The sequence below is a fragment of the Marinomonas sp. CT5 genome, assembly GCF_018336975.1.
Classification (GTDB): domain Bacteria; phylum Pseudomonadota; class Gammaproteobacteria; order Pseudomonadales; family Marinomonadaceae; genus Marinomonas.
This window is the reverse complement of sequence record NZ_CP025572.1, coordinates 4498162-4613504: the sequence shown is the minus strand read 5'-3', so window position 1 is coordinate 4613504 and position 115343 is coordinate 4498162. Positions and strand designations below refer to the sequence as shown.

Below are 115343 nucleotides of genomic sequence, written 5' to 3'. Positions count from 1 at the left end.
CGAGCGTAAATAACAGCTTTATTATTCACTTTGAGTAAGACGGTTCGAATTCGTGCTGCCTCTCTTGAGCGCAACTTTAGGCGTTTTCTTTCTCTCGCTGTAGGCGTTCCCCATGTATCTTCCAGAACTTCTACTGTTAATTTACCAAGGCTTTGTAGTTTGGCTGTCAAAGAGTCTTGGGTAACCAACCAAGGCCATAAATTTGGAGGCACTTTGACCTTGCTAATTTGATGTATTGGTGACCATCGATAGTCAAATTGTTGTGCGGCAGAGGGGTTCATTAACGTCATAGTAAATTAGATATTTACCTTATTAATCAAGGCGACCATTTTATGTAACTCAGACGATTTTTGATAAATTGTGTCTCTGCATGCTTCAGCATTTTCTAGTGTTAATCCAAGTTCAAGTAACACTGAAGGCTCAATGCCGTCGTTATTGCGCAACTGATGAGAGACATACAGTAGCTTCGCTAAAACAGCATGTTCGCCATAATAATGGGGCTTTTTACTGTAACGGATTGCTGTCCAAATATTGTCTGGCAAACTCCAATAACGCAATAACCATGAGCCTAGTTGCTCTTTGGTAAAATGCAAAATCTGCATTTCGATCACTTCCGAAGGCAAATGGGCGTTAGCTTCTTGGTAGCGAGACAAGATCGAAAAATGGGGAGGCATGATGGTGCTAATGGCCAGGTAGCCAAAGTTGTGTAGTAGTCCGGCCAAATAAGCGTGGCCAAGCTTAGGGCGGTTTGGGGCAGGCATGGCTTTGACCAGCGCTTCCATTAATACGGCATTGGAAACAGAGGCCAGCCAGAAATCTTCATAATGCCTAGGACCATTGTCTGGGGCTTGAAAGGCATTTCCCATAGAAAGACCAAGTGCTAGGTTCATCACCATATCGAAGCCTAAAACACGAATAATTGCATCTTCAACAGAGTCTATCGTGCCTGGAGCGCCGTAGTAAGGAGAGGAGGCCCAACTGATTACCTGAGCCGCTAGGCTTGGATCAAGCGCAATCACTTCACATAGTTCATCAGTTCCCGCAGATTTATTGGTAGAAAGGCGAATAATGCGATGGGAGGTCGCTGGCAAAGGGGGGATTTCTAATGTTTCTTCTAGGCGCTGCTTAAGCCGAATGGATTGAAATCGCCCTAAGGCTTGAAGGATTTGTTCTTCATCATTTTCGTGATTGTCTACAGGGCGTTGTATTAACTGTGTATTGATGGAAATATTTTCGAATCGATTTAATGGCCCAGAAAACATCTCGGCCAACTCTGTCGACGTAATATCACGATACATTTCATCATTTTTGGTTCGAATGGAAAATGTTGTCTCTTTTAACATGCTCGCTTCTAGGATAGTGGCCACACTGTTGGGTTTGATAAGTGGGTCACCTAAACTTTGAAAATTGCTGACAGGCTCAAAACGGCGCTTAGTGATCTTGGAGACGGCAGAGATATCAAGCATATTTCTTTCAGGAAAAATAACCTGCAAACGGCCAGTATGGTCAGCTAGATGTACCACGCGTAATCTTTGGCTTGGTTGAAGGTCTGTGGAAGGTTCCATACATTTTCCTGTTAAAAAGACGAACGTAAAAAAGCCCCAATACGGGGCTTTGTCAATATAACAGATTTTAAGTATCAATTCTGAATAGTAATGAATTAGTGATTCAAAATCTGACTTAGGAACATCTGAGTACGGTCGTGTTGAGGGTTTTCGAAGAATTCGTGAGGCTCGTTAGATTCAACGATTTCACCGGCATCCATGAACACAACGCGGTCTGCTACTGTTTTAGCAAAGCCCATTTCGTGTGTTACACATACCATGGTCATGCCTTCTTCGGCCAACTGAACCATTACGTCCAACACTTCTTTGATCATTTCAGGATCAAGTGCTGACGTTGGCTCATCAAATAGCATAATGCGAGGTTGCATACACAAGCCACGAGCAATCGCTACACGCTGCTGTTGACCACCAGACAACTGACCTGGATATTTCAATGCTTGGTTAGCGATTTTTACTCGCTCCAAGTAATGCATAGCCATCTCTTCTGCTTCTTTTTTAGGGGTTTTACGTACCCAAATCGGCGCCAAAGTCAGGTTTTCTAAAATGGTTAAGTGAGGGAACAAGTTAAAATGTTGAAACACCATGCCTACGTCTTTGCGGATCGCTTCGATGTTCTTCAAGTTATTGTTCATCTCAACGCCATCAACCAGAATTGTACCTTTCTGGTGTTCTTCTAGACGGTTGATGCAACGCGTCATTGTTGATTTTCCAGAACCAGAAGGACCACATACCACGATGCGTTCTCCCTTCTTGATACTGAAGTTGATGTTTTTCAGTACATGGAAATCACCATACCATTTGTTTACATCATTAAATTCGATGATGGTTTGTTCGCCTGCCGCAAGTTGGGCACGAGCCATATTTGTATTTGACATTTTAAAGACCTCAATTTTTAACTAATTTCGCTTGTGCCCAGTTTCTAGCTTACGCTCTAGTGCCATACTATAACGCGACATGCCAAAGCAGATAATCCAATAAATTAAGGCTGCAAAGGCATAACCTTCAACCGTAGTGCCTAACCAATTTGAATCATGGTTGGCGGCCTGAATTCGTCCTAGGAAGTCAAACATACCAACAATGTAGACCAAGGTCGTATCTTTGAACAAAGATATGAAGGAGTTCACTATACCTGGAATTACCAATTTCAATGCCTGAGGCAAAATAACCAAAATCATTGATTGCCAGTAGGTTAGTCCCATGGCGTCAGCGGCTTCATATTGACCTTTTGGAATCGCTTGTAGGCCACCACGAACCACTTCGGCCATATAGGCACCTGAGAATAAGGTAATACCAATCAACACGCGTAATAACTTGTTGAAGTTCAAGCCTTCTGGCAGGAACAACGGAATCATTACTGAGGCCATAAACAAGATGGTAATTAATGGTACAGCACGAATGGTTTCGATAAATACCACACATACTGATTTCGCAATCGGCATTTCTGAGCGTCGACCGAGTGCCAATACAATCCCTAGAGGGAAAGATGCCACAATACCAATAACACCAAGCAGTACGGTAAGAAAAAGACCGCCCCACAAAGAGGTTTCTACGACTTCTAAGCCAAATATGCCACCAGCAAATAAGAAGTAAGCCACAATGGGATAGACCACAAGAATGGCGAGGGATAGATACAGTTTGTTAATGGACTTTATTGCAAAGGCTCCTACCATGACGACCAGTAATATGACGGCTAAATTAATGCGCCATGTTTCTGAGTCTGGGTATAAACCGTACATGAACTGATCAAAGTACACGCCGATAAAGGCCCAGCAAGCACCACCCGCAGTACAGGCTGCTTTAGAAGAGCCTTCCCACGTAGCATTGATGAAGGCCCACTCGATAACGGGGGGTACGAGTAGATACAAAATGTACAGACTAAAGAGCGTGAGAAAAATATTAAGCGGGGACGAGAATAAATTCTGACGTACCCATGCCACAGCACCGACCGATGTAACTGGTGGTGGGAGGCTTGGTGATGGTTTAAAGATAATAGCCATGATCTGCCTCCTAGCGTTCAATTAATGACATTTTTTTGTTGTACCAGTTCATGAATACCGAAATCGATAGACTCAATGAACCGTATACCAACATACAAAGACCTATGGTCTCGATCGCCTGACCTGTTTGGTTCAGCGTTGTACCCATGACGACCGCTACCAACTCAGGATAAGCAATCGCCGCACCTAACGAAGAGTTTTTCGCTAAGTTCAAGTATTGGCTTGTGAGTGGCGGAATAATAACGCGCAATGCTTGAGGTAAGACAATAAGTCGTTGCGTCATATTGTCACGTAAACCTAAAGAGCGAGCGGCCTCAGTTTGTCCCCAGTTAACAGACAAAATACCTGCACGCACTATCTCTGCAATAAATGCCCCAGTGTAAGTGGATAGAGCAACTAGTACTGCAACGAATTCAGGTGGCAGAACCATCCCGCCCGTGACGTTAAAGCGACTTTTTTGCGGTAGATCAAACTCAATGGGGAATCCAGCAATAGCTAGGAAAATGAAGGTAATACCAACAATCAGGCCCAAAGAGGACCAATAAGCTGGGAACCATAATCCTGTTCTTGTTTGACGTTTTTTAGCCCACACAATTAGGCTAATAGAGGCAACAATCGATAGAATGAAGCCGAAGATAACTAATCCAAAGCCATCTTGTGCGATTGGGTTAGGTGAGTAGATACCACGTTTGTTTAATAGGAAGTCAGCAAATTCATAACTATCACGTGGTGCTGGTAGTGCGGCAAGTACGGCAAAATACCAGAAGAACATCTGCAACAATAATGGAATGTTTCGCAGAGTTTCAATGTAGACAGTTGCTAAACGTGCTACTAACCAGTTTTTAGACAAACGGGCTAGACCCATTATTACGCCAATAATGGTGGCTAAGATGATTCCTAATAAGGAAATAACAAAGGTATTAATTAAGGCGACGACGAAGGCTCGTCCGTAAGTATCGGCCTCAGTATACTCTATAAGGTGAATAAGAATTGGAAAGCCAGCTGGCTCATTAAAAAATGAGAAACCAGTGGAAATTCCTCGATTATCGAGGTTGGCCTGAAGGTTACTAAATAAGTAATAACCCGCAAAAACCACTATCGCTAGCAGCAAAATTTGAAAAATAAGCGCGCGATTCCCCGCGTCATTCAAAAAGCTGTTATTGCTTGGAGTTGTATTATCGCTCATCTTGGTTCAGGCAATGGAATGCTCGTCAGATGTGTAAGAAAGGGGAAGAAACCCAGCGACTTTTTAGTCGCTGGGTAAATACCCAAGCAGAAAATAATGTGCTTTAGGTATTAACGAACTGGTGGCGCGTACATGATACCGCCAGCTTCAGTCCATAGAGCATTAAGACCACGTGGTAAATCTACAGGAGTAGATGGTCCAACGTTGCGCTCAAACACTTCACCGTAGTTACCTACGTTAGCAATGATGTTGTAAGCCCAGTCGGCAGGAAGACTAAGTTGAGCCCCCAAGTCACTATCAACACCTAATAAACGCTTGATAGCTGGATCATTTGTTTCGCTTTTAGTCTTAGCAACGTTTTTAGAAGTGATACCCATTTCTTCAGCGTTTACTTGAACGAACATTGACCAAGTTACGATGTCTTTCCATTGGTTGTCGCCGTGGCGCACTACTGGGCCTAGAGGTTCTTTAGAAATGGTTTCTGGAAGAATAACGTGAGCAGATGGATCGGCTAGTTTAGTACGGTGAGCCGCGAGACCAGACTTATCAGTTGTGTATACATCACAACGGCCAGAATCATAAGCGGCTAGTGCTTCATCTGCTTTTTGTACGACAACTGGTACATATGTCATGTTATTTTTACGGAAGAAATCTGCCATGTTCAACTCAGTTGTAGTGCCTTGTTCTGTACAAACGGTTGTACCAGCAAGGTCTAATGCAGATTTAACGCCTAGACTTTTACGAACCATGAAACCTTGACCGTCATAGAAGTTAACTGCTGTGAAGTCTAAACCCAAAGATGCATCACGAGTGTAAGTCCATGTGGTGTTGCGAGCTAGAATATCAATCTCACCGGATTGTAATGCCGTGAAGCGCTCTTTAGCAGAAAGGGGAGTGAATTTTACTTTTTGAGGGTCGCCAAAAATAGCAGAAGCAACCGCGCGACAAGCGTCAACATCTATGCCTGACCAGTTACCTTTATCATCGGCATTTGAAAATCCAGGAACACCAGTACTGACACCACATTGAATGAAGCCTTTAGATTTAACATTTTCTAGGGTTGTGGAAGAATTATTTACAGGAGCGGTAACATTTGCTGTTTTTTCTGCAGTTGAAGCAGTTGTTTTTTCCGCAACCTGTTCACTTGGCGACATCACAATAGCGGTTACCGCTGCACCGATAGCTGCAGCGATTACTGCAGTAGGCAGTAGTTTACTAGCGTTTGATTTCATTATATTGAGCCTCCCAGGCGTTTTATGTATGTTGTTATCTTGCTTTGTTTTTTTGTTTTCAGATTTTAAAATCTGTATCTTTATTTTTAAGCAAATTTAATGCCAACACTTAATTATTCTTGTTGTCGGGTCTATGTAGACGATTCCTCTAAAAGATCATCACATGCCCCTATAGAATTACTCTTTTGAGGCGTAGTCAAGGATAAAATGTCAGTAGATGTGTGCTTAATACTTAATTTTTGCACTTTTTAGAAGAGGAAAAAGACGTTATTCATATTGTTCTGTCGTTTTTCTTTTTCGATGGAGGCCAGATAGGACAAGAGATTTGTGGCATACGAGGAAAAAATCATAAGATAAATACTGGGCAAGCATAGACTAATTTTGTACAAGATGAAAATTATGCATCATTTTGGTGCTCTATTGCGGTTTGTTGTATTTAGACTGAATGTCCGTACATAATATAGTGAATAAAGCGCTTTCCATAATTTATAAACTGCATGGTAGACTTAAGCTTCTGTTAAAGTCATGTAAGGAGATCCACATCAGATGGATAACTCAGCAAAACCGCTTGATCGTCTAGATAAGAAGATTCTTCGTGAATTACAGATAAACGGTCGTTTATCTAACGTGGAGTTGGCGAGTCGTGTTGGATTAAGTGCCACGCCTTGTTTAGAACGGGTACGACGCTTGGAGCGTAATGGCTATATTACGGGCTATTGTGCGCTAGTGAACCCGAAAAAAGTGGATGCAGGATTACTTGTTTTTGTCGAAATTCGTTTGAAGACGACGTCTCCAGAAGGTTTTAACGAATTTAAGTCAGCCGTTACCGAAATTCCTGAAATTTTAGAGTGTCATTTGATCGCTGGTGATTTTGAATACCTTTTAAAAGCACGAGTATCTAATATGGACTCTTATCGTTTGTTATTGGGTGAAACCTTGTTGACCTTGCCGCATGTTCGTGAGTCTCGTACTTATGTGGCGATGGAAGAGGTAAAAAACACGACGGTAGTGAATATTCCTTAGGGACGTTTGAGCGACAATCGGGCTCCCTATTGTTTTTAAAAGTATTCCAAGCAATAACAACGCCGAATTAGTATTTTAATTCGGCGAGTACTTTTCCTAACATAATAGGTCCCATTCCTTTGATATTAAGAACGGCTTTATTTGATTGAAATGGTCGCTCAGATATCAACTTTTCAAGTACCTTTCTCGGTACACCTTTCACGTTTAGAAGCCTCTTTACTTTTGCTTTATTGATGGTGAGATAGCCATCTTCATCGATATAATTGGTCGCACTTTTTTTGGCCTTTTTGCCGATCTGGACGGTTAGAGGAGCAACTGGCTGTAAAACATTTCCCTTTATTGTATTTGTTGGAGGTGCAGAAGGGGTTGAAATGGGGTGTATGTTTAAAGGAATATCGAAATAGGCCGAATCACGTAATGTGTAATTGATGCCGTTCCATTCGCTTAATTGTATCGCTAACCGCCACGTTCCTGTAGGTGGTTGTTGATAAACCAAGTCGTAGCGGCAATCGCTCAGATAATGCTGGCCTTTTAGTTCTCCAATAGTTGTGGCGGCGAGCTCGATATTATCTGAGTCTTCGTCACTTTGTTGGTAAGCACAGAATTGCAGTTTTAGGGTACCGCTGAGGTTTCCTTCGACTCTATTGTTCGCAATGTATTGAACAGAAATAATGATTCTGTCATTTTCGATTCGGTAGCCGCAGCCATGTATTGTTAGATCAGCTTGATTGGAAGCATTCATATCTATTCCTTATTAACGAATCGACTTAAGAAATCATTATGAGGCTTTTGATTGAATTTTGCACACTTGCAAGTAAATGCTGTGGTATTCGATGAAAGTTGCTAGTTATGATGAGGTTAGACGTTTAAGTATTGATCGTGATTAGGTAACCATCTAGTTAAAAGTGGTGAGACGCGTTCCGGGTAGTGTCTGTGAAGCATAGCCGCCGCTTTTTGAACATCATCCAGCAAGTTCTTATCCCGTTGTAAATCCGCCACTTTAAATTCCCAAAGGCCTGTTTGCCTGGTGCCAAGCAATTCACCAGGGCCTCGTAATTCAAGATCTTTCTCTGCGATTTTAAAACCATCACTGGTTTCTCGCATGGTAGACAGTCGTTCTTTGCCTTGTTGTCCTAGCGGTGATTTATAAAGCAGCACACAGTGACTGGCGGTTTGCCCTCGACCAACACGACCACGCAGCTGATGAAGTTGTGCAAGACCAAGTCGTTCAGGGTTTTCGATGACCATTAAGCTTGAGTTGGGCACATCCACGCCGACTTCAATAACGGTCGTCGCGACAAGCAACTGAATCTCTCCCGCTTTAAATCGGGCCATAATGTCGGCTTTTTCTTGGGCTTTGAGTCGGCCATGTACCAAGCCAATGGACAGGCTACCTAATTGCTCTTGCAGCAAGAGCGCTGTGTCTTCTGCGGCTTGGCATTGCAAAGCCTCGGACTCTTCAATCAAGGTACAAACCCAATAAGCTTGTTTGCCTTCTTCGCAGGCGCTCTTTACTCGATCAATCACTTCTTGGCGGCGCTGATCCGATACCACTATGGTGTTTACTGGTGTTCGGCCGGGTGGAAGCTCGTCAATGATGGAACAATCTAAATCGGCGTAGGCCGACATGGCTAATGTGCGAGGAATAGGGGTCGCAGTCATAATCAGTTGATGAGGCTGGAAACCATGCTTCATGCCTTTTTCCCGTAACGCCATGCGCTGATGAACGCCAAAGCGATGCTGCTCATCGATAATGGCGAGCGCTAATCGGTCAAATTCAACACTGTCTTGAAACAGCGCGTGAGTACCGACGACAATCTGCGCTGCACCGGAAGCGATATCTTCTAGCTCTTTTTCGCGGGTTTTACCTTTGAGCTTGCCGATCATCCAAGCCACCTTCAAACCAAGCGGCTCAAACCATTGGGTGAAATTAATATAGTGTTGCTCGGCTAGAATTTCAGTGGGGGCCATCACCGCCACTTGGTAGCCTGCTTGAACGACGGAAGCCGCCGCTAAGGCCGCGACTAAGGTTTTCCCTGATCCCACGTCACCTTGTACTAAGCGCAGCATCGGATGACCGGTAGCAAGGTCATTGAGAATTTCCTGAAACACGCGGTTTTGTGCCTTGGTTGGTGAAAACGGCAGCTGCTGCAAAAGGCGCTGGCTCAACTCGCCTGCCGAATTGACTTTTATGGCGGCGTCTTGCTTGGCTTTGATGCGTTTGCCAATAAGAGAAAGCTGATGCGCCATCAACTCTTCAAAAGACAAGCGGTATTGCGCTGGGTGGCTGCCAGATCGGAGTAACTCAAGGTTAGCTTCTCGGGATGGGTGATGCAGAAAATGAATCGCGTCGCTCAGGGGGGGCAAGCTGAATTGGGTGCGAATCTCATCCGGTAGCCATTCTTGCAAATTGTATGGGGTTAAGCGCTCTAGGGCTTGCTCACAAAGCTGGCGAATCTTGGTTTGTGTTAAACCGTCTGTGAGCGGATAAATTGGCGTCAGCTGAGCGGTTTCTTCTTGAGTTTCATCGTCACCGATTATCTTGTATTCGGGGTGATAGATTTCAAACCCCGTGCTGCCGCGACGGATTTCACCAAAGCAACGCACACGCTTACCGGATTCTAATTGTTTCTTTTGCGCCGCAGAAAAGTGAAAGAAGCGCAAACATAGGGTGCCAGTGTGATCTTTGATGCGACACAGCAAGCTGCGACGTTTGCCCATCTTGATCTCAGCACCAGTGACTTGCCCTTCAATAACGGCTTCGTCACCAAAGCGCAGCATGCCAATAGGAACAACGCGAGTTCTGTCTTGATAACGAATAGGCAAATGAAACAGCAGGTCTTGTACCGTGTTTAGGTGAAGCTTGGCCAATTTCTCAGCCATTGCATCGCCTACGCCTTTTAGCTCACGAACATCCTGAGTGTCTAATCCGTCGATCATGCGGCTCTCTATAAATTCAGGTTTTTACAAGCATCACGAATAGACTGACTGACCGCTTCAATGGCTTTTGGTCTTGGAAAACTGGCGCGCCATGCGAGTGCAACGGTTCGCTTAGGAGCTGGGTCAGCGAAAGGGCGTATTTCTAATAGATCGTGATTGATATTGGTGACCGCGGATTTTGGTAGCACTGTTACCCCTAAACCAGAAGCAACCATGTAGCGAATGGTTTCTAACGAGCTGCCATTAACAATGGTACGACCTTCACCGTACTCACTTTCAGCGACCAGCGGGCAAGCTTCTAATACTTGCTCACTAAAGCAATGGCCTTTACCCAGCAGCAAGAGGTTATCGGTAGACAGTTGGTCCGTATTGATGTGCTCCCGTTTTGTCCAAGGGTGATCCTTTGGCATCAGCACGACAAATTCTTCTTCGTAAATCGGCTGAGTCACCACATCAGGTTCACGAAAAGGCAGTGCGACAATGATGGCATCAAGTTCGCCATTACGCAGTTTAGGTCGTAAATTCTCAGTGAGATCTTCTTCAATGATCAGTGGCATGCCTGATGTTGCACTGTGTAGGGCTGGAATCATAAAGGGGAACAAATAGGGGGCGATCGTATAAATTGCCCCTACTTTGAGAGGTCCTTTTAATTGATTTTTACCCGAGGTGGCCAGCTCTTTAATCATATTGGCTTGATCTAGAACACGCTTGGCCTGCGTGATGATCTGTTCGCCCAGAGGAGTGATATAAACGGAACTTTTGCTGCGCTCAAAAATGGCTGCTCCTAGCTCTTCTTCGAGTTTTTTTACTGCGACACTGAGAGTCGGTTGCGATACATAACAGCGATCGGCGGCGCGGCCAAAATGTTTCTCTTCGGCGAGCATTACAATGTATTTCAATTCCGTTAATGTCATAACACACCTTTTAGTTCGGCTGATTCATTGTTAATAACTATGATAATACATAATTTGATAAAGTATACTCGTTCTTTAGTGACGTAATGTGTCTTAGGCTGTCAGGAGAAGGTAAATGGCAAAGGTTTTAATTGCTGGATGTGGCGATTTGGGTTCTGATTTGGCCTCCGAACTTGTTGCTCAAGGCCACACTGTGACGGGGATTCGTCGTACAAAAAATGATTTTCCCAAAGGTGTATCCGGTCTTACTGGTGATCTGGTTGATATGAGTGATGACAGCTTGCCTGATGCGGATCTGGTATTTCTTATCATGACGCCTAATGGCCGTACAGAAGAGGCTTATCGTGCGGCCTATTTTGATACGGCACAGGTGTTGATTCGTCGATACAAACATACCGCGCAGCAACCTAAGGTATTTTTTGTCTCCAGTACCAGTGTTTATGGGCAAAGCCAAGGCGAATGGATTGATGAAACAACGTCAGCACAACCTGTGTCTGCCACGGCCAAGGTGCTGGTTGAAACAGAGCAAGCATTGGCAGCGGCATTTTCGAGTGTGGCAGTACGTTGTTCTGGCATCTATGGACCAGGTCGTTACCGGTTATTAGAGACGGTATTAAGTGGAAAAGAGTGGGGAGCGAATAGCTGGACCAATCGTGTTCACAGAGAAGATGTGATAGCCGCTTTATTGCATTTAGCGCAAAGCGTATTTAGTGGTAAGGGATTGTTGAAGCATTATAATATTACGGACGATACGCCTGTATCTATGTGGGAAGTGAAGCTTTGTATCGCCAATTTATTAGGTGCTAGGATCAATTTACCAGAAGACAGTCAAGCTTTTATCCCCGCCAGTGGTAAACGAATTAGCAATCACAGTATTGTCGAGACAGGCTTTAGTTTTCAATACCCCAGTTATGTTTCAGGTTATGTCGCTCTGGTTGCTGAGTACATAGAAAAAATATGAAGTGACTTATTTGACATTAAGTTGACATGTAGGTGGTATAAATTGCCCTAAGCAGTAATTAATTAAAATATTCTGTATATGTTTTTGTTATAATTTTCGTATTTAGATAATAAAGTGAAAGCATTATCTCTTTTTGATATATTGGACTTTCATTATTTATTGACAACCCGTGAGTTATAAAGTGGTTGTTAATATAAAACATGCCTATGGGGTCATTAAAGTTTATGTCATCATCTGAGTTTTTGCCTTTTTCTCGTCCTGCTATTGATCAAGCAGATATTGATGCAGTAAGTGAGGTGCTCGCCTCTGGTTGGATCACCACCGGTCCTAAAACTAATGCACTGGAAGAAGCATTTTGCAATTACTTAGGATGTCGTCACGCCATTGCTATTTGTTCTGCAACGGCGGGTATGCACATTACCTTGTTAGCGTTAGGTATTGGGCCGGGTGATGAGGTTATTACACCATCACAAACTTGGGTCTCAACGGCTAATATTATTTGTCTGCTTGGCGCGACACCAGTGTTTGTCGATGTCGATAAAGATACGTTAATGATGACGGCGTCGTCATTAGAGCAGGCGATTACGCCAAAAACACGCGCTATTGTCCCTGTACATTATGCTGGAGCGCCCGTTGATCTAGATGCAATTAAAGCCGTCGCGACTCGCCATAATATCCCTCTTGTCGAAGATGCAGCCCACGCTATAGGTACTTATTACGGTGATACGCCAATTGGTCAAAGTGGCACTGCCATTTTCTCACTTCATGCGATTAAAAATATTACCAGTGCAGAAGGGGGGGTGATTACAACGGATGATGATGCTCTAGCAGAACAGCTCAGAATGTTACGTTTTCATGGCTTAGGAGTAGACGCTTTTGACCGTCAAATGCAAGGAAGAAAGCCACAAGCTGAAGTGATGATGCCTGGTTTTAAATACAATATGCCAGATATGAATGCGGCTTTAGCACTTGGGCAATTTGCTCGTATTGATAAACTTAACCAACAACGAACGGATTTAGCAGGCTTGTATTTAGAAGGACTACAAAATACCCCGCTGAAACCTTTGTCTTTGGTTGAATACCCACATACTCATGCTTGGCATTTGATGATAGTTCGTGTTGATCCTGATACTTGTGGTCTTGACCGACAAGCATTTATGGATGGATTGAAAGAGCGCAATATTGGTTCTGGTATCCACTTCCGAGGGATTCATTCTCAGCATTATTATCGCCAACGCTTTCCTGATGTTGTGTTGCCGAATACCGAATGGAATACAAGTCGCTTGTGCTCTATTCCTTTGTTTCCGGATATGACAGCACAAGATGTGCAGCGTGTGCTGACTGCTATTAATGAGATTGTGGAGAAATAATTCAGTGTTAAATGAAAAGGCTATAACAAAAGTCGCCGTTGTCATACCAGTGTATAATGAAGAAGAAAGTTTGCCAGAGCTAATTCGCCGTACTAAAGAAGCTTGCCTTCTTCTTGAGCGGGATCACGATATTATATTGGTGGATGATGGCAGCCGTGACCGCTCTTCCGAGATTATTCAAGAAGCAGCAAGTCTGCCTGATAGTCACATTGTTGGTGTGATGTTGAATCGAAATTATGGTCAGCATGCTGCGATAATGGCTGGTTTTGAAATAGCAGATGCAGATTTAGTCATTACTTTAGATGCAGATTTGCAAAATCCACCAGAAGAAATTCCCCGTCTTGTTGCTAAAGCCGATGAAGGTTTTGATGTAATAGGTACGGTTCGTAAACACCGTAAAGATTCGGTGTTTAGGCGTTTACCATCGGCCATTATCAATGGTGGTGTGCGTCGTGCTACAGGGGTTCAAATGAATGATTACGGTTGTATGTTGCGTGCTTATCGTCGTCATATTATTGACGCTATGCTGCAATGTCATGAGCGCAGTACGTTTATTCCTATCCTTGCAAATAGCTTTGCTCGAAATACCACCGAGATAGATGTTGATCATGCTGAGCGAGAATTTGGTGACTCTAAGTACAGTCCAATGAAGTTGATCAATTTGATGTTTGATTTGATCACTTGTATGACAACAACGCCACTGCGTCTACTTAGTATTGTGGGAAGTGTTGTTGCTGCGACAGGCTTTTTGTTTGCTTTTGTTCTGTTAATGCTGAGGCTATTGTTTGGGCCTGAATGGTCGGGTGATGGTCTGTTTACATTGTTCGCCGTGCTTTTCATTTTTGTTGGTGCGCAGTTTATTGGCATGGGGTTATTGGGAGAATATATCGGGCGAATGTATCAAGATGTTCGCGCCCGCCCTCGTTATTTTGTTCAAAAAGTTGTCCGTAAAGGACAAACGTCTTCACCACTTTTTAAAGAGAAATCATAATTATGAAAGCTGTTGTTTTTGCCTATCACAATATTGGATGTACTGGAATTACCCAGCTTTTAGAAGCTGGCATTGAAATTGAAGCGGTTTTCACTCACACCGACTCTCCAGATGAGCAGCGTTTTTTTGCGTCAGTGGCTCAATTATGTGCAGAGAAAAATTTACCAGTTTACGCTCCTCATGAAGTTAACCATCCCCTATGGATTGAACGCATTAAAGCCATTAATCCTGATTACATTTTCTCTTTTTATTATCGAGATATGTTATGCCAAGACTTGTTGGATTGCGCTCAACAAGGAGCGTTTAATTTACATGGCTCACTATTGCCTAAATACCGTGGCAGAGCGCCTGTAAATTGGGCTCTGGTTAACGGTGAAAGTGAAACGGGTGTCACGCTACATAAAATGACTACGCGCCCAGATCAGGGCGATATCCTTGCACAGCAAACTGTTACTATTGAAGAAAGCGATACAGCATTAACTCTTCACGAAAAAATGGATGCGGCTTCAGGTGTATTAATGGCGAATGTGTTGCCTGCTCTTCTTGATGGAAGTGTGACCTATACCAAGCAGAATGATGCTGAAGCGACTTATTTCGGCCGTCGTACCGCTGCCGATGGAGAGTTAGACTGGAATAAAAGTGCGGCAGAATTGTTCAATCTTACTCGCGCTGTGACACAACCTTACCCAGGCGCCTTCAGCTTTATCGGTGATAGGAAGATCATTGTTTGGGAAACAAAAGTCGTTTCTCAGTCGGATAACACATTAGCGAATAACCAAATACCGGGAACGATTATCGGCACAGACCCTTTACAAGTGGTTTGTGGTGAAGGTGTGTTGCAAATCGAAGCTGGCCAAGCTGAGCAAGGTTTATTCCTTAGTGGGTCACAATTAGCTCGTGAAATGAGTTTAACTCAAGGTATGCGTTTAGCACCAAAAGCAAGTTTGGCTTTAGCCGCTAAGAAGCGCACTAAAGTGCTGATCTTGGGAGTAAATGGTTTTATCGGTAATCATTTGACCGAGCGTCTATTGAAAGAAGAAAACTATGATGTTTATGGAATGGATATTAGCTCTAGTGCAATTGGCCGCGTATTAGAACATCCTAGATTCCATTTTGTTGAAGGTGACATCAGCATCCATGGTGAATGGTTGGAATACCACATTAAAAAATGTGATGTGATTTTGCCTTTGGTTGCCATTGCGACGCCTATCGAGTACACACGTAATCCACTACGTGTCTTCGAGCTAGACTTTGAAGAAAACCTAAAAATCGTTCGTCATTGTGTGAAATACAACAAACGTATTATTTTCCCATCCACATCTGAAGTGTATGGTATGTGCAGTGATAACGAGTTCGATGAAGATACTTCAAGCCTAATCGTTGGACCGATCAATAAGCAGCGTTGGATCTACTCTGTGTCTAAACAGTTGTTAGACCGAGTTATTTGGGCATACGGCCAAAAAGACGGTTTGCGTTTCACTTTGTTCCGTCCTTTTAACTGGATGGGGCCTCGCTTAGATAGTTTGGATTCAGCTCGTATCGGTAGTTCTCGTGCGATCACGCAATTGATTTTGAACTTGATCGAAGGTACGCCAATTCAATTGATCGATGGTGGCGCTCAAAAACGCTGTTTCACTGACATTGATGATGGTGTTGAAGCTTTGTTCCGCATTATTGAGAACAAAGACGCAAACTGTGATGGACAAATCATCAACATTGGTAACCCTGACAACGAAGCCAGTATTAAAGATATGGCGCAAACGCTGCTTGAAAAATTTGAAGCTCATCCGTTGCGTGGTAATTTCCCTCCTTTTGCTGGCTTTAAAGGTGTTGAAAGCCGCAGTTACTATGGTGAGGGATATCAAGACGTTTCTCATCGTCGTCCGAGTATCAAAAATGCCAACAAACTGTTGGACTGGCACCCAACAACTCATATGGATGACACTATTGAGAAAACGCTTGATTTCTTTATTCAGTCGACGGTTTCTCAGGACTAATAAATGAGAAAGATTGGATTGCGGATCGATGTGGATACCCTTAAAGGTACTTTGGTTGGGGTCCCAAAGTTATTAGAAATACTCGAGAAACATGATATTCAAGCGAGTTTCTTCTTTTCTATGGGACCAGACAATATGGGGCGCCATTTATGGCGGCTCATAAAACCTAAGTTTTTACTCAAGATGCTGCGCTCCAATGCCGCCAGCTTATACGGTTTAGATATTTTGCTGGCGGGGACTTGTTGGCCTGGGAAGGTTATTGGTAAACATGCGGTAAAGCCAATTTTAGAGACTCAGCAAAAAGGCCATGAAATTGGTCTTCATGCTTGGGACCATCATGGTTGGCAGCTAAATACTGAGCGTTGGTCCGATGAAAAAATGTTGGCCCACATCCGTTATGGTTACGACAGTTTAAGTAAAATCCTCGGCGAGCCTGTACGTTGCAGTGCTGCACCGGGGTGGCGTGCTGATCAGCGCGTTATCGATTTGAAGGAGTCTTTTGGCTTTGCTTATAACAGCGACTGTCGAGGGACTGAACCTTTTCACCCCCGTTTGAGCAATGGTAAAGCCGGTACGGTACAAATTCCTGTGACAGTGCCTACTTTTGATGAAGTTGTTGGCACTGAGTGCGATATCGAAGGGTTTAATGATTATATTTGCAATGCCATTGAACAACAGTCCTGTGCTGTTTATACCATTCACGCTGAAGTGGAAGGTATTGTGATGACTGAGCAATTTGAGCAGTTACTCACTATGTTTAAAGAACGCCAGTGGCAACCAGTGACATTGGCGGCGCTATTAGAAGAACAAGCCGCTACAAGCCTTTGTGACGTAAAACGAGATGCCTTATTAGGTCGTGAAGGTTGGGTAGGTTGGCAAGATAATGCGAAAGAAGAAGTTTATGTATCGTAGTCAATATAAGTGGTTGCTGTTGTTCGCCTTTGTGGCCCTTTATCTTTTGCCGCTAGGATTAACACCTTTATGGATGCCTGATGAGGTTCGATACGCGGAAATAAGTCGTGAAATGCTGGCGACAGGCAATTGGGTGGTGCCTCATTTTATGGGGATGGATTACTTCGAAAAGCCCGTATTAGGCTACTGGATGAATAACATCAGCCAGTTATTATTTGGTCAAACAAACTTTGCGGCTCGACTTGCTCCCGCTTTGTCTATTGGTTTGACCGGCTGGATTGCTTATTACTTCGTAAAGTCTGTATTGCAAGATGAGCGCAAAGCGTTTTATTCAGCGTTGGTTTACCTTTCGTTCCCTTTGGTGTTCGGCGTGGGCACTTATAACACGCTTGATAGTCAATTAACGTTATGGATGGCGGCCGCGTTTGCAAGTTTTTACTTTGCCATGCAGAGTAAAAAGCGTTCAGCCTTAGTGGGTCGTTATTTATTATTTGGTGTATTTTGTGGTGCGGCGTTTTTGACCAAAGGTTTTGTGGGTCTGGCCATATTGGTTATTGCGATTGTTCCATTTATGATTTTGACGCGCCAGTTTAAACAGGTGGTCGGTTATGGCACCTTATCTATTTTAGCGGCTGTCTTAGTTGCATTGCCGTGGAGTATTGCGGTTGCTATTCAAGCACCTGATTATTGGAACTTCTTCTTTTGGAACGAAAACATTCGTCGATTTGAGTCTTCTAATGCTCAGCATTTAGCACCATTTTGGTATTATATTCCGACGTTGTTGTTAGCTATTTTTCCTTGGACTGTGTTAGCGCCTCATGCTATCGCTCAGAGCTTTGCAGATAAGAGCAACAAGCGTTTCTTTTTATATCAGGCGTGTTGTGTTCTTCTACCGTTTATTTTGTTGTCGATTGCGAGAGGTAAACTAGCTACTTATATCATGCCTTTGATGATGCCATTGGCTATCTTGATTGGTTGTGGGTTAGTGGAGCTGGTTAAACAAAAACACCGAATCATCAAGTGGTCAGTGTGGGCCAACTTATTGGCGTTTGCTGGCATCGCTTTGGTACTGGTTTTGGTTCAATATCAAATCGTGGGTAAAGTAGAGGGTTATTTAGCAAAAGAAATTCATACTTTCTGGTTTGCGATTGGTGTGTTTTTATTCTGTGCCTTGTTGCCATTATTGCCGCTGAACAAGTTTGATCGAGTTCCATTTTTCTTGGCTGGGCCTTCGGTCGCTTTGCTATTACTTCTGCCATTTTTCCTACCATCGAAAGTGGTGAATAATAAGCACCCAGAAGTTTTCTATGAGCAGCATATTTCTCTAATTGAACAGGATGCTTGGGTGATAACGAATTATCCTGGGCTAATCGGTGGACTAGGTTGGATACTAGACCGTAGTGATATCGATTTGTTAGAGGCTTATGGTGAACTTAAATACGGTGTAGAGCATAGTGAGCAACAACGCTATTTCCTCTATGGTGAATTCCGTGAGCAGTTACAGCAAAGACAACATTCTCAGCAGGTTGTATTGGCATTTCACTCGAGTTCGGAAGTGGACCCCATATTCAGGGAGCTTCCTACACCAGCACAACAATTCCAAGACGGAAACTTCCACTTATATATTTACCCTAAATTACCATGACATTTTTGCTTGTTGTGCTGACCTTGCTACTCACATGCACAGGTCAAATTTTGCAAAAGCAATGTGCTGTAAGCACAGATAACAAAAGCCGTACTTGGCTTTTGTTATCTGCTATTGCGTGTCTTGGCTTTGGTGCTTTGGCGTGGCTTTTAGTATTACAGAAGCTCCCTGTTGGTATTGCTTATCCTATGCTAAGTCTTAACTATGTGCTGGTCATGTTTGCTTCTCGTTACTGGTTTAAAGAGCCAGTCAGCCTTCGTCAGTGGTTTGGTGTTGCCTTAGTTATTGTAGGCGTAAGTTTATTGGGAGGTAAGCTATGAAGGCTTGGTTAGCAATCTCAGCCAGTGTGATGCTTGTCACTATAGCTCAGCTGTTGATGAAATCTGGCATGAGCGGCTTACCTTTATTTTCACTAGATTGGTTGAATTTTCATTTTTGGATAAGCCACTTTGTTGATCTTGCTACAGTCATTGGCGGTTTAACTTGTTATGCTTTGTCCCTAGGCTGTTGGATGCTAGCGTTGTCCAAGCTGCCATTGTCGATTGCTTATCCATGCTTGAGTATCAGTTATGTTTTGGTTACTGTCATGGCTAATATTTTATTTGATGAGGTTTTGTCTTTATCGGTCATGTTTGGCAGTGTATTGATTGTGTTAGGCGTAAGTTTAATTACCTATAAACCCAGACGTAATACATCTTGGTAAAACAAAAAAAGAGGCTGAAGCCTCTTTTTTTGTAAAGTCATGTTGGATCTAAGTGTTTAGTTTTCCAATACCATGATGCCTTCGATTTCTACCTGTACACCTTTTGGTAAGGCGCGAACACCCATTGCGGCACGAGCAGGGTATGGCTCTTTCACGAACTGGGCCATGACTTCATTTACAGTGGCGAAGTTACCCAAATCAGTCATAAAAATATTGAATTTTACAACGTTTTCCAAAGAGCCACCGGCTTCTTGGCAAACGGCTTGTAGGTTTTTGAATACTTGAGTTGTTTGCTCAACGATATCTTCGCTGATAATTTCCATCGTTTCAGGAACGAGAGGAATTTGACCCGACAAATACACCGTGTTGCCTGCGCGTATTGCTTGGGAGTAAGGACCAATAGCGGCGGGTGCGTTTTCAGTGTGAATGACTTGCTTTGACATATTAAGTATCCTTTTTCTAGAAGATGGTGAGTGACAGAGGGTTAGCGCCCGACAATAGTTTCCCGAGAAACTTTTTCTACACAACGAACCGCTTTTATCCGGCGCATCACATCGGCTAAGCCTACTCGACTAGAAATAGTGATGCTTAACCGTAGGCGACTGACTCGGCCTCGTTCAATGATATCGAGGTTCGATACTTGGAAATCAGTATCGCTAATTGAGCTGGCAATTTTAGCCACAGCGCCACGTTCGTTGATATAGGTAACAATTAGACTGATGTGTAATTCTTCTTCAATCTCTTTACCCCATGCCATGTGAATAAAGCGCTCAGGATTGGATAAATGATCTTGAACGTTAGGACAATTGAGGTGATGAATAATAATGCCTTTGTCTACCTGAACGTATCCAACTATAGGGTCGCCAGGAATAGGTGAGCAGCATTTAGCATAGGAAATCAACATTCCCTCTGAGCCGTTTACCTTGAAGGATTTTGGCGTGACCAAGGTGTCTTCATCGATATTCGGGAAGAGTTCACGAGCGACTAGATAACCAACATGACGCCCTTTGCCTATGGATTCCAGTAGATCTTCGAGAGATGAAAGCTGGTGGTTCTCCAATACTTGTGCGATCTGCTCTGTAGTCAATTCATCAATATTGGTTTTAAACGCGTTTAGTGAACGAGTTAATAGGCGATGGCCAATAGAAATGGCGTTTTCGCGTTGTTTGTCTTTTAAATAGTGACGAATGTTTGTACGTGCTTTGCCGGTAATTGCGAAGCTCAGCCAAGCAACATTGGGCTGGGCTGTTTTTGCAGTAATAATTTCGACCGTTTGACCACTTTCTAATTGTGTACTTAGTGGAGCAAGACGACGATTAATTCGACAAGAAATACAAGTGTTGCCGATTTCGGTGTGAACACCATAAGCGAAGTCGACAGGGGTCGCGCCGGAAGGTAATTCAATGATTTGTCCATTTGGAGTAAAAACATACACCTCATCAGGGAATAAATCATTTTTTACGTTATCCACAAACTCAACGGGGTTGCGCGCTTTTTGTTGAATTTCTAATAAGCTTTTTACCCATTTAGTTGCACGATCATGGTTGCTTGGAATGTTTGATGTGCCGCTAACCTTGTAAGCCCAATGGGCAGCGATGCCATTATTGGCAACCAAGTCCATTTCTTCTGTGCGTATTTGAACTTCCATTGGAATACCATTGGTGCCCAATACGGTAGTGTGAAGAGATTGGTAGCCATTGGATTTTGGAACCGCAATGTAATCTTTAAAACGGCCCTCAATCGGCTTAAACAGAGCATGAATTACGCCAAGAATTCGATAACAACTATCATGTCGATCAGTAACAATACGAACGCCCATCACATCCATAATTTCATCTAAAGAACGGCGTTTTTTATCCATCTTTTGATAAATGCTGTAAATGTGTTTTTCACGAACGCTAATGCTGGCTTCAATATAATCCGCGGCGAGTTCTGATCGAATTGTATCTTCAAGCTTTTGGGTGTCTTTAATACGCTGCTGGCCATACTTTTTATGGATGGCTTTTTGTAGCATACGGGCGCGCATTGGATAATAGGCTTGAAAAGCGAGAGACTCTAAATCTACCCGAACTTTGTACATCCCCAGACGGTTTGCGATAGGGGCATAAATATCCAGTGTTTCGCGGGCAATACGGCGTTTTTTGTGGGCAGGCATGGCATCTAATGTGCGCATGTTATGGAGTCTATCGGCCAACTTAACCAAGATGACACGAATGTCATCAGCCATGGCCATGGCCATTTTTTGGAAGTTATGGGCTTGTTTCTCGATTTGGCTGTTAAACTCTAGGTGTGTGAGCTTACTCACACCATCCACTAGGCCTGCAACGCCTTCGCCAAATTGTTCGGTTAGGGCTTCACGGCTAATGCCGGTATCTTCAATAACATCGTGCAGAAGTGCCGCCGTTAATCCATCACAATCCATTCGAAGTTCCGATAGAATTTCGGCGACAGCGAGAGGATGGGTGACATAGGGCTCGCCACTTTTACGTCGTTGCCCATCGTGGGCTTGTTCCGCGTAATAGTAGGCGCGTTTTACCTTGGCGACTTGGTCATAAGGTAAATACTGACTCAAGGTCAGTGCTAGATCTTCAATGGTATACATCGCTCACCTCACTAAGGCAAAAAGGAAGCGCGACAGTTGTGATATGAGCGACACCATGGATATTAAAACTCGTGCAAAGGGCGTTTTTGTTGATCAACATTATCCGCATTGATCAAATTTTCCGCGATTTCACGTAGTGCAACTACAGTAACTTTGTCGCCTTCAAAAGGCACTTTTGCATCTTCCCCGCCAGTCGCTAGTTGACGAGCTCGCTTGGAAGCGACCATCACTAATTCAAAGCGGTTATCAACGTTTTCTAAACAATCTTCTACGGTAACTCGAGCCATTTTGACCTCTGTTTTCGGTTATCTATTTTTCCAAGGGTAATTCTACTGAACGGCTTCTTATAATGACAAGAGATCATTTATAAGATTGCTGTTTTTTTCTTGCATAACCGCTGTTTTTGAGCGCATTGCTTGAAAAATAGCGGCCATTTGTGAAAGTGCAGCATCAAAATCGTCATTTACAATAACAAAATCGTATTCGTGATAATGCGACATCTCATTTACAGCCTTTGCCATACGACGCTGAATGACTTCATCTGTGTCGGTAGCGCGTTTTCTTAAGCGCTCTTCTAGCGCCTGTAATGATGGCGGCAAAATGAATATTCCAATGGCTTCAGGATAGAGTTGACGTACTTGGCGAGCGCCTTGCCAGTCTATTTCTAAAATCACGTCTAAGCCTTGTTCTAGCATGCCGAAAATAGACTCTTTTGATGTGCCGTAATAATTATCAAAAACTTGAGCGTGCTCGAAAAAAGCGTCTTCAGCAATCATGTCCAAGAAGGATTCATCGTCGATAAAGTAGTATTCTCGGCCATGTTCTTCACCAGTTCGCGGTGCTCGTGTGGTATGAGAAATTGAAATTCGTACCTGAGAATCTTGGCTAAGAAGCGCCTTGTATAAGGTCGATTTACCAGCCCCAGAAGGCGCCGATAAGATGAATAAATTGCCTTTATGTTTGTCCATGGGGTTCTTCTAATCCGCCTTTTTTGACTTTGTTGCGTTTTACTATATCACAAACAAAATGCCTGCTAGTGAGTTGAGTATTATTGACGATATTGGCGCTTTTTGACAGGGATGTTGTTGAGTGTTCAAGCCGAGTTTTAATTTTAGCTGACAACATCCTATTCATTTAGTGGTCATTAATAATTCGTTACAAAGTTTTTTTGTTCCTGATGCATTTTTTATAAACAAGGCTAAGCTTCAATGATATGAATCCAACAGATAAATGATAAAACAAGGAAGGGAAATACAATGGATTTACCCTACGAAAAGAAATCGCTGAAAGCAACCTCCACACGAAGAAACTACTGCAAAGTCTTATCCGTTGAAGATGATCCCGATTACCAAGAAGCACTGATGAACGGCCTGAGTGCGCTTAATTATGACGATAAACAGGTGGAGTTTCTGACCGCATCATCTGCCAATGAAGCGGCGACAGTCATCGCCGCTAATCCTGATATATCGGTTATTTTTCTTGATGTTGTCATGGAAACGGATGTCGCTGGCCTACGCTTAATTCGTACTATTCGTGACGTTATTGGTAATGATTTGGTACGCATTGTTTTATTAACAGGTCAGCCGGGTATGGCACCAGTTAACGATCTTATTGGTCAATACGATATCGATGACTATTGGTGTAAATCAGACCTCACGCAGGCGCATTTACAGACCATAGTGTTAAGTAACTTGCGTACTTGGGAGCATCTTTCTGACATGAAAGAAGCCCGCCATGGCATGCAATTGTTACTTGCAGCGAGTCAAAGAATTGCCTCAAAGAGTGATATTACCGACTACACACGTTCTATTTTGGAAGAGATCGGGCTGCTGCTAAAAATGAGCAGTGGCGGCATAGTTTGCTTTTTTCATCCTGAAGAAGAGCATCTCGAAAAAGCCTTAATTGTGGCGGCTTGTGGAGAGTTTTCGTCCCACATCCATAAATATTTTTTATCAGCAATCACGGAAGGTGTTCTAAAAGAAGCCGTGGAGCTCGCCAATACACAGAAAAGTCATGTCTTTCAGGATGGCTTTTCTGTGTTGTATTTTTCGAACAAAGAGTTGGAAAATCGAGAATACATGGTGGTGGTCAAGCTTGATAGGAATCTTGCGAGTAATGAAATTAACCTGCTTCAGGTATTTTGCGAAAACATTAGCGCTGGCTTTCGCAATGTTGCCTTGCATAATAAACTAACCGAGCTGGCTTATGTTGAGCCTACCTTAGGGATTCATAACAAAAACTGGTTGGTTCGCGAAATACGCAACATGTTTTCCTGGGAGCGAAAAAAAGCGACTTTATTAATGCTTTACGTAGAAGACTTAGCTTATACCGAGTCTGTTTTAGGGTCTAAATATTGCGATCAATTAACGCTTTCTCTGTACGATTATTTGAGTCACTTCTTTGACAAAGCAGTCGATATTGCCTTGCTTGAGCGAGACACTCTGGTGTTGATTGTGTATGACTATCAGGATTACAACGAAGCGTCACTCGAGAATATTATTCATACCAGTATTGAAGTTGAAAACTCCTTACATTCTATTGATTTAACCGTAAGCTCGGTGAAGTTTTCAGACTTTCCAAATTATGAGCCAGAGCAATTAGTAAGCGTAGGAAAAAGCACCTTAGAACGAGCCAAGTACGAAGGTGCTTCATATTTGGCTTTTTCTGAAACCCTTGCCTCGGACATGTTTGGGCGCTATGAGTTATTAACAGATCTACGAGAGGCTATTGCTGATCATCAGATTCGCGCGTATTTCCAACCTAAATTTAGTCTAAAAGACAACTCATTAATTGGGTTTGAAGCCTTGGCTCGATGGACACATAAAAATGGTAGTGTTATTCCTCCCGATCAATTTATCGTTTTGGCTGAGAATAGTGGTCTGATTGATAAATTGGATCAGCAGATGTTGAAACAGTCCTGTAAAGCGATTAATACACTGAAAGAAATAGGTATTAATGTGCCTATTTCAGTCAATGTCGCAGGCAATGAAATTATTCGTCCTAACTATTTCGATCGTTTTAAAAAACTTCTTCAAGCAGAAAATGTTCCAAATGAAATGATTGAACTGGAAATTACCGAATCACAGTTTATCTATGAAAAAACTATGATAAACAAACACTTATTAGCTTTAAAGGCTGAAGGTATAAAGGTGAATATTGATGATTTTGGAACGGGATATTCTTCTTTAGCGTATCTATCTACTTTATCGGTTTCAACCATCAAAATTGATCACAGCTTTGTGTGGCGTATGGAAGAATCCGAAAAAGATTGGGAGATACTTAAGATGATCATCGAACTCGGAAACTTCTTGGGGCTAAGCGTGATTGCTGAAGGCATTGAGACCGAGCAGCAAAAAAACAATCTATTGGCTTTGGGATGTGATGATGGTCAAGGTTACTTATTTGCTAAACCTATGTCATTAGACGATACCATTAGTTGGGTTAAATCAGGGTTATAGAATATGATTTTTGGCAAACGGATGTCTCAAAAATCATTACTTTTCATGTATTTGTCAGGTGCTTTGATTTTCATAATGTTGCTTAGCTGGGGCAGTTATCGCTTTTTCTTAGACAACAAAATCAGTCAGTTAGCATTTAGTGAGTCTGAGGTTTTGTCTCGTAGCGCCAGTGTTTTTAGCCGTGAAATGGGGCATATTAAGCGCGTTACCTTGCTGCTACGCAACAGCATTAATGCTCGCTTATCTACACAGAACGAAAAAACAATCCCAAGTGATTGGGAGGCTCAGGTGGTGGATGAGTTTAGTCAATTTGCTCGAACGTCTAAGCTAATTTCGCAAGTTCGCTGGATTATGCCAGATGGCCAAGAGCACATTCGAATCAACTCTCAAGTTGGTGTCATCTCTCTTGTGCCAGAAGATCAACTACAAAACAAATCGGATCGGCATTATGTACAAAATGCACCGGATAGCAGCAACGATGTATACATTTCCTCTTTGGATCTTAATATAGAAAATAAAGAAATCGTACGTCCTTTTCAGCCAACGGTTCGTGGTGTCGTCAGAGTAAATGGCGAGATACCGGGAATTTTGGTGGTGAATTATGACTTGAGCAAACTGTTTGAGCTTGTTCGGACTTTTAGCAGTGATGGTGTGCATTTAGAAATACTAGACTCCAATGGCGATTGGGTTTTAGCGGCCGACAAAGTCCTTGAATGGGGCGGAATACTGCACCCTGACAATTTGAACTTTAATATCAAAACGCATTTTCCGGCTATTTGGCAGGAAATGGATGCAGTGGATGGTTTAGAACGAGTTTTTGATGATGGCCGTTTGTGGAGTCTCTTGAAACTGCATATAGATGAAGAAGCGGATGTTCAGAGTTCACAAGCACCATCTTTGTATTTTATTGCACGCTCTAATTCTGAAGTATTTTCTGCATGGCGAGCGAGGTTAATCCTTAGCATTATTGGTATAGCGGTAGTCTTCTTTGCTTTGATTGCATGGTTGGTTTGGCGGCAAGTTACCGCGCAATTTGAGACTTATCGATTACTTAAGCTGGTTCAGCAAGAAAAAGCACAAGCTGAGCAGATAAACCGTAAACTGAGTCTAACGAATAAGCGCTTAGTGGATCTTCAGGACGAGCTAGTAGAAAGCAGCAAATTGTCCTCGCTAGGATTGATGGTAGCTGGCTTAGCTCATGAAATGCACACACCGCTCGGTGGCGTCAGAATGGCGCTGTCCTCTTGTAAAGTATGGTTGGATAAAGAAGCTAAACTTCATCCTTCTGATGGACTAGAAAAAATGGATAGCTCTTTACAGATAGCAGAGAAAAATCTGGTTCGTGCCTTGGATGTGGTTTCTAGTTTTAAACGTATTGTGTCGGACAGAACCGCACAAGATGTTCAGGCTTTCTTCTTTCATAATGTCGTCAATGACATTTTACTCACCTATAAGCCAATATTGAAAAAACGTGCCGATATTAGTATTGAGGCCCAATGTCCAGAAGATATCGACATGTTAGGTTACCCTGGCGCCATGTCACAAATTATTCAAAATCTGATTGATAATGCGCTGGATCATGGCTTTCAACGATTGGATAAAGGCGTTATTACTCTTACGGCTAAAAAGGAACAAGAAAACCTCGTTCTTGTTATTAGTGACAATGGCAGAGGCATTTCGTCAGAAATTAAAGCGCGTATTTTTGATCCCTTTGTTACAACAGGCCGCACCAACCAACATACAGGTTTAGGACTACACCTAGTAAACCAATGGGTTAATAAATTAATGAAGGGACGAATTGATGCTGTTTCTGAAATCGACGTTGGAACGACATTTACCCTAACGATACCTTTGCGAGTAGAAATAGATCCTGAATAGCGGCGTGAATAAAAAATGGGTTCAAACTTAATAAAAACCCAACGACAAGATGTTGTTGGGTTTTGGGATCTTTAAAGCAGGTAAATAACAGACTAATCTGTGAAACCTCGTATTTGCGAGTTTAACTGCCAACGCAGCAATTCAGGTAAGGCTTTTTGACGAGCTTGTTGTTGTTCGCTGGGAACGGCGCTGCTTGTGGTTGTGCGAAGGCCTGTCTCGTTTTCCCAAGGATAAAATGCGGCTTTACCACTCATTGGGTAAGCGCCGTTTTTATCAATCCATAGGGTGACGTTGTAACCAAAAGCGCGGCTTTCATCATCAATCGGAGCAAGCATATTCCGCCCTGCAATGGCTTGATAGGAGGTATCGGACAAGCTCAAATGGTATAAGGTCGGGAAGATATCTTTGTGCGAACCGACACGGTTTGGGTCATAGGTCCAATCGGTATTCGCCAAGATGCTTTTTGGTACATGGAGATAAAAGGGTACGGCACGATCCAATACTTGTTCCTGAGGATAAAAAGCATTTAGGCGGCGCATCTGATGATCGCCAGTGGCCGCAATAATGGTTTTCTCACCGACAGTTGAGTTTTCTACATTAGTGATAAATTGCCCAAAGGCATCTGCTGCAAACTGATATGTTTCTAGCAGGTTATCCAACGCGGTGAGGTCTTCTTCAGCAGAGTGCTTCAAGACTTCAGGAGTGGCGGCGAAAGGAGCGGCCTCATAGCGAGATGGCGTATGATAAGGTGGATGATTGCTAATGGTCAAAATGGTTATAAAAGTGGGCTCTTTGCTGTCTTTGAGCACTTGTTCTGCTAAACGATAGGCATAGTCATCGGGAACGCCCCAAGCACCCAGTTCTGCCGCCGATTCTGGATAACGTTCCATAAGAGTGTTTTGGTCATAAACGACATCGACACCTTGTAGTGGTAAATACCCCGCCAAATTACGCCACGCCATGTTCCCAGGGGAAATGAAGATGGTTTTATAACCGGCTTTTTTGTAAACACTAAAAGGTACACCCTGCAGTTTCACTTTTTGTTCAGAGCTGTGACTGATGTTCTCAAAAGGGCTATGGAAAAGCATGGCAGCCAAAGACGGAGCGGTACCATTGTCCTCCGACAGGAAGCGTTTAAAGACAAAGTCTTCGTTAAAGTGTGGTCGCAATCGTCCTAACAGGTCATTAATGCCGGGTTGATCAAACGCCAGCATATTGCTGCCAAAACTCTCCATTACATTCATAACGACGTTGGGCCGGTTGGATTCAAGCCAAGGATTTGAGGCAGTACGGGCCGCTAAATGGGTAATGCCTAGTTTCGCTTCTAGTGCTTGACCATCTTTATGGCTGACCGGCGAAAAAGACGCATCTTCATTTTTATCTTGAAGCGCCCAGTTTAGCGCCATAAAGCCGTTAGGTGATAATTTGTTGAGCACTAATAATTGGGAAACTTGCGCATTGTCTCGGCGTAACGGAAATGTACCCACACTTCCGCGAGAGGCAATGAATAGAACGATAAATGCAATGACGACATATACGGTAAAGACACTAAAATGCCAAGGTTTACGGGACTTATCTCGCAGTGTGAACTTAGCCACACGATAAGCAATGAAGCCAGTTAACAATGACGCTAAAAGACCTTTAATAACGGGATAATCTTGCCAGATATTAAGTAGCACACTTTTGGTATCGTCATCAGCTAAACCAAAGGCAAAAACATCAAAATGGTTATGGTAAGTTTGGTAATAATAGAAGTTACTGACGGTTACCATGACCACAGTAAATACAATCAGTCCCATGAAAAAAGGGCTAATGGCTTTTAGTAATCGCCAAGAAAAACGGTTGGCGCAGAACACTAGACCCACTAAAAAAAATGGCGCCATGAACATACCGCCAATTCTAAGGTCATAGCGAATACCAATTGACCACATGCGAGTCAGGTCTTCACTGTGTTTTGCTAGCTCCACAGGAGAGGCAAAAGACTGCAGCATGACATAACGGCCAAGCATTAAGATTAAGGTAATGATAAAGATTTGGACCGCTAACGTGACCAAAAGTGGCCGCATTCGATTCTGATACATCGCTGAAACTATCCTAAGCACTCAAATTATCGCTGATTATAGCATCCAATAAATCCGTGATGCTCAGATAAACAACATCTGATAAAGGTTAAAACCTTGCTTCTTGCTCATTACGATGTGATCAAGAGCATGAGGGATGAGCAACTTTGGTTAGGTATTAGGATGAAAATACTGGATACTTTTAAACTGGATTTAGTGATGATGGACGAATTCAGAAAGTGGCTTCAATAAAGCATTACGAAAAACGCATGTTGGCGGTATGTGATTACATATATAAGCACTTAGACGATGATCTTACCGTCGAAACCTTATGTGATGTGGCGTGTTTTTCTAAATACCATTTCCACCGCCAGTTTACACATTTTATGGGGGTGGGGGTGTTCAAGTTCGTCCAGCAGTTGCGTCTAAAAAGAGCATCCTACGAGTTGGTGTTTATGAAAGAAAAACGCATCATTGATATCGCCATGAGCGCGAAATTTGATCATCCAGAATCGTTTTCGAGAGCGTTTAAAAAAGCCTACTCGCAGTCACCAAGTGACTTTCGCCGTAATCCAGATTTAGAGAAGTTGGGCCTGAACTTCTATAAACCAGATAAGCAGCTAAATCCTCATATGACGGTGAATATTGTCGACTTTGATACCACAAAAATTGCTTTATTAAAGCACCGAGGGCCGCCAAGCCGAATCATGGCGTCAGTCTCTGTATTTAGACAATGGCGCAGAACTTCTGGTTTATCTCCCATAACGCATTGTCGAACCTTCAATATTATTTATGAAGATCCGGCGGTAGTCGCACCAGAAGATTTTCGTTGTGATCTGGCAGCAGAAATAACGAGCGATGTGGGTGACAATGAATATGGTGTGATTAACAGTCAAATCGAAGGCGGACGCTACGCCGTTGTTCGGCATTTTGGATCGTATGACAATATCAGCCGCTGCCTATATTTCCTTTATGGAGAATGGTTTCCCGACAGTGGGGAAGAGCTAAGAGACGCTCCGTGCTTCTTGCAATATCACAACCACTTTCCAGAAGTGGCCGAGCATGAACTGATTACCGATGTGTATTTGCCTCTAAAATAAGGTGCTTTCTTAGGAGCCAGAGATGTTAGACATAGTGACGCACACCCCAACTTGGGTTTGGTTATTGTTGACTTTGCTTATTTACTTAGGGGTGAAACAAACCCGAGACCGTCAAGTACCAAAAAGCAAAGCCTTTATCCTACCGATCGTGATGATCACCTTTTCACTGCACGGGGTGATTTCAAACTTTGGCGGCAGCTTTGATTCGTTATTATTTTGTGCGGTCAGCTTCGTAGCGGCGTTACTCATTGGAGTGTTAATTTTTCCATCGCAACGTGCGACCTATGATGCATCCACACAGCGCTATTTCATCCAAGGTAGCTGGCGACCACTGCTGCTAATTTTAGGGATCTTTTCCATTAAATATACGGTTGGTGTGATGGAAGGCCTGCATCATTCCCTGCTAACCATGTCTATTGTTGTGGATGGGTTGTCTCTGCTTTATGGCGTATTTAGCGGCGTGTTTGCTGCTCGAAGTATTGTGTTATGGCGTTTGAGCCGATCGACTCAAACGTATCAATCACCATAAACTCCTAACGATCTGGTTTGGGGCTCGCCATCCATCCTAGTCCCATCCAAATGACAGCAAAACTCAGCATGGCATACAAAGGTACCGTCCAAGATTGTTGTAAGTCGTAAAGCGCACCAATCAGCACTGGGCCAATAGCGGCCAGCGTATAACCGATGAGCTGCGCCATACCGGACAGTGCCGCGGCTTGTTTCGGGCTGTTAGTGCGTAAGCTGACAAACGACAAGCCCAAGATAAAGCCCATGCTGATACCAAAGCCAAAAGAAACCGACCAAACACCAGACCAGCTTGGCACGAATAAAAAGCCAGCTAGGCTCGATGTCGTCAAGCCAGTAGCAAATAAACAAAGTCGGCGATGACTGCCTAAGCGATTGATAAAAGGCGCGAGAATCAATGAAGGAATCGCACCGGCCAATTGCAAATAGCCTTGGTATAAGCCCGCCGTGGAATCGGTGTAGCCGTTGTTCATCAAGATAGCGGGCACCCAAGCCACCACCACGTAATTCACCAACGAATTAACCGCCAAAAATCCCGCCACTTGCCAAGCGGTTACAGAACGCCAAACGGAAGTGGACGCATCAAGACTGTTGGTTTGAGGGGCTTGATGTTGAGTAATCTTGCAGCTAAACCACACCACCAAAGGCAGCAGAATTAATAAACTTTGACATGCTAAAGCAAATGACCAACCGCTCATGGGGAACGCAAAATTGGGCTGCTCGGCAACCAAGCTTAATGGCACCGCAAGGCTAGACATCAAAAAGCCGCCGATGCTCATCATCAAGACATAAATGGCCGTCAGCTGAACCACATAATTAGGGAACTCCCGCTTCAACAAACTGGGCAACAAGACATTACCGATGGCGATCCCCGCGCCAATAAAAATCGCCCCGATATACAAGGTACTGATTGAGCCAAACGTACGAATGATCATGCCAATGGCGATCAAGCCAACACCAGACGCCAAGATTCGCTCAATGCGAAAGTGTCGCGTCAGCCAAGACGCTACTGGCGCAAAAAAACCAAACGCCAACAAAGGCAAACTGGTGAGTAAACCAGATTGGGAACTGCTTAAATGCAGATCTGTACTGATTCTATCTAATAATGGCGGAAGCCCCGTCACTGGGCCGCGTAAACTCAGTGCCACTAAAAAAATAAATAAGAGTAAAAAGGCGGCGTCGTGTTGCGCTAATTTGTGTAATCGTTTCATGGTATCCAATTAGAAAAAGCAGGATGTCGGGAGAGATTGTCGAACCGCTATTATATGGGTTACTCTGCTTTCTGAATTAAGAGACTTGGACAATAAATTGCTAAATACAGACAAAACCAGTTTTGACTCCATTACCGACCTCGGATTTGCGGATCATTACGCCCATCGGGTCTTGGTATTGCGTTCCCAATCGGTTCCTCACAGCGAAGAAATCCCATGGCATCATCACCAAAAAGGCCAACTTGTCTTGCCATTAACCGGCGTTGTGACCAGTTTTATTGATGACAAAATGTGGCTCGTGCCACCGCGCTGTGCCGTGTGGATTCCAAGCAATGTCATGCATCGCAACCAGATATCGGCCAATGCCGACGTATGCATGGTCTTTGTCGATAGTGGCGCTTTGTCTTTGCCAGAGTCGGCTTGCACCTTAACGATAACGCCCTTTGTGCGCGAACTGATATTGCACCTGCATTCGCAACAACCGTGTGAAGAAAACGACCCAGCCTCCGCTCGGCTGGTGGAGGTCTTACTGGATCAACTGATGCAACTAGAGCGAGAAGAGTTTGATTTCCCCATCCCAGACGAACCCACCCTGAATCGCCTAGCGTTGGAACTCATCGCCCGACCCAACGAAAAACGCACCCTAGGGGAGTGGGCCAGCGACTTCGCCATGAGCGAACGCACCTTAGCACGTATGATCAAACGCCACGTACAACTGACCTTTGGTCAATGGCGAAGTCAGCTGCACATTGTCTTGGCCTTGCAAAAACTCGCCATCAACCTGTCAATCCAAACCATCTCAGAAGAGCTTGGTTACGACTCTGTCAGCGCTTTTATTACCTTCTTTAAAAAAGCATTGGGCAAATCGCCAAGACAATATCGGATAGAGCGATGGGGCAAGGAGTAACAAAGCGCCACGACATGGCGCGCTTAAACGGTTGCGATAATATATAGAGCCAAGAAAATTAATGCCAAACCAGATAAGCGATCAATCCACATGGCTTTGCTGCGCAACTTCTGCAAGAAGTGTGCATTTGATAAAAGGCATGCAATTAAGGTGTACCAAAGACCATCCACCAGCCATGGCGTCGCCACCATAAGCATTTTCCCGCTTACTTGATGGACTTCGGCAACAAAAGGACTGAACAACGCAGCAAAAAATAAAGCAATTTTGGGGCTTAAAATCGACACGAGAAAGCCTTCTTTGGCGGACTGAAACACACTAACAGGAGTGCCAGATTCCAATTTAGCCGCAATGCCGCCCTTGGAGCGTAAGGCATTAAAACCAAGGTAAGCCAAGTACGCCGCCCCAGCGTAGCTGATAACATGAAATAACAAAGGTAACTGATGGAAGATCACCGCTAATCCGAGCATGGAAAGCAGAGCGTACAAACCAATACCCGTCGCGTGTGCCCAAGACGTTGCCAAGCCATTTGCTCTACCGCCAGCGAGACTGTGTTTAATTACCATCGCGAGACTTGGACCTGGCGACATCGCACCAAGTAAACAAATGGTGAATAGGGAAAACCAAATGGACAGTGACATACGCTTGCTCCTTAATGATCGAAGCAGATTAGCAAGCCCTTGATATTATATGAAATCATCTTTTTTCATGATAGCTATGATTTTACATCATAGCCAATGGAATAGGCGGACTTCGACATCACCTCAAAGACGAGATTTCTTACCCATAGATGAGAAGGGTCGCTGTCGTATTTTGCATGCCAAATGAGCCAATATTTATGGTGTGGAGTGGTAATGGGGAGAGGTTTGTAGGTAAGCGAGAAGTGCTTTTTTAAATTTCGGGCAATGTGTTCTGGAATGATCAAAAGATGCTGGCTCTGACACAGTGATTGCGCGGCCGCATAAAAAAAGGGCACCTTTAACGCCACGCGTCGCGGCTTTTCTAACTTGGCTAACGCCTCATCCACGTAACTGTCTTTATCACCTCCGCCGATCACTTTAATATGAGCGTAGGCGAGCAGATCGTCTACGCTCAACGTATCTTGTGCTGCTAAAGGGTGAGCATGACTCATCACACAAACAGGGAAATCTTCTCCTATTTGAACCGAAGATACGCCTTCGGGTTGCGTCGGTGACATACTGGATGCCAACTGAATATCAGATGTGGCAAGCTGAGGCAATAAATCCGGCTGCCATAAACGATATTGCATAGAAGCATGGGGAGCCTGTACCGCTAAGGCTTCAACAACATCGGGCAAAATATACTGCGCCACATAGTCGCTGGACGAGAGCACAAATTCGCCATGCCATTTTGCTGGATCGAACTCTTTTTCCTCCAATAAATCATCCAGCTCCAGAAACCAATGTGCCAACTTAGCTTGCAACTGCAATGCTTTGGGTGTGGGAATTAGAGTGTTGCCTTCGCGAATGAGCAATGGGTCCGCAAACAAACGCCTAAGTTGGCTTAGCTGACGGCTAACGGCAGATTGAGTTAGATTCAATTTACCTGCCGCGTGACTAACATGACGCTCTTCAAGCAGCACCTTCAACGAACGTAACAAATTTAGGTTAACACGGTGGATCATCTCAATGTGCTCACAGGCTGACATAGTGGTCGGCTTATTTTTCGGCTTTACTCATCATAACGCAAGGTGAATTACCCCGCCTAATGAGCGAACTTTAGTAGCGCCACGCCGAGGATAATCAGCAACACGTCAATGTAGCGTAGCAAAGAGGTCGGATTACCATAGAACCAAATGCCTAAAAAAACGTACCAGATGCGCCTATTCTCGCCCAAATCGACCCATGAGAATCTCTTTATTACGCCAACTGCGGCTCGGCGTATCAATGGTTAATTAATCGCTGTAAAAATGCATTTTCTGCTGATCTTTGTATGTAAAAAAGCCTGCTTTTACATAAAGTAAAAGCAGGCTTTTAAATGTAGGGCTTTGCTTATAAAGAACAGTTTACTCTGTGGCCTCATGGATCGTTTCTTTTGTACTCTCGTAGGCTTTCGAGGAGTCTTCTTTTATACCTTCCCAAGTATTGGAGCAGCCGGCGAGTACCAGTGTTACCGCAATTGTTAATAATGGAAATTTCATGTTCAAACCTCTTATTGTTAGGAGTCTTTACACAGTAACAAAAAAAGCTGAAAAGAATAAATCACTATTTTGATTTAACTTAGGACAAAGGACTCTGCGCGTTTTTTGCTATTTCCTTCTGACTAAAAACCTTATAGAAAAATCCTTAAGCAGGCTCATGTATTTACATTAAAAGAGATTGATCTTATTGGGCTCTCGCATAGAATGACGTCAACTTAACCCTGTTTAGGGATGATTTAGCATTGAGGTAAAAGATGCCCAGTTCATCAATGGTTGCAACCAATTCGCTACGTCAGCGTTTAAAGACCTTTATTGAAAATGCGCTAGTACAACGCATTTTATTAGCCTTGATATTAATCAATGCCGTGATACTCGGCTTGGAAACCTCCAAAGACGTGATGACCAGCATTGGTCCATTTTTAATGACGTTGGACAAGGTCATTCTCGCCGTATTTGTGGCTGAGCTAGGGATTCGTTTAGCCGTGCATCGCTTTGCCTTTTTCAAAGACGGTTGGAATGTCTTCGACTTCGTCGTCGTAGGGATCGCCTTAGTACCAGCCAGTGGGCCGTTTGCGGTATTGCGTGCGCTCAGAGTATTGCGAGTTTTACGCGTACTGACCTTTGTGCCATCGATGCGGAATATCGTCGGGGCGCTAATCAAATCATTGAATGGTATGTTGTCCATCGCCATGGTATTGGGGTTGGTGTACTACGTGGCCGCCGTTATGGTGACCAAATTATTTGGTGAGGCTTTCCCTGAATGGTTTGGCAGCCTAGGGGCTTCTTTGTACACCTTGTTCCAAGTGATGACCCTAGAAAGCTGGTCCATGGGCATCGCACGTCCCGTCATGGAAGCCTTCCCTTACGCTTGGGCCTTCTTCGTTCCGTTTATACTCATCGCCACTTTCACCATGCTCAACCTCTTCATCGCCGTCATCGTCAATGCCGTGCAAACCATGCACGACGATGAACACAAAGAAGAGATCGACACAGAAAAAGCCACCCAGCAACAGCTACTGGAGCAAATGCAACAACTACAGCTGGAGTTGAAGGAACTGCGTCGGGAGATGAAAAAGGGGAAGGAGTGAGGGGATAAATAAAAAGGCTTTATTTTAATTTTATGGCCAAATTAAAATAAACGAGCCCACTATTTTAACGAATCAAACAGGTCAGAGTTTCATTAAGCTAACGTCACTCCATAGCCAGAATCAGAGCGATTAAAGAAGAGGTGTTGGTTCTATGCGATAGCGAAGATAAGCCTGAGTGTCGAATGACAGGCATCAACTTACATCCTGCATTTTTTACGCGCAAAAAAAATGCAAAGCGTTCTGATCGAGTAGAAAATAATCCCTCAATAGTTCCCTACCTTCCTTGCGGATACCTTTATTGACCAAGGTTTTGCTATTCGAATATGGACTACTGCTATACGAATGTGGCGTATTTATTTTTTATTTAGCAATTGGATGTCTTGCAGTTTTCTTCCCAGCTCGTCATCACGGGCGACTTTGGTTAGGTCGTCTAACAAGCCGAGGACTGCCAAAACATTAACGTAGTGACCAAGCGAAACGGAAGGGTCGCCTTTTGATATCTTGCGCAGCGTTGGCTTAGAGATTCCTGTCCTGCTATGCATCATTTCTTGAGTAATGCCGCGTCTCCTCATCGCCAATGTTAAGTTTTCTCCCAAGATGTTTAACATCTTCCTTTGTCTAGGGAATATGACCGCAGTGCGTTTTGTTTTTGGTTCGCTAGTGCTCATAGTGAAACTATATTTTCTCTAATTTCAAATTAATGAAATTATAGTTTCATTTTTTATCTTTAAGTTGTAAACCAATAAATTGCCAATCTCTCCAAATAAAGTGAGTCAAGATTTGAACTGGTCATGTCGATTTTTTACTGTTTTTTCGACATGAAGGCTTGTTATGTCGATGGTATCGACATAACAAAGCTCAATCCAAACGACTCACTGACACCGGGTTTTGAGTAGGAAGCTTCAAAGTAGTACGCCATCCCTCGGGCTTTTGGGGCAGTATGGGCAAATCCTTCGTTAACAACACTTAGCCATACACCAACCCTGTTCAACCTCTTCATAGCTGTCATCGTTAATGCCGTACAAACCATGCACGACGACGAACACAAAGAAGAGATCGACACAGAAAAAGCCACCCAGCAACAGCTGCTGGAGCAAATGCAACAATTTCAGCAAGAGTTAAAGGAACTGCGTCGGGAAATTAAAAAAGGGAAGGAGTGAGAAGAGATCTACTTTTTTGTGGTATCTGTTTATGCCTGCAATATCGTTTTTGCTAATGAGTAATTATTTTTTTCTGATCTGTAAATAGAGCCTGGTTTTTAAGAAAGAATCATTTATGCTGTTTTTTTAAACAGTATGGAGGCTGATAATGGAAAAGTTAAAACTTGGCTTTAACGCAAGTGATTTGTCTATCGCACTTAATTACAATACGTCCGCAAATGATGTATGTGACTCGTTTTATTTCAAGAAAAACGATGCCTACTTTCTTCTCTGGGTAGAGCATCAGAACCCAAAGTATAGAGAAGATGAAGACTCCCCGAGATACATAATTAGTCCTGCTGTTAATGAAGGGGATGATGAATCGCCAGAAATTTACAGCGATTCATCGAAAGAAGACCTTTTTCGGTCCGAGAATGCTAGTGATTTGGTTAGGTATTTTAATTTCTAATTTACTGTCTAGGGCTGCTGCTTTACGTAAAGCAGATACGTATATAAATAAATTCTCTATATCAGGTAGTTGCTAGTATGTAATCTTGTCTCGTTAATTTTTGCGAGTATGATGGGGCGATTTTAAATTTGAGCTGTTGGCCGAATGAAGCATAAAGAAGTACTAGTAATTGATCTATTTGCTGGGCCTGGTGGGCTGGGAGAAGGTTTCTCGTCAGTGAAAGATGAAGCAGGTAATGCTGTCTTTAAGATAGGTATTTCCGTTGAGAAAGAAGCGTCAGCCCATAAAACGCTTACAACACGAGCCTTCTATCGCAAAATAAAGGATCTAAGTGGCGGGTTAGATAGCTACAACGAATATCTATCCGGCGGTATTACTCGGCAGCAGTTGTTTAATCGATATCCAAAGCAAGCGGAAGCGGCTGAAACTGAGACACTTTATGGCCCTAAAGCGCTAGGTGATGATAATGAAATCATCCATGAACGAATTACCGAACTTGTAAAGCGACATAGTGATTGTCCAAAAGTCGTTATAGGTGGGCCGCCATGCCAAGCTTATTCACTGGCTGGTCGTTCTCGTAATGCAGGAATTAAAGACTATAAAGCAGAAGACGACCATCGCAATTTTTTATATAGAGAATATCTGAAAGTACTTTCTATTGCTCAGCCCGATGTATTTGTGATGGAAAATGTAAGAGGCATACTGTCGGCCAAAATTGCTGGAAAAGTCATGTTTCCAAGTATCCTCAATGATCTACGTAATCCAGGGCAAGCGACAGGTATAGCGAGTCCTAGATACAAAATTTACTCCTTAGTTGTTGAAGCCTCAGATAAAGATAATCCAGTTTATAAGAATTCAAGTGATTACCTTATAAGAGCCGAAAACTATGGCATTCCTCAAGCGCGTCACCGAGTCATTTTATTGGGCGTACGTAGTGATATAGAAAAAGCCCCCAAAACGTTGACCCCTTCTGATGATCAAGTATCTGTTAAACAGGCGATTGATGATTTACCTAAACTTCGAAGTGGGTTTTCCAAACGTAAAGATGAACCGCAAGCATGGGAGCAGGCTGTCTCACAAAATTCAGCAAGCATAGAAGCCTTACTGAAAAAGCAATTCGATGGAGTAGAAAGTCTAGACTTGCAACCATTCAAGAACTTGTCTCGTTCTGCCACACATCCTATCACTTCACTCAATTTGGTTCCTAAGAGTCTTGCTGATTGGTATCGTAAAAACGAACCATGCCAAGTGCTTAACCATGAAACACGTGGTCATATGGATAGCGATTTACTCCGATACGCATACAGTGCAGCCTTCACACAACTTAGCGGCGGTATATCGCCAAAATCTCGAGATTTCCCAGACGAGTTAGCACCGAAACACGAAAACTGGAAATCAGGGAGCCACGCAGATCGTTTTAGAACCCAAGCAGCTAATAAATGTGCAACGACCATAACCAGCCATATATCAAAGGATGGACATTACTTTATACATTACGATCAAAAGCAGTGTCGTAGCTTAACGGTTAGAGAAGCCGCACGTTTGCAGACATTCCCTGACAATTATTTATTTGAAGGCAATAGAACGCAGCAGTATGTGCAGGTGGGAAATGCTGTGCCACCGTATTTGGCACAGCAGATAGGTAAGGTTGTGATGGAATTACTTGATTAGCTCGATTCTGGGTGAGAGTAATCAGGTGTCCCTATTCGACTGAAATAAGCACCTAAACGTTCGACCAATGAGGGCACGAATTCATTTGATAAGCTAGCAATTCTTTTATCTAGTAGAAGCTCTGTACTCTCTTGATTTCTAACAATGGAGCGTAGTTGATTGAATTGTGCGTAGAATGGACCGAAAGATTGCTCTTTACCATCTATTTTCAGTCTAAAGGACTGAATAAAATGGCCTCCAGTCTCTCCATTATGATTCGTGAATTTTTTGAGGTTCCTTGAAGCCGACTCGATTTTTTTAGGTTTTCCTTCTTCTTTTTTAGCTTCTAATTCTGCTAATAATTTACCCCATTGTTCACTCTTGTTCTCAAGTGTAACCAACTGGTAAGTTGAGGTTTCTGATTTACTTCTAACCATATCGCAACGCGGTGTGACGATAATTTCAAGTTTCCCCTCTTGAAGAATAATATCACCTGTATCAAGTTTTTCCTGCAGAGGGGGGATAAAGAAGTATTCTTCAGGGTGTGCTCCAAGTTCTGTATCTGATAAGAATGACGCATGTAGATGTGTTGCCATATGACGCGACAAGGCTGCATTTGCTGAATCTAATGAGTCGTTCTCAAACCAGTAGCTCCAACGAGGCCAAATTGAGTTATAGAATAGAGAGGACATAGATTTAGAAAACTTATATTTAAGTTCATTTATAGAAAGTATAATTCCCTTGTTCTCATCTACTAAGCTTTTAATTAAAGCGTTTTTCGACGTAGCTCTATCAACAATTTTAATATATTCTTGATGAGAATTTTCTATGGTTGCTTCTGCATCCTTGGGCTGACCAGTATAAATTACGGTATAGCAAGATACTGTCGATATGATGTCTTTTAAAACATCAATCCCATCAGTATTATTATAATCTTCTTCTTCACCTTCTCTCTTCAATCGAATATCAATAATTGCAACACTGAAATTATATGTATGTAATTTCCGAAGTGCATCTTCTTTATTTTTAGCTGTTTCTATATGAAACTGGATTGAGCCGTCATCCTGGGTCATAGATACATCATTATGGCGTCTTACAACCTTCTCCCAATCCTTGATATGATCATTATCGTCTTCTACAACAAGTAAGTTGATCATCATTTATTTGATTTCCTCTGTCGGTAGAGTGATTTTAAATGTTGTTAATTCCGATTTATCATCAAAAGATAATGTACCACCACTATTAATAAGAGCTTCTCTTGCAATAGCTAAACCTAGACCATGCCCCTTTGATTTAAGGCTAAAACCTGGTTCGAACAAATGTTCGTAATGAAACTCATTTATAAGAGGCCCATTATTAATTACGTCGATATATATTTGGTTTTTTTGGGTCGTAGCAACAATGGAAACATATCGTTCTTCGCGATCAACGGTACTCAACCAATATGAAGCATTAAGAACTAAGTTTATCAACGATCCTTGTAAATCGCCTTCATGTCCAAACGCAGATAAACTATTATCAATGTCATATTTGAGAAATACTTCTGAGTCGGCTCTCTCAGTCTTAGTAATACGTTCTACGCGTTCAACTACACTGAGTATATTAAATAAATTTGGTTTACCTCTTTTTCTACCTGAAATTGGGTCCAAATCTTTAAATAGTTTTTTTATACCTGTGCATCCATCATCTAAGTTCTGAATTTCACTTGGCATATCATTTCTTGCAATTTCACCCATAATACTTTGCTCGCCAATATGGGGTTCGAATTCTTTAAAAAAGTCTCGAGTACCAGAAATTGAGCTAACATAACTTCTACCTTCATGTAGAAGCTCAGCAACTACGTTACCTAGTGTTGTCCTTGATTCGAGTAAATTTGTGTACTCACGCATACCATCTAGAATTTTTTCCATTTCTTTTGATGACTTGTTTACTTCAATGTGTATGCGGTCCTTATCTTCTGGAGATAAGTTTTGGATTGACTCAATTGCTTTAGTAACTTTTTCGAGAGAGGCCACTTTGTATGCTTTTTCGAAATCCTTTTTTGGCTTACGTGCGATACCTGCTTTCTCTCTAAAGCTAAATCGTTCTGCCTCTATGTGTAGCAATAAGTTAGTTATTAAAGACTTTAATCTGTTGAAAGCACCATTTTCCTCTAAACCTTCTCGGCTACTGCGCTCAACAAGCATTGATTCCCACTCATCTTGGACGTATATCTCACCTGCTAATTGGTTGTGACCAATTTTGTGGGAAGGGTCTTGCACTCTTCGTTTCTCAAGCTTAAGCCAATCATGTGCATGGTGGCCATAAGGCCTAATTCTAAAACCATTTCTGTATATGCCAACCCCAGTACCTTCAGATATAAAGTCTCTAGCAGAGCGCAGAGTAAAGCTCTTTTTATAATCTAGCCCCATTTTATTGATGAGGTCTTTGACTGAATCGACTTCTAAATCAAAAAGTCGTAAGTTTACTTCTAGCTCACCACATGTATGCTCTGACTCACTCATCGGTGGAGCATCTAAACTTACTGTTTGTTTTTTGTTATCGCCGCGGACAATAGAAAAGTGGCCTAGAAATTCACCATCTCTGTTAAATTTTCCTTCAACCTTGTAATGGCAATGATCACCCAAGGAATAAGGGTTCAGTGTAATATCTTCGCTACTCACTTCATCTGAGTCTTCTTGAACTTTTGTCATTGAATCCAAGTTTTCATTGTTAGATAAGACGAGTCTGGTACCATCAAAATTGTATGGAGAAAATACTTTTTTAGGTACTTCACTTCGGTTTTTAGCAGACTTTAGTGCTTTCAGATATTCTAACTTCTCATCCGTAATCTCGTATTCTGATAAATTTAGAGTAATAGTAAATTCGTCTTTTTTATCTTGATGGGGGGTTGCTAATCTTCTTAGCTCTTGTATTAAACTCTTTAGTCTTTCTTGTCCCCACACATTACTTAAGCCCAAAACCTTAATTGTTACACCGGTATTATCATCAGGTTCTGGAGTAAGATCTTCTATGTCGATATCTATCTCTTCCAAATACTGAGCTTTTTCAAATATGTCCCATTCAATATAAACTCTGCATTTTTTTAGTGTGCTCCCATGCTGAGAGACACTGATTAATTCCATCGATTTTCCCAAACTAGCAGTTGCAAATCTTCCGACGCCCTTCGCCCCTGTAAGTACTCTTCGACCTGATCGAGAATGTGTTGCTTTAGCCTTTTCATCTGTCGCAGGTTCAAGCCAAATGTGCTCGATGTCGTGAGCTGTCATGCCATGACCACTGTCTGAAATCGTAATAGAACCATCTTGGATAATAGGGCTCTCGATATCATTTGGGTTTTGATGTCTTGGTGGGGAGAAGTGTAAACTGACAGACGGAGAGTCTGCATCGTAGGAGTTTTTAACTAACTCAATGATAGCAGCTTCGGGGCCACTGATTAATTTATCGCCTATGGTGCGGATAAGCCTAGCTCTTGGTTTTAACTTTGCCATTATGACCTCATACTTTTTTTGTATTTTCTTCGGCTTTTAACTTTGAGTTTTGAAATAGTTTGATAGAAAAGTTATTTTTATTTCAAGCAGTTTAAACTCGTCCATGATTTGATCTTACAGTTTATGATCACCCTCTATATCTTTAGAAACAGCCGCAATTTTGTAAGTTAAAATATTATTTAATCATTTCTACCAATAATCAGGTTTAAATATTGGTTTCTTCTTGGTCGGAACTTTATCAGGTAGCTGATGTGCAGCGAGTTCTTCGTTCTTAACAATGGTTCGCATCCAATTCGCTTGGTTGCGAAGTGTGCCCGGTGCGCCACGTTTAATACCTTCTCTATGTGGAAGAATGACACCAATTGTTATATGAGGAAAGTCTTCTTTGATTGCTCGAAGAGCAGGGCCAATATCGGTATCTGCAGAAACCAATACAACCTGTTGAATTTGATCTTCCGTGTTTAGAGCTTGTTGCTTAGACAAGAGGCGGTACATGCTAACCGCTAAATTAACATCTGTTTCCTTTTCTTCTAATTTCCAGATAGCAACCTTATCTTGTCGGGAAGGTCGAGTCGATTTATCAACAAACCTTGGGGCTTGTGCTGGCTCGAGAGTATGCCTTCCCATTGTGACAGAAACACCACAAGCTTTTAGTGTTCGGATATAAGCGTCCTGCGCTTCTTTTGATTGAGTTCCCCGACTAGCCAATTCTGGCTTTACTGGAGAGCTAAAATAGTAGATTGCTACCGTTTTGGATTTGGGGGTTTCGATTGCTGTGATGTGAGTAAGTAGAGCTGGTAGGTCGAGCCACTTGTAAGGTGTATTAGCGAGTAAGCCGTAAAAGAGGTTATATCCATCAATAAAAAAAGCTGTTCTCATTTTATCTATCCTTAGATGTGAAAAAACCGGCCAAAGCCGGTTTTTTCGCCCTAACTGCCAGCGTAACTTAATCGCTGCGTACAAGGCTGAGTTGTGGAATAAATATTAGCATTAATATTTATTGATGCAAGAAAAAGATCTATATCGGTGCTGGTCTACACTACTCAATATTCTGGATCTGCTCATTGAGTAGCGGTCTAGACCCTAACAAAATCAATGAGTTATCGAAAAGAAACCGTTCAAAAATGCCTGTTTGCCCACCACGTGCCTATGGCTTTTACTCAATCTTAGTGGTTAGCAATGGAAAAACAGTGCCGTTTTTCTGCTGCTGTTAGGGTCTCAAAATAGCAGTTTTGAAAGGCTTTATCGAGTAATTTTTTCAACACTTCATTTAATAATGGATACAATAATATCTACTTTTTGTTTTATTTCGCTATAATGGATATAACTGTGTCTATTTGGTCTTTGCGGATGAATTTTACTTTACTTGATGATACCGATGTAAGCCAAGCCTATGCGGCTTATTTACGTGAGTTACGAAAGCAGGCAAAGCTGTCACGAGCGGCGCTTGCTGAGCGAAGCTGCGTACCTGCGGCCACCATTAAGAAGTTTGAGCTGACGGGGCAAATTTCATTTCGCCAATTGCTGTTGCTTTGGCAGACCCTCGATTCATTGGATAGGCTTTATCAGCTCACACAACCTAGCAAAGAACGTGCTGCTATACCCACGAGTATTGATGAGGTGCTAAAAGATGAGTTTTAAACCCATTCAGAAGCTTAATGTAACTCGTACATTAAGCTCTGGCGAGCAGCTCGCTGCCGGGGTCTTGGCGCAGAATCGGCAAGGCGTTTTTTTTCAGTATGCAGACAGCTATTTGCAGCAGTTTGGCAATTTATCACCGTATACTTTGCAGTCGAGCATACAAGTTCAAGCCGCACCTAAACAGCCGCACCAAGGTGTACATGGTGTATTTGGAGATTGTTTGCCCGATGGCTGGGGCATGCTGTTGCAAGATCGTATTTTCCGGCAAAAGGGCATCTTGCCTAATCAATTAACGGCGATGGATAGACTGGCCTTTGTCGGTGATAAAGGCATGGGAGCGCTGTCTTTTTCTCCGGTGTCTGAGTTTTCAGCCACGACGAACGCGGACATTGATTTAGCTACTTTAGGCTTAGAAGCACAAACGTTGTTCGATTCTTCGATGTCAGAGTATATGGATGATAATCACGATGAGTTAGATGGGCATACGCAACAGGTGTTGGCCGCATTAGTCGCCGGAGGGAGTTCGGGTGGGGCAAGACCCAAGGCACAGATTTATATGCCTGACGGAGAAACTAAGCAATGCCGAACCTTTGCAAAGCCTGGTGATGAAGCGTGGCTGATTAAGTTTACCTCGAAAAATCTCGCGCTCGGCCATGAAGAAGGTTTGTGTGAGGCGGTTTATTTGCAAATGGCCGAGCTTGCCAAGTGCCAACCACCGCTATGGCAACTCATTGAAGCACCATCTTTAAGCGGTGCATCTGCCTGGTTAGCGCTTAAGCGTTTTGATTATGTCACGGAGCATACCAATTTAAGAGACCATCGCAGTTCAGGTCGCTTGCATATGCACAGCGCTTGCGGGCTGCTGGATGCAGACTTTCGAACACCAAGTTTAGATTACATTGATTTAATTAAAGCCAGCCGTCAGTTGTGTAAATCTCCAGCGGCTGGACAACTGCAATTTCGCCGCGCCGTTTTTAACCTACTGTCGTCTAATCAAGACGACCACAGTAAAAACTGGGCGTTTTTGCAAGCGGACGACGGTCAATGGGATCCTGCACCTTTTTACGATGTTACCTACAGCCCGCATCCATTTAACGAACACGCCACTGCGTTCGGAGGTTATGGCAAAGCGCCACCACTTAAGGTGATGCAAAAACTTGCTACCAGTGCTGGCTTTTCGAATTGGAATGATGCAAGGCAAGTCATTGAAGAAGTCGCAGAAGCCATCAGTCAATTTACGTATCTGGCACAGCAGCAAGGGATCAGTAAAACAACAGTGTCTGCGATTGCTAAGACATTGGATCAGCGCAAACAGGAAAATGCAGCGCTTTTTCAATGAAAGTAAAACAAACTTTTCAATTCACAATAAATACAAGGTCTACAGGTTGTTACCGATAAAGTCAGTTTGTGTAGACCTCTGAATAAAACGGGTCAGAGTTAAATTAAGCTAATGTTATTCCATAACCAGAATCAGAGAGCTAGTGAAGAGGTGAAACACACCTCTTCACTGCATTTTACTGGCTGCTTAATAGAAGAATGCCTTACTCAATATTCTGAATCTGTTCTCTCATTTGTTCAATCAACACTTTCAATTCCACGGCGCTTTGGGTGGTTTCCACTACGATGGATTTTGATGAAAGGGTGTTGGCTTCGCGGTTGAGTTCTTGCATTAGGAAGTCGAGTCGGCGGCCGATGGGGCCTTTTTGTTGTAGCTGACGGCGGACTTCTTTGGTGTGGGTCGCTAGGCGATCCAGTTCTTCGGCCACGTCGGCTTTTTGCGCCAGTAGGACGATTTCCGCTTCGACGCGCATGGGGTCTAGGTCGACTTTGGCGGCGTCGAGTTTATCCAGTAAGTTTTGCTTTTGCGCCGCGATGATCTCTGGCAGTTTGGCTTGCACTTCTACAACGATGGCGTCTATGGCATCAAGACGTTGTTCGATAATGTCTTTGAGTTGCGCGCCTTCACGTAGACGGACTTGGATCAGTTCGTCTACCGATTGGTTGAAGAGTTCCACGACAGCTTTTTTGATGGTATCAAAGTCGCTGCCTTCTTCGCTGAGGATGCCTGGCCATTTCAGGATGTCTAATGGGTTGGCAGGATCTAGATCTTTGAACCAAGTGCCGAGGGTTTCTATGGCGTTTGCCAACGCTTGGGCATTGCTTGGGTTAATGGTTAGGTTGGTAGCGGCTTTGTCTACGCCTTGGAAGCGCAGTTGGCATTCTAGTTTGCCACGGTTGATTTTTTTGCGCAGCACGTCACGAAAAGCAAACTCAAGCTCGCGGAAGTTTTCTGGTAGACGAAAGCTCGGTTCTAGGTAACGCTGATTGACTGAGCGTATTTCCCAGCTGATGGTGCCCCAATCGTATACGGCTTCCTGGCGTGAGAAGGCGGTCATGCTTGCTGTCATCTTGAGTACCTAAGTAAAAAATTAATAGAGAGACCTTTGCACGATTACTGTGCTTGCCAATACTTTGTTAAAAATAGAGGCGGTATTGTAGCGTAACAAGACGGTGTTCGACAGGTTTGCTAAATGTCATGTTTTGCTACGGCTGGGGGCGCAATTTTATCTAAGATCATTATAATTGCGGCTTTATTATGGCAAATAGACAGAGAGAGCAAGTATGCGTCCAAGCGGAAGAGAAGCAGATCAATTACGTCCCCTGAAAATTACACGTAATTTTACTAAGCATGCAGAAGGCTCAGTGCTGATCGAATGTGGCGACACGAAAGTTATTTGTACTGCGACTGTGGTTCATGGTGTGCCGCGTTTTTTGAAAGGCAAGGGTCAAGGTTGGATTACAGCAGAATACGGTATGTTGCCTCGTTCTACTCACAGCCGAGTAGATCGCGAAGCCGCCCGCGGTAAACAAACCGGTCGTACGGTTGAGATTCAGCGTTTGATTGGTCGTTCTTTGCGTGCGGCGGTGGATCTTAAAAAGTTGGGTGAAAACACGATCACGATTGATTGTGATGTGATTCAAGCCGATGGCGGCACTCGTACGGCGTCTATCACCGGTGGTTTTGTGGCGTTGGCCGATGCCATGCGCTTTTTGGTTGAGAACAAAAAAATCAAAGCGAACCCAATCGTATCGCAAATCGCCGCTATCTCTGTGGGCGTTTACAACGGCGTGCCTGTGTTGGATTTGGATTACCCTGAAGATTCTAATGCAGAAACAGACATGAACGTCATCATGAACGACAAAGGCGGATTTATTGAGATCCAAGGTACAGCCGAAGGGGAAGCCTTCAGCGATGAACAAATGATGGGCATGTTGGCTGTGGCTCGCAAAGGCATTGCGGACATCATGGAAGCGCAGCGCGCGGCCTTATTCGATAAATAATTCTGTAAGACTGAGTTGATGAATCAAAACCAGACGTCGATATACGGCGTCTGGTTTTTTTTGTGGTTAAGTTTGGCCGTAATTTACTTGAGCTGTTGCGTCTTTTACATCATATTTAGGATAAGATAATTTTAAGAACGGCTGTATTTTAATCTGTAAGTTTTATTTACCTAGGTTCCATTGGAGGGGTATGAGTCGCTATTGCTGCACTGCTTTATGGATTATTGGGGCTCTCTTTTGCCGGATGGCTCACGCAGAGGATATTGTCCTTTATACTCTGCATTTCCCTCCTTATACCATTGACTCTAAAGAAGTTCCCTCACCGACACCGCTCAAGTATGACGATGGTCTGTATGGCTTAGATGTGGATTTAATTCGCGCAGCCTATGCGACTCAGGGTGTGTCCGTTCGTTATAAAATAATGCCTTGGGCTCGGGTGATGCGTGATGTTGAAGCGGGTCTCATTTTGGGAGGCATTTCATGCCACCCGATTGCTTCTAGAGAATCCTTTGCTTTATTTTCCGATCCGGTTAGTCGCTCCTCTCTTGCTTTCGTTACACGACGTAATTTTTTATCTCCAGGCAGTCATTCTTTGCAAGAATTAAAAAAATACAAAACGTTAGTGGTAAATGGGTGGGCACCAATGAATATACTGGATGCGAATGGCATCCCCTACAGTCTTGTTAATGAAGATCCACAAGGTTTGACGTTACTTTTGCGCCGTAATCACGATGTTTTTATGACGGGGAAAGAGAGTATCGCTTATGTCGCCAATACATTGGGTATTTCTGATCAATTGAGTTTTTATAACATTACAGACATGGAATATAAATATTATTCAGTTTGCTTTAGTCGATCTTACAAGGGAGCCAGTATGTGGCGAGACAAATTGAATAAGGGATTGAAAGCCATTAAGCAATCTGGCGAATCAAAATCTATTTATGCTCGATATGGCATTCCATTTCCTAAAGAAGGCTTATAAATCAGCATGTTAGCATTACGCAAACGACTATATTATAAGCAAGCAAAATGGGCGCTGTTATTATTACTATTATTAAGTTTTTTGATGAGTGTTTTCCAAGTTTTAACAGACTGGCAGGAAGAGAAAGAAACCATCAGAAAACAAGTTATGTCTACCTTGTTTATTGTTGAAGATGCAGCAACAGAGGCCGCTTATGCCCTTGATAAGGATTTAGCGAAGAAGGTGTTGTCAGGGTTAATGCTTTCCAAAAGTTTTTATAAAGCGAGGATCGAAGACGACTTAGGTAATGAACTGGCAAGCCAGTATATGCCATTGTCGAAGCTGTCATTACGTTGGCTTTCTGATGATTTATTTAGCGATTTACAGCACACCTTTACCTTACCCTTGATTCGTAACGCCTATAAAGTCGGAACATTAACGGTTTCTATCGACAGTGTGGCACTTACCAATGGTTTTTTGCATCGTAATATCCGTCTAATCAGTACATCCATTCTATCGGCCTTTTTATTGGGGGCTGCGATGTTTGTGCTGTTTTATGTGCAAATTTCTCGGCCACTGTCTCGGTTAATTAGCCAGTTAAGCTTGTTAGAAAAAGACGACAATGACCCCTTGCAAGTGCAATTTACACAAACATCTCGAGAAGATGAGTTGGGCATCTTGGCTCGAACGATTACCGCCCTTTGGCATAAGCGAAAAAAAGTCGAAAATGATTTAGCAAAAAGCGAAGCCTACTTTAAAGCTGTACTGCATCAATCTAGCGAATGTATGTTGCTGGTAAATCTGAAAGGGCAAATATTAGATTGTAACAGCGAGACATGTCGTTTGTTGGCTTATGATAAGCACAAATTACTGACTTTGAAGATGCAAGATATCGACCCTGAACAAACGCCAGATTTAATTAAAAAGTGGGCAACGGAATCCCCCGGCGAACCTAAGGTATTTGAGGCGCAATATAATCACAGCAAAGAGGGGAGTTTTCCTGTCGAGGTGTGTGGCAACATTATTACTTTGGATAATGAAGCGTATTTTTTGGCCTCCTTTCGTGACATAACACAGCGTAAGAAAGATCAAGAGCAAGTGAAGTTTTTGGCCTATTACGATGCTTTAACCAATTTACCTAATCGACGCTTTTTGAATCAAAAAATAGACAAAGTGATCGCCGATGCGCGTGATAGCGGTCATATTGGTGCTCTGTTATTTCTCGATTTAGATCGCTTTAAAAATATTAATGATTCTATGGGACATCATGTGGGTGATGCCTTATTGGTTGAGGCGGCTAAGCGGATTGTCGCGTGCCTGTCTGTTGGCGATATTGCCGTACGAATCGGTGGGGATGAGTTTGTTATATTAATCCCTGTGTTGGGCAATAATTTCCAAGAGGCACAGGGTCGAGTAACTTTGCTTGCTGAAACGCTACTTTTACAGTTGTCTCAGGTGTTTCATTTAGACCAAACCGATGTGTTTATATCGGCCAGTATTGGTATTAGCTTGTTCCCATTGGATGAGACAAGCGATTCTCAAATTCTTCGTCAGGCTGATACCGCTATGTATGATGCGAAAGAAAGCGGTCGAAATAGTTTTCGGTTTTATCGACAAGAAATGCAACAGCAAATTACGGAACGTGCCAATTTAGAACATGCATTACACAGTGCGATTAGTAATGATGAATTTTATTTGGTGTATCAGCCGCAAGTTAATCAATATGGCCAATTAATAGGCTTTGAGGCATTGATACGTTGGTATAACGAAGAACTGGGTCTAGTGCCGCCGAATCGCTTTATCCCATTTGCCGAAGAAACTGGCCTAATTTACGACGTTGGTAATTGGGTTTTAGATAATGTTTGTAAGCAGTTAAAGTGCTGGCAAGACAATGGTTTACCTGCAACGTTTAAAGGAGTTGCCATCAATATTAGTCCTTATCAATTTGCTAGGGATAATTTTGTCGAGACGGTGAAAGCGGTGATCGATAGTACGCAAGTGGACCCAAGTCTGCTTGATCTTGAAATTACCGAAGGGATGCTGGTGGAAAACATCTCTTCTGTCGCGGAAAAAATGTGGCGACTCAAAGAATGTCAGGTTCGCTTTTCTATTGATGATTTTGGCACAGGGTATTCTTCACTGCGTTATTTACAGCACTTTCCTATTACGCAATTGAAAATTGACCAGTCGTTTGTACGAGATTTGTCTAATGACCCGCAAAGTCATGTCATTATTAATACTATTGTGTCGATGGCGACGCATATGAACTTGTCTGTCCTTGCTGAAGGTGTTGAGTATGAGGCAGAGAAAATCATTTTAGAAAATATAGGCTGCGCAAAATACCAAGGTTATTTCTTTTCCAAGCCCGTCAAAGGCGATGTGGCGACTCAATACCTCTCCGATGACACTGTGTTCCCATTGCCACCTCAAAACGATTAATAGCACCCTGTGGCGGTAAATGTCAGTTATTGTGCGCGTTTTTGCGCCTTACAATAGCGGTCTTCTTTGCCATTATTTATTCACAATAAAAATAAGGAGAAGTAAGGTGAATAAACTGATTGGTGTTGGCTTGTTAACCGCATTGCTTAGCGTTGGAGCACAAGCGGCGGAGAACCACTTAGCAGGTAGGTGGCTTTTACAAGATGCAGATAGTACACAAGCTAAGCTAGATGAAGCGGTTGAGAACGTCGCGCAGGAGATGAATTTTTTTATCCGCGCTTTGGCGCGACCTGTGTTGAAAAAACAAACACAGATCTGTCACCAATGGTTATTGGGTTGGCAAGCTAAGCAATTTCAATGGCAATGTGATAATGCAGAGATAGACTCTATTCCGATAACGGCTAGTGGTGAAGTGATTAAGAAAGACGAAGAAGGTGTTGAGATATCTGGGACTTATCAGCAAACGAATGATGCCGTTATTGTTGTTCTGGAATCTGAGCGTGGTAAGCGAACCAATACTTGGAAACAAGTTGGTGACAATGAGCTGTTGTTCACCGTGAAGTTAGAATCTGAAAAATTACCGACGCCATTAACTTGGTCGTTAACCTATAAAAAATAATGTAACTGAGTACTTCCTCAAGGTTAGCCATAAGAAAGCCCCGATAGATGGATACCTATCGGGGCTTTGTCATTAGTTAGTAGGTTAGCCGTTATTAACGCTTAACCTTACCTGTTGGTGCGAATTTAGCTGCTTCAAGTGGGTAATGGTTGCGAATATATTCCACTAGAACGTCGGCATCAACATAACCTGAGTTTACATAGTTAGGATGATCAACGATTTTAGGGTAGCCATCACCGCCTGATGCTGAGTAGTTGTTTACTGCAACACGGTATGTTTTTCCGGCTTCTAATGCTTTGCCGTTCACCATAATATCGGTTGCTTTACCGTCTTTTAGCGTTAGAGAAACACCACTGAACTGAGCAAATGCGCCCGTTCCTGCTTGTTTCGCTGCGGCAGTAGAAAGGTAATCGGTTAGCTCATCGGCCGTGAAGTCAACATAAGAGACCATGTTACCAAAAGGCTGCACTTTTAAGACGTCTTTATAAGTGACGATGCCTTTTTCCAAGTTGTCGCGGATGCCACCAGAGTTCATGATGCCAATATCTGCGTTTACTTTTTGCTTCATAGCATAAGCAATCAAGTTACCTAAATTGGTTTCTTGGTTACGAACCACACTGCGGTCACCGATGAAGTCTTCATCAGAGAAGCCAATTTCAATATTCAGCTCTTTCTGACCTTTTTCTTGGAATGGCGTTAGCATTTCAAGCATGGTTGGATCTTGTGCGATTTCTTCTTCGATGAAGACGCGCTCAGATTTGCCATCCGCCGTTTTTACTTTTTTCTTCAAGTTAACGGGGATCAGTTTGTACTGAGACCAAACAATGGCGCCATTTTTGTAAACGAAATCGAGACGGCCAACGTATTTACCCCATTCGTAGGCTTGAAGAATCAATGTGCCGTTTTGTTCATCAGGCTCAAACAGTGGGTTTTGTGAGTGACCACCGACAATTACATCAATACCAGGAACAGAGCGTGCTAGTGTGACATCGCCAGGAGCGTTACCGCCATAGTTACCATCACGGTAATGACCCATATGAGTAACGGCAATGACTAGGTCGGCTTTTTTACGCAGTTCTGGGATCAGTTTTTTCGCGACTGTGATAGGCGATTCAATTTTGATGCCTTCTAGGTATTCAGGGTTACCTAGTTTTGCTGTGTCGTCGGTAGTAAAGCCTACAACGGCGATTTTAAGGTCATCCACTTGGAAGATTTTATAAGCATCGAACAGAGGCTTACCTGTCTTCTCATCTAAAATATTCGCAGAAAGGAAAGGGAAGCCTGCCCATTCTTGTTGTTGCTTCAATACAGAAAGCGGGTTATCAAATTCATGGTTACCCAGTGCCATGGCATCGTATTTCAACATGTTCATGCCACGGAAATCTGGCTCTGCATTTTGTAGATCAGATTCTGGAACGCCCGTATTGATGTCTCCACCAGACAGTAATAGAGAATTACCATCGTCTAGCGCCACTTCTTCACGAATGTTGTCGATCAAGGTTTTACGAGCGGCCATGCCGTATTCGCCCTTGCTGTTTTGCCAGAAACGACCATGGTGGTCATTGGTGTGCAAAATAGTGACGCGATATTCTTTGTCTTCTTGCCAGTCAGGCTTTTGTGGGCCCATCATAGAGCAGGCCGTCACAGATAATGCGACACCCGTAATAGCCAGCTGCGTGATAAAACGCTTGGTAAATTTCATGGTTGGATTCCTTTACATGATATTAGTCGGCAGTGCTTTTCATTCGTGATAACCAAATGCCACCGTAAAAGTCGCTTGTTTGATTTCAGTCCTTAAAATGTATCTCATATTTATGACAAGTTCGAGAGACTGTGCAGTAATTTTGACCATTTGTGCAATAACGGAGTGATTTAATCAAAAAAAAGCCCACCACAATGAAATTTAGTTTGTGGCAGGCTTGCTTAAGCGTGTTTAACGGTTCGTTTTGTGAACGATTAAAGATCGAGGCGACGACCACTTTCTTTATCAAAAGCCACCGCTTTAGAGGTATCGAACATCATTTTGATGATAGATCCTGCTTCCGCTGGGTACATTGGGTTAGAACGACAATTGATTTCGGCATCGTTTACACGCGTCAAGATCATGGTATCAGCACCCATTGGCTCTGTGACTTCCACTTCCACATCGGTTGTGGTGACAAAAGGTTGTCCTTCTTTGTGCGGCTGAGGCTCGGTAATCATCTCAGGACGCAAACCTAATAGAATGGTTTTGCCCACGTAATCTTTCAGTGATTCTGGTTTTGGGAATGGCAAAGCGACGGTGGTGCTGGTTGCCAGTTCCAACATGGGAGTGCCGTCCTGCTCAACCACTTTAGCAGGAATAAAGTTCATCGCGGGTGAACCCATGAAACCTGCGACAAACAAATTAGATGGGTTGTCGTAGATTTCTTGAGGCGTGCCCAACTGTTGAACTTGCCCATCTTTCATTACCGCGATGCGATCCGCTAAGGTCATGGCTTCGATCTGATCGTGGGTTACGTAAACGATGGTCGTGCCCAGTTTTTTATGTAGCTTCTTGATCTCTGTACGCATCTCTACGCGAAGTTTTGCGTCAAGGTTAGACAGTGGCTCATCAAACAAGTAAAGCTGAGGACGGCGTGCTAAGGCACGACCCATAGCAACACGCTGACGCTGACCACCAGACAATTGCGCTGGTTTGCGGTCAAGCAGATGGCTGATTTGTAATAATTCAGCGACACGCTGTACTTCAACATTACGCTCTTCTTTTGGCACTTTACGCATTTCCAAACCGAAAGAGATATTCTGCTCAACCGTCATGTTTGGGTACAAAGCGTAAGATTGGAATACCATCGCGATATCACGATCTTTCGGGCTGGCGTAAGTCACGTCTTTGTCCGCAATGAGAATGCGACCTTCGGTCACATCTTCCAGACCCGCAATAGAATTCATTAGTGTGGATTTACCACAACCAGACGGTCCAACCAAAATCAGGAATTCACCCGCTTTGATGGAAATGTTGATGCCTTTTAAAATTTCCGTCTCGCCGTAGCTTTTTTTCACATTATCAATGACTAGGTTTGCCATGTTATTACTCCGAATTTTTTCAGATCACTCGTGCTGTGTTAGGTAAAAGGCACGAGTGCATTTTGTCTTTATCGTTGTTCTCTAGGTTGCTTTGCAGCGTTATTAGCCTTTGACTGCGCCAGCTGTTAAGCCACGGACGAAGTATTTTCCGGCAAACACATAAACCGCCAGTGTCGGTAGGGCCGCAATAATGGCCGCGGCCATATCTACGTTGTATTCCTTACCGCCAAAGCTGGTGTTTACCAAGTTGTTCAAAGCAACCGTGACTGGCTGAGTATCAAAACCAGAGAAGGCCACACCAAATAAGAAGTCATTCCAGATTTGCGTAAACTGCCAAATGACTGTGACGACAATAATGGGCGTCGAAACGGGCAAAATAATGCGGTAGAAAATAGTAAAGAAGCCTGCGCCATCAAGACGAGCGGCTTTCACCAATTCACTTGGAATAGACTGATAAAAGTTACGGAAGAACAAGGTTGTAAACGCCACACCGTATACCACGTGGACAAAAACCAAGCCCGAAGTTGTATTAGCAATACCCAACCAACCCAGTGTCTGTGCCATTGGCAACAAAATAACTTGGAATGGAATAAAGCAACCTACCAACATGGCCGCAAAGAAAAAGTCACTGCCACGGAATTTCCAAAGGGAAATAACGTAACCGTTAATCGCACCCACTAACGTAGAAATCGCAACCGCAGGTAATACGATTTGGAAGGAGTTCATAAAGTAAGGCGAAATACCGCCACAGCTACCGCCCGTACAGGCGCTTGACCAAGCTTTTGACCAAGAGTCGAAATGCAGGGAGGCCGGTAAGGAGAGCAAGGTTCCTGTACGAATTTCTTCCACGTCTTTTAGTGATGTAATCAACATGACGATAAACGGCATGAGGTAAAACGCAGCAACCAGAATCAATACTGTGTACAGGGCAACACGTAATATTTTGTCTAGACCGGATGTTTTGCGGCCAACCGTTTTATTAGTCATGGCGTTTACCTCGCAATTCGGAGTACAAATAAGGAACCAAAATCGCCAATACACAACCCAGCATGACCATAGCTGAGGCCGAACCTAAGCCAATTTGGCTACGTGTAAAGGTGTAGGTGTACATGAAGTTTGCAGGCAAATCTGACGCATAACCGGGCCCACCATTGGTTAACGCGGCCACCAAGTCGAAACTCTTAATGGCAATATGAGATAGCACCACCAAAGCACTGAAGAAAACCGGTTTTAGCGATGGCAAAATGATACGGCGGTAAGTGGTAAACGTACTGGCACCATCAAGGTGTGCGGCTTTGATAAGGTCACCATCAACGCCACGAAGACCGGCTAAGAAAAGTGCCATGACAAAACCAGAGGCTTGCCAAACGGCGGCAATAACCAAACAGTAGACCACCATATCTGGGTTGATCAACCAATCGAATTTGAAGTTTTCAAAACCGAAGTCGATCATCATTTTTTCCAGACCGTTAGTAGGGTTAAGTAACCACTTCCAAGCCGTACCCGTTACGATGAAAGAAATCGCCATTGGGTACAGGTAAATCGTGCGGATTGCGCCTTCAGCGCGGATCTTTTGGTCCAAGAAAATGGCGAGAGTCACGCCAAGGAACAAACAGATAACAATAAACAAGCCACCGAAAATCCCAAGGTTAGATAGGGCTACCATCCAGCGGTCATTGTTGAATAGACGCTCGTATTGATCGAAGCCGACAAACTTATACGACGGCAACATGCGAGAACCAGTGAAAGAAAGTACGGCAGTCCAAATCATATAGCCGTATATGCACACCAAGGTAACCAGTACCGTTGGTGCCATGACGATTTTCGGCATCCAGTCGGCCAAGCTTAGGCGCGCAGGACGTCCTGACTGAGTCTGTCCTGACCCAGAATTGGCGGCTTTTGTGTTCATAATTGATGCTTCACTTTAGAAGAGAGTGCTATAAAACGACTGTGCTCGATGATGCTGTGCTAAAACCAGAATCATCTTTGCTCGTGACGTTTTGGCCTTCTCTGAGAAATCTTAAGAAGAGGTTGGTCAGAAGACCAACCTCTTATGCTTACTGCAAATTAGGCGTTTGCAGGTTTAGAGCTTACATGCTGGCTTTAACAGCGCGAGCAAGTTTATCAACCGCTTCTTCAGACGTCATAGATTCGTCGTTGAAGAAGTTCGTCACCACATCAAAGATCGCACCTTGAACCATAGAGTTCACAGCCATGCCGTGAGCCATACTTGGTACTAGGTTGCCTGTTGTTGAGCTTGCTAGGAAGGCATCCATTGAAGAGTGTGCACAGGTATCAAACTTATCGCGAGGCATATTCAAGCGAACTGGAATAGAGCCTTTGTTTAAGTTGAAGGTTTCTTGGAACTTAGGTTCTAGAATCAAACGAGCAAGATCTTTTTGAGCCGCTTGCTTCTCTTTGCCATCCACTTTAAACATCGCTAGGGAGTCAATGTTAAAGGTGAATTCGCCGCTTGTGCCAGGTGCTGGGTAACAAACGTAATCAATACCGGCTTTTTTGCCAGCTGCTGTGAACTCGCCTTTCGCCCAGTCACCCATGATTTGCATTGCTGCATCACCATTGATAACCATAGATGTAGCGACGTTCCAGTCACGACCAGAGAAACCTGGGTCAACGAATTCACGCATTTGTTTGAAGGTATCAAATACGTCGATCATGTCTTGGCTGCGAAGTGTTTTGTCAGACAAGCCGATGAACGCGCTGTTGTAGAAACGTGCGCCTTTAGCCAAAGCGATGGCTTCGAATAAAGTGGCGTCTTGCCAGTTTTGACCACCGTGAGCGAGTGGTGTAAAGCCAGCGGCTTTGATTTTTTTCGCTTCAACGATGAACTGTTCCCAAGTGGTCGGGATAGATGCGCCTGCTTTACGGAAGACTTCAGGGTTTGCCCACATCCAGTTTACACGGTGAACGTTCACAGGAGCCGCTACATAGTGGCCATCGTACTTCATCACGTTACTAACAACTTGAGGAAGAATAACGTCCCATTCGCCTTTTTTCGCAACATCATCAAGATTGGTTAGAAAGCCAAGATCACCCCACTCTTGAATAGTTGGGCCTTTGATTTGAGCAGCAGAAGGAGGATTGCCAGAAATAGCGCGGGATTTTAGAACGGTCATTGCTGATTCACCACCGCCACCTGCGACGGCGAAGTCTTTCCAAGTGTGGCCAGCGTCTACCATTTCTTCTTTAAGTACATTGATCGCAGCGGCTTCGCCACCTGATGTCCACCAATGTAGAACTTCTACTTCACCAGCGTGAGCGGTAGCCGCGGCTAGAGAAAGTGCAACTGTGGTTAAACCGAAAGCAATTTTTTTCATGATAGTAACCTTTGTTATTGTTATGTCGTCTAGAGCCATTTACACGATTTCTGTGTTTGCCAATACTTTGTTAAAAATAGATTCGAAATGCATAAACTGCGTTGTCTCATCTCTTTTTGCCTTGTCTCGGCTACACATGTGACTTCGTGAAAAAGTCTCTTCTTATCAAAGACAGCAAACTGTTTTGATGTTGCGTTATTTTTGTATCGACTTCGCTTTCTGAAGATCAGCTTAAGCGAATGTTCGAGTGAAAGAATTTAGCAAAGGAATGAACAAGGCGGGGTAAAATAGAGCAACCTATTGTAACAAAGTCTTGCATTGAAGATTGAAAGGCGCATGTTTATTTGCGCTTTTAGTGACGATTTATTCCATCTTTTTAGATCGAAAACGCCGTTTTATTCCTCAAAAAAATCAATGTCGTGGTAGCCAAAGTTTGGCTTCTAGGCCTTGTGGCATATGGTTACTCAAGGTCACTTCTCCACCGTGAGCGCGGGCAATGTTGCGCGCAATACTTAAACCTAGTCCCATGCCACCGGGGTGACCGGAATGGTCTGGTGTCAGACGGGTATAAGGCTGAAATACTTTGTCCATTTTATCGATGGGGATACCCGGACCTTGATCACAAACTCGAATACAGACTTCGTCTTCATCGTCTTCGATATACACGGTTGCGGTTTTTCCATAGAACAAAGCATTATCAACAAGGTTGCCAAGGCAACGTTTGATCGCAAGAGGTTTGCCGATAAAAGGATGCTGTAATTCTCCCTCTACGGTGAGTTTTGTGCCGTTTAAGTTGGCCGTAGATTGCATGTCTCTAAGCATTCTAGAAATGTTTACTTCGACACGATTTTCGTGGATATCGGTTTCTTTCACACTTTGTAGTGCGCCTTTTAGCAGCATGTCGAGGTCTTCCAAATCACGAATCATGGCGTCGCGAATATCATCTTCATCTAGCATTTCAGCGCGTAATCGTAAGCGTGTGATTGGGGTTTTTAAGTCGTGGGAAATAGAGGCGAAGAGCCTTTCTCTATCGTTCAGGTAGCGTTGAATACGGCGTTGCATGTCGTTAAAGGCTTTGGCGGTATTGCGTACTTCGACACTGCCGACTTCTTTGATCGGTTGCCAATCTCCTTGTCCAAAGCGTTCTGCAGCCCGAGCAAGGGTGGCCAGTGGACGTGTCACACGGCGCAGTATCAAAATACTTAGTAACAATACGGTAACGACCGACATGGCCATAGAGAACAGGCGATCACCACTGAGTGCGGTGGTGCCATCTAAAAAGTACGGATCCGGCATTAAACTGGCAAGGTACAACCAGTCTTTGTCATTAATCGGAATTTGAATCACGATAATGGGTGGTGTGAGTGGTTTTACTAATAAGCTGTGATGCCCCCAACGCTCAGGTAGGTCCACAAGACGGGTTTGATTATTGATAACATGTAAATCACTCGGGCTGGAGAAAGCAATTTTGGCATTGTGGATGCCTAATTGTTTGACCAGTGTCGATTGTACTTCGTTTTTGACTATGTCTTTGAGTGGCGAGTCAGGGATGTTATTGATGCGAATCTCTTCTTTATTGAGTGTGACAAAAAAGCGAGTTCCACCCATGTCTTGTAACTGGTCTATGACGATATGACGATAATTGGTGGGTAACGATTTGAAGTAGCTGACGGTCGCGGCGATACGAAAGGCCATGTGCTTAGAGACTTCGCGCACGTTTTCTTCGGTATCAGACTCTAATTGGCGAAGCCAAATGGTCGAGCTGATGAATTGAGCGCTGGCAACACCCAGTGCCATGATGATCAAAATTTGCCCGGTCAGAGACTGGGACCAGCGCTTGAGTCGCGAGCGTTTACTGGCTTGAGTGTTAGTGGGCATCGCTAATGACTTCGACGCTGGCGGTTAATATGTAGCCTTGGCCGCGAATGGTTTTGATCAGCTGAGGTTGGCGGGCATCTTCACGCAAACGTTGGCGTAAGCGGCTGACATGCACATCAATAAAGCGATCTAGTGGGGCACTGTCGCGACCGCGGGTGTTTTCGGCAATTTGTTCGCGCGTGAGCACCGCGCCGGGATGAGTTAAAAACAGCATTAATAGATTGTAGTCAGCGCCGGATAGCGATTCTTTTTCGTCTTTGAAATGCAGCTCTCGTGAAAGTGTGTCTAAGGTAAAGTCTGCGAAGCGATAAAAGCGATGGGCAACTGGCGGAGTGATATCAACCACTTCAGTATGTTCCATACGTCGTAAGATCGCTTTGATTCTGGCCAGCAGCTCTCGCGGGTTAAAGGGTTTAGCAAGATAATCATCGGCGCCAATTTCTAAGCCGATAATGCGATCCATTTCATCGGAGTTTGCCGTTAACATAATGACCGGAACTTGTGATTGCGTTCTTAGAGAGCGACAGACAGCAAAGCCATCTTGCCCTGGAAGCATGATATCTAGAATAACCAAATCAATGTCCTGACTTGGTCGAAAATCCTTTAAAAAAGTCTCACCTGAATCGGCTGTCAGTACCTTAAATTGATGCTTTTCTAGATAGGTTTTGAGCAGGGTACGAATCTCGTCGTCATCGTCTACAACATAGATGCATTTAGTGTTGGTCATGTTTTTGCTCAGTGGAAGTGTTGGTTGAGACCTTGGTATTGCAACGATTTAGGCGGCGAACTTCAAGGTGCTCTTATGGTAAAAAGTGCGTTAGTAAGTTTGGAGTCTAGCAAGAAAGTAACGGTGAACCAATTACCGATAATAGGTTGCGAAAGGGATGCTTTAAATAAATTAAATTGATTTAAGTGTTTCTCCCCTGCATAATTTTTCGACTAACCTTTATTACTCGTCTGTGTAGCAGATATCTGAGAATTAAAAAGAGACCACGATAATGACAACAAAAGTGATGGCATTCGGCGAAGCCTTGATCGATTTCCTTTCTAATGGAGCCACCAAAGCAGGAGAGCTTGAATCTTTTACTAAATTCCCTGGCGGAGCGCCAGCGAATGTGGCTGTGGCCGTGGCGCGTCTGGGCGGTAACAGCCATTTTGTTGGCCAAGTCGGTGATGATGCGTTTGGCCACTTCCTGAAAGCATCTCTTGATGACTATGGTGTGAATACCAGCAATATGCTGATGACCAAAGAAGCCAAAACCGCATTGGCATTTGTCAGCTTGGATCAAACAGGTGAACGCAGTTTTGAGTTTTATCGTAGTCCTTCTGCAGATATTTTGTTCCGTGAAGACGATTTTCAGGCCGCTTGGTTTGCTGGTAACCATGGCGTTTTTCATACTTGTTCTAACACGTTGACCGATGCGGACATTACGAAAGCCACGTTGGCTGGCGTTAGCATGGCTCGCGCGACAAATTGGATCGTAAGTATTGATGTTAATTTACGTACCAACCTTTGGCCCAATGGCCAAGTAGACAGCAAGCGTGTGATTGATTGGATGCAAAGCGGCGATGTGGTGAAAGCTAGCCTAGAAGAACTGGCTGTGCTGGCGGAAGATCCGTTTGCGCTGATCGAACAGTCTCTCGCAGCGGGAGTGACCTTATTTGTCTTAACCGATGGTGGTAATCCGATTCGTTTTTATACAACTGCACACGGCGAGTGCGAAGTGGTCACTCCGAAAGTAGAAGTGAAAGACACCACTGCGGCAGGCGATGCCTTTGTCGGCGGTTTGTTATATAAACTTGCAGAATACGGTGGAGACAGCGGTGTGTTAGCGACATTGTCACAGCAAACACTTGTGGATATTGTTCGATTCGCGGCTGCTTGTGGGGCAGACTCGGTGACAAAATTAGGTGCTTATCCGTCTTTGCCTTCTCTTGCTGAGGCGGAAGCCCAACTTAGTCGTTTTTAGTTAAAATCGTCTAAGACGTAATTCTAGTTAAACGGTTAAGAGAGTACTTTAGCCGATTATGTAAAATAAAAAACGTGGCATGACCACGTTTTTTTTGGTCTAAAAAATAGCCGTAAAATAAGGAAAAAAATGATAAATAAATGCTGTTTTTCTGTGCCTTTTTGCTGGTTAACTTGCTGAATTTGTGGTTAAAAGCGGTTTTTGTTGGTTTTTCATACAGGTGTCGTAAGTAAAATAGGATTCGCATTTTTATTATGGGCTACTAAAATTTAAAAATAATTAAGTAAATATTAAGCATGGAATGAGCTTGAAGCGCGGGTTCTGTTTGTTAATAATCAAATTCCTTCTTAATCCTTATAGAAGACATGTTTACCTTGTTTCGACCTATGATAATAAAAATGAAGGCGTGCTAGGGGGGAGTTCCCAAGTGAGCCTGTAAGGAGCAATGATGAAAAAATCTCTACTGTCTATGGCGGTCGCCCTGACACTTTCCGCAAATGCTGTGCACGCAGCTGATCTCATGTTCAAGCCTGGTGAAGATTCTCGTTTCAGCTGGGACAGCTATGAAGCGCTAAAAAAGAATGATCTATCCGGTGAAACCATCTCTATCTTTGGTCCTTGGACTGGCGATGAGAAGGGCAACTTTGAGCGTGTTGCGGCGTACTTTGAAAAAGCTACAGGGGCGAAAGTAAAATACGCAGGCTCAGACTCTTTTGAGCAGCAAATCGTTATCGATACTCAAGCTGGCAGCGCGCCAAATATTTCTGTTTTTCCTCAGCCAGGCTTGGCAGCCGATCTAGCGGCTAAGGGCTTTTTAACACCTCTTAGTGATACGGTAAAAGAAGGTGTCAAAAAGGATTACGCAGCAGGTCAGTCTTGGGTTGATCTTGCGACTTTTAAAGACAAGCAAGGTGATAAAGAATTCTACGGTGTGTTCTATCGTGCGGATTTGAAATCGTTAGTGTGGTATTCGCCAGATAACTTTGAAGACGCAGGTTATGACGTTCCTGAAACTATGGAAGATCTTAAGGCGTTAACAAAACAAATCGTCGCTGATGGTGGCACGCCTTGGTGTATCGGTTTGGGTTCCGGCGCAGCAACAGGTTGGCCTGCAACCGATTGGGTAGAAGATTTATTACTTCGTACGCAACCAGCATCGGTTTACGATAAATGGGTAACAAACGAAATCAAGTTTGATGATCCTCGTATCGTTGGTGCTATCGAAGAGTTTGGTTGGTTCGCGCGCAATGACAAGTTCGTTGATGGTGGTGCGGGTGCGGTAGCATCGACAGACTTCCGCGATAGTCCAAAGGGCTTGTTCACTTCCCCTCCTAAATGTTATATGCATCGTCAAGCGTCGTTTATCCCAGCTTTCTTCCCAGAAGGTACGAAATTGGGTCTAGATGCGGATTTCTTCTACTTCCCATCTTACGCGTCCAAAGACTTGGGTAACCCTGTATTGGGTGCTGGTACTTTAATGAGTGTTACCAATGACTCTAAAGGTGCTCGTGCGTTTATCGATTTCATTCGCTCGCCAATCGCTCATGAGTTGTGGATGGCGCAAACTGGCTTTATCTCTGCACACTTGAAAGCCAATCCAGAAACTTATTCAAGTGAAGCAGCGAAGAAACAAGGTGAGATCTTACGCTATGCTACGACCTTCCGTTTTGATGGATCGGACTTGATGCCAGGTAAAATCGGTGCCGGTTCTTTCTGGACAGGTATGGTTGATTACACAGGCGGTAAAGATGCCAAAGAAGTGGCTCATGACATCCAGAAAACATGGGATGCCTTGAAGTAATTCTTTGCTAAGCCCTAGGGTTACTCTAGGGCTTTTTTGCATTTGTTTTATAAGTAAAGTGGATGATCGTTTTATACCGTCACTGCATTGATATATTTTTGGAGATTCTATGGGACAGCTTGCCTCTGCGTTAGGAATCATGATTCTAGGGGTTCTAGGGTGTGTCGTGTATTTCTACGGCTCGAACTACCTTTTGGATAAAATTTTTCCAACTAAAAGCGGTTCTGCGACAGCTGTTGCGCGAAATTTACGCATGGCGAATACTATTCGTCCTTGGCTATTTTTGGGCCCTGCGGTTTTATTGCTGACGTTTTATCTTTTTTATCCCGTTATTGATTCTATTCGCCTGTCTTTTTATGGACGTAGTGGTGAAGATTTTGTCGGGTTGGCGAACTATAAATGGCTGTTCGGCAGTGATGAGTTCTATGAATCTTTCCGAAATAACATGCTGTGGCTGATTGTTGTGCCAACAGCGGCGACGTTTTTTGGTTTGATTATAGCGACCATGACAGACCGTATTTGGTGGGGCAATATCGCCAAAAGTTTGATTTTCATGCCAATGGCGATTTCCTTTGTGGGGGCGTCGGTTATTTGGAAATTCATTTACGATTTCCGCACGGGTGGTGAAGATCAAATCGGTTTATTAAATGCCTTGGTCGTCTTCTTTGGCGGTGAGCCACAAACCTGGCTGACCATTCCTATTTGGAACAATTTCTTCCTAATGGTCATTCTAATTTGGATTCAAACAGGCTTTGCCATGGTGATCCTGTCTGCGGCGTTGCGTGGTATTCCAGATGAAACCATTGAGGCTGCCGTGTTAGATGGCGCGAATGGTTTTCAAATTTTCTACAAGATTATGGTACCGCAAATTTGGGGCACCATTGCCGTAGTTTGGACCACGATTACCATTTTGGTGTTGAAGGTTTTCGATATCGTTTTGGCGATGACAAATGCTCAATGGGGCACTCAAGTATTGGCCAACCAGATGTTTAGTTGGATGTTTAATGGCGGCGGCGATTTTGGTCGCGGCGCGGTAATTGCGTTGGTTATTATGGTTCTGGTTATCCCAATTATGGTGTGGAATATTCGTCGCGCTAATGCTGAAATGGAGGGACGTTAATATGATCACGTCATCTAAACGTACTTCGTTAACTCTTTTAGTCCATGCGACTGTGTTGTTTTTAGTGATTATTTGGACGGTTCCCACGGCGGGTTTGTTTATCTCTTCTATTCGAGATAAAAGTCAATTATCGAACTCTGGCTGGTGGACGGCGTTATCAACGTCAGAGCAACGTCTTGTAGCGCGGGCTCATGAACCTAAGAAACAAGTTCAAGAAGGTGATCGTTTTGTCATTCGAGGCAATCTTTTTGAAGGCTCTGCGGGTGAGGTGACTAAGTTTGGTTCCAGCTCATTGAGACCTGGTGAATTTGAGGTTGGCACCGTGGCTGAACTGAAGAAAGGCAAGACGCTGCAAGTGATGAAAAACGGCGACTATGTGTTTTCTTCGCCGGTTGAATGGAAAGGTTCCCGTGGCTCGCGTATTTTTTATACTGCCGAAATTCCTCCGCGTTTTACGTTGGATAATTATCGCGAAGTATTGAGTGCCGAAGGTCTGGGGAAATCCTTTATCAACTCATTAACCGTTACTATTCCTGCGACTATTATTCCCATTCTTGTGGCTGCGTTTGCGGCCTACGCCTTAGCGTGGATGAGCTTTCCTGGTCGCGCACTATTGGTTGCGGCTGTGGTTGGTTTGCTGGTGGTTCCACTGCAAATGTCGCTGATTCCGCTTTTGAAAACCTATAATTTAATTGGTGAGTTTTTTGGTGTTGGGTCGAAGACCTATGTGGGAATTTGGCTAGCGCATACCGGGTTTGGTCTGCCTTTGGCGATTTACCTACTGCGTAATTATATTGTGGGTTTACCCAGAGAAATTATTGAGTCTGCTCGTGTTGACGGGGCTTCAGACTTTGATATCTTCCGTAAAATTGTTTTACCTCTGTCTTTTCCTGCATTGGCGTCGTTTGCCATCTTCCAATTCCTTTGGGTATGGAATGATTTGCTGATTGCCATGGTGTTCCTAGGTAATGATGCGGATCATATGGTGCTAACCGGACAACTTCGTGAACTATTGGGGTCTCGTGGCGGTAACTGGGAGATCCTGACCGCTTCTGCGTTTATTACCATCATTATTCCTTTGTGTGTCTTCTTTGGCTTACAGCGCTATTTGGTTCGCGGTTTGCTAGCGGGCTCGGTGAAATAACAAAACCTAGGTTGGTGAGTTGAGCGCTTGCTCCTCACCTAAGGTATGAATTTAGATTGAGGCAGTAAAATTATGGCTGATGTAAAACTCACCAATGTAAAGAAAGTTTATTCGAATAATGTTGAAGTATTAAAAGACATTAATCTGGATATCAAGCAAGGCGAATTCATTGTCTTCGTTGGTCCGTCTGGCTGTGGTAAGTCTACGTTATTACGTATGATTTCTGGATTAGAAGAAATTTCGGCAGGTACCTTAGAAATTGATGGCACAGTGGTTAATGACGTGCCTCCAGCGTTGCGCGGTATTGCCATGGTGTTTCAAAGCTACGCTTTGTATCCGCACATGACGGTATATGACAACATGGCGTTTAGCTTACAAATTGCGAAAGTAAGCAAGGCTGATATTGAGCAACAGGTACGCAAAGCCGCTGAAATGTTGCAATTGACGCCTTATCTTGATCGTTTGCCAAAAGCACTATCTGGTGGGCAGCGTCAGCGTGTGGCTATCGGTCGTGCGATTGTGCGTCGTCCAAAAGTCTTTTTGTTTGATGAGCCGTTATCTAACTTGGATGCGGCATTACGTGTTGCGACACGTATGGAAATCGCCAACCTGAAAGACAGCATGCCGGATTCGACGATGATTTATGTTACCCACGATCAGGTGGAAGCGATGACATTGGCGGATCGTATCGTGCTTTTGTCTGGCGGTAATATAGAGCAAGTCGGTTCGCCATTAGAATTATATGAGCATCCGGCAAATGTGTTTGTGGCGAAATTTATTGGTTCGCCTGCAATGAACATTGTCCCTTGTCGTATTGAGCAAGCGGGCGCGCAAACTCTAGTATCTTTGTCGGCATCTGCATCAATCCAAACGCCTATCGTGACTGAACCGAGTGAGCAGGCGAAACCTGCCTTTTTTGGAATCCGCCCAGAAGATCTTGTTGTGGTTTCCTCTGAGCAAGATAGTTTGTTCTCAGGCAGTGTCTCTTTTGTTGAATCCCTTGGTGAAGCCACTTTGTTGTATGTGAATATTCCGGGGGCTGATGAAATGGTCATTGCTAAGCAAGCTGGCACATTGAATATCTCTCGTGGCGATAAAGTGTATTTGTCTGCACCACCAGAAAAAATGCATTTGTTTGATGAGAATGAGCAGTCATATGTACGTAAGAGTTAGTCGCTAAACGTTGATGAATTGCTAGTAATACGTTTTTTAATGGGGGAATACTGTGGTGTTGCCCCATGTTTTATTTGTTTTTGGAGAGCCAGAATGACGAGTAACCTGAATTGGTGGAAAGGTGGGATTATTTATCAAATTTACCCACGCAGCTTTATGGATGCCAATGGTGATGGCATAGGAGATCTTGTCGGTATTACAAGTAAGCTGGATTATGTTGCTTCCCTTGGTGTCGATGCGATTTGGCTCTCGCCTATCTTTACGTCGCCAATGAAAGATTTTGGCTACGATGTATCAGACTATTGCGATATCGATCCCATGTTTGGTTCGTTGGCAGATTTTAAAGTACTGGTTGATCGCGCCCATGAGTTGGGGTTAAAAGTGATGATCGATCAGGTGATAAGTCATTCCGCTGATGTTCATCCTTGGTTCGAAGAAAGTCGTCAGGATAAAACCAATCCAAAAGCGGATTGGTATGTATGGTCTGATCCGAAACCGGATGGCTCTCCACCAAATAACTGGTTGTCTATTTTTGGTGGCAGTGCTTGGAAATGGGACAGCCGTCGTTTGCAGTATTATTTGCATAACTTCTTAGAATCTCAGCCAGATTTTAACTTCCATAACCCTGAAGTTCGTCAGGCTCATTTGGATAACATGCGTTTTTGGTTAGAGCTTGGTGTTGATGGTTTCCGTTTGGATACGGTGAATTTCTACTTCCATAGCCAAGGTTTGGAAGACAATCCACCAGTGCCTGCTGGGGAGCCAAAAACCATGGGGGCACCACATGATAATCCTTATACTTATCAGCGACATGTGTATGATTTAAGCCGCCCAGAAAACTTGGATTTCTTAAAAGACTTACGCGCTATGATGGACGAGTTTCCTGGTAGCACTATGGTGGGTGAGATCGGCGATGATTTCCCTTTGAAGCGTATGGCGGAATACACATCGGGTGGCGATAAGCTGCACATGGCGTACACCTTCGATTTTTTGAATAAGCCACATTCGCCAGAATACATCCGTACAACCTTGGCGGATATGAATAATATTGTCGGTGATGGTTGGCCGTGTTGGGCACTATCTAACCACGACGTCGTGCGTTCACGTACGCGTTGGGGAGCGGAAGAAGATGGTAAAGCGTATCCCTTAGTTGCGATGGCATTGATTTTGTCTTTACGTGGCAGTGTTTGTTTGTATCAAGGAGAAGAGCTGGGTCTACCTGAAGCTGATGTACCGTTCGAACGTATTCAAGACCCTTATGGCATTCCATTATGGCCTGTGTTTAAAGGCCGTGATGGTTGTCGTACGCCGATGGTATGGGATAAATCAGCATTGGGTGGCTTTTCTACCGTTGAGCCTTGGTTGCCCGTTGATAAAAACCATTTAGCATTGAGTGTTGCTGAGCAAGAAGCGAATCCAGATGCCTTGTTGCATAAAGTGCGTCAGTTGATTCATTGGCGTCAACAGCAACCCGCTCTGGTGAATGGCGAACTGTCTCAGCAGGATGTAGGCAATGAACAGCTTATTGGTTTAGTACGTGAATACGACGGTGAGCGTCTTCTTGTGATATTAAATATGACAGGTGAAACACAGCAAGCCGTTATAAAGAATGACATCAAGGATGTGCTACAGGGGCATGGATTTGAGTCGGCGTTGGAAGGTCAGGCATTGACTTTACCCGCTTACCAAGCGTTCTACGCTCGGCTTTCTTAAGCATTGTTGCACAATTTATTGAGCTTTGTGTTTTCAAACCGATTTACGTTTGCGTCAATCGGTTTGAATATCGAAGCTCTTTGTTTGGGTATGAGTGGTTAGTATGACAAAAAATATAAAAAAACTGACTTTAAAGGATGTTGCTGAACGATTAGAAGTGTCTACGGCAACTATTTCTAACGCCTTTAATCGACCTGACCAACTGTCAGCGAGCCTACGAGAAAATATTCTCAGTGAGTGTGAAAAAATGGGCTATTTTGGCCCTAATGCTGCGGCTCGTAGTTTGCGTACAGGAAGAACAGGAATCGTTGGTATAGTGCTGTCTGATGACCTGAGTTACAGCCTAACTGACCCTGTTGCGAATCAGTTTTTAAAAGGCATGGCTGAAGTATTTGAAGCCAATGAATACAACATGTTGCTGCTGTCTTCTGATCAAGTTGAACAGGATGCCCAGAGTCGTATGCAATCGTCTATGGTGGATGGGTTTATTGTGTATGGACATAAACCGCAGCAATGTATTAATGCGCCTTGGTTGATGCCTAATAAAAACATTATCACCGTAGACAGTTTTATCCCTGGAACGACCTCCGTTAACATTGAAAATCATAGTGGTGCTTATCGAATTGCTAGCCATGCTTTGCAACATAAACCCGAAGCGGTGGCGATTTTAGGCTTGAGTTTGTTGGCGACTGATCGCGTATGTAGGATTCGAGAAGATGAATTGTTTGATCGTGCGGCATCTATTTCGATTCAACGCTTACATGGCTATTTTCAAGCTCTAGAGGAAAACCAATTATCTGTTGCGCCAGAGCATATTTGGAACATACCTGAAAACAGTCATCGACTTGCTTATCAAGCCGCTCGTGAGGCGTTGACTATGGCGAAACGTCCTCAATTGTTGTTATGTATGAGCGATTGTATTGCGATTGCTGCGGTTCAAGCGGCTTTGCATATGGGGCTTAGAGTGCCAGAAGACCTTCAAGTGGTAGGGTTTGATGGCATTGCAGAAAGTGCCAATATTCATCCGTCCATTACCACAATACATCAACACACGGTAGAAAAAGGACGAGTTGCTGCCGAAGTGTTTTTAGGCTTAAGAGAAGCAAAAGATGTGGTACTTGAAACGGAATTGGTGATTCGTGAAAGCTGCCCTTCGGCACTTGAGTCTGTGGTTGTAGAGCCTGCAATCGCTTAAGGTGCTATGCAGGCTACATCAATCAGATCCAATAATTTGAAATCTCAGCAGTGGGATCCAGATGGTAAGAGATTTGCGCTTGTAGTAGTTCCGCAGACGACAACGCATCTGTAAGCGCATGGTGCGCTTTATAGCGTGGTAGTTTATAGCGTTGTCGGCAAGCGTCTAGGCGCAATGAGGGCTGTTTGCCAAAGCGTTTCCACCAAGGTTTAAATGTTGCCTGACGTTCAATATCCATCGTATCTAGCACCGGAAAGTACAGCGGATAACCGTATATTTTCATTGAAGCTTCGAGCAAGAATTGTCTTTCGATGGCGACACAATGAACCACGACTACCTGATGAGCTAATGCCACTAAAATCTCATCTAAAATCGCATGAAGACGTGGTGCTTCAGCTAACTCGGTATGTGTGATTTCATGAATAGTGACAGACTCAGCATTGAGTGACCGTTCTGGCTTTGCCATCCAGTATTGAGCGCCCTGACAGCGAATGGTTTTGTTCGTCAGTGGAATTAAGCCAAGACTGATGATTTCGTCTTGGCTTGGGTCAAGCCCCGTAGTTTCTAAGTCCAAAGCCAATAGAGGCGTATCTTCCAATGCCGTGTCGGGGGCAATCATTCCTGCCTGATAATACTGCTTTAGTGGACCTTCCGGTGCTTCTTCTGCCCACTCAGAAAACATGGCTTGCCAATCTTGCTGCTCTTCTTTTGGGTGTTTTAGTATTAACTTACTCATTTAGCTACGTTTCCCTGCATAGCGGAATTTAATAAATTCCTGCTGGCGTGAAACAATATGAAAAGCATCTCGAAGATTACGTTTTTCAAGAGACGACAGGTGTTCTGGGTTAACGTGATTGTTAGGTGTTTCTTCGGCTTCAATTTGATCTTTTTGATTGCGAATACGTACCATACCAATCATTTCGAGTGCGATTGCTAAGTCTTTTGCTCTGCCTTCCTGCAATAAGCCAGCGGCTTCTATGTCTTCAATGCGTTCTAGGGTATTGAGTTTATCGCTACCACAGGCAAGAGCGTGCACACGAACAATATCTATGATTGGCGCGATGCCTCTTTCTTTTAAGTTAAAAGTACGTGACTGCTTGCCTTCACCATCTAAAACAAATTGTCTAAAGAAGCCTAAAGGTGGTTTACGTTGATTGGCGTTTCTTGCCATATCGGTTAAAAAGCCCGAATGCTGCTTGGCTTGTTGACGTATATGTTGATTGAGTTGTACCGCTAGATTTTTGTCTCCATAGATACCGCGTAGATCAAAAAAGATAGAGAGACGAAGTAAAGCTTCAGCCTTGGGCTTTTGTATCCATTCACTGAAATTATCCTTCCAGACACTCAGTGGTTGGCGCCAGCGAGGGTTCGAGGCCATGATATCGCCAGAACATAAGTCATAACCACATTCATCAAGGTTACGGCAGACCCAATCCGTTAGTGCTTCAAAATAGTCGCCATGTAATTTTTTATTATATTTGTCACTCAAAATAAGCGCGTTATCTTGATCGGTTTTGATGGTTTGTTCTTCTCTTGCTTGGGAACCAAGTGCAATAAAGCAATAGGGAACAGGTGGTGGTCCGAACTTTTCTTCCGCTAGTTGTAAAAGGCGTTTGGCGAAGGCTGTACCTATATGCGACATGGCGTTACCAATCATCTGAGTATTGGCATCAGCAAAAACCAGTTGTGTAAAAGTATGAGTCATTTTTAGACTAATGCTTTTCAAGCCTTCAATGCTGGTTTGCTTATAAATATCACTGATTAGATACACACTGCCGTGGCTTTCTTTTTGAATGATGTCACCAGTGCTGACAACTCCGATAGGACGACCATGTTTTACAATAGGGATGTGGTGTACATTTCGTTCCATCATTTTAAGCACGGCTTCAGATGCATAGTCGCCGCTGTCCATAATGATTGGATCACGGGTCATAATTTCTGAGATAGAAGTATCGTAGTCAAGGCCTTCAGCCACTGCGCGAGTACGTAAATCTCGGTCTGTGACAATACCGATAAGCTCATCATTGTCGGTAATAAGAAGACTGGACACTCTGTGTTCTGTCATGATTTTTGCCGCAGTACGTATATTCGAGCCAATATCAGCACTAATAGGAGGCCTTCTCAATAAGCTGATAACTGGGCAGGTCATTAAGGAGACGTCTGAGTTTTGAGACTCCATCGCGGCGCGTAAGCGTACTTCACGAGCCAGTTCAAAAAAGTCAGAAAAAATATCGTTTTCTTCATATAGCTTAAGAAACCATCGAGCAGGAATACAATACAATAAACTGTCTTCGATGGTTCGCATGGACTGTGAGGACTTACCGCCACGTAATAGGGAATAGTAACCAAATAATTCCCCTTCGTTCATGCGTCGAATTAACTTATTTTCTTTGCTAAGCACTTCCAATGCACCGCTGCGAATAAAAAAAAGCGTATTATTCGGCATACTAGGAGCAATCACCCACTCACCAGAACGAACATATCTAATCTCGATCTCTTTCGTCATGTCGTTGAGCTGAGGATCATCAGCAATTTCATTAAATGGCGGATGCTGACAAAGAGCCTCAAGTATTTCTGTTAATTCGACATCCATTGTACCCTTCCTGATATATTTAAATTTATTGAAGCAAAGGCGTCGCTATTGTGATGCCACCTAAAATCAGGAACAGCATACAAGCAAGCTTTCGAGTAAGGTCTGGATTGATTCTATCCATTATCCAATTTCCTGCGAATACCACAGGAACATTGGCTAACATCATACCTATTGTTGAGCCTAGCAAGACCATCCAAACACTGCCATAGTGCGCACCTAACAAAACCGTAGCAATTTGAGTTTTATCGCCAATTTCCGCCAGAAAGAAAAGCACGAAGGTAGCGGTGAACGCGCCATATTTCATGACATTGTTTTCTTCACTGTCGTCTTTGTCTGGAATCAATAGCCATAGGCCAACAGCAATAAAACTTAACCCCACTACCCAGCTGATAAGGCTTTCGGGAATCCATTGAGCAACTTCAACGCCAAGCCAAGCTGATAAAGCATGGTTGAGTAATGTTGCAGCAAGAATACCGAGAACGATAGAAGACTTGGAGGCGAAACGGGTCGCAAGGAATAACGCTAAAAGTTGGGTTTTATCGCCCATTTCCGCAAGAGCAACGGTGGAGATAGAAGTGAATAATGCTTCCATGTGATAGTCCTAGGTGGGCAATAAACGAAAGACAACGAACCTGAGCCCACCTGAGCCAAGTCATTGTCTTAAGTCTCATCAACCCTGTCGCTTATCCGATCAGGACTTCTTTGCCACGAGCTTGAGGCTCGATTATGTTGACAAAGAATCTTTGCAGTGCAAAGAAGATTACTCCCCTAAGAGGACGCTGATATTAAAGTATTTGCTAAAAGAAAACAACGCGAACACCGTGTGTGGTTGTTCGCGTTGTTTTTTTATCGTTATGGACTGTTACTCAGTCACAAAAACCGATACTTATTTATACAGATGCATATCGCTATGCAAGCCTTTCCACAAGCTAACGCACATGATCAACATGAGTAAGGTAAATGGTAGGCCAATGGTAATGGCTGCTGCTTGAATTGCACCAAGTGCTTCAGAACCGCCGCCAATTAATAGCGCGATTGCGATGATACCTTCAAGAACCGCCCAGAAAACTCGCTGAATCATTGGGGCATCGGTTTTACCGCCAGCGGTAATACCATCGATTACCAAAGAGCCAGAGTCAGATGATGTCACAAAGAATACCAATACCAGAATGATACCGATGAAGGAAATCACAGAGGTCATTGGTAGGTTTGCAAACATTTGGAACATAGCTAGAGAAGAATCAGAGATGCCATTGGCTAATGCGCCAATACCATTTGCGGATTGATCTAGAGCAGACCCACCAAAAATAGCCATCCATACTAGAGAAACGATTGTTGGAACAAGTAACACGGCAACAATGAATTCACGAACAGTACGACCACGAGAAACGCGAGCGATAAACATACCAACAAATGGTGACCAAGAGATCCACCAAGCCCAGTAGAATACAGTCCAGCCATGGTAGAAAGTTGTGTCGTCACGACCAATCCAGTTACTTAGTGGAATGATGTACTCAACATAGTTAAGGAAGTAAGAACCGATAGCGGCAAAGATGGCGCCTGTGTTACCAACAATGACGATGAAGATGGCCAATACCGCAGCAATAATCATATTGACGTTAGAAAGAAGTTTTACACCGCCTTCAAGGCCACGTGCTACAGAGAAAATCGCAACCGCAGTCACACCACAGATAACCAAAATTTGTGTTGTGAGGGTGTTCGGAATATCAAACAAGAAGTGAAGACCACTCGTTGCTTGAAGTGCGCCAAAACCGAGTGATGTTGCCAAACCAAAGATAGTTGCAATAACCGAAACAACGTCGATTACGTGACCAATTCCGCCCCAAACTTTTTCGCCAAATAATGGATAGAAAGCAGAACGAATGGTAAGAGGTAAACCTTTGTTATAAGCAAAGAAAGCCAAAGATAGACCAACAACAGCATAAATAGCCCAAGGATGAAGACCCCAATGGAACATGGTTGCGCCCATTGCTAAGTCTCTTGCTTCTGGTGTGTTCTTCGCTACATCAAATGGCGTTCCGTACCAACCGGTATAGTAAGCCACTGGCTCTGCTACACTCCAGAACATCAAGCCAATCCCCATGCCTGCTGCAAAAAGCATAGAAAACCATGTGATAGTGGAGTGATCGGATTTGGCTTCAGTGCCACCAAGGCGAATTTTGCCAAGAGGAAGAAGGATAAGAATCAAACAAAATAGGACAAAAATATTACCAGCAACCATAAAGAACCAGTCAAAATTATTGATTGACCAGTTTTTTGCGCCAGACAATACTTTGCTTGCATCAGCAGGGAACAAGATACTGCCAATGATGAAAGCAAAGATGATAATAGCGCTGGTACTAAATACTGGATTTAGTACGTCAAGACCAAGAAACTTAATGTTATCTTGGCCCACCTTATACGACGTATTGTATTCTGCCCGACCATTGTCAGGTACTTTATTACTCATAAACATTCTCCCGAATTAGTTAAAACTTTCCCCGAGACCTTTGTTATAGTGCTGTGCTCATTAAAAAGGTCTGTTCTAATCTTTATTAAATGAAAATCGACATGAGCGCCTTAGTGACACAAGCCCGCTACTTAACCCTAAAAGAATTATTAATATACGATTGTTCCTAATGCGACGTTTTTTGTCCTCTTTTTCACAATCTATGCATAATCTATCTGGCATATATGTCCATGCGAATAAGCCCATTTCCAATTCCTTATTAGAGAAAGAATGGCATGTCGAGTTAGAACTAAATGGTGGACTATTTCTCTTGATTAAAAAGATAATTTTGTTAACTAGAACAAGAAAGGCCGTCGAAGACAGCCTCGCTTATACTTAACGCGCTAAGGGTTACATCAAAATACTTAGATGTCAAATTATAGTAAATAAATTGATGTGTTAAGGAAGGAATAATTCAAGCAATTCGTTGAGGAATAGTTTGCCTTTTTCGGTTGTTTCGATGCATTGATTTTTCCATTTATCAGCATCTAATAGGCCTTGTTTTATGGCTATTTCGCAGGATTTTAGTAGTGAATTTGGTACTTTTTGATAGGTGTATCGCTCGTAGTCCTTTAAATCAAAGGTTTCAAACAAGCGCAGTCTATTCATCATAAATTCGAGGGGTAAGTCTTCTTGCTCGATGGTTTCTTTGATGACTAAGGCTTCAGGCAAGTTGCTTAAGTAATGATTTGGATGGCGGGTCTTTCGTGTACGAAATATTTGACCATTAATCAATGTGATCTTGCCGTGAGCCCCGGCACCAATACCAATGTAATCCCCGAAGCGCCAATAGTTAAGGTTGTGTGCGGCTTGTCGGTTTTCTTTGGAGTTTGCGGATACTTCGTATTGCGCATATCCATTCTTGGCGAGTAGGTCTTGACCAGCATCCTGAATGCCCCACAAGGTGTTGTCTTCTGGCAGCGTTGGAGGGCGGCGATAAAACTCAGTATTGGGTTCAATCGTTAATTGATACCAAGACAAATGCTCAGGGTTCAATTCGATAGCGAGAGACAAGTCTTCCAGTGCCATTTCCAAGCTCTGGTCTGGCAGGCCATGCATCAAATCGAGGTTGATATTGTCAAAGCCAGCGGCTCTAGACTTATCCACAGCGTGTATTGCTTCTTCGCGGTTGTGGATTCTTCCTAGGGTTTTCAACAGGTTTGGCTGGAAACTTTGGATGCCAATCGACAAACGATTAATACCAGCTTGACGAAAATGACGAAATTTCTCCTGCTCAAAGGTGCCTGGGTTGGCTTCCATGGTAATTTCAGCCTCTTTTGCCCAGGTTAGCTTCTGTCGTAGCGCATCCATTAAGCGGTAATAGAAATCTTCGCTCATTAAGCTTGGAGTACCACCGCCTATAAAAGCCGTTTGAATTTCTCTGCCAGCCACATAAGGTAAATCCACGTCTAGATCAGCGAGAAGTTGAGTCAAATAGGCGTCTTCTGGCAGCTTGCCATTGTCTTCAAAGCGGTCTGCTTGATGGGAATTGAAGTCGCAATACGGGCACTTACGCACACACCAAGGTAAATGGATATAAAGACTCAGTGGTGGTAGTTGTGTGCTCAAAATGGCTTACCTTGTTGAGACTGCTGGAAGCTAGCAAAAAGTTGTTTTAGCGCTTTTGCTCGATGACTAATCTGGTTCTTCACCTCTTTTGGCAGGCTAGCCGCGCTGCAAGCGCATTCAGGAACATAGAAGATAGGATCATAACCAAAGCCTTCTTGGCCTTCTGTTGAGGTCAAAATGCGGCCTTCCCACACACCATGAAAGACTTGAGGTGTTGGGTCGTCTTTGTGGCGCATATAAGCTAAGACGCAATGAAAGCGCGCTGTACGTTCCAGCTCAGGCACGCCTTCTAATTTTTCCAATAGCAGTGTGTTATTGGCGTCATTATCGCCATGCTCGCCAGCAAAACGTGCCGAGTAAATACCCGGTGCGCCATCAAGATAATCCACTTCAATACCTGAATCATCCGCCAAAGCTGGCAATCCTGTATGAGCACAGGCATTACGCGCTTTCAAAATAGCGTTTTCAATAAAGCTTAGACCGGTTTCTTCGGCTTCTTCGACGTTGAATTCACTTTGAGGTTTAACATCAATGCCCATTTCACCCAGTAACGCATTGAATTCTTTGATTTTTCCTACATTGTTGCTAGCAAGTACGATGGTTTTGTTCATCGGTATTTCCCTTGTTTCTTAAAACAAAGGCGGCTGATTCGCCGCCTTGTTGTCGTATTGATCGTTTGATTTAGGTGGCTCGTGCTTTAACGGCTGATATGAAAAATCGCCGTTTCACTGAATAGGTTTGGCATGGAGCGAATCCACCAATGGTCTTTTAGTTGGCCATCCACCGCTGCCCAGCGCAGTACCTTGATGTTTTTCTCGCGGCATAAGCGTTCAAAATCTTGGAAGGTGAAAAAGTGAATGTTTGGCGTGTCATACCAGTTGTATGGCAAGAAATCCGATACTGGCATTCTGCCTTTAAGGGCCAAATGCAAACGGCTGCGCCAATGACCGAAGTTCGGGAAAGTGATGATGCATTCTTTGCCGATCCGCAGCATTTCGTCGATCAATAAATCAGGACGACGGAATTGTTGCAAGGCGTGTGTCATGAGCACCAAGTCAAAGCTTTGGTCACCGAAATTTTGCAAACCTTCATCGATGTTTTGTTCAAGAACAGGGATGCCTTTTTCGATACAAGTGTTTAAGTCCTCATGGCCGATTTCCAAGCCATAGCCATTCACTTGTTTGTTTTGAATAAGGTGATGAAGCAATTCGCCAGGACCACAAGCCAAATCGAGCACTCGAATATTGGGTTGAACCCATTCATCGATCATTTCTAAATCAGAGCGCATTATTTGACCTCCGTTGTAAGGCTATTAGCAACACGGGTTAAGAAGGTGTTTAGCACGGCCATGTAGCGAGGAATTGGGAATAAAAAGGCGTCATGACCTTCTGTTGCTTCTATTTTTGCGTAGGAAACCGGCTTGCCAGCTTTTACTAAAGCATTGACGATTTCTTCACTGCGTTCAGGTGCGAAGCGCCAGTCCGTGGTAAAGGAAACCAAGAGGAACTCACATTGCGCACGGCTCAGTACCGCAGAAAGATCACCATTGGTTTGCGATGCCGGATCAAAGTAATCCAGCGCCTTCGTCATCAACATATAAGTGTTAGCGTCAAAGCGTTTCGTAAAGGCTTCGCCTTGGTAACGTAGGTAGCTTTCTACTTCAAATTCAATACCGTAATTATATTGGTAGCTATCATGGCGCCTCTGACGACCAAATTTCGCCCCCATGGCATCGTCTGAAAGGTAGGTGATGTGTCCTAACATGCGAGCCAAGCCAAGACCGTTGGTTGGTACCGAGTTATTTTCTATGTAATTACCATCAAAAAAGTCTGGGTCACGACGAATCGACTGACGAGCCACTTCGTTGAAGGCTATATTTTGTGTGGATAATTTCGGAGCGGAAGCGACAATGACGGCCGATTTCAAACGAGTAGGGAAGCGGATGCTCCACTCCAGTACCTGCATGCCACCTAAGCTGCCGCCCACAATCGCCGCGAAAGTCTGAATCCCTAACAAGTCCGCTAAACGGGCTTGGCTTTCGACCCAGTCTTCGACCGTGACAATTGGGAAGCTGGCTTCCCAGCGTTGCCCTGTTTCTGGGTTGATGCTGGTTGGCCCAGTTGACCCACAGCAGCCGCCTAAGTTATTAAGAGAAATAACAAAAAACTTATTGGTATCAATGGCTTTGCCTGGGCCTATTGCAGAATCCCACCAACCAGGTTTGCTATCTGACATGGCATGATAGCCCGCTGCATGATGGTCTCCGCTCAGTGCGTGACAAATTAATACCGCGTTTGAGGCATCTTGATTTAGTGTGCCATACGTCTCGTAAATCAACTGGTACGATGACAAGGATTGTCCGCAGGAAAGCGCCAATGGTGTGTCGAATTGCGCAATCTGTGGCGTAACAATACCAACAGAGTCGGCTGGAATGACGTCCGGCATAGGTGTGTTCTTATCCTAAAGTAAAGTCCTAAAGAAAGTACTCGAATTCCCGTGCAGAAACGTGGGAAGGGTCATCGATGAAAGATGTTACACAGTCTAGCGTTTGTGATAAGTGTCATCAAGTAGGAGATAGCGCCATCGCTTATGCAATAGCGCTAATAAGGAATGAAGGGAATTAAACGAGAGTAAACACTTGGGTTTTAACGGCCAGTTGTGCGGAAAGCTTATTAATTTGCTGAGTTTTGTCCGCTAAAATATCGATGGAACGAGTATCTTCATTTAACTGTTGAGCAATTTGCTCCATTTCTGTACTCATCTGAATAGCGGTACTAGCAACCTCTTGTATTGCATTGGCCATTGAGTCGGTAGATTGCGAACTCGTTAAAGCATTGTTTTCAATATCTCGCATGGCTTCCTCGGCTTTTCCACCGTTTTCACTAATAATTTTTAAGTTGTTTTGACCACTTTCCATGGTAGTGATTGCGGTTTGAGTAGACTGCTGAATGGTGTTTACAATATCGGTGATTTTCGAGGTGGCATCGACTGTTTTCTCTGCCAAAGCCCGAACTTCATCCGCGACGACAGAAAAACCACGTCCCGCTTCACCTGCACGAGCGGCTTCTATAGCCGCATTAAGGGCAAGTAGGTTGGTTTGGCTGGCAAGGTCGTTAATCATGGCAATGACGCTGTCGATATTTTTGGATAAGTGACCCAATTCGTCGAGCTGATGGCTGGTCATGTTTACAATTTTGACAGTATCAGAAATGCTATTAAGCACGGTTTTTATTGTATCTGCGCCAGATTTTGCTGATTGGTAAGTACCATTTGAGTGCGTTTGTAGAGTGTTTGTTGTATTGGAAAGTACGGTTAAACGGCCAGATATTTCGTCGGTTGCACTGGCTAGTGAATGGGTTCGTTGGTTCACCATATGATTACTGCTAGCAATGCTGCTGATGGTGTTGTTCAGATCCGTTGACATGGTACTGAAATTGTTTGTGGTGGATACTACATCTTTAAGTACATCGCCTAATCCGCTAGTCATTTCATTTAATGACTGGCTTAACTGATCAAACTCATCGTTGCGTTTTGTATTGACCGAGGCTTTTGACGACATATCGCCTTTTTTGACTTTGTTTAAGTCATTAATGATGTGGTGAAGTGTGCTGTTTACGTTGCGGCCTATTGCGATCATCAATAGGGTTGCGGCTACAATAACGGCAATACTGACTCCAAGTAACGTGGCATTTGCTTGTGCAGAGCTTTTGACGGCGCTTGCTTCTGCCTCAAGTACTTCGCTTTCTATTAATTGGTTGGTTTCCTGTTGGCGATCAGTGAAGCGCTTTTTCTGTTCTGTAAATGCCGCTTCGGTTTCCGTTAGAGATTGGTGGGCTTTGCCATACTGAATCAGTGTATCTCTATAAGTATTCGCTTTTACTCCGAAGGTATCTTGGAAACCGAAATTGATAATACGGTTATCAAAGCGACCAAAGCTGGTCATGAAGGCATCGAGGTTGTCACTGGTTGGGTCTGCCAAATAATCTGATTCTGCTTTACGGACATTGGTGAATTCGCGCCTTAAGAGACTGAGTTTTTTAATATCATTGCTTATATCGGCCCCCATTTTATCGACGTCACCACGTAGTCCTGAAGACGAGTTAAAGCCAACAATCGCGTGTTTATCCGTTAGTGCGATAAGTGCTAGGTTGTAATTATTAATTTCTTTTAGGTTTTCCGCGAGAATGTCTTTTAATTCTTGGTTACTGGCTTTTTCAATATTGCTTTGTTCGACAATAGCGTTTTGTTCTATCTGATTTTTTGCGTTAGCAATGAATTCATTGTAGTTATCAACAGAAACTGATCTAAGGCTATCAGCCATTTCGAGCATTTGGATGCTGAGTTGGTCATTGGAGGTTTGAATCTTTGATAGGGTTCGTAGTTCATCGTTGGCTTTTTGCTGGGAAGCTAATCCTCCAATCGCAACAAAGGTGACAATGATGAACCCAAGAACAGCAGTAACCAGAAGTAGTAATAGCTTTGTTTTAAAAGATAAGTTTGTCAGCATAAAGACCTTCTTGCTCGCAACAGCATTTAAGATATGTGCACATAATTAGCACGCATACTGTTTGGCTATGCAAACATCGTGCTCAAAATGTCGTCATTGTTATGACTATCTCGCGTGAGTTATGAGGGAATTTAACTGCTTTTTTTTGGTGCAAAATACAGGGTGCAGCAAAGGAGGAAAGCCCTGTTTTGGTCAGGGCTCTTACACTTCTTAGTGGTTATGCTTGGTTTACTTCAAACAAACGGTAGACTAGCTGGCCAGCTGTTTTTTCTTTAATTAAAGACCAATGAGTTGGAAGCGTCGGGAGAGTGGCTTCTTTTTCCATTTCAATGTAGACATGAGCCCGTGTTGCTAACCAACCTTTTTCAAGTAACGGAATAATTTTTTCTAGCCAGCCTTTTCTAAAAGGAGGGTCTAAGAACACAAGGTCTAATGCGTGTGGTGTGGTGGTGTTGAGAAAGTCGGCTGCATTTTGAGCAATGACATTTGCATTTGTGGCACCTAGTGTCGCTAAGTTTTTATTCATCTGCTGAGAGACAACGCGAGAATTATCGACAAAAGTTACGTGTTTCGCTCCCCTTGACAAGGCTTCCAGACCTAACGCTCCTGATCCACAAAATAAGTCACCACAAATTGCACTAGGGATATAAGGGTTTATCCAATTAAATAGGGTTTCGCGGACCCTATCTGGTGTGGGTCTTAATCCTTCAATATCAGGAATCGGTAATTGGCGAGAGCGCCATTCACCAGCAATGATTCTTAGTTTTGACGCTTTCGCTTTGCTTTTGTTGGAGGCATTGTTTAACGCATTCTTTTTCATTGATAGACCTGAATCTCTTGGTAGGAGGAGGGTTTTAAAAGATGTTTTAGAGATGTTTGATAGTCTTCTATAGTAAAACTGTCGACCGCCTCTTTGTAGCCATTAGCGAACTCTTCTACTGTCAGTGCGCCATCTTCATGGGTGACCTGTGTGGCAATATAGCTCCACCAAGTTGGCGATAGCGTTTGTTGCTCGAGTTGTTGTTTAAAGTTATCTAATAATGTACCGAACGTTTCTTTGCTGTTTGCTGATGGAATTTGCTCTACAAAAACCAGACTTTTTGCATTCATAAAGCGGCTGGTATCATAGCTACCTTCGCTGATTCTTTTCGTGATGTTATCTGCGTATTGGATGTTCCATCGAGCCCAAGGGCGCTGTGGCGATAGAGTAAATGCAAGTTGCACAAAATCAATATGTTGTTGTTGGTTTAGCGTGGCAACTAAATCCGCCCCCCATATTTGTAAGCTAATCCATTCTTTTATGGAAGACACTGGCATAAGTGCAATAGCGCTTCGGGTTTGCCAAAGTTCACCTTCGTTTTGTTGAATGGTCGTGCTGACCGATTCGTAGTGGATCGCTTCTGCAGAGGCCTTTGATAATTGATAATCTTGACTGATAGTATTAATGGCGTTTTGCACGGTTTGTTTAATGTCTGGAGCCATATCACCAACAATGAAAATGGTGGCGGCTGATGACTTTAGGTTTTGGTAATAATCTGACACTTGTTTTAACGATACTTGTGTTTTTGCTGTGTCGTTTTGTTTGCTGGTTTTGTCGAAAAATAAAATGTTTTCAAGCTCATGTTGTATTGGCTGGACGGTTTTATTACGGGTTTGCCAAGCATCAAATGTACGACGTTTAAAATCTGGTTGCTTGAGCCAATTAGTTGCCAAAGAAAGAGTGGGCACTAAGTATTTAGACTCATTACTTACTGTTAAACCAATGGTTTGATTTTCATGATCATAATAGCTATTTGCGCTAGCGGCTAAGGGCGCTAACCTTTGGTTTATCGAAGCGGTACTTAATGGCAATGAGTCGCTCATCAGCATTGCTAGGGTGGTTTGAATTAAACTAATGTTGGTCGTGACTGAACGAAATGAGAAGCGGATTTCTAGCTTGTTGCTATCTTGCCATTCTGCCTGTTTTATCCAGACGACGGGAATACCTGATGTGGTTGTCCATTTTTCAATCTGCGGCGTTGGGAGTTTGCTGCTCGGAGCGGTTAAATTTAATAACCAAATTGCCAGAGTACAGAACAGCATAACAGCCGCTAGAACCGGCCGGCTGAAAAGAGGTTTGCTATCGTCGGACATAATGAACCTTGAGTGGTGCGTATTAAGATCTTTTGCTTAAAACTAAGCCTGTTTGCGAGCCAGAATGATGTTAAAATAATCGTTATTAAGTGTCCATGTATGTGGCACTGCATCTAATCATAGCATTTCACTGATGTTTACTACATCAGTCAAAACAAAGAGACCAATTTAATGGAAGTTGTTAACCAAATTATTGCTTTTTTCACACCGTATCTTGGTGAATATGCGCGTTATGTTCCGATAGTGATAGGAATACTGCTAGCGATTATTGCTTTTGTCGTGCGTCGTCGCTTTGTTAATAAAATGAATGCAGATATTGCAGCAGCCAAAAATAAGGATACAGATTTACCTGATACCTCTCAGAACGAGTCCGATTCGACAGATACTTTGGTTTCTGCTGAGCAGCCTGAAGAAGAAAGCACGACCGAGCAGGCCGAAGAAGTGCCAAATGAGCCGATTCAGCCTACATTGTCTTGGTCTCAGCGAATTAAATCTGGATTGTCTCGTACGCGTAGTGGTTTAGGCAGTGGTTTGTCATCGGTGCTTGGCGGCCATAAAAAAGTCGATGATGATCTGCTTGAAGAACTAGAAACTCAGTTATTGATGGCTGATGTTGGTATTGATGCCACACAAGCTTTGATTGGTACGCTAACCGATAAGTTAAATCGTAAAGAGCTGAAAGACTCTGCAACAGTCTTGAGCCACTTAAAAGCAGATATGGAAGGGATTCTTAGTGAATCACAACAAGTGCTTGAACCTATCAGTAAAGAGGGGCCGTTTGTTATTTTGATGGTAGGTGTAAATGGTGTTGGTAAAACCACCACCATAGGCAAACTGGCTAAAAAATATCAGGCTGAAGGTAAAAGTGTTATGTTAGCGGCGGGTGATACCTTCCGTGCAGCAGCTGTTGAGCAGCTTCAGGTTTGGGGCGAGCGTAATAATGTTCCGGTTGTGGCTCAGCATACGGGGGCGGATTCAGCCTCTGTTATCTATGACGCGATTGAGTCTGCTAAAGCAAAAGGCGTTGATATCGTCATAGCGGATACCGCTGGTCGACTACAAAACAAGGCGAATTTAATGAACGAACTGTCGAAAGTGGTTCGTGTTATGAAGAAACTTGACGAAAACGCACCACATGAAGTGATGTTGGTGTTGGACGCTGGGACTGGTCAGAATGCAATCAGTCAAGCCAAGCTGTTTTCTGAAGCCGTAGGTGTGTCTGGGATTACACTGACGAAGTTAGATGGCACAGCAAAAGGTGGTATTATTTTTGCCATTGCGAAACAGTTTGGATTGCCAATACGCTATATTGGTGTAGGTGAACAAGCCGATGATTTACGTCCTTTTGTGGCTAAAGAGTTTGTTGACGCCTTGTTTGATAGCGAATAAGTAGTGATTATACCCTTCTTCTTTCTAATTTAAGGATGCTGGATTAGCGTGGAAATCGAATTTCAACGAGTAGGCAAAAAGTATGAGAGCGGACAAGAAGCTCTGTCGCAGGTGAGTTTTCATTTGCAACAAGGTGAGATGGCTTTTCTTACTGGCCATTCGGGTGCAGGCAAAAGCACCCTAATGAAACTCATGATGATGATTGAACGCCAAACCTCGGGACAAATTTTGGTGGATGGTGTCGATTTGCGTACGTTGAGTCGTCGCGCGATACCTCAGCATAGACGTCGTGTTGGCGTTGTGTTTCAAAATCATCAGTTGTTATTAGATCGCAGTGTTTTTCATAATGTGGCCTTGCCATTACAAGTTAGCGGCGCGGATCCTCAGCAAATTGCTAAGCGAGTTCGTGCTGCATTAGATAAAGTGGGCTTACTCGATAAAGAGAAATACAATCCAATGGCCTTATCTGGTGGTGAGCAACAGCGTGTAGGTATTGCCCGAGCTGTGGTTAATAAACCGCAGCTTCTGTTAGCCGATGAACCAACAGGTAACCTAGATCCTAAATTATCAGCAGAAATTATGAACTTGTTCCAAGAGTTTAATCGTGTTGGTGTTACCGTTCTTGTTGCTAGCCATGATTTAGCTCTCGTTGCTCGCATGCGTCATCGTGTTTTGACGCTAAATCAGGGGCGAATGGTGAATGATGGAGGGTTTGGCTAAATGGCACAGAAGCCGAATCAACGCGGTGCGACTCGAGAGTCAATAAAAGGTACTAAACATCATTGGCCAACGCGCACAGAGTTTAGCCCTAGTAAGTATTTTCGTCTCCATCAAGCTACTTTAACTGAAAGCTTTATGCGATTGCTTGGTTACCCATTAGCCAGTGTGATGACGGTAATGGTGATCGCTATTGCTTTATCTTTACCGGGTGGTTTGTATGTTTTATTGAAAAATGTGCAATCTGTGACGGATCAGTGGGAACAGCAGTCGGTCATTACTCTCTATCTTTTCCCTAATCTAGAAGATACCCAAGCACTTGCTTTATCTCATCGTCTTTCAGCCCAGGCGGATATTGCGTCAGTTGAGTATATTTCGAAGGAAGAAGGGTTGCGATATTTTGAACGATCGAGCGGCTATGAGCAGATCCTATCGTCCTTACCAGAGAACCCTTTGCCAATTGTGTTGCGTGTGATACCTAAACAAACGGTCGATGTCACAACATTATCGAGCTTACAAGCCTTGCGAGACCAGTTAGCAGCTCAGAAAGAAGTCGATTATGCCGAATTAGATGCACAATGGTTACAGCGTCTTGCCAATATACTGAGTTTTGGACAGAGATTTGTTTATGCTCTGTCGGTTTTGCTGGTCGTTGCTGTCTTATTAATTGTTGGCAATACAATACGCATGGCGGTGGAAAGTCGTCGTGATGAGGTGTTGGTAATGAAGCTAGTTGGGGCAACAGATGCTTATATTAGAAGACCCTTTTTGTATATGGGGTTTTGGTTTGGCGTATTAGGCGGTTTTTTTGCTAGCCTCTGTATTCTCTTGCTTAGCTGGTGGGTTAGTGCTCCTGCTGAGCGTTTAATTGATCTTTATCAGAGCGGTTTTCAACTACAGACTTTTAATGCAGATGAGATTGTTTTATGTTTAACTATAAGCGCGTTTGTTGGTGTATTTGGCGCGTGGATTGCCGTTAATCGACATATTGCTAATATTGAATTGCAGTGACAATGAAAGGCTATAATCCGTACTAAGTTAATAGCCATGTTTTATTCACATTTATGTCACACACAAGCAAAATTTACTTGCTAGTATTTTGTCAAACAAAGTATGAACAACTACAAAGGTGGAAATAGAGATGGGTAAAGCTCTCCAGCCTACGGACATGATGATTCCAGGTCAGAACCTAGAATCTTACATTCAAGCCGTCAGCAGAATTCCGATTTTAACCGCAGACGAAGAAAAAGCGTTGGCGGAACGTCTTTATTATAAAGAAGACCTAGAGGCTGCTCGAACCTTGGTTATGTCGCACCTTAGATTTGTAGTCCATATTGCGAAAAGTTATTCTGGATACGGTTTAGCACAAGGTGATCTGATCCAAGAAGGCAACGTTGGATTGATGAAAGCCGTGAAACGTTTCAATCCAGAAGTTGGTGTTCGATTGGTCTCTTTTGCGGTTCATTGGATTAAAGCAGAAATTCATGAATTCATTCTGAAAAACTGGCGTATCGTTAAAGTGGCAACGACTAAAGCACAGCGCAAAATGTTTTTTAATTTGCGTAGCGCGAAAAAATCATTGTCTTGGTTTAGTAACTCGGAAGTGGAGTCGGTTGCTAGTGACTTAGGTGTCACACCGGAAGTCGTTCGTCAAATGGAAGGTCGTTTAAGTTCTTCCGATATGGCGTTTGATGCATCTGCGGACGATGACGATGACAGCGCTTTCCAAGCGCCTTCACAGTTCTTGGAAGACCACCGTTCTGACCCAGCGACTTTGCTTGAAAATGGCAATTGGGAAGAAGATTCTAATCAACGCTTAGAAGTTGCAATGGCTGATCTTGATGAACGTAGCCGAAATATTCTAGTGCAACGTTGGTTGTCTGATGGTAAGTCTACTTTACATGAGCTGGCCGATGAGTATGGTGTCTCTGCCGAGCGCATACGCCAACTCGAAAAGAATGCAATGAAGAAAATTCGTCTTGCCATGGGTGATGGTCAGTTCGACTGATTCTGGAACATCCAGTAAGCAAAAAGTGAGGAGCCCTCAGAGTGAGGGCTTTTTATTGTCGTTTAGTTTCCTTACTTGCTTCGAAGTTGATTACCCGGCACAAACCGCCATGTCCGAATAATTTCTAGTTTGTCCACTTCCTTTTTTAGTTCACTCGGGAAGACCTGAAATGGCTCAGCCAAGCGAACAATTCTCATCGCAGCGTCATCAAGCACCCGAACACCAGAAGAGTGCAAAACTTCAATATCATCCACATAGCCGTTTGGCAGCAAAATGACTGCTAGGCGTAGCTCTCCATAAAGATGGTTGCGCTTGGCTTCTTCTGGATAATGAATGTTGCCAATACGTTCAATTTTACGACGCCAATCGTCGAGATATTTTGCATCGACTGCGGCTTTTGCCGATACAGATGTAAGTCGGCGTATTCTAGGTCGCTTGGCGTAGGATTGACGTTGTTGATCTAACAATGCTTCTAGCGTCGCAATATCGTTCGATATATGACTTGGAATTTGGGTTTCACCACGAAACTTTTCTTCTAGTGTTTTTGGCTCGTTTTCCACATCTTTGACAACTTCAAAAGCTGCTTCTTGGTCTTTTGTGGTTAATAAGCTCGGTTCGTCAATAGGCTCAGCAGAAGCTAACTGGGGTTGAATCGGTGGAGATATTTCCTGAATAGTATCGGCTAAGAAGCGGGCTTCCTCTGTGGTGGTTAGCTTTTGTTTACGTAATTCTGTGCCACTAGCTTGTTGGTTCGCTTGGGCGATAAAGTCGGCTTCTAAAGGTGCTTTGGTTTTATGCTGAACCAGTGTTACCTCAAGAGTTTTAGGCTTAGGTGTTGGCATAGTGATATCGAAACCAACAATCATCACCATTAGCACATGAAGGCTAATGGCGATGAAAAGTGCAATAGAAAACGTATCTCTTACTCGCATTTTTATATTACTGAAGACGCGTTTCTATAGCTTCTATTAATATCATGGCGATATTTAGGTCGAATTGAGTGTCTAGTTCACGAACACAGGTTGGGCTGGTGACGTTGATTTCTGTAAGATAATCGCCGATCACATCTAAGCCAACAAACATGAGGTTTTTTTCTTTCAATGATGGGATAACTTGCTCGCAAATCCAGCGGTCACGATCAGTCAGAGGTCGACCTTCACCACGTCCGCCAGCGGCCAAATTGCCACGAGTTTCACCTGATGCAGGGATGCGGGCTAGAGCAAAAGGAACTGGCTCACCATTTACGACTAAAATACGTTTATCTCCGTCTTTAATTTCGGGGATAAATTTCTGCGCCATGATTTGTTCTGTCCCCATATTGGTAAGGGTCTCAATAATTACGCTAATGTTTGAATCATCTGGCTTGATGCGAAAAATTGAGCTGCCGCCCATGCCGTCTAGCGGCTTAAAAATCACATCGCCATGTTCTTTATGGAAGCGCTTTAACAAATCGGCACGTCTTGTTACTAACACGGGTGTGCAACACTGTGGAAATTGAGTGGCGAAAAGTTTCTCGTTGCAGTCACGCAAGCTTTTTGGGTCATTGACTACGAGTGCGCCATCTCGTTCTGCTTGCTCTAGAATCATGGTGCTGTAGACAAATTCGCTGTCAAACGGAGGGTCTTTTCGCATCAGAATGACGTCCATTTCACCCAAGGCCATTTTGGTTTCTTCACCTAGGTCGTAAAAATGGTCTGGATCTTTATAAACGTTCAATGGGCGAGCCATCGCATAGGCTTTGCCATTGTCTAAAAATAGGTCCTTCTGCTCCATATAAATGAGTTGCCAGCCTTTTTCAGCCGCCGCCCATAGCATGGCGAGTGAAGTGTCTTTTTTGTAGTTTATGGATGAAATCGGATCCATAACAATGCCGAGTTTGATAGTCATAAGGCGGTTCCCAAAGCGAAAGCACTATGTTGATGCTTTGTTTAATCTGTTAATAGGTGTTGATGCTATAGAAATATGGGGGCGCTGAGAAGAAAAAACACCCATGTTTTGTATATAACTTGGTTTGCATAAGAAAGCGACGATGTAGATGTTAGCGCTTTTCTTTAGGCAGCAAACAGCGATTGGACCTTTTTTACAGTAAAGGCTCAATCGCGCTGTTGTTAGTCATAGTTATTTGACGTATTACCAGCTGCCTGTGTTTTCATTGGCATCAAGAAAAAGCTCACTTTCTTTTTTCTTTGAGTCGTCTGCTGGTGTTGTTGGAAGTTGGGTTGGTACCGTTTCTTTTACAGTTGCTTCTGCTTCTGCTTCTGCTTCTGCTTCTGCTTCAGCCTTTTCTAGTTCGTCCGTTGCAGTAGGCTTAGGCGTTGGCCGTGCTTTGGCCTTGTCAAACTCATCATTGAAACCAAGAACTTGTGGACGATATATGCGGAAAGCTCGCATCAGCTCGCCTTTAGCATTAAATAAACGGAACTCAGAGAAAAGCTCATCGTAATCCGCATTCACATAATCTTGGCGTGCTTGGAACAGCTCATTTTCACTATCTAAAACATCTAAAAGGGTGCGACGACCTAGACGAAATTGTTTTTCGTAAGCAACTTGCGACTCTTTGGTTGCAATAACATATTGACGGATATGCTCTTTCTGGCCTGTGGTTGCCTGAAAGGCTGCCCATGCTAAGCGAACGGTAAGTTCAGTATCACGAATGGTGTTGCGCTGAATTTCAGTTGCTTGGGTATTTTGTTGGACAGCTACCTCTTTTTTGTTTTTATGTGAACCGCCGCTATAAAGGTTGTAATTTAAGCGAATCATGGCTAATAAATCTTCGCTAGGTCCTTTTGTACCGTCTAAATTATTGTTCCATGTCCGCTCTAAAACGAAGTTGATTGTTGGGTAATTGTCTGCGTCGGCTATTTTTTGAGTGCTTTCTGTCGCTGCAACGTCCCAACGAGATCCTTCGATCGCTGGATTTTTCTTTAATGATTCTGCGATGGCAGAATCAAGGTCTTGAGGGAGTAAGGCTCTATCTGGTACCGGGTAAATAAGGTCTTTTGGTGGTAACTCACCAACGATGTTTTTGTAGTTGCTTTCAGCATCTTGTAGGTTGTTGACGGCGGCGAAATAATTTGCATGAGCTTTGGCAAGACGGGCGGTGATTTGGCTTAAGTCAGACTGTCTACCAATTCCAGTGTCGCTTTTTAGTTTGATTTGTCCATATATGCGTTCATGTGTGTCTAAGTTCATTTGAGCTAAATGAACGAGTTCACGGTAGCGTAAAATATTGGCGTATACTTGTGCGACCTCAAGAGCAGTGTTCTCTACAGATATTAAAGCCCCCCAACGATCCGCTTCTGCTTCACTATTTAAACGTTCAATATCATTTTTTGTTGAAAAACCATTGAATAGAGGTTGGTTAAGCGAAAGTGTCAGTTCTCGACGTGTAAGATCAACATTATCTGGGTTGGTGTTGTCCCCATAGGTTGTTTCATGCCCAATTCCTGCGGAAAGGTTAGCGCTAGGGTAATAACCAGTGCGAAGAGCAATATCGGCACTTTCTTTGGACTCACGATATTTAGCAATAGCTTGTCTAACTTTTGGACTATTTTCTATGGCCGTATACGTGGCCTCTTCTAGCGTAATTGCGTGCGCTACTGAAGGTAGAAACGTTGTCCCTACATAAACTATGCAAGTTAAAGCTATTCGATAAAACATATAATCATTTGTCCTTTAAAGATTCTGATTAAATGATAAGACCATTTAGAATCGGAAGATGTAACAATTCTGTGAGTACATGCAACTTGTAGAGATTTGCTAAATATCTCCCCAAATTGCATTTATAACACTAAGAGCAACAATCGGAGCGGTTTCTGTTCTTAAGACTCTTGGTCCTAAAGTAATGGCACTAAATCCTGAATTTTCAGACAGTTGCACTTCTTTTTCACTTAATCCGCCTTCTGGCCCAATTAATAAAGCAACCTGATTGTTGGATGGCTTTTCATACTGGCGAATAGGCTTTGCACTGTGATGATGCAAAGTAAGTTTTAACATTTCTTTACAATTGGCAACCCATTCATTTAATTCCATCGGTGGATAGACAACTGGAACGACTCCACGACCACATTGTTCTGCTGCGCTAATGGCGACCTGTTGCCAGTGTTGGAGACGCTTTTCTGCTCGGTTATCTTGCAGTTTGACTTCACAGCGCTCGCTAAAAAGGGGCTGGATTGCAAAGACGCCAGCTTCAACCGATTTCTGGATGGCGTAATCCATTCGTTCGCCACGGGACAAGGTTTGTCCGATTGTCACTTGAATAGGTGATTCATTATCTAACGCTTCGAAATGGGTTATGTGAATATTCGCTGAGCGCTTTTCAACATCACACAGTGTGGCATTAAATTGACCGGCTGTACCATTAAAGTCTTGGCCATTAAACACACGAATAGGGTGGTCTGATTTCAAACGCAAAACTTTACATAGGTGCTGAAAAGCAGAATCCGGTAATGTAATTGTCGTATTCTCATTGAGTTCGGTATCGATAAAAATTCGTGGAATACGCATTTTTTGCAGTGTTTCCTATGGTTGGGTGTGTATAGAAATAAAAAAGCCTTTTTCAACCGTGAAATAATACGGTTAAAAAAGGCTTTATAGCGGAAAATTAGAAAATTATAAACCAGCTGCTTTACGCAATGCGTCGGCTTTGTCCGTTTTTTCCCATGTGAAGTTGTCGCCTTCACGACCAAAGTGGCCATAAGCCGCTGTTGGTAAGTAGATTGGACGCTTTAGGTCTAGCATCTGAATCAAGCCTGCTGGACGCAATTCAAAATGCTCACGAACCAATTGAGAAATGATGGCATCGCTCACTTTGCCAGTACCAAACGTATTGATACTAATTGATGTTGGCTCAGCAACACCGATGGCATAGGAAATTTGAATTTCACACTTGTCAGCAAGACCCGCCGCTACGATATTCTTCGCTACATAACGACCAGCATAAGCTGCTGAACGGTCAACTTTGGATGGGTCTTTACCAGAGAACGCGCCACCACCATGGCGAGCCATGCCGCCGTAGGTATCAACAATGATTTTACGTCCTGTCAGACCGCAATCGCCGACTGGGCCACCAATGATGAACTGACCTGTTGGGTTGATGAAGTATTTGGTTTCTTTTGATAGCCACTCAGCAGGAAGAACGGGTTTGATGATCTCTTCCATGACAGCTTCACGAAGGTCGGCTTGTTTAACGGATGCGCTGTGTTGTGTAGAAAGAACAACCGCGTCAATAGCGCATGGTTTGCCGTTTTCGTCATAACGGAAAGTCACTTGGCTTTTTGCATCTGGGCGAAGGAAGTCTAGCGTACCGTTTTTGCGTACTTCCGCCTGGCGTTGAACCAAACGATGCGCGTAAGTGATGGGGGCAGGCATTAATACGTCAGTTTCGTTCGTCGCAAAGCCAAACATTAAGCCTTGGTCACCAGCGCCTAACTCTTTTTCATTGGCTTCATCCACACCAACGGCAATATCAGCAGATTGTTTACCAATCGCATTCATGACGGCGCAAGATTCCCAATCGAACCCCATGTCTGAGCTGTTGTAGCCAATGTCGCGGATTACACCACGGGCGATTTCTTCAATGTCGACCCAAGCGTTAGTTCGTACTTCACCTGCCACTAATACCATGCCGGTTTTGACTAGGGTTTCGCAGGCAACACGCGCTTCAGAGTCCTCGGCCAAAATGGCATCAAGGATGGCATCGGAAACTTGGTCGGCGATTTTATCTGGATGGCCTTCAGAAACGGATTCCGAAGTAAATAAAGAATATTCTGACATGTTTAGTGCCTCTATCAAAAATGATGGATAAGCGCTAAATAGGTATAAAAAAACCCGCTTAGCAATGTTTATATTTCAAAAACGCTAAACAGGTGATACTGCTTCTGTTTAGCTGAATTTATATAGCGTCCGCAAGCCGAAACAAATCGACGCTGTAGTGGGGAGAATAATGGACTAGAGCTGTTTAAATATCAACCCGATCTGTGGATTTTAATGACGCAAAGGACGTTTTTTTTGTTACGATGGGGCTGATTTAAGTATTTTCATTTTCTTTGCCCAATGTTTGGGCGTCACGGTGGTGCCAGCATTGCAAGGTGGCTCTATCCTGTAGAGAATGTTCCTTCTATTTTGTTCGTTAAAGCTATCAGGAGTGGAATAACCATGCCGTCTCGTAAACAACTTGCTAACGCCATACGTGCATTGAGTATGGATGCAGTACAAAAAGCTAACTCAGGTCACCCAGGTGCACCAATGGGGATGGCGGATATTGCTGAAGTACTATGGAATGATTTCCTAAAGCACAACCCAAATAATTCTAAATGGGTTGATCGCGACCGCTTTGTGTTATCTAACGGCCATGGCTCTATGTTGATTTACTCTCTGTTGCATTTGTCTGGGTATAATTTACCAATCGAAGAGTTAAAACAATTTCGTCAGCTTCACTCTAAGACGCCTGGTCACCCAGAATATGGTTATACCGATGGTGTAGAAACCACAACGGGTCCATTGGGCGCAGGTATCAGTAATGCAGTAGGTATGGCTATTGCTGAGAAAACCCTAGCCGCTCAGTTTAACCGTGAAGGCCACGCGATTGTTGATCACAACACTTACTGTTTCCTTGGTGATGGTTGTTTGATGGAAGGTATTTCTCATGAAGCGGCATCATTAGCGGGTACGCTAGGCTTAGGTAAATTGGTTGCTTTCTGGGATGACAACGGCATTTCTATTGATGGCCATGTTGAAGGTTGGTTTACTGACAATACGCCACAACGTTTTGAAGCGTATGGTTGGCATGTCATTGCCGATGTAGATGGACACGATCCAGAAGCCATTAAAGCGGCTATCGAAGCGGCAAAAGCAGAAACAACTAAGCCAACACTAATTTGCTGTAAAACCATTATCGGTTTTGGTTCGCCAAATAAATCGGGTAGTCATGATTGTCACGGTGCACCGCTTGGTGATGCTGAGATTGCAGCGGCTCGTGAATTCCTAGGTTGGCCTTACGCACCATTTGAAGTGCCTGCCGATGTGTATTCTGGTTGGGATGCCAAAGAAGCCGGCGCCGCACGTGAAGCTCAGTGGGAAGCTCAGTTCGAAGCCTATAAAGCGGCTTATCCAGAGCTGGCTGCAGAGTTTGAACGCCGTGTTATTAAGGGCGAATTGCCTGCAGATTTCGAGGCGAAAACCCAAGCTTTCATTCAAGAGTGCCAAGACAAAGGTGAGAGCATTGCAAGCCGTAAAGCGTCTCAAAATGCCATTGGTTTCTTCGGCGCTATGTTGCCTGAACTACTAGGTGGCTCTGCTGACCTTGCTGGCTCAAACCTAACGCTTTGGTCTGGTTCAAAAGGTATCCAAGAAGATCCTGCGGGTAACTATATTTATTACGGCGTTCGTGAGTTTGGTATGAGTGGCATTATGAATGGTGCTTCTTTGCATGGTGGTTTTATTAACTACGGTGCGACTTTCATGATGTTTATGGAGTATGCGCGTAATGCGGTTCGTATGTCCGCTTTGATGGGCATTCAAAACGTTTTTGTTTACACCCATGACTCTATTGGTCAAGGTGAAGACGGTCCAACTCACCAGCCTGTTGAGCAATTGGCTAACTTGCGAATGACACCAAATATGTCTGTGTGGCGTCCATGTGATGCGGCAGAAACTGCAGTAGCTTGGAAAGCGGGTATTGAACGCCGCGAAGGCCCAACGTCATTGGTTTTCTCTCGCCAAGGTTTGCCAGCTCAAGCTCGTAGCGCAGAGCAATTGGCCAATGTTGCGAAAGGCGCTTATATCCTTAAGGACTGTGCCGGTACGCCAGATCTTATCTTGATTGCGACTGGCTCTGAAGTGGGTCTAGCAATGGAGTCTGCTGACGCACTAACGGCGAAAGGTAAGAACGTTCGTGTTGTGTCTATGCCATCGACTAACGTGTTTGATGCACAAGATGCGGCTTACAAAGAATCTGTCTTGCCAAGCAGTGTGACTAAGCGTGTTGCAATCGAAGCGGCTCACACAGATTACTGGTACAAGTACGTTGGTTTTGAAGGCGCTATGGTGGGTATGACGACGTTTGGTGAGTCGGCTCCTGGTGGCGATCTGATGAAACACTTTGGCTTTACGGTAGATAATGTGGTTGCAACGGCTGAGAAAATCTTAGCTGCGTAACCTCGTTGCTTGAAAAAAAGAGGTGTGCATTTGTACGCCTCTTTTCCTTTTATTAAGGCGGAGAGTGATGCTTTTCGGGTCACTTTCTTTGCGATGAAGTAGTAGGAATATGTTGCGAGTCGCTATCAATGGTTATGGCCGTATCGGACGTTCGGTATTACGAGCGCTCTATGAGAATGGCTACCGCGACCACATTCAAGTGGTTGCTATCAATGAATTGTCTGATATTGAGACAATCAGTTATCTAACACGCTATGACACAACTCATGGCCGCTTTCCTCAACCTGTTTCGACTCAAGATAATGCATTGCTTATTGGCGATGATGCTATTTTGTGTTTCTCCTGTGATACGCCTGAAAAATTGGACTGGTCTGCTCTTGAATTAGATATGGTGTTTGAATGTTCTGGCAGTTTTTCAGGTAGAGAAGGAGCAGAAGACTACCTGAGTGCGGGCGTACCACGAATGTTACTTTCTCAGCCTGCGGCGGCGGATGTCGACGCGACCATTGTGTATGGTTTTAATCATCAAGACATTCAAGCGGGTCACAACATTGTCTCGGCGGCCTCTTGTACTACCAACTGTTTGATTCCTGTATTAGACGTGATTAAGCAGTTTTCTGGAGTGGTTCATGGTATGACTCAAACGATTCACTCCGCTATGAATGATCAGCCTGTTATTGATGGTTATCATACGAAAGACTTGCGTCTTACTCGGGCTGCATTGAGCTCAATTATTCCGGTTGATACTGGTTTGGCGAGAGGGATCACCCGAATGATGCCAGAGTTGGAAGGCAAGATGGGGTGTAACGCTGTTCGAGTGCCGACCTTGAATGTCTCTGTTATTGATTTAGTATTGCGAACAGAGCAGGACGTAACGGTTGAGCAGATTAATGCGCAGTTAGAACAAGCGGCTAACTCGAAATACGCAGGATTGATGGGATTTACTAAAGAAGCGCATGCTTCGGTGGATTTTAATCATGACCCACGCTCAGTGATTATTGATAGTACGCAAACTCAAGTAATTGACCAGCGTATGGTGAAATTACTGTGTTGGTTTGATAATGAATGGGGCTACGCTAACCGCATGTTGGACGTGGCTAAGTATTGGGCTGGTGTGATCAAATCATCATAAATGCATTGATTCCCCCAGAACGTTAATTGACGAGGACATCGTACATGACCGTAATTAATATGAAAGATGTGGATCTAGCGAATAAGCGCGTGTTAATTCGTGAAGACCTAAACGTACCAGTAAAAGACGGCAAAGTGACGAGCGATGCACGTATTCGTGCCGCTTTGCCAACGATTAAATTGGCACTTGAGGCGGGCGCAAAAGTCATGGTGATGTCTCACCTTGGTCGTCCAACGGAAGGTCAGTACGAAGAAGAATATTCACTCCAACCTGTTGCGACACATCTTGCTGGTTTGTTGGGTCAAGATGTCCCTCTTGCTAAAAATTGGTTAGATGGCGTTGAGGTTGAATCAGGTCAGCTTGTGTTGGTTGAGAACGTCCGTTTCAATCCAGGCGAGAAAAAAGACGATGAAGCTTTGTCAAAGAAAATGGCAGCCTTGTGTGACGTGTTCGTAATGGATGCGTTTGGTACGGCTCATCGTGCCCAAGCTTCTACTCATGGCGTTGCGAAATTCGCTCCCATTGCCTGTTCAGGTCCATTGTTATCTGCAGAGCTTGAAGCGTTAGAAAGAGCGTTGGCTAAACCAGCTCGCCCAATGGCCGCTATTGTTGGTGGTTCAAAAGTATCGACTAAGCTGACAGTGTTGGAGTCTTTGTCTGACAAGGTAGATCAGCTGATTGTTGGTGGCGGTATTGCGAATACTTTCCTTGCTGCGGCTGGGTTTCCTGTGGGTAAATCTTTGTATGAGGAAGATTTGATTCCTCAGGCAAAAGCCTTGATGGAAAAAACCAGTATTCCATTGCCTGAAGATGTGGTTGTTGCGACAGCATTTGCTCCTGACGCGGTGGCAACAGTAAAAAATGCGGCCGATGTTGGCCCTGACGATATGATTTTGGATATTGGACCTAAAGCGGCCGCTGCGTTTTCCGCTTTGCTTGAAGAGTCTCAGACGATTATTTGGAATGGCCCTGTTGGTGTGTTCGAATTTGATCAGTTCGGCGGTGGAACGAAAGCGTTAGCGATGGCCATTGCGAACAGTAAAGGCTTTTCAATTGCTGGCGGTGGTGACACATTAGCGGCGGTTGATAAATATGACATTGCCGAGCAAGTTTCCTATATTTCGACTGGTGGTGGAGCGTTTTTGGAGTTTGTTGAAGGAAAAGTGCTGCCAGCGGTTGCGATGTTAGAAACACGCGCGCAAAATTAGTATAAAAGGGTGGCAAAGATCGCCCGAAAGAATTTTATAATTACTAAAAAGGTGAAAAGCCTGCTTTGTTAGCATTGCTAGAGGTTCAATGAGAGTTGAATGAAGTGATGTCGATAAAAATAAAACTAGAGAGTGACCTGCTCGGTGTCAGCCGAGCATGACTATAACGATAAGGCGTAAGCCACATGGGCGGCCGATTAAGCCGAGCCATGATTACAAAATTATAGAGTTAACTAACACCATAACTCTGTTCGTTATAAACAGACTATAAGACAAATTGTCAGAGGAAATTTTTATGCCTTTAATTAGTATGCGTCAACTGCTCGATCATGCAGCAGAACACAGCTATGGTTTGCCCGCTTTTAATGTGAATAACATGGAGCAAGTGAAAGCCATTATGGAAGCGGCTCACGAAGTGAATTCTCCTGTTATCATGCAGGCTTCTGCTGGTGCTCGTAAATACGCTGGTTCTCACTTCCTACGTCACCTGATTGCTGCGGCAATTGAAGACTACCCACATATTCCAGTGGTTATGCATCAGGATCACGGTACGTCACCAGCGATCTGTCAGCGTTCTATTCAACTTGGTTTCTCATCAGTAATGATGGATGGCTCTTTGATGGCGGACGGTAAAACGCCTGCAAGCTACGATTATAACGTTGATGTTACTCGTCGTACTGTTGAGTTTGCGCATGCATGTGGCGTATCTGTAGAAGGTGAGTTGGGTGTATTGGGCTCTCTAGAAACGGGTCAAGCGGGCGAAGAAGATGGCGTTGGCGCTGAAGGGACTCTTTCTCATGATCAGATGTTGACAGACCCTCAAGAAGCGGTAGATTTTGTTAACGCTACTGGTATTGACGCTTTGGCTGTGGCAATTGGTACTAGTCATGGTGCATACAAGTTTACTCGTCCACCGACTGGCGACATTCTTGATATTGAACGTATTGCAAAAATCGTAGACCTGTTACCAAACACACACATTGTGTTGCATGGTTCGTCTTCTGTGCCTCAAGATTGGTTATCTATCATCAATGAGTTTGGTGGCGAGATTCCAGAGACTTATGGTGTCCCAGTTGAAGAGATTGTTAAGGCGATTCGTTACGGCGTTCGTAAGGTTAACATCGATACAGATTTGCGTTTGGCGGCAACGGGGGCGATTCGCCGTAGTCTTGCTGAGCACAAGGGTAACTTTGACCCTCGTAAATACTTAACCGAAAGCATCAAAGCGATGAAAGCGGTATGTATTGACCGCTATGAAGCTTTTGGTTGTGCTGGTCAAGCTTCTCGTATTCATACTATGGATCTGGAAGAAATGGCTGTTCGCTACGAGCGTGGTGAATATGCTGGTGGTCGAGTTTTCTAATCAACGATTGACAAGAAATTTCACGTGATACAAATGGTGAGCGGCAAGGTGAAGGAAAATAATTTTAAGTTTTTAATAAAAAAGCAAAAAAACTATTGACCGGAAAAATCAATTGCCTATAATGCTCGCCATTCCTTGCGGGAGTGGTGGAATTGGTAGACACGCTGGATTTAGGTTCCAGTGCTTCACGGCGTGAGAGTTCGAGTCTCTCCTTCCGCACCAAATTTAAAAAAGCTGACTTTATGTCGGCTTTTTTTATGCCTAAAATTTATTAGAATGTCTTAAGCGTCTCTATTGATGCTTATTAGAGACATTTTTGTATCCGTTACTACTTTCTTGTTTGCGTTATCACTAAAGTTCGTTAATTTAGTTAGAATATTTGCTTTCTATTAGATGGAATTGAATGTGGTAATGCGAAGACTGAGCTCTTTTGTTGTATGGATTATCATCGGGTGTGTTTTCTCATTAGCTCATGGTGCGAACCTGACTCTTGATTTGATGGACAGCCACGAATTTTATCAATTAATTCCGAGGCAAGGTCCTTTAGCAGAACAGTTCACCACCGTTGTAAATTCCCCCCCCAGCCCGATTCGTACCTCCCAGAAAAGAGCCGCTCGTATTGCGCTAATCTTGTTCGGTGACACGAATTCAATCGAAAATCAGTCATTACTTATTGCTTTTCGAAAACGTATGAGAGAGTTAGCCATTGATTATCGCTTAGATACTTATGTGTTGCCCTCGGATCAAAGCAGTGATCTTTCCTCTTATTTTAAGTTGGCTGATACGCAGCCAGACTATATCGTGATGACCCGGTTAGGCTTTGTTCAGCGTCGTTTTGCCGAGCGATTTTTGAAATCAGGTAAGTCTAAAATTATTCTATATGATTTTGCGACCCCCTTTGTTCATTGGATGAATCATCCACCTCTAATGTATATTGGTTTTGATCAGCAAAAGGCAACGAAAATGCTCGCGAGTTATCTAGAGCGTCAGTTACCTACCGATGCAAAGATTTCGGCACTGGTTTTACCGACAAGCTATCTTGGTCATTTACGTTGCGATTTGTTTTTAGATGAGATGATTAAATATAAGCATCATGTGAAACAGGTAAAAGTTGTTGCAGATGACACTGTTCGTGCGTTTGAAGCGACAAGAGCGCTTTTAAAAGACAATCCACCAGATTTTATTTTTAGCTGCTCGCAAAACATTTCGAATGGTGTTGTCGCTGCAATTCAAGATCAAGGTAACCTAAATTCAAATACACAAACCAATTCGTGGGAGCTGTCTTCGCACGGTATTAAGGGTTTTGAAAATCGCATCGTAAAAGCTGGCATACTGTTTATGAGGGATGATCTTGCCATTGCTGTGGCTGAAGCAATTAAATTGGATCTTGAAGGAAAGAATATGCCTAATCTTTATGTTGCAAATTCAACGCTTATATCTGCTGAATTAGATTCAGAGAGTTTACGTTTAATGCAGCATCAAGCTTATCATTACTCGGTGGAATTATGGCAGAAGTAGGTATTAGTTTAGAGAAGCGACTTCACCAAAGAATATTGCTGCTAATTACTGTAGCCTTTTTTGTTATTGTTTTCGCTATTCTGTATTTTGTTGAAACCCAAAATCAGACGTCCTCAGAAGAAAATTTAGCGTTAAAACACCAAGTGGTTGAGCAGGCGTTCAATAGCTATCTCATCCGAGCAGAAGGAGAAATGCAGTTTATTGCGCAGGATCTGGCGTTGAGTAATTATGCTTCAGGTCGAGAACTTGATTTGCTTTTTAGTCATCATGATGTGTTGTTTTTTGGTGGGTTGGATTTCTTTTACATTGAGTGGAAGAGTGGTAAGCATTCGATGGACCCGAGGGCAAGGTTATTTACTAAGGTTAACTTCGAAACAGTGCTGCAAGAGGGGTTGATAAATAGATGGTCATCCATTGTGACTGATGATGGTTCTATGTTGTTAATGTATAAAAAACCACTTATTTCATCAGAACAAGACAATATCGGTTTTTTGTATGGCTTTATTTCTCTCAATGATAATTTAACGTTAGCCAATGAGTTACTAGAAAGTGCGCAGGTGAGCGCGGTTCGAGTTTATGATAATGAACATAAAAAGGTGTTGTTGGAGGAGCATAAATTAGGTGTGGATTTATCTGGAGAGACATTATATTCACATCTGCCATTGGTGTCCCCAGTACAGGCTGATTTACAGCTCGATATCACTCAAATACATAATCTTTCATCCGCCTTATTTACCAAGGCTCTTCCTCTTATTGTGGCCGTTTTCCTTGTTTTGTTGTGCTTGTATTTTGTTCTATTACGACGAATAAAAATATGGCTTTTTCAGCCTCTTGAGTCGATTGTTTATCAGCATCAAGATACGTTGTTGCCTTATGCCGAATTGCGCTCTATTCAAATGCAAAGTAACCAATATAAATCATTGATAAAAGCAAAAGAGCAGAGGTTTGAACTTCTTACTGAGTCTGTACATAGCGCTCTTATTTTTTGTAATGAAGTGGCTGAAGTGGAATTAATCAATGCGGAAGCCAAACGCATTTTTACTGATGCAGATAAAGCTCGGACACTATTCGATTTTTTACCTATTTCCTGTCATCAACCTATTCAAGATGCTCTGAAAGGGGCTATCGGTGTGACTTTCGAATTAACCATTAATCATCTTGGACGAATATATCGATGGCAAGCTTATTCATTTGAAAATGAAAGTGCTTATCGAGGGTTGTTACTCGTTGGCCGAAATGTTACCGAGGAAACGAGTTTAATTTGGCAACTTGAGCAGTTAGAGCCTCTGTCCTCAGCAGCACAAAAGAAAGTTGATGCCGAAGCAATAATAAACGAGTTGAGCTATTTGTCTGAGTTGCCTGGTTATATAGAGGCTAGGCCCTTTCAAGGTTGGTTGTCTTTGCTAGTGTCTGTATTGAATGACATTAGTGACGAAGAAAGTAATGTTGAATATTTGCGAATAGGAGAGGTCTTCTGCCAAGAAAGCGCCAGAGTGATCGCTGATATTGGGGTTGAGGCGAATAAGGCAATATTAGATTGTTCTGTTGAAACGGGTTCTAGAGTGGTCGCGGTAGATAACAACGTTAGAAGTCTGATGCGCGTTATCTTCATGATGGTTATGTCTAATGACATGGAAGAGAGAAGGCTGACGATTCGATTTAACGGTGCTGAGCTTGAAATAATTGCAATGAATGACATGATTTTTAGGCCATTGTTTTATTGGATGGTGGGTAGGCTTGTTAATCAGCTTGGTGGTCAGCAAAAAACCCTACAAAATAATGCCTTACAGTTAAATATAATGATGCGAGAGGGTGAAAGCGAACTCGTAAATAAATCTTTGTCAAATAAAGTAGTGGCTTGGGTCGCTAATGATTATTCAAATGCTAGTGCTATAACAATGTCGTTAATGCGATTAGGGGTGCATGTTGAGGAGTATATTTCAACCGACAGTTTTTTTACTCAATTTAGTGCAGTAATGAAATTTGACGTTGTATTGATTGGTTGTGATAAAGACTTTGAAGTACAGACTGATATGACTCGTGCGCTTAAGCTCAAATACAATCGAGATGACCTTCCTATTGTTTGGCTCAATAGTATCTTACCGGCTAATGTTGAGCCGCATGTCTTTACTATGCAGGGATGTTCCTCGGACTACAGTTTATATAAAGTGTTATCAAAAGCTTGTGAGCTAGAAGGTATTGTACCTATTCACTCGAACGAGCAGAACTTGTCTTGGGTTATAGTGGGCGGCAGCCGAATTAGTAAAGCCATTTGGTACACCGAGTTAGAGCAATATGACATTGCGACGCAGTGGTTAGCTGATTTAGAGAATTATGATGTGGTGTTGTCGTATCATCCTGACGCCATAATCGTTTTACTTGACGTTCAACCTGAATGTCTTTTGCGAACAATTCAGTTAGCTTTTCCTGATGTGAGGTTCTTTTCGGTACTAAACTGGCCTGAAATGCCGGATAATGTGGCGTTTTTCGAGATGACGCTGCCTTATTCAGGTGATCAAATACGGCTATTCAAGCAAGAAGTGATGCAGCAAGACATAAATCTTAGGAGTAAAGAATGAGTGTAATCGGATTAATTGGAGCCATGGATGAAGAAGTTGCCGTTATTAAAGGCTGGATGACCGATGTTCGAGAGCAGACTATCGCAGGGTGTGATTTTTTTATAGGACATTTTGAAGGTAAAGATGTGGTTCTGTTGAAATCCGGCATTGGTAAAGTGAATGCGGCTGTCTCAACGACTTTGTTGCTGTCTGAGTTTAAACCTGAGTATGTCATTAATATTGGCTCGGCTGGTGGGTTTGATCCAGATTTACGAGTTGGTGATGTGGTGATTTCCGATCAAGTGGTTCACCATGATGTTGATGTTACAGCGTTTGGTTATGTGATGGGGCAAGTGCCCAATATGCCAGCGACTTATGCGGCCGATGAGAATTTAATTAGGCAAGCAAAGGCTGCGTTTCAGGCAGTGACTGATGTTCAGGCGAAAGTGGGCTTGATTGGTACAGGTGACAGCTTTATGAGTGATCCAACGCGAGTGGACTCAGTGCGAGCCACTTTTCCAGAGTTGGTTGCTGTTGAAATGGAAGCTGCGGCCGTTGCGCAAGTGTGTTTTAAATTTGGGACACCGTTTGTTGTGGTTCGCTCTTTATCTGATATTGCAGGTAAAGAATCGCCTCAGAGCTTTGAAGAATATTTGAAAGTGGCGGCTGAGAATTCATCTAGAATGATTCAGCAAATGCTAAAAGGCCTTTAACTGATGATGTCAAATAAGGGGCAAAAGGCCGTAACTTTTTTGATAGCTTGTTGGCCCTTATTTGCATTTTCTGAAGCGAGCGTGGTTGATACGCCTCCTGAGTCTACTAAGCACGAGAAGCCTGAAACACCTTGGTGGTTGGATTCACATGAAAGCCTTTCGAAGACAATTGGTGATTGGTCTAAAAGCATTGATTCCTTTTTATCGGGAAAGAAAAGTCAAAGTGAACAACGCTCTGATAGTTACTTAAAGATTCGATTCGGTTCGGTGTTGAGCGAAGAAGAAAGTAAGCGCTCAGGTTTTTTTGAATTTCAGGCTAAATTAAAGCTTCCCAACACGCAAGATAGATTGCGTTTGATTATTGAATCAGAGCGAGACTCTTTGGCACCGGAAAGTTTAAAAGGAGAATCTGCCCAGCAAAATAGTGTGGTGAATTCGGCTTTAAAATCCAATGTTTCGGCCGCAGTTCGTTATATTAAAGAAGACATAGGGTTAGATGTTGATACAGGTATACGAGTCGACTTCCCGCTAGACCCTTTTATACGTCTACGTCTGAAGCAAGGACAAGTTCAAGATCGTTTTGAATGGTGGCAGAGGCAAGAAGCGTTCGCCTATTATTCGAAAGGGATTGGAGCGAGATATGGTGTTGGGCTCGGTTATGTTATTTCACCTAAGTTAAATTTTTCATCTGATTTTGGCGTGACTTGGCTTGATAAGGAGGGCATGTTTTATGCTCGAGAAAACTTTGCTTTTCAGCATCAGGTCAATGATAAAAATCGTTTAGGGTATCAATTGAGCTTTCTTCAGTCTGGAGAGCATTCTTTTGAACCAGATAGCTTCTTATATAATGTTCAATATGAACGTCTGCTTTATAAGGATTGGCTGGTTGGCCAAGTTAAACCTCAGTTTACTCATGAAGCGGATAATGATTATGATGGCACATTTTCGCTGACTCTGTCTTTGGCTATCTTGCTTGGGCCGCAATACCTCCATTAATAGATATAGATAATATTACTGTTTATTGACGAGTGATTAGATTTGTTTTCAGGGAACTCGTATAATGCCGCGCTCTATCAGCATCTATCGTTTTCAAGAGAACCCGTTATGAGACCGGATCAAATCCAACCAGAAATGTATGAAAAGCAGCTGCAAGAAAAACAAGCTGAATTAGCCAAATTAATGGCGACTTTGTCATTGCCTGAGATGGAAGTCTTTGCGAGTAAGCCGTCTCATTATCGAATGAGGGCTGAGTTTCGAATTTGGCACGAAGGTGATGATTTGTATTATGCCATGTTTGATTCTGCCGATCCTCGAACCCCGATTCGTACCGATCAATTTTTAGCCGCATCGAGCCTTATTAACGAATTGATGCCCAAACTTCTTGATGCCGTGCGCGATGTGCCAGTCTTGCGCTATAAGCTTTTTCAAGTGGATTTTCTGACGACAACCACGGGTGAAGCCTTGATAAGTCTGCTTTACCATAAGCCGATCGATGCAGAGTGGAACGCGGCCGCTCAGCAGTTAAATGATGCGTTTCCTGCCTGCCATTTTATTGGTCGTAGCCGTAAGAAAAAGCAAATTATCACCCGTGATTTTGTGATGGAAACGCTCAATGTAAATGGACAGAAATTTCATTATCAGCAAGTCGAAAACAGCTTCACCCAACCTAATGCTGTAATCAGTGAAAAAATGCTGGAATGGGCTCTGGATGTGACGAAAGAGTCATCCGGTGACTTACTCGAAATGTATTGTGGGAATGGTAACTTTTCTATTCCCTTAGCTCGTCGTTTTGATCGTGTGGTAGCGACTGAGATATCTAAAGTGTCGGTTAATTCAGCACAACTCAATATTGCTATTAACGGCATGCATAATGTGCAAGTAGTGAAAATGGCCAGTGAAGATGTATCGGCTGCGTTGAATGGTGATGTGGAGTTGCCTAAGAGCTTGATTCAGGCTGGTGTGAGTGAGCTTACGCCTTCTGTTGTATTAGTGGATCCACCTCGTGCAGGTCTGGATGATGCAACGGTTGAACTGATTCGTAAGATCGATTCTATTCTTTATATTTCCTGCAATCCTGAAACACTCAAAGCAAATCTAGAATCGTTATCGAGTACCCATGAAGTAGTGCGATACGCAATGTTTGATCAGTTCCCTTATACGCATCATGTGGAAACGGGTGTTTTTTTGAAGCGTAAAGTAAATTAATAAAAGCGCAATGAGTTATAGACTTTGCTTTTTAGATGATTGAAACAAAAAATTAGTATGAGTTTTGCTCACTATCATAATGAAAGACATTCTTATATCTTGAATACGACACAGAATGTTCTGTGGTAACATATACGCACACTTTTTCCCCCACCATCAAAGAGAAGTCGAACGAGCCATGAGTAATAACTCACTAGACAAAGACAAAATTAAAATCTTGTTATTAGAAGGCGTTCATCAATCTGCATTGGACGCGTTGTATGAAGCAGGTTATACCAACATTGAATATCATAAAACGGCACTTGCTGAAGATGAGCTGATCGAGAAAATTTCGGAAGCGCATTTTATTGGTATTCGATCTCGTACCCAATTAACAGCGAAAGTGCTAGAGCATGCTAGTAAACTGGTTTCGATTGGTTGTTTCTGTATTGGTACAAATCAGGTAGATCTTGATGCGGCAAGTGAGAAGGGTATTGTTGTATTCAACGCGCCATACTCAAACACTCGCAGTGTTGCCGAGCTCGTGCTTGGCCAATTAATTCTATTGCTTCGAGGCATTCCTCAGAAAAATGCAGCCTGTCATCGTGGCGGCTGGATCAAATCTGCTGCGGGGTCTTTTGAGACTCGTGGTAAACGTCTGGGTATTATTGGTTACGGTAGTATCGGCACACAGTTAAGTGTATTAGCTGAATCTTTAGGGATGGAAGTATGTTTTTATGACATTGTTACTAAGTTGCCACTTGGTAATGCACGTCAAATAAAGAGCTTGAAAGAATTGCTGTCTACCAGTGATATTATCAGTTTGCACGTACCTGAAACGTCTTCTACTAAGATGATGATCGGTGCGAAAGAAGTGTCTCAAATGAAGAAAGGTTCTATCTTCATTAATGCTTCTCGCGGAACGGTTGCGGACCTTGATGCGGTGGCGGAAGCCATTAAATCTGGCGACTTGGGCGGTGCCGCAGTTGATGTATTCCCAGTTGAGCCGAAAAGCAACAGCGAAGAATTTGTTTCACCACTACGTGGCTTAGACAATGTCATTCTCACGCCTCATATTGGCGGTAGTACAATGGAAGCTCAGGAAAACATCGGTGTTGAAGTGGCTGAGAAGCTGATTAAATACTCTGATGTTGGTACCACAACAGCGGCGGTTAACTTCCCTGAAGTGGCGTTGCCTGCTCAAGCGGATAACCACCGTATTCTTCACATTCATGAGAACCGTCCTGGTGTACTTTCTAAGATCAACGCGATCTTCTCTGAAAATAACATCAACATTACAGGTCAGTACCTGCGTACAACCGAGAAACTTGGTTATATGGTAATGGACGTGGATGCGGAAGAGGGTGAACTGGCCCTTGAGAAAGTAAAAGAAGTAGAAGGCACTATTAAAGCTCGAGTTTTATTTTAAGCTTTTACTTCAGTGCATCTTGCTAAAAAATCCAGCTACGGCTGGATTTTTTGTTTCTATGTGTTCTCAATGCTAAGGCAGGCAGACATTAGGCATTAACTAATACCTAATGTGGTTGTGATGTCTTGAATTTTCTGTTTGATGTTGTTTGTCAGGCCTGCCATAAACTCTTCTGATTCATTGGCCTGCTCTCTTATTTTCATCACAGCATTGTTAAGTTTACTCATACTGATTTTTTGTTCTGCCGCATAGCCCGTTGCTTTTTTGGCTAAATGACTAGACTGCTTAGATTTTTCAAGAATATCTTGAGCCGATTGACCAAGCGCGTGAGTCAGGTCTATTTGTTCAATCGAAGCTGTCTCAATGAGATTGATATTCTGGTTGAGCTTATCGGTAGCAGATGTCAGCTGTGAGAAGATCTTAGTAATCTCTTCTAAAGACTGTTGAGTGCTGGTTGATAGCGACCTTACTTCTGAAGCGACCACGGCAAACCCTCGGCCATGCTCACCAGCTCGAGCCGCTTCAATCGCCGCATTAAGTGCAAGTAAATTCGTTTGTTCAGAGATATCTCGAATCCCGCCAACAATAGATGATGCGCTAGAGACAGATGAGCTCAAGTTGGTTAAGGCTTTTTTACTGCTATTGAGCCTTTCAACGGTCGTTTGATTGGCAACCGCCAAGGAGGCTGCCTGCTGAACGCTATGAGTCATCTCGGTATTCGTATCTGCGGCATAACTGGCTACTTCTTTTGCTCTGACTTCTGCTTTGCTAGCCAGAGTTTCTACGTGGTTGGACATATTAAGTGTATCGTCCAGGCCCTGTAACGACGCTGAACTTAGCTCATGCACTTGTCCAAAAGCATTGAGCATGTCGTTGAGTGATATTGAGATGTTATTTAGTTCCGTATCTCGTTGCTGACGTTGTACCGCAATTTGCTCTAAGTAACGATTTAAATAGTGAGCCACGTCTGACAGCTCATTTTTATTTTTACCGACTTTAAGTGTGTTGATGTTTTGGTGTTCAACGAGTTCTTTTACCGCTGTATATAAATCGCGGGCACTTTTTACCACGACTCTATTTTGAAAAATATGAACAGAAACCGTGGTTAATATCATCAAAATAACAAAAATCGAAAATGCCATTAGTGTTTGTTCTTGTGTGGCTTGAGCGCTTTTTTGGATGTCTTTAGTGCCTGCTTTCAAAATCTCTTCAAGTTGGTTTATCTGTGAGCGAATTTTTTTCTGGGCTTTGAGTGCTTGTTGAATATTTACCAGACTAGAGTCTACGTCTTTTAGGTAGCGGCTTGACCAAGTGCGTAGCTCGCTCTTAGTTTCTTCTAGAGGATCCACGGTATCTACTTCGTCTTCGGTGTCGCTTGCCCAGCCCATTAAAGACGATAAATCATCTGCAGAACTCGTGCTTTCTTCTTCGTTTAAGTCGAGTAGTGGAAGTTGCTCAAAATCAGCGATATGAGTTCGAAATATATCAATGGCGCTGATTAGTCGTTGTTTATTCTCTGTCGTGTTGTTCGCTAAGTAGTTGTCTTTGGCATCGCTTATATGGGCAAGGTCGGCATACAATGAGGCTTTGCTTGCCAAGTAAATAGCGGTGGATTGTAGGTCGTGATTCTCTTGAAAGAGCGTAATTTTATCAGCCAGAGTGTCTAGCGATAGTAAGGTTTGCCTTTCATTATTTTCGATTAAGGCATAAGGGTTGCCTGACAATTTACCCGCTGCTCTGACATCGGTTTGAAGGCTCTTTTCTATTTCAGTTAATTGTCTATTGATTGGATTTTTTATGGCCTCTGGTAGAGGCTGAAGTTCTGGTCGAATGGTGTTTTCAATAAATTCTTGCGAGGACTGCAAGGCTGATGCCTCGCCAGACAATAAGTAGCCTTCAATTATTTGCTTCAAGTCGATAGCGGAATGTTCCCAAACTTGTGTGTAAGAGTCACTTTGCTCAAAAGCATTGCGGAATTTCATCAAGCTCCAAAGAAGCAGAGCCACTAACATAGCGGCAATAATGAAATAACTTACGGTGGTGGTGCGCGTCACATGGGAAATTTTCAATTCAGAGCCTGCTTTAATCTACAAAAATCGATGAATGCGACTACCTTAATATGAGTATGTGACAAAAATATGACTGAACTTATGTGGGCTATATGGAACAGGAGGTTCATATGAAAGTACAAGTTGACCAAAAACGACATCATTTTGGCTTTTCACGCCAATAACCTAGAGAAATCTATTTAAACGGAAAAAAAGTCTTCCATGGTCACTTTTTCGTCATTATTTTGTATTAAATTAAAACGGATGTTAAACGATCATTTAATAAAAATGAGTCTTGGTTGTTAAGCCGCTTTTTCCCATGAAATTGCAATTAATCTTATGATATACAAAGGAGCTCAAGAATGACCCTTTCCCGTCGCCAATTCGTGAAAGGCGCCTCTATTGCAGGTGCTGTCGCCGCTACACCGTTTTCTATTAATAAAGCTATTGCCGCAAACAAAGAGCTGCGTATTTATGCGTGGGCTGGTTACATTACCGATGAAATGCTAGCCGACTTCAAAGCCAAAACGGGCATTAATGCTACCTTCACTCCATATGGCACAAACGATGAGTTGATGAACTCTCTTCGCGCCACCGATGGAACGGGTTTTGACATCATTATGCCAACAGTAGATCGAGTGCCAGGCTATGTTGATTATGACTTGATACAGCCGCTTGATGTGAAGCGCATCAACTGGGATGGTTGTTTAGAAAGTGCTTTGGCTGGATCTGATGTGGGTGGGATTGTTAAAGGTAAGCGCTATTTTGCTCCCTCGGATTGGGGGACAGAAGCGATTGCTTATAACAAGGATTATGCAAAAACCAGCAAAGAGCTTAGCTACGGTGATCTTTGGTTGCCTGAAAACTCTGGCGGAGTAACCGTGCGCGGTCATTCAGCACTTGTTGGTATTGGTTTATGGTTAGAAAAATCCGGGAAATTGCCTTATCCATTGCTCGATTCCTATAAGACCGAAAAAGCCATGCGTGCGAATTTCGATGTCATTTTGAAAACGGCTGTTGAATACAAAGGGGCGATTGCGCAGTTTTGGTCGACTGAAAATGAAGCGCAAGGTGCTTTTCGTACCAATGGCGCGATTATTGGGCAAACTTGGGACAGCACTGCCTTTAAACTGCAATCCGAAGGGGAGCCTATTGCCTATGGCGCGCCAAAAGAAGGTGCTTTGGCTTGGATGGAAGGCTTTGTCATTCCGAAGAATGCGAATAATGTGGATTCGGTATATGAATTCATTAATTGGTATTACACCCCAGAAGCGGGCGCCATGTTTGTAAAATCCACGGGCTATAACTCCACTTCAAAAGGTGCTGATGCCTTATTGCCAGCCGAAACGAAGAAATTTTTCCAAGAATCCTACAGTAAGCAAGACCTTGCTAATCTTTGGTGGTGGCCAATTCAAGAACCATGGTATGTCGCTTTACGTAACGAATACCAAGATCGTTACTTGTCTGCATAAGCCTCGAAAGCCCCTTGAGATACTGTTCTCGAGGGGCTTTTTTGTATCGAGAAAAAATAACCAGTGAGAGAAATATGGATAGCAGTGTTCATCTAGACAATACCATCATGCAATTTGGTGATTTCACCGCCATACAAGAAACTGACTTAACGATCAAATCAGGCGAATTCTTTAGTTTTTTAGGGCCTTCTGGCTGTGGCAAAACCACGATATTGAATATGATCAGTGGTTTTATCGATCCAACCCAAGGAGATGTTAAAATTGGTGGGAAAAGCATGCGTGGTGTGCCTGCTAACAAACGTCCCACCTCGATGATTTTTCAAAACCTCGCATTGTTTCCCCTCATGACGGTTACCGAAAATATTGAGTTTGGCTTAGAGGTCCGCGGAGTTTCGAAAAGTGAGCGTAAAAAAGCATCGGATCGTTTGCTTGAGCTGGTGGCATTGGAAGGAAGTGGAAGCAAAAAAGTGTCTGAATTGTCTGGTGGCCAAAAGCAACGGATTGCCATTGCTCGTGCCTTAGCGGTTGAACCACAGGTTTTGCTATTAGATGAACCGTTATCTGCGTTGGATTTAAAATTACGCCAACATATGCGTACCGAGTTAAAGGCCATCCAGCGTAAAACGGGTATTACCTTTATCTACATCACACACGACCAAGGTGAAGCGTTGACCATGTCAGATCGAGTGGCAGTGATGTCGGCGGGCCGTATTCAACAGGTTGCAGACCCGATTACCTTATATAAAGACCCGCAGACAGCGTTTGTTGCTTCGTTTGTTGGTGAAAATAATGGTGTGACAGGGAAGGTGGTCGAAGCCAATGCGGACAGTGTGGTTGTAGATTGTGGGCCGCTTGGTAAGTTAGTTGGGCGTTCGCAAGGTGATATTTCCGTTGGCCGTGAGGCAACCCTCTTTATTCGTCCTGAACATTTTAGGCTGCAAGCAGAGCATGGCATGCATACTTTGCAAGCGACGATTGATGAAGTGAATTTTGAAGGGGCGTATTTGACACTCAATGCGAACACGTCTGCGAATCAGCCCTTGTCGATTCAACTTGCTACACATCAATATTCTGAATCGTTAGTAAAAGGCGCACCTGTTAGCCTTTCTTATAATGAACAGGATGCCATTGTGATTGCTGGGGGTGGCCATGTTTAGTCAACTGAAGTCGCGCTTTGGTAGCGGTTTGGCGGTTGGCATTATTGGCATGATCGCGATTTGGTTAATTGGCTTGGTGATTCTACCGCAGTTGTTAATGGTGGATTATTCATTTCGACCAAATTTGTTGCCAGCGGACATTGGCGGTCCAAAAGATACCTACTCTTTGGTCAATTACGAAACCTTATTCAATAATAAAATCCACTTGGCAATTTTCTTTAAGACGATTTGGTCAAGTGTGTTGGTTACCTCATTAACCCTGATAGTCAGTTACCCGATCGCCTTCTATTTGGCTAAAGTAGCAACACCGCAAAAAGCCGCTTTGTGCTTATTATTGCTTATTATCCCTTTCTGGATTAATGAAATTCTACGCACCTTTTCTTGGTACATCATTCTTGCCTATAAAGGGCCGCTTAATGCCTTATTATTAGGGCTTGGCTTAATTGATCGTCCTATTCGATTTTTGTCAGGGGATGGTGGTGTACTGATTGGTATGGTGTACGCCTATATCTTGTTTATGATCTTTCCTATTTATAACGCCATTGAAAGTTTAGATACCAACCAGATCAAAGCCGCGCGTAATCTAGGGGCGGGGTGGATCAGAACGCATTGGCGAGTGATCATCCCTCATGCTAAGCCGGGTATTGCAACGGGCTGCATTATGACTTTCATGTTGGCTGCAGGGAGTTATGCTGTTCCGGCGTTATTAGGATCGCCAGGCAGTCGTTGGTTTACACAGATTATTTACAACTGGTTCTTTGAAGGTGGAGACTGGAACCAAGGCGCCGCATATGCCTTCTTGCTACTAATTATCTGTATTGGTTTTATCGCTTTGGTGATGCGTGTCTTTAAGGTCGGTTTGGGAGATATTGCGAAATGAAATCTGAATCGATTATGCGCTTTGCTGTACGCTTCTATATTGGTGTGTTTTTCATCTATCTATTTACGCCGCTTATTATTATGGGGTTGGCCACCTTCAATGACAGTCGTTTTCCTACCGTATCTCCTTGGAAGGGAGCAACACTGAAATGGTTTGAAGCGTTGGCGCAAGACGGAGCCATGTGGACTGCTTTATGGACGAGTGTTCTGGTGGCGGCCGGAGTGCTGGTAGTCGCTGTCCCGATCGGTGTTTGTTGTGCCTTGTTTTTATCTACCGTTCAGGGCAAAGGAAAAACCTTTATTTATTCGTTGATGATGTCGCCATTGTTAACCCCTGGAGTAATAGTGGGAATATCAACATTGATATTTTGGAAGGGGTTATCGGTCAGTGGAGGTGTATTTTTGACTGTCGTTGCCCAAACAACTTTTATTGCCGCTTATGTCATGCTGATGGTATTGGCACGTTTACAGCGTTTTGATCGGACATTAGAAAATGCGGCGTTGAGCTTGGGGGCGACACAGTGGCAAGCATTTCGACGGATTTTGCTGCCTTATCTAAAACCGGCAATATTATCCGCAGCCGTTATTGCTTTCTTGCAGTCGTTCGAAAACTACAATACAACGCTTTTTGTAAAAGGATATGACACAACATTAACTGTTTATATCGCCTCGAAGGTAAGAACAGGGCTAACGCCAGCGGTAAATGCCCTAGGATTAGTGATGATCTCGATTACTATCTTGTTGGCTATTGTTTATGAAGTGAAACGTCGCCGTGAACTTGCGAACAACACTTCATCAAATTGATGCTTTAATAGAAAGAAAAAGGCCATTATCTGTACAGATAATGGCCTTTTTTTTAGATTTTGATCACTATGCAAACAACTTTTTTAGGTAAAGCAAATAAATGTGACAAAATGATAAAAAACCTCAAAAAAGGGTTGCACAAAATCTGTAGATCCTTAATATACGCCCTCGCTGACACGGACAAGGCTTCAGAGCAACGAAGACCAAGTTCAACTAACTAGAGATCTAGTTAGCCATTCAAGTTAGCACGCTCTTTAAAATAGATAATCAGATAATTTGTGTGGGCGCTCGCTGGAGGCTTCAGAAGATCCTTTTTAGGATCAAAAAAATTGAAGTCTTAAATGAGTGAACACGTCAATTCGCTTTGCTTTCTTCGGTCTTAGGGCTGGAGGAATAAGTAAAAGTCAGACGAGAACATGAGTTTGAGCAAACTTTTTAACTGAAGAGTTTGATCATGGCTCAGATTGAACGCTGGCGGCAGGCTTAACACATGCAAGTCGAGCGGTAACATTTCTAGCTTGCTAGAAGATGACGAGCGGCGGACGGGTGAGTAACGCGTAGGAATCTGCCTAGTAGAGGGGGACAACATGTGGAAACGCATGCTAATACCGCATACGCCCTTAGGGGGAAAGGAGGGGATCTTCGGACCTTCCGCTATTAGATGAGCCTGCGTAAGATTAGCTAGTTGGTGGGGTAAAGGCTCACCAAGGCGACGATCTTTAAC

97 protein-coding genes, 1 tRNA gene, 2 riboswitches and 1 other annotated feature (1 of these 101 running past the window's edge) are annotated in these 115343 nt (G+C 43.4%); of the genes, 50 read left to right on the top strand and 48 right to left on the bottom strand.

Annotated elements, in window-relative coordinates:
* The 6 genes from C0J08_RS21915 to C0J08_RS21890 all read right to left on the bottom strand — a co-directional run.
* Nucleotides 1-290: the 5' portion of a chorismate--pyruvate lyase family protein gene (locus C0J08_RS21915; protein WP_212653972.1), read on the bottom strand. Its footprint begins 271 nt before the window's first position; the window shows 290 of its 561 coding nt (coding positions 1-290); its start codon is at nt 288-290; the stop codon falls past the left edge of the window.
* Nucleotides 291-296: 6 nt separating this feature from the next.
* The gene (locus tag C0J08_RS21910) at nt 297-1565 is read right to left on the bottom strand and encodes an HDOD domain-containing protein (RefSeq protein ID WP_212653971.1); all 1269 of its coding nucleotides are present in this window, start codon (nt 1563-1565) and stop codon (nt 297-299) included.
* A 95-nt stretch (nt 1566-1660) separates the two neighbouring features.
* Complete coding sequence (locus C0J08_RS21905) at nt 1661-2440, bottom strand: amino acid ABC transporter ATP-binding protein (protein WP_283247140.1); 780 nt, start codon at nt 2438-2440, stop codon at nt 1661-1663.
* Nucleotides 2441-2461: 21 nt separating this feature from the next.
* Nucleotides 2462-3562: an amino acid ABC transporter permease gene (locus C0J08_RS21900; RefSeq protein WP_212653970.1), complete on the bottom strand. Its 1101-nt coding sequence runs from the start codon at nt 3560-3562 to the stop codon at nt 2462-2464.
* A 10-nt stretch (nt 3563-3572) separates the two neighbouring features.
* The gene (locus tag C0J08_RS21895; protein ID WP_212653969.1) at nt 3573-4748 is read right to left on the bottom strand and encodes an amino acid ABC transporter permease; all 1176 of its coding nucleotides are present in this window, start codon (nt 4746-4748) and stop codon (nt 3573-3575) included.
* A gap of 110 nt (nt 4749-4858) precedes the next feature.
* A complete protein-coding gene (locus C0J08_RS21890) occupies nt 4859-5980 on the bottom strand; it encodes an amino acid ABC transporter substrate-binding protein (protein WP_212653968.1) in 1122 nt (373 codons plus the stop codon).
* 546 nt (nt 5981-6526) lie between these two features.
* On the opposite strand from C0J08_RS21890, the gene lrp reads away from it, so the two are divergent.
* Nucleotides 6527-7003: a leucine-responsive transcriptional regulator Lrp gene (lrp, locus tag C0J08_RS21885; RefSeq protein WP_212653967.1), complete on the top strand. Its 477-nt coding sequence runs from the start codon at nt 6527-6529 to the stop codon at nt 7001-7003.
* A gap of 67 nt (nt 7004-7070) precedes the next feature.
* Here the strand turns inward: lrp and C0J08_RS21880 are convergent, their stop codons facing one another.
* The 3 genes from C0J08_RS21880 to C0J08_RS21870 form a co-directional block, all read right to left on the bottom strand.
* Nucleotides 7071-7745, bottom strand: a complete 675-nt coding sequence (locus tag C0J08_RS21880; RefSeq protein ID WP_212653966.1) for a helix-hairpin-helix domain-containing protein — start codon at nt 7743-7745, stop codon at nt 7071-7073.
* Nucleotides 7746-7861: 116 nt separating this feature from the next.
* On the bottom strand, nt 7862-9943 hold the full coding sequence (gene recG / locus C0J08_RS21875; protein WP_212653965.1) for an ATP-dependent DNA helicase RecG: 2082 nt from the start codon (nt 9941-9943) through the stop codon (nt 7862-7864).
* Between the two features lie 8 nt (nt 9944-9951).
* Nucleotides 9952-10857 (bottom strand): hydrogen peroxide-inducible genes activator, encoded by a 906-nt coding sequence (locus C0J08_RS21870; protein WP_212653964.1) that lies wholly within the window; start codon nt 10855-10857, stop codon nt 9952-9954.
* A 115-nt stretch (nt 10858-10972) separates the two neighbouring features.
* On the opposite strand from C0J08_RS21870, the gene C0J08_RS21865 reads away from it, so the two are divergent.
* The 8 genes from C0J08_RS21865 (at nt 10973) to arnF (ending at nt 19436) form a co-directional block, all read left to right on the top strand.
* Nucleotides 10973-11818: an NAD-dependent epimerase/dehydratase family protein gene (locus C0J08_RS21865; RefSeq protein ID WP_212653963.1), complete on the top strand. Its 846-nt coding sequence runs from the start codon at nt 10973-10975 to the stop codon at nt 11816-11818.
* 224 nt (nt 11819-12042) lie between these two features.
* Nucleotides 12043-13188 (top strand): UDP-4-amino-4-deoxy-L-arabinose aminotransferase, encoded by a 1146-nt coding sequence (arnB, locus tag C0J08_RS21860; protein ID WP_212653962.1) that lies wholly within the window; start codon nt 12043-12045, stop codon nt 13186-13188.
* Between the two features lie 4 nt (nt 13189-13192).
* Nucleotides 13193-14179, top strand: a complete 987-nt coding sequence (gene arnC / locus C0J08_RS21855) for an undecaprenyl-phosphate 4-deoxy-4-formamido-L-arabinose transferase (RefSeq protein WP_249344427.1) — start codon at nt 13193-13195, stop codon at nt 14177-14179.
* A 2-nt stretch (nt 14180-14181) separates the two neighbouring features.
* The gene (gene arnA, locus C0J08_RS21850; RefSeq protein ID WP_212653960.1) at nt 14182-16176 is read left to right on the top strand and encodes a bifunctional UDP-4-amino-4-deoxy-L-arabinose formyltransferase/UDP-glucuronic acid oxidase ArnA; all 1995 of its coding nucleotides are present in this window, start codon (nt 14182-14184) and stop codon (nt 16174-16176) included.
* Between the two features lie 3 nt (nt 16177-16179).
* Nucleotides 16180-17088, top strand: coding sequence for a 4-deoxy-4-formamido-L-arabinose-phosphoundecaprenol deformylase (gene arnD / locus C0J08_RS21845; RefSeq protein ID WP_212653959.1), 909 nt, complete (start codon nt 16180-16182; stop codon nt 17086-17088).
* Nucleotides 17078-18733 carry a phospholipid carrier-dependent glycosyltransferase gene (locus C0J08_RS21840; protein ID WP_212653958.1) on the top strand — a complete coding sequence of 552 codons (1656 nt, stop codon included), beginning with the start codon at nt 17078-17080 and terminating at the stop codon, nt 18731-18733. Before arnD ends, C0J08_RS21840 begins: the two co-directional genes overlap by 11 nt.
* A gap of 50 nt (nt 18734-18783) precedes the next feature.
* Nucleotides 18784-19053: an SMR family transporter gene (locus C0J08_RS21835; protein ID WP_249344425.1), complete on the top strand. Its 270-nt coding sequence runs from the start codon at nt 18784-18786 to the stop codon at nt 19051-19053.
* Nucleotides 19050-19436 (top strand): 4-amino-4-deoxy-L-arabinose-phosphoundecaprenol flippase subunit ArnF, encoded by a 387-nt coding sequence (gene arnF / locus C0J08_RS21830; protein WP_212653956.1) that lies wholly within the window; start codon nt 19050-19052, stop codon nt 19434-19436. Before C0J08_RS21835 ends, arnF begins: the two co-directional genes overlap by 4 nt.
* Nucleotides 19437-19492: 56 nt before the next feature.
* On the opposite strand, the gene C0J08_RS21825 is transcribed toward arnF, so the two are convergent.
* The 4 genes from C0J08_RS21825 to gmk all read right to left on the bottom strand — a co-directional run bounded on the left by C0J08_RS21825 (nt 19493) and on the right by gmk (nt 23006).
* Entirely contained in the window at nt 19493-19879 is a 387-nt protein-coding gene (locus tag C0J08_RS21825) for a RidA family protein (RefSeq protein ID WP_212653955.1), read from the bottom strand.
* 41 nt (nt 19880-19920) lie between these two features.
* Nucleotides 19921-22038, bottom strand: coding sequence for a RelA/SpoT family protein (locus C0J08_RS21820; protein WP_212653954.1), 2118 nt, complete (start codon nt 22036-22038; stop codon nt 19921-19923).
* 62 nt (nt 22039-22100) lie between these two features.
* Nucleotides 22101-22325, bottom strand: coding sequence for a DNA-directed RNA polymerase subunit omega (rpoZ, locus tag C0J08_RS21815; RefSeq protein WP_212653953.1), 225 nt, complete (start codon nt 22323-22325; stop codon nt 22101-22103).
* Between the two features lie 57 nt (nt 22326-22382).
* Nucleotides 22383-23006: a guanylate kinase gene (gene gmk, locus C0J08_RS21810; RefSeq protein ID WP_212653952.1), complete on the bottom strand. Its 624-nt coding sequence runs from the start codon at nt 23004-23006 to the stop codon at nt 22383-22385.
* Nucleotides 23007-23294: 288 nt separating this feature from the next.
* Between gmk and C0J08_RS21805 the strand changes: the two genes are divergently transcribed.
* Nucleotides 23295-25496 (top strand): EAL domain-containing response regulator, encoded by a 2202-nt coding sequence (locus C0J08_RS21805; RefSeq protein WP_212653951.1) that lies wholly within the window; start codon nt 23295-23297, stop codon nt 25494-25496.
* A gap of 21 nt (nt 25497-25517) precedes the next feature.
* Nucleotides 25518-27374 carry a sensor histidine kinase gene (locus C0J08_RS21800; RefSeq protein WP_249344422.1) on the top strand — a complete coding sequence of 619 codons (1857 nt, stop codon included), beginning with the start codon at nt 25518-25520 and terminating at the stop codon, nt 27372-27374.
* A 92-nt stretch (nt 27375-27466) separates the two neighbouring features.
* Here C0J08_RS21800 and C0J08_RS21795 read toward each other — a convergent pair whose 3' ends face one another.
* Entirely contained in the window at nt 27467-29455 is a 1989-nt protein-coding gene (locus tag C0J08_RS21795) for an LTA synthase family protein (RefSeq protein ID WP_212653949.1), read from the bottom strand.
* 218 nt (nt 29456-29673) lie between these two features.
* Here C0J08_RS21795 and C0J08_RS21790 point away from each other — a divergent pair, with 218 nt between their 5' ends.
* Nucleotides 29674-30534, top strand: a complete 861-nt coding sequence (locus tag C0J08_RS21790; protein WP_212653948.1) for an AraC family transcriptional regulator — start codon at nt 29674-29676, stop codon at nt 30532-30534.
* 22 nt (nt 30535-30556) lie between these two features.
* A complete protein-coding gene (locus C0J08_RS21785; RefSeq protein ID WP_212653947.1) occupies nt 30557-31063 on the top strand; it encodes a DUF6622 family protein in 507 nt (168 codons plus the stop codon).
* Between the two features lie 4 nt (nt 31064-31067).
* Here C0J08_RS21785 and C0J08_RS21780 read toward each other — a convergent pair whose 3' ends face one another.
* Nucleotides 31068-32270: an MFS transporter gene (locus tag C0J08_RS21780; RefSeq protein ID WP_212653946.1), complete on the bottom strand. Its 1203-nt coding sequence runs from the start codon at nt 32268-32270 to the stop codon at nt 31068-31070.
* A gap of 97 nt (nt 32271-32367) precedes the next feature.
* On the opposite strand from C0J08_RS21780, the gene C0J08_RS21775 reads away from it, so the two are divergent.
* Nucleotides 32368-33177, top strand: a complete 810-nt coding sequence (locus C0J08_RS21775; RefSeq protein WP_249344420.1) for an AraC family transcriptional regulator — start codon at nt 32368-32370, stop codon at nt 33175-33177.
* A gap of 23 nt (nt 33178-33200) precedes the next feature.
* Here C0J08_RS21775 and C0J08_RS21770 read toward each other — a convergent pair whose 3' ends face one another.
* From C0J08_RS21770 to C0J08_RS22785, 3 genes are all read right to left on the bottom strand, one after another.
* Complete coding sequence (locus C0J08_RS21770) at nt 33201-33815, bottom strand: LysE family translocator (RefSeq protein ID WP_212653944.1); 615 nt, start codon at nt 33813-33815, stop codon at nt 33201-33203.
* A 74-nt stretch (nt 33816-33889) separates the two neighbouring features.
* The gene (locus tag C0J08_RS21765; protein WP_212653943.1) at nt 33890-34843 is read right to left on the bottom strand and encodes a LysR family transcriptional regulator; all 954 of its coding nucleotides are present in this window, start codon (nt 34841-34843) and stop codon (nt 33890-33892) included.
* A 357-nt stretch (nt 34844-35200) separates the two neighbouring features.
* Nucleotides 35201-35335, bottom strand: a complete 135-nt coding sequence (locus C0J08_RS22785; RefSeq protein WP_283247139.1) for a hypothetical protein — start codon at nt 35333-35335, stop codon at nt 35201-35203.
* Nucleotides 35336-35589: 254 nt separating this feature from the next.
* On the opposite strand from C0J08_RS22785, the gene C0J08_RS21760 reads away from it, so the two are divergent.
* The gene (locus C0J08_RS21760; protein ID WP_212653942.1) at nt 35590-36423 is read left to right on the top strand and encodes an ion transporter; all 834 of its coding nucleotides are present in this window, start codon (nt 35590-35592) and stop codon (nt 36421-36423) included.
* Between the two features lie 353 nt (nt 36424-36776).
* Here the strand turns inward: C0J08_RS21760 and C0J08_RS21755 are convergent, their stop codons facing one another.
* The gene (locus tag C0J08_RS21755) at nt 36777-37031 is read right to left on the bottom strand and encodes a helix-turn-helix domain-containing protein (RefSeq protein ID WP_249344418.1); all 255 of its coding nucleotides are present in this window, start codon (nt 37029-37031) and stop codon (nt 36777-36779) included.
* A 221-nt stretch (nt 37032-37252) separates the two neighbouring features.
* Nucleotides 37253-37423: a hypothetical protein gene (locus C0J08_RS21750; protein WP_212653940.1), complete on the bottom strand. Its 171-nt coding sequence runs from the start codon at nt 37421-37423 to the stop codon at nt 37253-37255.
* Between the two features lie 28 nt (nt 37424-37451).
* Here C0J08_RS21750 and C0J08_RS22780 point away from each other — a divergent pair, with 28 nt between their 5' ends.
* The 3 genes from C0J08_RS22780 (at nt 37452) to C0J08_RS21740 (ending at nt 39702) form a co-directional block, all read left to right on the top strand.
* Complete coding sequence (locus C0J08_RS22780) at nt 37452-37583, top strand: hypothetical protein (RefSeq protein ID WP_283247138.1); 132 nt, start codon at nt 37452-37454, stop codon at nt 37581-37583.
* Nucleotides 37584-37731: 148 nt separating this feature from the next.
* Nucleotides 37732-38031 carry a hypothetical protein gene (locus C0J08_RS21745; RefSeq protein ID WP_212653939.1) on the top strand — a complete coding sequence of 100 codons (300 nt, stop codon included), beginning with the start codon at nt 37732-37734 and terminating at the stop codon, nt 38029-38031.
* Between the two features lie 144 nt (nt 38032-38175).
* The gene (locus C0J08_RS21740) at nt 38176-39702 is read left to right on the top strand and encodes a DNA cytosine methyltransferase (RefSeq protein WP_212653938.1); all 1527 of its coding nucleotides are present in this window, start codon (nt 38176-38178) and stop codon (nt 39700-39702) included.
* Here the strand turns inward: C0J08_RS21740 and C0J08_RS21735 are convergent.
* From C0J08_RS21735 to C0J08_RS21725, 3 genes are all read right to left on the bottom strand, one after another.
* Nucleotides 39699-40841: a hypothetical protein gene (locus tag C0J08_RS21735; RefSeq protein ID WP_212653937.1), complete on the bottom strand. Its 1143-nt coding sequence runs from the start codon at nt 40839-40841 to the stop codon at nt 39699-39701. The genes C0J08_RS21740 and C0J08_RS21735 overlap by 4 nt on opposite strands.
* Nucleotides 40842-43172 (bottom strand): ATP-binding protein, encoded by a 2331-nt coding sequence (locus C0J08_RS21730; RefSeq protein WP_212653936.1) that lies wholly within the window; start codon nt 43170-43172, stop codon nt 40842-40844.
* A 189-nt stretch (nt 43173-43361) separates the two neighbouring features.
* Nucleotides 43362-44051, bottom strand: coding sequence for an NYN domain-containing protein (locus C0J08_RS21725; RefSeq protein WP_212653935.1), 690 nt, complete (start codon nt 44049-44051; stop codon nt 43362-43364).
* 438 nt (nt 44052-44489) lie between these two features.
* On the opposite strand from C0J08_RS21725, the gene C0J08_RS21720 reads away from it, so the two are divergent.
* Together C0J08_RS21720 and C0J08_RS21715 are read left to right on the top strand one after the other, a co-directional pair.
* Nucleotides 44490-44813 (top strand): helix-turn-helix domain-containing protein, encoded by a 324-nt coding sequence (locus C0J08_RS21720; protein WP_428838684.1) that lies wholly within the window; start codon nt 44490-44492, stop codon nt 44811-44813.
* Nucleotides 44803-46152 carry a type II toxin-antitoxin system HipA family toxin gene (locus C0J08_RS21715; RefSeq protein WP_212653934.1) on the top strand — a complete coding sequence of 450 codons (1350 nt, stop codon included), beginning with the start codon at nt 44803-44805 and terminating at the stop codon, nt 46150-46152. Before C0J08_RS21720 ends, C0J08_RS21715 begins: the two co-directional genes overlap by 11 nt.
* Nucleotides 46153-46354: 202 nt before the next feature.
* Here the strand turns inward: C0J08_RS21715 and C0J08_RS21710 are convergent, their stop codons facing one another.
* The gene (locus C0J08_RS21710; RefSeq protein ID WP_212653933.1) at nt 46355-47221 is read right to left on the bottom strand and encodes a YicC/YloC family endoribonuclease; all 867 of its coding nucleotides are present in this window, start codon (nt 47219-47221) and stop codon (nt 46355-46357) included.
* Nucleotides 47222-47435: 214 nt separating this feature from the next.
* On the opposite strand from C0J08_RS21710, the gene rph reads away from it, so the two are divergent.
* The 4 genes from rph (at nt 47436) to C0J08_RS21690 (ending at nt 52174) form a co-directional block, all read left to right on the top strand.
* Nucleotides 47436-48155 carry a ribonuclease PH gene (gene rph / locus C0J08_RS21705; RefSeq protein ID WP_212653932.1) on the top strand — a complete coding sequence of 240 codons (720 nt, stop codon included), beginning with the start codon at nt 47436-47438 and terminating at the stop codon, nt 48153-48155.
* Nucleotides 48156-48345: 190 nt separating this feature from the next.
* Nucleotides 48346-49137, top strand: a complete 792-nt coding sequence (locus tag C0J08_RS21700; RefSeq protein WP_212653931.1) for a substrate-binding periplasmic protein — start codon at nt 48346-48348, stop codon at nt 49135-49137.
* Nucleotides 49138-49143: 6 nt separating this feature from the next.
* Complete coding sequence (locus tag C0J08_RS21695; RefSeq protein ID WP_212653930.1) at nt 49144-51555, top strand: EAL domain-containing protein; 2412 nt, start codon at nt 49144-49146, stop codon at nt 51553-51555.
* 106 nt (nt 51556-51661) lie between these two features.
* Entirely contained in the window at nt 51662-52174 is a 513-nt protein-coding gene (locus tag C0J08_RS21690) for a hypothetical protein (protein WP_212653929.1), read from the top strand.
* A 94-nt stretch (nt 52175-52268) separates the two neighbouring features.
* Here the strand turns inward: C0J08_RS21690 and ushA are convergent, their stop codons facing one another.
* The 7 genes from ushA to C0J08_RS21655 form a co-directional block, all read right to left on the bottom strand.
* Nucleotides 52269-53876 (bottom strand): bifunctional UDP-sugar hydrolase/5'-nucleotidase UshA, encoded by a 1608-nt coding sequence (gene ushA, locus C0J08_RS21685; RefSeq protein WP_212653928.1) that lies wholly within the window; start codon nt 53874-53876, stop codon nt 52269-52271.
* Between the two features lie 254 nt (nt 53877-54130).
* Nucleotides 54131-55240: an ABC transporter ATP-binding protein gene (locus C0J08_RS21680; RefSeq protein WP_212653927.1), complete on the bottom strand. Its 1110-nt coding sequence runs from the start codon at nt 55238-55240 to the stop codon at nt 54131-54133.
* Nucleotides 55241-55342: 102 nt separating this feature from the next.
* Nucleotides 55343-56227, bottom strand: coding sequence for a carbohydrate ABC transporter permease (locus C0J08_RS21675; protein WP_212653926.1), 885 nt, complete (start codon nt 56225-56227; stop codon nt 55343-55345).
* Nucleotides 56220-57149, bottom strand: coding sequence for a carbohydrate ABC transporter permease (locus tag C0J08_RS21670; protein WP_212653925.1), 930 nt, complete (start codon nt 57147-57149; stop codon nt 56220-56222). The genes C0J08_RS21675 and C0J08_RS21670 overlap by 8 nt, the downstream gene beginning before the upstream one ends.
* Before the next feature lie 181 nt (nt 57150-57330).
* Entirely contained in the window at nt 57331-58578 is a 1248-nt protein-coding gene (locus tag C0J08_RS21665; protein WP_212653924.1) for an ABC transporter substrate-binding protein, read from the bottom strand.
* A 411-nt stretch (nt 58579-58989) separates the two neighbouring features.
* Complete coding sequence (locus tag C0J08_RS21660) at nt 58990-60456, bottom strand: ATP-binding protein (RefSeq protein WP_212653923.1); 1467 nt, start codon at nt 60454-60456, stop codon at nt 58990-58992.
* A complete protein-coding gene (locus tag C0J08_RS21655) occupies nt 60446-61183 on the bottom strand; it encodes a response regulator (RefSeq protein WP_212653922.1) in 738 nt (245 codons plus the stop codon). Before C0J08_RS21655 ends, C0J08_RS21660 begins: the two co-directional genes overlap by 11 nt.
* Before the next feature lie 271 nt (nt 61184-61454).
* On the opposite strand from C0J08_RS21655, the gene C0J08_RS21650 reads away from it, so the two are divergent.
* The 7 genes from C0J08_RS21650 (at nt 61455) to C0J08_RS21620 (ending at nt 70572) form a co-directional block, all read left to right on the top strand.
* Nucleotides 61455-62426 carry a carbohydrate kinase family protein gene (locus tag C0J08_RS21650; RefSeq protein WP_212653921.1) on the top strand — a complete coding sequence of 324 codons (972 nt, stop codon included), beginning with the start codon at nt 61455-61457 and terminating at the stop codon, nt 62424-62426.
* Nucleotides 62427-62874: 448 nt separating this feature from the next.
* Nucleotides 62875-64227, top strand: a complete 1353-nt coding sequence (locus C0J08_RS21645) for an ABC transporter substrate-binding protein (protein WP_212653920.1) — start codon at nt 62875-62877, stop codon at nt 64225-64227.
* A 109-nt stretch (nt 64228-64336) separates the two neighbouring features.
* Nucleotides 64337-65347: a carbohydrate ABC transporter permease gene (locus C0J08_RS21640; protein ID WP_212653919.1), complete on the top strand. Its 1011-nt coding sequence runs from the start codon at nt 64337-64339 to the stop codon at nt 65345-65347.
* A gap of 1 nt (nt 65348) precedes the next feature.
* Nucleotides 65349-66491 (top strand): carbohydrate ABC transporter permease, encoded by a 1143-nt coding sequence (locus tag C0J08_RS21635; protein WP_212653918.1) that lies wholly within the window; start codon nt 65349-65351, stop codon nt 66489-66491.
* A 72-nt stretch (nt 66492-66563) separates the two neighbouring features.
* Nucleotides 66564-67664, top strand: a complete 1101-nt coding sequence (locus C0J08_RS21630) for an ABC transporter ATP-binding protein (protein ID WP_212653917.1) — start codon at nt 66564-66566, stop codon at nt 67662-67664.
* A 93-nt stretch (nt 67665-67757) separates the two neighbouring features.
* A complete protein-coding gene (locus C0J08_RS21625) occupies nt 67758-69377 on the top strand; it encodes an alpha-glucosidase (protein WP_212653916.1) in 1620 nt (539 codons plus the stop codon).
* A 103-nt stretch (nt 69378-69480) separates the two neighbouring features.
* Complete coding sequence (locus tag C0J08_RS21620; protein WP_212653915.1) at nt 69481-70572, top strand: LacI family DNA-binding transcriptional regulator; 1092 nt, start codon at nt 69481-69483, stop codon at nt 70570-70572.
* Between the two features lie 22 nt (nt 70573-70594).
* Here the strand turns inward: C0J08_RS21620 and C0J08_RS21615 are convergent, their stop codons facing one another.
* From C0J08_RS21615 to C0J08_RS21565, 11 genes are all read right to left on the bottom strand, one after another.
* Nucleotides 70595-71308: a 3'-5' exonuclease gene (locus C0J08_RS21615; protein WP_212653914.1), complete on the bottom strand. Its 714-nt coding sequence runs from the start codon at nt 71306-71308 to the stop codon at nt 70595-70597.
* Complete coding sequence (locus tag C0J08_RS21610; protein WP_212653913.1) at nt 71309-73165, bottom strand: DUF294 nucleotidyltransferase-like domain-containing protein; 1857 nt, start codon at nt 73163-73165, stop codon at nt 71309-71311.
* Nucleotides 73166-73190: 25 nt separating this feature from the next.
* The gene (locus C0J08_RS21605; RefSeq protein ID WP_212653912.1) at nt 73191-73757 is read right to left on the bottom strand and encodes a TMEM165/GDT1 family protein; all 567 of its coding nucleotides are present in this window, start codon (nt 73755-73757) and stop codon (nt 73191-73193) included.
* A gap of 5 nt (nt 73758-73762) precedes the next feature.
* Nucleotides 73763-73948, bottom strand: a riboswitch (yybP-ykoY riboswitch).
* A gap of 103 nt (nt 73949-74051) precedes the next feature.
* Nucleotides 74052-75635 (bottom strand): BCCT family transporter, encoded by a 1584-nt coding sequence (locus C0J08_RS21600; RefSeq protein WP_212653911.1) that lies wholly within the window; start codon nt 75633-75635, stop codon nt 74052-74054.
* Nucleotides 75636-76073: 438 nt separating this feature from the next.
* Complete coding sequence (gene hemW, locus C0J08_RS21595) at nt 76074-77243, bottom strand: radical SAM family heme chaperone HemW (protein ID WP_212653910.1); 1170 nt, start codon at nt 77241-77243, stop codon at nt 76074-76076.
* Nucleotides 77240-77854 carry an RdgB/HAM1 family non-canonical purine NTP pyrophosphatase gene (gene rdgB, locus C0J08_RS21590; RefSeq protein ID WP_212653909.1) on the bottom strand — a complete coding sequence of 205 codons (615 nt, stop codon included), beginning with the start codon at nt 77852-77854 and terminating at the stop codon, nt 77240-77242. Before rdgB ends, hemW begins: the two co-directional genes overlap by 4 nt.
* 86 nt (nt 77855-77940) lie before the next feature.
* On the bottom strand, nt 77941-78531 hold the full coding sequence (gene metW, locus C0J08_RS21585; RefSeq protein ID WP_212653908.1) for a methionine biosynthesis protein MetW: 591 nt from the start codon (nt 78529-78531) through the stop codon (nt 77941-77943).
* A complete protein-coding gene (gene metX / locus C0J08_RS21580) occupies nt 78531-79688 on the bottom strand; it encodes a homoserine O-succinyltransferase MetX (protein WP_212653907.1) in 1158 nt (385 codons plus the stop codon). Before metX ends, metW begins: the two co-directional genes overlap by 1 nt.
* Before the next feature lie 175 nt (nt 79689-79863).
* Nucleotides 79864-81750, bottom strand: coding sequence for a methyl-accepting chemotaxis protein (locus tag C0J08_RS21575; protein WP_212653906.1), 1887 nt, complete (start codon nt 81748-81750; stop codon nt 79864-79866).
* A gap of 217 nt (nt 81751-81967) precedes the next feature.
* The gene (rsmD, locus tag C0J08_RS21570; RefSeq protein WP_212653905.1) at nt 81968-82570 is read right to left on the bottom strand and encodes a 16S rRNA (guanine(966)-N(2))-methyltransferase RsmD; all 603 of its coding nucleotides are present in this window, start codon (nt 82568-82570) and stop codon (nt 81968-81970) included.
* A complete protein-coding gene (locus tag C0J08_RS21565) occupies nt 82567-83883 on the bottom strand; it encodes a peptidase M16 family protein (protein WP_212653904.1) in 1317 nt (438 codons plus the stop codon). The genes rsmD and C0J08_RS21565 overlap by 4 nt, the downstream gene beginning before the upstream one ends.
* A gap of 171 nt (nt 83884-84054) precedes the next feature.
* On the opposite strand from C0J08_RS21565, the gene ftsY reads away from it, so the two are divergent.
* From ftsY to rpoH, 4 genes are all read left to right on the top strand, one after another.
* Nucleotides 84055-85272: a signal recognition particle-docking protein FtsY gene (ftsY, locus tag C0J08_RS21560; RefSeq protein ID WP_212653903.1), complete on the top strand. Its 1218-nt coding sequence runs from the start codon at nt 84055-84057 to the stop codon at nt 85270-85272.
* A gap of 48 nt (nt 85273-85320) precedes the next feature.
* On the top strand, nt 85321-85992 hold the full coding sequence (ftsE, locus tag C0J08_RS21555) for a cell division ATP-binding protein FtsE (protein ID WP_212653902.1): 672 nt from the start codon (nt 85321-85323) through the stop codon (nt 85990-85992).
* Complete coding sequence (gene ftsX, locus C0J08_RS21550) at nt 85993-87000, top strand: permease-like cell division protein FtsX (RefSeq protein WP_212653901.1); 1008 nt, start codon at nt 85993-85995, stop codon at nt 86998-87000.
* Nucleotides 87001-87130: 130 nt separating this feature from the next.
* Nucleotides 87131-87997 (top strand): RNA polymerase sigma factor RpoH, encoded by an 867-nt coding sequence (gene rpoH / locus C0J08_RS21545; RefSeq protein ID WP_212653900.1) that lies wholly within the window; start codon nt 87131-87133, stop codon nt 87995-87997.
* 71 nt (nt 87998-88068) lie between these two features.
* On the opposite strand, the gene C0J08_RS21540 is transcribed toward rpoH, so the two are convergent.
* The 5 genes from C0J08_RS21540 to metK all read right to left on the bottom strand — a co-directional run bounded on the left by C0J08_RS21540 (nt 88069) and on the right by metK (nt 93772).
* On the bottom strand, nt 88069-88929 hold the full coding sequence (locus tag C0J08_RS21540) for an energy transducer TonB (protein WP_212653899.1): 861 nt from the start codon (nt 88927-88929) through the stop codon (nt 88069-88071).
* Nucleotides 88930-88936: 7 nt separating this feature from the next.
* Entirely contained in the window at nt 88937-89884 is a 948-nt protein-coding gene (gene gshB, locus C0J08_RS21535) for a glutathione synthase (protein ID WP_212653898.1), read from the bottom strand.
* Nucleotides 89885-90127: 243 nt separating this feature from the next.
* Nucleotides 90128-91657 carry a TolC family outer membrane protein gene (locus tag C0J08_RS21530; RefSeq protein ID WP_212653897.1) on the bottom strand — a complete coding sequence of 510 codons (1530 nt, stop codon included), beginning with the start codon at nt 91655-91657 and terminating at the stop codon, nt 90128-90130.
* 99 nt (nt 91658-91756) lie between these two features.
* Nucleotides 91757-92503 carry a 16S rRNA (uracil(1498)-N(3))-methyltransferase gene (locus C0J08_RS21525; RefSeq protein ID WP_212653896.1) on the bottom strand — a complete coding sequence of 249 codons (747 nt, stop codon included), beginning with the start codon at nt 92501-92503 and terminating at the stop codon, nt 91757-91759.
* A 105-nt stretch (nt 92504-92608) separates the two neighbouring features.
* On the bottom strand, nt 92609-93772 hold the full coding sequence (metK, locus tag C0J08_RS21520; protein WP_212653895.1) for a methionine adenosyltransferase: 1164 nt from the start codon (nt 93770-93772) through the stop codon (nt 92609-92611).
* A gap of 87 nt (nt 93773-93859) precedes the next feature.
* Nucleotides 93860-93935, bottom strand: a riboswitch (SAM riboswitch).
* A 218-nt stretch (nt 93936-94153) separates the two neighbouring features.
* On the opposite strand from metK, the gene tkt reads away from it, so the two are divergent.
* The 11 genes from tkt (at nt 94154) to serA (ending at nt 108259) form a co-directional block, all read left to right on the top strand.
* On the top strand, nt 94154-96154 hold the full coding sequence (gene tkt, locus C0J08_RS21515; protein ID WP_212653894.1) for a transketolase: 2001 nt from the start codon (nt 94154-94156) through the stop codon (nt 96152-96154).
* Nucleotides 96155-96263: 109 nt separating this feature from the next.
* Nucleotides 96264-97286, top strand: coding sequence for a type I glyceraldehyde-3-phosphate dehydrogenase (locus C0J08_RS21510; RefSeq protein WP_212653893.1), 1023 nt, complete (start codon nt 96264-96266; stop codon nt 97284-97286).
* 44 nt (nt 97287-97330) lie between these two features.
* Nucleotides 97331-98494, top strand: coding sequence for a phosphoglycerate kinase (locus C0J08_RS21505; RefSeq protein WP_212653892.1), 1164 nt, complete (start codon nt 97331-97333; stop codon nt 98492-98494).
* A 295-nt stretch (nt 98495-98789) separates the two neighbouring features.
* Complete coding sequence (gene fba / locus C0J08_RS21500; RefSeq protein ID WP_212653891.1) at nt 98790-99857, top strand: class II fructose-bisphosphate aldolase; 1068 nt, start codon at nt 98790-98792, stop codon at nt 99855-99857.
* A 137-nt stretch (nt 99858-99994) separates the two neighbouring features.
* A tRNA-Leu gene (locus C0J08_RS21495) sits at nt 99995-100079 on the top strand.
* A gap of 189 nt (nt 100080-100268) precedes the next feature.
* On the top strand, nt 100269-101375 hold the full coding sequence (locus C0J08_RS21490) for a substrate-binding domain-containing protein (RefSeq protein ID WP_212653890.1): 1107 nt from the start codon (nt 100269-100271) through the stop codon (nt 101373-101375).
* Nucleotides 101363-103954, top strand: a complete 2592-nt coding sequence (locus tag C0J08_RS21485) for a LuxQ periplasmic sensor domain-containing protein (RefSeq protein ID WP_212653889.1) — start codon at nt 101363-101365, stop codon at nt 103952-103954. The genes C0J08_RS21490 and C0J08_RS21485 overlap by 13 nt, the downstream gene beginning before the upstream one ends.
* The gene (gene mtnN, locus C0J08_RS21480; RefSeq protein WP_212653888.1) at nt 103951-104646 is read left to right on the top strand and encodes a 5'-methylthioadenosine/S-adenosylhomocysteine nucleosidase; all 696 of its coding nucleotides are present in this window, start codon (nt 103951-103953) and stop codon (nt 104644-104646) included. The genes C0J08_RS21485 and mtnN overlap by 4 nt, the downstream gene beginning before the upstream one ends.
* Before the next feature lie 3 nt (nt 104647-104649).
* The gene (locus C0J08_RS21475) at nt 104650-105642 is read left to right on the top strand and encodes a hypothetical protein (protein ID WP_212653887.1); all 993 of its coding nucleotides are present in this window, start codon (nt 104650-104652) and stop codon (nt 105640-105642) included.
* Between the two features lie 108 nt (nt 105643-105750).
* Nucleotides 105751-106851: a tRNA (uridine(54)-C5)-methyltransferase TrmA gene (trmA, locus tag C0J08_RS21470; RefSeq protein WP_212653886.1), complete on the top strand. Its 1101-nt coding sequence runs from the start codon at nt 105751-105753 to the stop codon at nt 106849-106851.
* A gap of 178 nt (nt 106852-107029) precedes the next feature.
* Nucleotides 107030-108259 carry a phosphoglycerate dehydrogenase gene (serA, locus tag C0J08_RS21465; protein WP_212653885.1) on the top strand — a complete coding sequence of 410 codons (1230 nt, stop codon included), beginning with the start codon at nt 107030-107032 and terminating at the stop codon, nt 108257-108259.
* 95 nt (nt 108260-108354) lie between these two features.
* Here serA and C0J08_RS21460 read toward each other — a convergent pair whose 3' ends face one another.
* Nucleotides 108355-110328 carry a methyl-accepting chemotaxis protein gene (locus C0J08_RS21460; RefSeq protein ID WP_283247135.1) on the bottom strand — a complete coding sequence of 658 codons (1974 nt, stop codon included), beginning with the start codon at nt 110326-110328 and terminating at the stop codon, nt 108355-108357.
* 341 nt (nt 110329-110669) lie between these two features.
* Between C0J08_RS21460 and C0J08_RS21455 the strand changes: the two genes are divergently transcribed.
* The 4 genes from C0J08_RS21455 (at nt 110670) to C0J08_RS21440 (ending at nt 114619) form a co-directional block, all read left to right on the top strand.
* Nucleotides 110670-111779: an extracellular solute-binding protein gene (locus C0J08_RS21455; RefSeq protein ID WP_212653884.1), complete on the top strand. Its 1110-nt coding sequence runs from the start codon at nt 110670-110672 to the stop codon at nt 111777-111779.
* 74 nt (nt 111780-111853) lie between these two features.
* The gene (locus C0J08_RS21450) at nt 111854-112936 is read left to right on the top strand and encodes an ABC transporter ATP-binding protein (RefSeq protein WP_212653883.1); all 1083 of its coding nucleotides are present in this window, start codon (nt 111854-111856) and stop codon (nt 112934-112936) included.
* Nucleotides 112929-113816: an ABC transporter permease gene (locus C0J08_RS21445; RefSeq protein ID WP_212653882.1), complete on the top strand. Its 888-nt coding sequence runs from the start codon at nt 112929-112931 to the stop codon at nt 113814-113816. Before C0J08_RS21450 ends, C0J08_RS21445 begins: the two co-directional genes overlap by 8 nt.
* A complete protein-coding gene (locus C0J08_RS21440) occupies nt 113813-114619 on the top strand; it encodes an ABC transporter permease (protein ID WP_212653881.1) in 807 nt (268 codons plus the stop codon). The genes C0J08_RS21445 and C0J08_RS21440 overlap by 4 nt, the downstream gene beginning before the upstream one ends.
* 548 nt (nt 114620-115167) lie before the next feature.
* Nucleotides 115168-115343, top strand: a sequence feature (16S ribosomal RNA rRNA prediction is too short).

Coding starts and splice junctions, on each gene's coding strand:
- C0J08_RS21910 (WP_212653971.1), bottom strand. CDS start 1,565: ATGGAACCTTCCACAGACCTTCAACCAAGCCAAAGATTACGCGTGGTA.
- C0J08_RS21905 (WP_283247140.1), bottom strand. CDS start 2,440: ATGTCAAATACAAATATGGCTCGTGCCCAACTTGCGGCAGGCGAACAA.
- C0J08_RS21900 (WP_212653970.1), bottom strand. CDS start 3,562: ATGGCTATTATCTTTAAACCATCACCAAGCCTCCCACCACCAGTTACA.
- C0J08_RS21895 (WP_212653969.1), bottom strand. CDS start 4,748: ATGAGCGATAATACAACTCCAAGCAATAACAGCTTTTTGAATGACGCG.
- C0J08_RS21890 (WP_212653968.1), bottom strand. CDS start 5,980: ATGAAATCAAACGCTAGTAAACTACTGCCTACTGCAGTAATCGCTGCA.
- lrp (WP_212653967.1), top strand. CDS start 6,527: ATGGATAACTCAGCAAAACCGCTTGATCGTCTAGATAAGAAGATTCTT.
- C0J08_RS21880 (WP_212653966.1), bottom strand. CDS start 7,745: ATGAATGCTTCCAATCAAGCTGATCTAACAATACATGGCTGCGGCTAC.
- recG (WP_212653965.1), bottom strand. CDS start 9,943: ATGATCGACGGATTAGACACTCAGGATGTTCGTGAGCTAAAAGGCGTA.
- C0J08_RS21870 (WP_212653964.1), bottom strand. CDS start 10,857: ATGACATTAACGGAATTGAAATACATTGTAATGCTCGCCGAAGAGAAA.
- C0J08_RS21865 (WP_212653963.1), top strand. CDS start 10,973: ATGGCAAAGGTTTTAATTGCTGGATGTGGCGATTTGGGTTCTGATTTG.
- arnB (WP_212653962.1), top strand. CDS start 12,043: ATGTCATCATCTGAGTTTTTGCCTTTTTCTCGTCCTGCTATTGATCAA.
- arnA (WP_212653960.1), top strand. CDS start 14,182: ATGAAAGCTGTTGTTTTTGCCTATCACAATATTGGATGTACTGGAATT.
- arnD (WP_212653959.1), top strand. CDS start 16,180: ATGAGAAAGATTGGATTGCGGATCGATGTGGATACCCTTAAAGGTACT.
- C0J08_RS21840 (WP_212653958.1), top strand. CDS start 17,078: ATGTATCGTAGTCAATATAAGTGGTTGCTGTTGTTCGCCTTTGTGGCC.
- arnF (WP_212653956.1), top strand. CDS start 19,050: ATGAAGGCTTGGTTAGCAATCTCAGCCAGTGTGATGCTTGTCACTATA.
- C0J08_RS21825 (WP_212653955.1), bottom strand. CDS start 19,879: ATGTCAAAGCAAGTCATTCACACTGAAAACGCACCCGCCGCTATTGGT.
- C0J08_RS21820 (WP_212653954.1), bottom strand. CDS start 22,038: ATGTATACCATTGAAGATCTAGCACTGACCTTGAGTCAGTATTTACCT.
- rpoZ (WP_212653953.1), bottom strand. CDS start 22,325: ATGGCTCGAGTTACCGTAGAAGATTGTTTAGAAAACGTTGATAACCGC.
- gmk (WP_212653952.1), bottom strand. CDS start 23,006: ATGGACAAACATAAAGGCAATTTATTCATCTTATCGGCGCCTTCTGGG.
- C0J08_RS21805 (WP_212653951.1), top strand. CDS start 23,295: ATGGATTTACCCTACGAAAAGAAATCGCTGAAAGCAACCTCCACACGA.
- C0J08_RS21800 (WP_249344422.1), top strand. CDS start 25,518: ATGTCTCAAAAATCATTACTTTTCATGTATTTGTCAGGTGCTTTGATT.
- C0J08_RS21795 (WP_212653949.1), bottom strand. CDS start 29,455: ATGTATCAGAATCGAATGCGGCCACTTTTGGTCACGTTAGCGGTCCAA.
- C0J08_RS21785 (WP_212653947.1), top strand. CDS start 30,557: ATGTTAGACATAGTGACGCACACCCCAACTTGGGTTTGGTTATTGTTG.
- C0J08_RS21780 (WP_212653946.1), bottom strand. CDS start 32,270: ATGAAACGATTACACAAATTAGCGCAACACGACGCCGCCTTTTTACTC.
- C0J08_RS21770 (WP_212653944.1), bottom strand. CDS start 33,815: ATGTCACTGTCCATTTGGTTTTCCCTATTCACCATTTGTTTACTTGGT.
- C0J08_RS21765 (WP_212653943.1), bottom strand. CDS start 34,843: ATGTCAGCCTGTGAGCACATTGAGATGATCCACCGTGTTAACCTAAAT.
- C0J08_RS22785 (WP_283247139.1), bottom strand. CDS start 35,335: ATGAAATTTCCATTATTAACAATTGCGGTAACACTGGTACTCGCCGGC.
- C0J08_RS21760 (WP_212653942.1), top strand. CDS start 35,590: ATGCCCAGTTCATCAATGGTTGCAACCAATTCGCTACGTCAGCGTTTA.
- C0J08_RS21755 (WP_249344418.1), bottom strand. CDS start 37,031: ATGTTAAACATCTTGGGAGAAAACTTAACATTGGCGATGAGGAGACGC.
- C0J08_RS21750 (WP_212653940.1), bottom strand. CDS start 37,423: ATGAAGAGGTTGAACAGGGTTGGTGTATGGCTAAGTGTTGTTAACGAA.
- C0J08_RS22780 (WP_283247138.1), top strand. CDS start 37,452: ATGCACGACGACGAACACAAAGAAGAGATCGACACAGAAAAAGCCACC.
- C0J08_RS21745 (WP_212653939.1), top strand. CDS start 37,732: ATGGAAAAGTTAAAACTTGGCTTTAACGCAAGTGATTTGTCTATCGCA.
- C0J08_RS21740 (WP_212653938.1), top strand. CDS start 38,176: ATGAAGCATAAAGAAGTACTAGTAATTGATCTATTTGCTGGGCCTGGT.
- C0J08_RS21735 (WP_212653937.1), bottom strand. CDS start 40,841: ATGATGATCAACTTACTTGTTGTAGAAGACGATAATGATCATATCAAG.
- C0J08_RS21730 (WP_212653936.1), bottom strand. CDS start 43,172: ATGGCAAAGTTAAAACCAAGAGCTAGGCTTATCCGCACCATAGGCGAT.
- C0J08_RS21725 (WP_212653935.1), bottom strand. CDS start 44,051: ATGAGAACAGCTTTTTTTATTGATGGATATAACCTCTTTTACGGCTTA.
- C0J08_RS21720 (WP_428838684.1), top strand. CDS start 44,490: ATGGATATAACTGTGTCTATTTGGTCTTTGCGGATGAATTTTACTTTA.
- C0J08_RS21715 (WP_212653934.1), top strand. CDS start 44,803: ATGAGTTTTAAACCCATTCAGAAGCTTAATGTAACTCGTACATTAAGC.
- C0J08_RS21710 (WP_212653933.1), bottom strand. CDS start 47,221: ATGACAGCAAGCATGACCGCCTTCTCACGCCAGGAAGCCGTATACGAT.
- rph (WP_212653932.1), top strand. CDS start 47,436: ATGCGTCCAAGCGGAAGAGAAGCAGATCAATTACGTCCCCTGAAAATT.
- C0J08_RS21700 (WP_212653931.1), top strand. CDS start 48,346: ATGAGTCGCTATTGCTGCACTGCTTTATGGATTATTGGGGCTCTCTTT.
- C0J08_RS21695 (WP_212653930.1), top strand. CDS start 49,144: ATGTTAGCATTACGCAAACGACTATATTATAAGCAAGCAAAATGGGCG.
- ushA (WP_212653928.1), bottom strand. CDS start 53,876: ATGAAATTTACCAAGCGTTTTATCACGCAGCTGGCTATTACGGGTGTC.
- C0J08_RS21680 (WP_212653927.1), bottom strand. CDS start 55,240: ATGGCAAACCTAGTCATTGATAATGTGAAAAAAAGCTACGGCGAGACG.
- C0J08_RS21675 (WP_212653926.1), bottom strand. CDS start 56,227: ATGACTAATAAAACGGTTGGCCGCAAAACATCCGGTCTAGACAAAATA.
- C0J08_RS21670 (WP_212653925.1), bottom strand. CDS start 57,149: ATGAACACAAAAGCCGCCAATTCTGGGTCAGGACAGACTCAGTCAGGA.
- C0J08_RS21665 (WP_212653924.1), bottom strand. CDS start 58,578: ATGAAAAAAATTGCTTTCGGTTTAACCACAGTTGCACTTTCTCTAGCC.
- C0J08_RS21660 (WP_212653923.1), bottom strand. CDS start 60,456: ATGCCCACTAACACTCAAGCCAGTAAACGCTCGCGACTCAAGCGCTGG.
- C0J08_RS21655 (WP_212653922.1), bottom strand. CDS start 61,183: ATGACCAACACTAAATGCATCTATGTTGTAGACGATGACGACGAGATT.
- C0J08_RS21650 (WP_212653921.1), top strand. CDS start 61,455: ATGACAACAAAAGTGATGGCATTCGGCGAAGCCTTGATCGATTTCCTT.
- C0J08_RS21645 (WP_212653920.1), top strand. CDS start 62,875: ATGAAAAAATCTCTACTGTCTATGGCGGTCGCCCTGACACTTTCCGCA.
- C0J08_RS21640 (WP_212653919.1), top strand. CDS start 64,337: ATGGGACAGCTTGCCTCTGCGTTAGGAATCATGATTCTAGGGGTTCTA.
- C0J08_RS21635 (WP_212653918.1), top strand. CDS start 65,349: ATGATCACGTCATCTAAACGTACTTCGTTAACTCTTTTAGTCCATGCG.
- C0J08_RS21630 (WP_212653917.1), top strand. CDS start 66,564: ATGGCTGATGTAAAACTCACCAATGTAAAGAAAGTTTATTCGAATAAT.
- C0J08_RS21625 (WP_212653916.1), top strand. CDS start 67,758: ATGACGAGTAACCTGAATTGGTGGAAAGGTGGGATTATTTATCAAATT.
- C0J08_RS21620 (WP_212653915.1), top strand. CDS start 69,481: ATGACAAAAAATATAAAAAAACTGACTTTAAAGGATGTTGCTGAACGA.
- C0J08_RS21615 (WP_212653914.1), bottom strand. CDS start 71,308: ATGAGTAAGTTAATACTAAAACACCCAAAAGAAGAGCAGCAAGATTGG.
- C0J08_RS21610 (WP_212653913.1), bottom strand. CDS start 73,165: ATGGATGTCGAATTAACAGAAATACTTGAGGCTCTTTGTCAGCATCCG.
- C0J08_RS21605 (WP_212653912.1), bottom strand. CDS start 73,757: ATGGAAGCATTATTCACTTCTATCTCCACCGTTGCTCTTGCGGAAATG.
- C0J08_RS21600 (WP_212653911.1), bottom strand. CDS start 75,635: ATGAGTAATAAAGTACCTGACAATGGTCGGGCAGAATACAATACGTCG.
- rdgB (WP_212653909.1), bottom strand. CDS start 77,854: ATGAACAAAACCATCGTACTTGCTAGCAACAATGTAGGAAAAATCAAA.
- metW (WP_212653908.1), bottom strand. CDS start 78,531: ATGCGCTCTGATTTAGAAATGATCGATGAATGGGTTCAACCCAATATT.
- metX (WP_212653907.1), bottom strand. CDS start 79,688: ATGCCGGACGTCATTCCAGCCGACTCTGTTGGTATTGTTACGCCACAG.
- C0J08_RS21575 (WP_212653906.1), bottom strand. CDS start 81,750: ATGCTGACAAACTTATCTTTTAAAACAAAGCTATTACTACTTCTGGTT.
- rsmD (WP_212653905.1), bottom strand. CDS start 82,570: ATGAAAAAGAATGCGTTAAACAATGCCTCCAACAAAAGCAAAGCGAAA.
- C0J08_RS21565 (WP_212653904.1), bottom strand. CDS start 83,883: ATGTCCGACGATAGCAAACCTCTTTTCAGCCGGCCGGTTCTAGCGGCT.
- ftsY (WP_212653903.1), top strand. CDS start 84,055: ATGGAAGTTGTTAACCAAATTATTGCTTTTTTCACACCGTATCTTGGT.
- ftsX (WP_212653901.1), top strand. CDS start 85,993: ATGGCACAGAAGCCGAATCAACGCGGTGCGACTCGAGAGTCAATAAAA.
- rpoH (WP_212653900.1), top strand. CDS start 87,131: ATGGGTAAAGCTCTCCAGCCTACGGACATGATGATTCCAGGTCAGAAC.
- C0J08_RS21540 (WP_212653899.1), bottom strand. CDS start 88,929: ATGCGAGTAAGAGATACGTTTTCTATTGCACTTTTCATCGCCATTAGC.
- gshB (WP_212653898.1), bottom strand. CDS start 89,884: ATGACTATCAAACTCGGCATTGTTATGGATCCGATTTCATCCATAAAC.
- C0J08_RS21530 (WP_212653897.1), bottom strand. CDS start 91,657: ATGTTTTATCGAATAGCTTTAACTTGCATAGTTTATGTAGGGACAACG.
- C0J08_RS21525 (WP_212653896.1), bottom strand. CDS start 92,503: ATGCGTATTCCACGAATTTTTATCGATACCGAACTCAATGAGAATACG.
- metK (WP_212653895.1), bottom strand. CDS start 93,772: ATGTCAGAATATTCTTTATTTACTTCGGAATCCGTTTCTGAAGGCCAT.
- tkt (WP_212653894.1), top strand. CDS start 94,154: ATGCCGTCTCGTAAACAACTTGCTAACGCCATACGTGCATTGAGTATG.
- C0J08_RS21510 (WP_212653893.1), top strand. CDS start 96,264: ATGTTGCGAGTCGCTATCAATGGTTATGGCCGTATCGGACGTTCGGTA.
- C0J08_RS21505 (WP_212653892.1), top strand. CDS start 97,331: ATGACCGTAATTAATATGAAAGATGTGGATCTAGCGAATAAGCGCGTG.
- fba (WP_212653891.1), top strand. CDS start 98,790: ATGCCTTTAATTAGTATGCGTCAACTGCTCGATCATGCAGCAGAACAC.
- C0J08_RS21490 (WP_212653890.1), top strand. CDS start 100,269: ATGCGAAGACTGAGCTCTTTTGTTGTATGGATTATCATCGGGTGTGTT.
- C0J08_RS21485 (WP_212653889.1), top strand. CDS start 101,363: ATGGCAGAAGTAGGTATTAGTTTAGAGAAGCGACTTCACCAAAGAATA.
- mtnN (WP_212653888.1), top strand. CDS start 103,951: ATGAGTGTAATCGGATTAATTGGAGCCATGGATGAAGAAGTTGCCGTT.
- C0J08_RS21475 (WP_212653887.1), top strand. CDS start 104,650: ATGATGTCAAATAAGGGGCAAAAGGCCGTAACTTTTTTGATAGCTTGT.
- trmA (WP_212653886.1), top strand. CDS start 105,751: ATGAGACCGGATCAAATCCAACCAGAAATGTATGAAAAGCAGCTGCAA.
- serA (WP_212653885.1), top strand. CDS start 107,030: ATGAGTAATAACTCACTAGACAAAGACAAAATTAAAATCTTGTTATTA.
- C0J08_RS21455 (WP_212653884.1), top strand. CDS start 110,670: ATGACCCTTTCCCGTCGCCAATTCGTGAAAGGCGCCTCTATTGCAGGT.
- C0J08_RS21450 (WP_212653883.1), top strand. CDS start 111,854: ATGGATAGCAGTGTTCATCTAGACAATACCATCATGCAATTTGGTGAT.
- C0J08_RS21445 (WP_212653882.1), top strand. CDS start 112,929: ATGTTTAGTCAACTGAAGTCGCGCTTTGGTAGCGGTTTGGCGGTTGGC.
- C0J08_RS21440 (WP_212653881.1), top strand. CDS start 113,813: ATGAAATCTGAATCGATTATGCGCTTTGCTGTACGCTTCTATATTGGT.